The sequence below is a fragment of the Denitrobacterium detoxificans genome (assembly GCF_001643775.1).
In the GTDB taxonomy this organism is placed as follows: domain Bacteria; phylum Actinomycetota; class Coriobacteriia; order Coriobacteriales; family Eggerthellaceae; genus Denitrobacterium; species Denitrobacterium detoxificans.
In genome coordinates, this window is sequence record NZ_CP011402.1 from 228360 (window position 1) to 340762 (window position 112403).

Sequence of the window (112403 nt, forward strand, 5' to 3'; positions counted from 1 at the left end):
CACCTGGTACAGGGTTCCTTTACGTCATCTGACGTGACCCTGCCCTCAAGGATGTCCGACAGGGGCACGTCGTACATGTTCGATATTTTCGCGATGGTCTCTATATCGGGCGCGTTGTTGCCGTTCGTCCAATTGGTCACGGCTGACTTCGTTACGCCGACCTTATCGGCGAAGGCCACCTTACTGCCCTCTAATTTGATGAACGCGTAAAGCGATTCGCGGATGTTGTCTCGTACCGACATAAGGCTCACCTCCACGCCTGTAATAGTAAAGCTTTTCAAAACTAAAGTAAATTATTTCTTGCGAGTTCAGGAAAGTTGTACTACCATGAGTTCAGACGGGCTGAACCGCCTGTACAGGATGGGAAAACTTTCGAAAGGAGGGTCAATGATCTCGAGACGAATCCAGGCATACATCAAGGAGAAGGGCTTCAACCAAACGGCCATCGGCCGCAAGGCGGGACTCACGAAGATGGCGATGTCCTCTGCTATGAACGGCAAGCGAAACCTTACCGCGGAGGAATACGTCGCCATCTGTAACGCGCTGGAAGTCGACCTCGACTTTTTTACGAAGCAAGAAGAAGAGGTCGTGCAATGAGCGCCCAGCTGTCAATAACGTGGCGAGCTGGCGAGCATGACGTCCGCATGGGCAACTGCACGGCCACCATCCACGTACCAGATAGCTGGACCACGGAGAGATTCGCGAAGGCGTTCAATCCGATTATCGAAGAAGGGAGGCTCAATGAGCCATCGAGAAAATAGGCAGCGCGCCCATTCCGCCAAGACCGAGCGCGCCACCGGGAGAATTGCAGGAGTCCTCCTGCAATCCGAAATGATAGCATGCGTCGCTGATTCCAGCGCGCGTGACTTCCTCGTCACGTTCCTCGTGGCGGCTGGCCTGTTCATCGGCACCCCGCTGGCGCTGTTCATGCTGTTTGGCTAGCAACGGGGAGATTCGCCCGCAGGGTGCGCGCCGTCCGATGGCCCCGCACCCCCATGCGTTCACTCCTTACGCGCGACCCAATATCGGGCCATCGGGGCGATGCATGCCCCGCTCGCCGCTGGCAGAAGCGGCGCGCACCTCGCGGGCGAATCGAAGAAGCGAGGAGATTCATCAATGAATGAAATCACGAATTACGGGCCGAATAGGCCCATGCTGGGGGCGTTCTACGCCGTCACCAGGGAGGTAGACGGGAAGGACATGCCCGTGGCCGTCTTCCCGGTCTACTCGGAGGCGGCGAAGGCGAAGAAGCTCTTCAACCTGGGCGGCCCCTACCTCGTGCCGGTGCTCGACATCAGCACGCGCAACGGCCTCGACCGCGCGAGGGGGCTGCTGCGATGACCGTCTTGGAAGCTGAAATCGGCAACGTGGACGGCGTGCGCATCTTCCTGGGCCGATACGACAGCGGCCGCTGGTACGCGAGGGCCTACCTTCCGCACGCAAGGGGCGAGGGCGCGAGCCGAAGGGTGCGCCACGCTCTGGGATTCGGCATGACTAGCCACGAGGCGGCGCGTCTGGCCCTGGAATGGGCCGAGACGCAGAGGGCTGCCTGGGGCGTCGCGGGAAGCTCGCGCACGGCCGACATGCTCGCCGCCTACATCGACCACCTGGGCGGCGTTGCGGGACGCGAGCCTGCGACCACATCGACGTACCGCAGCCTGCTGCGCTGCCACATCGCGCCCGCCATCGGTGCCATCGAGGTGGGCGACGTGAGGCCGCACATGGTGCAGCGCATGTACTCGAAGATGGCATCGAGCGGCGCGCTGGCCCCGTCGAGCATCAAGCTCGTCCACGAGCTTCTTTCGGGCGCGTGGAAGTGGTTCCGCGAGCTTGGCGCGGTCGACCTGGACATCATGAGCGACGTGGCCACGCCGCGCAGCCGAAAGGCCGTCACCGGGTACTTTCCCGCGCATGAGGTCAAGGCGATACGCGAGGCCATAGCGCCCATCCTGGCCGACGATTCTGCGGGGCGCAACGTCAACGCGCGCAGCTTCGCCATGGCGGTCCTCATCTCCCTGGGGACGGGGCTTCGCGAGGGCGAGATCTGCGGCCTGATGCGCCGCGACGTGCGAGACGGGCGGCTGTCCGTGCAGCGCAAGCTTACGGAGTCCGCGGGACGGCCCGAGTACGGAATCCCGAAGGACAGCAGCGTGCGCAACCTGACGCTGCCGCCAGAGCTGGACGAGGCGCTGCGGGCGCACTTCGCATGGCAGGACACGTGGATGCGCCGAACGGGGCCGTCGACGCCCGTCATGTGCTCGCGCTGCGGCCAGCCCATCCGACCGAGCGCCGTGAGCCGCTGGTTCACGCAGCTGGTCCGCTCGCTGGGCATCTCGCACGGCACGTTCCACACCCTGCGGCACACCCACGCCACTGGTCTAGTGGCTGGCAAGGGCAACCTCGCTGAGGTGGCGCGCAGGTTGGGCCACGCATCGGTCAACACGACCATCGGCAACTACGTTCACGCATCGCCGCGCGATGACGTGGAGCTGGCGCTGCTGAGCGGCGAGGTCGCGAAGGGGGGCGAGTAGCCATGGGCGAGCGCTGGAAGTGGGCGCCGGGATACGAGGGGCTGTACCTCGTATCCGACCAGGGCCACGTGATGAGCGCGCCGCACGAGTGCGGTGGCCGCGCGTATGCGGGGGTGGAGCTGTCGCCCAGCCGCTGCGCCAATGGCTACATGCGCGTCTTCCTCTCGCGCGACGGGGCCGTGAGCAACGTCTTGGTGCATCGGCTCGTGGCCGAGGCGTTCATCCCGTTCCATGCGGAGGGCGTCGAGGTCAACCACATCAACGGGAACAAGGCGGACAACCGCCTGGTGAACCTCGAATGGGTCACGCATCGCGAGAACGTGGCGCACGCCTGGCGGAACCTGCCCAGGAGGGCGCACGACCGCCACATCGGCCGCAAGCTCGACGCGGAGACCGCGAGGAGGATACGGGCGGCAACGGGGACGTACGCGCAAATCGGAAGCGAATTCGGAATCACCCCAACCATGGTCGGGTACATCAAGCAAGGAAAGAGATGGAGGATGGAAGATGTCGATTAACTCGGTAATCATCAGCGGAAACATCGGGCGCGAGCCCGAGCTGCGCATCAGCGCGAGCGGCAACGCCGTCATGAGGTTCAGCGTTGCGGTCAACGACCGCGTGAAGAATCCCCAGACGGGCGAGTGGGGAGATCGCGCCAACTGGGTTGGCGTGGTGATGTTCGGCCAGCGCGCCCAGTCCCTGCGCCCCTACCTGTCCAAAGGCTCCAAGGTGGCCATCTCCGGGCGGCTGCGCTACAGCGCCTGGGAGACGCAGGACGGCGGCAAGCAGTCCAGGCTAGAGGTCGTAGCCGATGCCCTAGAGCTTATGAGCCGTTCTAAGGCCGCGAACGCCCCGCAGGGCGGCACGGGTGCGGGAAGCGCCCAAACGGCACCCAGCGCGGCGGGAGAGCAGCCGCAAACGGGCTACGATGGCGATTTGTACGACGAGGACATCCCGTTCTAGGGAGCATCCGAAGGGAAAGGAGGTAATCGGATGCTGCCAAGCAAGACGTACGTCGTCCAGCACGCCTGGATGGTCAACGACCTAGGCCTCTCTGGCGCCCGCCTGTCGGTTTACTCGATCATCTACGGGTTCTCGCAGGACGGCTGCTCCTGGTTCGAGGGCTCTCAGAGGTACCTGGCCGAATGGTGCGGCGCGTCGACGCGAACGATTCGCAGGGCGCTGTCGGACCTCAAGGACATGGGGCTCATCGAGGAGCGCGAGCAGGTCATCTCCGGCATCGTCCTCAAGTCCTACAGGGTCACCGCCCAGAGCCTCGGCATGCGCTCCGTGGGGGGTGGACAAAATGTCCAGGGGTGCGGACAAAATGTCCAGGGGGTGCGGACAAAATGTCCGGGGGGTGCGGACAAAATGTCCACCAATATATATAGGGATAATATAGGGGATAATAATAAACCCCCTATAGTCCCCCTAGAGCGCACAGAGGCGGACGGCTACGACCCCATTCGAGACGTAATCGACCACCTGAACGCACGCTCTGGCAAGTCCTTCAAGGCCGATACCAAGGCCACGCGCGGCATGGTGCACGCGCGCATGGAGGAGGGATACGGCGTCGACGTCATCAAGCGCGTGATCGACCTCAAGGTGGGTCAGTGGTCCAAGTCGCCCAAGATGCGCGCGTTCATCCGCCCGTCCACCCTTTTCAGCAAGACGAACTTCGAGAACTACGTCAACGAGCTCGGCCCAATCTCCGACTACTCGAAATATGACGGCGTGGTCGACGAGGTAATCGGGGGTGGTATGTGATGGACATCGCGAACGCGATCACCCCGCCGCCCATCGAGTGCCCATACTGCGGCAGGCCCCTCAAGCGCACCTCCGTCATCGTCGACGGCGTGGAGTACCACCCGACCTGCTGGGCTTCGTGCGGCTGCGCCGAGTCCCGCAGGGTCTGGGAGAAGCCGCCCACCCGCGCCGACAAGGCCCTCGACCGGGCGCGCGTTCCCTCCCTGTTCCGCGGCATGGCGCACCCGGATGCCCCTCGATTGGCAGATGCCATGGAGGAGGGCGAGTGGGTCTACGTCCAGGGCAGCTACGGCACCCGCAAGACCGAGCTGGCATGCTGCATCGTCGAGGAGCTGGTGAGCAACCGCCACGCGCATGCCATGTTCTCCACGGCCGCGGAGCTGGTCAAGGCGCGCATCGATGCGCCCGAGCTTTGGAACCGCGCGCGCTGCGTCGACTTCCTGGCCATCGACGATCTGGGCAAGGAGGGCACCAGCGAGTACTCCGTGGCCGCCATGTGGGAGCTGGTCGACGCGCGCTACTCGGCGAGCAAGGCCACGGTCTTCACGGCCAACTACAGCCGCGGGGACCTGCTGGGGCTGTACGCCAGGCACGGCGAGGCCAAGACCGCGGAGGCCATAGCGAGCCGCCTGCAGCTGTGCCGCTGCATCACGACGACCGGCGAGGACGTGCGCCAGAGGGGAGGCGCGCGATGACCATGTCGACCCGCGCCGCCCACCACGCCCCGCACGCCAGGGCCGCACGGGAGAGCACCTGCGCCACGTGCCTGCACGCCTGCCGCGAGGGCTCCCGCCGCCGCGAGCGCTGCGAGCGGAACGGCAGCTGCGCGCAATGGGCGCGACGCCCCGCCGAGCGCTCGTGGAAGGACGAGATTCCCGCCTGGATGTTCTCGAACAAGGCGAGGAACCCCATCCTGGCAACGCACCCCGATGGTCAGTGGCGAGCATGGAGGAGCGTCACGGAGGCCGCATTGGCGCTCGGCGTGCCAGCGTGCCGCGTCACCTCCCTGGCCAGCAGGCACGGCGTGCTCGACGGCTGGCGAATCACGTATTTGAAGGAATCGGTAAACCGATAGATAGCAAAGGAGACTCAATGCAGATCAGGAACGTAAGGCTCGAATCAATCGTGGCCGACGAGAACAACCCCCGCCAGGACTTCGGCGACCTGGACGCGCTAGCCGCGTCGTTCGCCGGCAATGGCGGCCAGCCGTGGAACCCGCCCATCGTGGTGGCAGATGGCTCCATCTTCCGCATCGTGGACGGCGAGCGCCGCATCCGCGCCATGCGCTCCCTGGGCGAGGGCGCGCCCGAGGAGGTCGCATGCGTCGTGTGCGAGGGCATGGACGAGCGAGACGCCGCAGTGGCCATGGTGGCCACCGACGACAAGCGCCGCCTGACCGACGAGGAGAAGAGCCGCGGCACTCAGCAGATGCTGCTGCTCGGCGTCGACGATGACGTAATCGATGCGGCCGCCCACCTCGCGCCGGGAAGCGCCCGACGCGCGCGCCGCGGCCGCTCCGTCGCGGGCGATGCTGGCGACCAGATGACCTTCGACCGCCTGTTCGCAATCGGCGAGTTCGCCGAGGCGGGGGACGACGAGGCCGCAGCTGCCATCCTCGACGCGGAGGATGGGAAGTGGCGCTTCGTGGCGGATAGCCGCAAGCGCCTTTCCCGCAACCGCGCGACCGCCAGGGCGGCCATCGACGCGCTTGCCGGGGTGGGCATCGGGCTGGTGGGCGAGAGGCCCCTGGACATGACGCACGAGTACACGCTCAGCCCCTGGAAGAACATCCCGAAGGCCGTCGAATCGCATGATTGGCCCGAAGGCTGCGTCGCCTACGCCGAGGTGGACGATGGCATGGTGACCGTCTACGCCCCCTCATCCGATGCCGTGGATGCCGAGGCGGAGGAGCGCGCGATCGCCGCGCAGGCGAAGGCCGACGAGCTGGCGGCTGCGGTGGAGTCCGTGGAGGCGTTCGTCTACGAGTCCATCCTGTCAGGCGGGCCGCTGCCGAACGTGGGCCGCTGGGCGCTCGATCGCGTCTGGGCAACCGAGGGATATTCCGCGCCGCAGTTCGTCCGCCGCGCGAAGGAGGATGGCAAGGAGCTGCGCATGTCGAAGATGTTCGACTACGTGAGCGGCCTGCCCCTCGCCGTCGTCATCGGCAACCGAATGCCCACCCCGGCGAAGTTCGGCGTGAAGGCCCTCTTCCTTGGCGAACTTGGCGGCATGACCACCTACGAGCACGACAAGGCGGTGGACTGGGCTGCCGTGTATGCCGCCGCCCTCGCCGATGGATTCGAGCTCGACCCCGAGCTGCAGCCCGCCGTCGACGCGTATGTCGAGTGGGCCAATTCCGATGACTGGAAGGGCGAGGGCAAGGATGGTGACGAGTAGTGGCGACCTTGTTTGATTTCATCCACATCGCCGACGAGCGCGGCTTGCGGATGTCGGTCGAGTTTGCCGAGAGCCCAGTCCTCTTTTCCATTCGCTATGGCTGGGTGACGGGCCGCCTGAAAGGCGGCCCGGCTACCGTCCGATTGGAAGGCGAGGCGCGTAATATGGCCGACTTCCTCGAGTGCCTGGAAGCGTTCGCGCAAGAGTGTCGCGATGCTATGGCGAAGGGGGGGTTCGGACGATGAGCACGAATAAGCTCGACCTGGTCATGACGCCCGATGGCATCAAGCAGCGGGTCATCACGCCCGACGACGAGATGCCTGATTCGATTCTGTACCAGGGGGTCGAATACGTCCGCCCCATGGAGGCTGTTCCCAGGAAGTACACCAACGACTCTTTGCTGGGGTCGCAGCATCGTTGGTGCTGCGGGTTATGCGGGAAATTTCTATCCAGTGTCAGGCCCAGCGAGGGCACTTCATGTCCAAGATGCAAAGCGAAGGTGGTGTACGCGAGATGATAGTCAACATTGGCGAGGTGGCTACGTTTCCGAATCCTCGCGCTGATTACGACCAGGCGGTCAAGATTCTCGAGGAGGCCGCCGAAGCATTTGCCGCTTGGCAGCAGTTCGACGCCAAGGGCAGGGCGATGTACCGGCAGCCGTTCCTGCACAAGCTGTTCAACGAGCTGGCGGACCTCATCATGGCGAGCTCCAACATGTTGCGCGGCCTCGACCGAGACCCCGCAACCACGTGCGAATGCGAGCCCATGGTGTTGGAAAAGGGCGGGCTGCTCCTCCTGCTGGTCGATTCGGCGCGGGTCTACGGGGCCTTCGAAGAACTCGAGAGCGCCCATATCTTGGAATATGGCGAGAAGGCTTCGGAGACACGTCTTGTCCAGGGGCTGCGCGAACTTCAGGAAGATGTTTGCATGGTTATCGCGTCCCTGGGCGTCGATGATTTCACGACGTACATGCAAGCCTGCGAGCGCAGGAACCGATGGAGGGGGCGCTATGAACGAGCTTAGATGCGCCTACTGCGGCAAGGAGATCAAGGAAGGCGAAGACGTGTTCGTATGCCTGGACAATTGGCTGCAATGGCACCATTACTGCGACCTGCCCAAGCATAAGCACTATTACTGCTCGAAGGCCTGCTTTGCCGATGATTGGTCGGTGGAGCCAGTTGACCTGGATGATATTGGATAGGGGACGCTATGAGCAAGCTAACATCTATTTCTAATCCAACAGCGTGGCTTAAAGAATTCCAAGCAGCACTTGATGAAGATGCAAAGATTGCTTCTGAAAGGTTTATACAAAAGCAACCTGTCTTCTATGTCATCAGAGATTATCGCCTTGAAATAGTGCCTGACGGCTACGGTGACATCATTCGATACACTGATAGCGATGATCACAGTTGTGACTACTCACCTCGCGAAGCCATCGAGTCTATTGTCGAAGATGAGATTGCCACCATTCACGACATCGAGACGTCTGAAGAAGGCGAAGACTTCGGCATCAAATTCACCGAAGATGGCGAGCTCGACCCATCTGTGTCTGAGGACAACTGCTGCTGGTTTCTTGATACATCAGAATTTGCTGAGCATCTAACGCACCACACTCTTGTTAAGAAAGCATTCATCGTGCCAGACACACTGTTTCTCACTTATGCCGAAGCACGCGAGCACCTTCGTCTCAATCACTATCATTACACGAAAGACGCTCACACCTACGCAATGACCGCTTGGCGCTCGCCACAAGTGAGTAATTTGCTTGGGCTTCTGCACAGCATCGACTTTGACGAATCAATTATCAAATTAAAGCTCGACGCGCAATCAACAGAGGGGAAGGTGGTTCGCCCATGACCGGCGCAGAGCCGTTGACCGTGGGACAGGGCGTGGGGCTGGTCGTAGGTTACGCCCTCACGCTCCTGCTAGCCGCCATCCTGCTGCCCATCACGCTGGCATGCCTGCTCGTCGAGGCCCTTGCCGGGCGCGGTCGCTAGCCTAACACAGCGATACACATTCCATGGGAAGGGGGCGCGCAAGCGCCCCTTTTCTCTATGCCATGGCCCGACTTGGTGGCCGTGCAAAAACCGTGCAAAAACGGCTTTCGGCGCGTTTCGGGCGGATTCGCGGCAACCCCAGGCCGCAGCTACATTCCCAGCTCTCCGCATCACCTAAAAAGCAATTAACTAGTAATTAATTGTCATTTCCTAATAAGAGGGGCATTTGCGGGGAAGCGTTTGACCTGTTCGTTACATTGATTATGATGGTGAAAACGCTGCCAGCGTGCGTGCGGGCATCGAAAGGGGACGAAACGATGCCTGGGACGAATCGGTTTTACCTGTGCAATGGATCTGCGTGCGATTGGGGAGAAGAGGGAAAGTGTAGGCAAGAGTGCTACGTCAACGGCGGTAGCTGCCGCCACACCACGGACTGGAATTACGCCCGCAATGCGGGACGGCGCAAGGCATGGCGCGAGGCCCAGATAGACGGGCGCCGCTGCCTGATTGAGGTCGACGTGCCGCCTGCTCTCGTCGCGCTCGCGGCTGATGCCGAATGCTAGCCGAGCTGCGCGATGATTACGCGCGCTACCCGAACGCGGAGAGATTGTTCCGTTGCTGCCGCCGTGGGTCTTCGGAAGTCAAGGCGGCCCGTGCTCAGCTCGATGCATCCCGCGACATGATCCGAGCCGTCCGCTATGACGCCATGGGGGCCGCACCGGGCGGGCATTCCGACCCGGTTGCGCAGAGCGCGGAGCGGCTCATGGCCGTGGAGAAGAGATGCGCCGCAGCAATATCGCGCGTGGGCGAGCTGCACCAAATGGCCCTCGATGCCATCGACGAGATGGAGCGCGCGGGTGATGCCGCCGATGGCGATGCCGCCGTGCTGCGCATGTACTACCTCGCAGGCAAGAGCAACGGGGAGACGGCTAGCGCGCTTGGGTATTCGCCCGGGTACATCGCGAACAAGAAGGCCGTGGCCATGATGCACGTCGCGCCATTCGTGCCGCTCGACTGGGAGCACAGAATCTAGGATAACCGAGGGGTCGCCATGTGGCGGCCCCTTCTCTTTGCCCAAGGACCCCACGCAGCACTACACGCTCTCGTATGTACGGAGCAAGTACGGAGCAAATACGGAGTAGGTTCCAGTAGGTTCCAGTAGGCTCCAGTAGCAAGAAGCCCACGCCGGGCCTCTTCTCTTGCCCAAAGACCTTATGCAATGTGACCTAATGTGACTTAATCTTATGCATCCTCATGCGGGTCACCTCGTATCCTGTATCTCAGGTTCCCATGCCACATGGGACGCACGCACAGGCAAGGAGGGCCGTAGATGAGAATGTCCCGACGCTCATTCATCGAGTACACCGCACTCAGAGTCTCCTCGATGACAGACGAAGAATTCTCCTCCTTTGCGACCATTACCCTCACCGCGCTGGGCATTTGCAACCTCGACGGAACTCCCGCCGATGGAAGCGGATTCTCCGACACGGCCCTCCTCGTCCCCAAGGTAAACAAGGAGATCATCGACATGATTCCCGACCCCGAGGTGCGCGAGCTGATGCATGCCATCTGCGGCACCAACCAGGAAGACGATGGGCAGGCCTAGCCCGACGCCCGACCTGACGCGCGACTACGACCTGGCGCTTGCCGACAGGCTTGCGAGGGAGCGGCGCGAGCGCGGCGACGACCGACTGTTTTACATGCGCGCGCCATGGCGGCGCCTGCGCGAGGAGATCCTGCGCGAGAGCCATGGGGAATGCCATGACTGCCGCAAGCGCGGCGAGTTGTCCACCGTGCTCGACGAAGACGTGACGATGGTCGTGCACCACGTCCTTCCGGTCGAGGACTATCCAGGCTTCGCACTGTCACGATTCTGGTACGACACAGACGGCAAGCGACACGCGCAGCTCATCGCATTGTGCAACGAGTGCCATGAGAAGAGGCACGGTCGTGCCGCGGGGTGCACCAGGGACGGGCGCGAGCCCGTGACCGAGGAAAGATGGTGAAAAGGCCAGCTCATGCATAAATCGAGTCTCCATCCTCCGATTTATGCATAAATTGGCCGTTTTCGGCCCTCACGGCGCTCGATTTTCGCTGGGAAAATTCGAGCGCTGAAATTTTCAAGCGTTTGACCTGGGGATACACCCCCAGGGGGTAAACCCCGAAAAATCCGAAACGCCCACAAACCGACGCCCCTTGTGCGGAAGGGAGGAAGCCTCCCTTTTTCGGCCAGGGGCCATTTTCGTTTAGTCGCGAGGAGGCGATGCCAATGCCGGCGCTGCCGAATTCGGGGCGCAAGCCCATCCCCGTCGACGTCATCGTCGCGCGCGGCCAGACCCACCTTACGAAGGCGGAAATCGAGAAGCGGAGGGCCGCCGAGGTCCACCCGAAGAACGTCAAGATAGACCCGCCCGACTACATGGTCGACAGGGAGCTGCGCAAGCGCTTCCGCCGCATCGCCCGCGAGCTCGCCGCCATCGGCGTGTGGGCCGCAATCGACGCGGACGAGCTGGCGCGCTTCGTCGATGCCCAATGGGCGTACGAGCAGTTCACCACGCGAATGAAGGACGCGCTGGAATGCGGCGATGTCGGCAAGGCGATGGAGCTGCAGCGCGCCCAGGACCGCGCGTTCAAGCAGGCGCACGCCATTGCCACGGCGTTCGGCATGAACTGCACCGCGCGGTGCAAGATCGTGGTTCCGAAGCCGCCCGAGGCGAAGCCGAAGGCGGTGCTGTGATGTGGAATGGACCGCCATTTCGGGCGTCCCCGAGATCGACGAATGGGCGCGCCTGGTAGAGACCGGGGAGGTTCCCGCGTGCCAGGAGCACGCCCTCCTGATGGGCTATTTGCGGCGCGTCTTCGAGACCGAGAACGTGACCGTGGATGCGGAAAAGCTGGCCCGTTTCATGGGCTATAAGGACTTCTTTCCGTTCCCATTCGGCCCCGAGGAGGACTTCCTGACGGCCCTGTGGCTCTGTTGCTATGGCGAGAACGGCCTGCCCCGCTGGCCAGACCTGCTGTGCTACGTCGGGCGAGGGTTCGGCAAGACCGCGCTGATGACGTTCTGGGCGTTCTGCCTGCTGTCTCCCGCCAACGGCATCAGGCAGTACGACGTGGACGTTTGCGCGACCACCGAGGAGCAGGCGAAGTTGTCATTCGACGACATGTGGAACATGCTCGAGTCCGAGCCAGACTACTGGGAATCGGCGTTCACCTGGAACAAGCTCGAGATTTACAACCGCGAGACCCGCGCGAGGTTCAAGTATTGGTCGGGCAACAGCGGAAGCAAGGACGGCATGCGCTCGGGCTGCGTCATGTTCGACGAGATCCACGCCTACCGCGACAGCGCCTCCATGGAGGTGTTCACCGGCGGCCTGGGCAAGAAGGACGACCCGCGCCGCCTGTTCTGCACCACCGACGGCGACATCCGCGACGGCGTGCTTGACGAGAAGAAGGAGCTGGCGCAGGCCATCCTGTGTGATGGCGAGCCCGACAACGGCCTGCTGCCCTTTATCTGCAAGCTCGACAGCCGCGCCGAGATAGAGGACGAGGCCGTATGGCCGAAGGCGAACCCACGCCTGCTCATGCGCCCGCAGCTCTTCGATGAGTACAGGCGCGAGGTCGCCGAATGGCGGCGACACCCCGAGAAGCATACGGCTACCCCGACGAAGCGGTTCAACCTGCCCGAGGCGAGGACGGAGCTGCCCGTGGCGTCGTGGGAAGACCTCACGGCATGCCTCGCGGAGGTGCCCGACCTCCGCGGGGTGCCGTGCGTGGTCGGCATCGACTTCGCGAAGACCACGGACATGGTCTCCGTCTGCGCGCTGTGGCGCGTGGGCGACCAGTTCTACGCGAGGCACCACAGCTGGATTTGCGCGCAGTCGCGCGACATCCCGCTCATCAAGGCGCCCATCGCGCAGTGGGCCACGGTCGACGTCGTGGACGCCGCCGAGGTCGACGCGCGCGTCGTGGCCGACTGGATTGCCGACCTCAACATCGACAGCCTCGTCGAGGCGGTCGCTCTCGACGACTACCGGTACGCGCTCGTGAAGCGAGAGCTGGAGCTGATCGGATTCAGCGCCGACCCGCCCGAGCGCACGGTGCGCCTGGTGCGCCCGTCCGACATCATGCGCGCGCAGCCCGTCATCGACGCGGCCCTCGCGACGCACCGCATCGCCTGGGGCGATGACCCGTGCCTCCGTTGGATGGCTAACAACACGATGCTCGTCCCCGCGCCGAACGGGAACTACAAGTACGGCAAGATCGACCGCCGCTCGCGCAAGAACGACGGCTTCATGGCAATGGTCGCGGCGTTCACCATCGCCGACCGCGTGCCCGAATACGCGGAGGCCGTATACGCCGAACCGCTCATCATCTCCTAAGGAGGAAGCATGGCTGGAATCACCCAGCGCCTGTACGACTGGCTGGGCAACAGGCTCGACGCCACGAGCGCGTCCGAGGTAGTTGCCAAGGACTTCGCCAAGGCCGCCATGACCGAGGCGGCGTTCCGAATCGCCACCGGCTACATCAGCTCGATGGTGGCCAAGTGCCCCATCCGATTCTACGAGCGCGGAAGGCTCGTGGAGGATTCCCGCGACGCCTACTCATGGAACCTCTCGCCGAACGCGAACGAGAGCGGACCCGAGCTCATGGGGCGCATGGTCGACCGCATGCTCCACGAGAAGGAGGGCGCGCTGGTCGTCCCCTATCGCGGGAGCCTCTACCTTGCCGACAGCGCCGCGCCGTCGAAGCGGAACCACCTCGGCGAGGACGTGTACGAGCACGTCACCGTCGGTGGCGAGCAGATCAGGCGCTCGTATCGCGCCTCCGACGTGTTCCGCTTCCGCATGCCGAGCGACCTTCACGGCATCGTCGATGGAATGAACGGCTGGTACGACCGCGCGCTCGAGGCCGCCATGGGCGACTTCGCGAAGCGCTGCGGCCGAAAGTACAAGCTTAAGTCGCCGGCCATCCGCCCAGGCGACACGAAGGCGCAGCAGGAGTTCTCGAAGTACGTGAACGAATCGCTCAAGTCGTTCCTAGAGGCCGACTCCGCCGTGCTGCCAGAGTACGCGGGCACCGAGCTGTCCGAGGTTGGCACGTCGGCGACGGTAACCACCTCGTCTAACCTCGTCAACCTGCGCAAGGATTGCTTCGAGGCGGTCGCAGCCGCGGCGAAGATGCCGACCTCGATGCTCTACGGCAACGTTAACAACTTCGCGGAGGTCTTCCGCAGCTTCATGAGCTTCGCGGTCGACCCCGTCATCGACGTCACTCAGGCCGAACTGCAGCGCAAGACGTTCGACTATGACGGGTGGAGCGCTGGCGACCGCGTCGTCATCGACTCGACCCACCTCAAGTACACGGACCTATTCGATGCGGCCGATTCGGCCAGCAAGATCGTGTCCTCTGGCCTCCTCACGCCCGACGGCGTTGCCGAGCTGCTGGGTCTAGACCCAGCTGGCGAGGAATGGAGCGGGGCCTATTGGATGACCCGTAACTACGCCCCCGCGGGGGAAGTGTACGCGGGGGGAGGTGAATAGACGAATGAATCGCTACTACCAGATGGCGGTCGACGGAGACGTCGCGCACATCGACATCTACGGCGACATCACCTCCTGGGAATGGCTGGAATCCGACGTGTCGAGCTACACGCTCGCCAAGTCCCTGGCCACCCTGCCCGAAACGGTGAGCCTCATCGACGTGCACATCAACAGCTACGGCGGCGAGGTCTCCGAGGGCCTTGCAATCTACAACGCCCTCAAGGCGCATCCCGCGAAGGTGCGCACGGTCGTGGATGGCTTCGCGTGCTCCATCGCATCGGTGGTCTTCATGGCCGGCGACGAGCGCGTGATGAACGAGGCGTCCCTGCTGCTCATCCACAACGCGTGGACCAGCGCCACGGGCGACTCCGAGGCGCTCAAGAAGGCGGCCGCGGACCTCGAGACCATCACGGAGATGTCCAAGCGCATCTACCGCGCCACCGGCGACGTCGAGGAGGAGCGCCTGGATGAGCTCATGAACGCCGAGACCTGGCTTACCGCCGAGGAATGCGCCGAGATGGGATTCTGCACCGAGGTCGAGCCGATTGGCGAGACGGCGGCACCCGCGCAGAGCGCGCGAATGGCGCTCATGCGCTCCGTCATGGCGTGCCCGGGGCAGCCTGGCCAGGCCGACGCGCCGCTGAGCGTCACGGTCGACAGGGCCGTCGAGGCGATGAACGCCCTCGCCCTCGCCATCGGCACCAGCCAGCGCACGGAGCCAGCTCCCGTGGAGCCGTCCCAGCAGTCGGACCCGTCTCCCGTGGACCCCGAGCCCGCCGCCGACCCCGATGCGGCCGCCCAGGACGGCGACCCCGACGACGCGCAGCCCGAGCAGCGCGCCATGCCCATCGCGGCGTTCTTCGAGCTCATCGCCCGATAGCCGCACCAATCACAACCGAAAGGAAACGAAATGATCAAGCTCAACCAGGCCAAGAACGCCGCAGCCGCCATCGTGCAGGCCGTGCGCGATGGCGATGAGAAGGCCCAGGAGGCCGCCTTCGCCGGCTTCATGGAGGCAGTCGCCGCCGACGTCGCCGCGCAGTTCGAGGCAGCGCAGGCCAGCAACGACACCCGCGCGCTCGCCGACCGCGGATTCCGCCAGCTGACTGGCGAGGAGACGGCCTACTACCAGAAGGTCATCGAGGCCCTGAAGTCCTCCAACCCGAAGCAGGCCTTCGACAGCATCCCCGACGACGCCATGCCGACGACCATCTTCGAGGACGTCATGCGCGACCTCGAGCAGGAGCGCCCGCTGCTGGCGGCCGTCAAGCCCGTCTATACCAAGTACCTGACCGAATGGGTGCTCAACGACCACACCGCCCAGCGCTTCGCTTGGGGCGAGATCACGGACGCCATCACCAAGGAGATCACCTCCGCATTCAAGGTCGTGAGCGTCAAGCAATCCAAGCTCTCCGCCTTCGCGGTGGTCAGCCGCGGCATGCTCGACCTCGGCCCCGTGTTCCTCGACGGCTACGTGCGCACCTGCCTCTTCGAGGCATGGGGCGACGGCATGGAATACGGCATCGTCGCCGGCACGGGCATCAACAACGAGCCCATCGGCCTGCGCAAGGACATCCACGAGGGCGTGTCCATCGACACCTCCACTGGTTATCCGGACAAGACGGCCGTCCCCGTCACCGACTTCCTGCCCGCGAGCTATGGCCCGCTGGTCGCCTCCATCGCCGTCAACGAGCAGGGCAAGCGCAAGCGCGGCTCCGGCAACCTCTGCTTGCTCACGAACGCGAACACCTACCTCACCAAGGTCATGCCCGCCATCCGCATGCTGACCTCCTCGGGTGAGTACAGCGACGCGTTTCCCGTCGCCACCAAGCCCATCGAGACCGAGGCCCTGGCCGACAACGAGGGCATCCTTGCCCGTCTGGACGAGTACGGCCTGTTCGTGGGCGGCGACCGCGGCATCGATTCCAGCGACGAGGTCAAGTTCATCGAGGACCAGCGCGCGTTCAAGCTGGTCACCTATGCGAACGGCCGCGCCGTCGACAACACGTCGGCCATTCTGCTCGACCTCACGAACCTCGCCCCGCTGGCATTCCCCGTGCAGGGCAGCGTGACCACCACGGCCGCCGAAGCCGCCGCCGAAACCCCCGCCGAAACCCCCGCCGAGGGCTAGGTGACGCGCCATGGCCCACGACTACACCGATGAGCTGAAGCGTAAGCTGAACATCACGTGGGACGATGCGGCCACCGACGCGCGAATCGCAGACATCCTCGCCCAGGCGCCCGACATCATCGCCACGCGCCTGGGCCTGCCCATCCCCGAGGGCTCGACGGCATCCGATGCGATAGCCGCCGACCCCGAGGCGCATGCGCTGCTCATCAGCTACTGCTACTACGCGTGGAACCACGCCGAGGATGCGTTCTGGCAGAGCTACCTGATGGACGTGTACACGATCCAGAACAGGATTGCCGTCGACGCGTTCCTTGAAGGGGGCGGTTTCGATGCTCCCTAAGCCGCAGTTCGGCAGGTACAACGACGGCGTGGCCGAGGTGTATGCATCGACCGATGCGCGCCTCGTGCCCGGAGTCGACTTCTCGGGAACCGAGGGGCTATCCGAGGTGGCCGCGCTCGCGTTCGGCTCCGTGATGCTGCGAGAGTCCGACGTGGAGCTGGCCAGCGCCCAGGGCTTCGAGCTCACGCGCAAGGTGCGCACCAGGCAGTGCCCTGGCTTCGACGCGGGTTGCTGCGTGCTGGTCGGCGGGACCCTCTACGAGGTCCCATGGCTCGAGCGCACGGCAGACGGCCGAGAGGCCTATGCGCTGCTCTCCGAGCTGGCAACCGACGGCACCGTCGACCTGCAGGACAGGGCGGCGGGGCACGACGCCAACGGCAACCCATCGGCCACGTGGGTGACGGCAGTCACCGCCCACTGCCGCAAGTGCTCGCCATCGCAGCAGCGCTCCACGGGGGCGGGGGCCGACGTTCGCAAGCCCTCCATCACCGTGCGCTTGCGCGCCTGCGACTACGGCGCCGGGCATGCGCGAATCGTGCGCGATGGCATCCCCTACACGGTCGCGTCCGCCAAGGGCGCGGGCGAGTGGGTGGACGTCGTGGCCACGCGCGAGGGGGGAGACCGATGACGACGCCAGACGGCTTCTCCGAAGAGCTGGTCAACCTGGCGCGGTCGTTCGTTAACGAGGAGCAGGAGAAGGTCGTCGCCGCCGTGCGCAAGGGCGCGGACGTGACGAAGCAGCAGCTCGTTCAGACCTCGCCGTCCGATTCGGGTGATTACGCGGCTGGGTGGCGCCGTTCGAGCAAGGTGACCTTCGATCACATCGAGGCCAGCGTGTACCAGGCGAAGAAGCCTGGCCTGCCTCATCTGCTCGAAAAGGGCCACGGCGGACCGCATCCCGCGCCCGCCCATCCCCACATCGAATCAGCCTACGAGGTAGGCGTCGCGACAATAGAGAGCGAGCTGGGCACATGACGAACGAGGATGTCATCTCGATCCTGGAATCGACGGGCTATCCCGTCAGCTACGGCGTGCCCTCCGACGAGGAGTCGCTGCCCCGCATCGTCGTCTACGAGTCGGCGAGCAGCGACCTGCGCGCCGACCAGACCATCTACCAGCGCATCCGCTCCTTCACCGCTGAGCTGTGGACGGCTGGCAAGCAGCCGGCGCAGCAGCGCGCGCTCGAGGACGCCCTGCTGGCGGCTGGCCTCGTGCCCACGTGCATGGAGATGCCGCTTGCTGACGAGAAGCTAATTCGAACCGATTACGAGTTCAGCACCCTGCTGGACTAGACAAGAGAGGAGCCATAAGCATGGCCAACAAAGTTGAATTCGGCGTGAGCAACATGCACCACGCCAAGGTCACCGAGTCCGGTGGTGCCTACACCTTCGGCAACTACGTCGCCGACCCCGGCACGACCAACATCGAATGGGAGCCATCGGGCGGCCAGGAGGTGTTCCATGCCGACAACGGCTCGTACTACGTGACCTACACGAACAACGGCGGCACCATCACCATCGAGCAGGCGCTGCTCTCCGAGCAGTTCCTCATCGACACGGGATTCTACGAGCGCGACGTGAACGGCGCCATCGTGGAGGTGGCCGACAAGCAGCCGAACCCGCTTGCCATCGCGTTCGACGTCGACGGCGATGCCAAGGCGCGCCACAACGTCTTCTACTACTGCGTGCCGAGCATCCCCGGCGGCAGCGCGGCCACGACCGAGGACACCACCACGCCCTCGACATCGCAGATCGAGCTGACCTACACGCCCATCGTCATGGACGGCCGCAAGGTCTCCAAGCTGAGCCTGCAGCTCGACCCCGAGCACCCCACCGCATACAACGACTTCTTCAACGCGGTCTACACGCCCGTGTGGACGGAGACCGCCCAGGGCTAAGGAGGCACCATGAAGGTCAAGTTCACGCGCGCGTTCCGTGGCCTCAAGGAGGGCCGCCTTTTCGAGAACGAGACGGCCGAGATGACCGAGGCGCGCTTCAAGGAGGTGGTCGCCGCGTGCAAGGCGGCTGGCTACCCCGATGCGGACCTGCCCAAGCGCGTGCCAGCGCGCCGCGCGAAGAGGGCCTAGATGGTCCGCGAGATAGAGATCTACGGGAAGAGGGTCGCCGTCGCAGGCGGCCCTCTCGCCGTATGGGCGTACTGGCGCGAGTTCGAGAGCGACCTATGGGCCGACCTGCGCGCAGCGAACACCGACGACGGCCCCATCCTGGCCGTCTGGCTGCAGGTCGTCTGGGCAATGGCCAAGGCGGCCGACGAGGCCACGCCCGAATTCGGGAAGTGGCTCGGGGCGTTCGAGGAATTCGACCTGGGGGACGTCACTGCCGTGGCGGTGATGGACCAGGCATTCTACGCCGCCTTTTTTCGTCAGCGACAGGCCAGCGGAGCCGAGCGAGCCAGACGAGCCATCGGACGATGGCTGGAATCCATTGCGCAACGTCTATCTGGCGCTGCGGATGGGGATGTCGCTCGCTGACCTGCGCCAGCTGGACATGGCCGACTTCATAGCCATGACCGACATCATGGGCGAATCGCAGCGCGAGGAGCCAGAGAAGCGAAAGGCAACCCAGGCTGACATCGATGCCTTCCTGGGCTAATCGAATAGGAGAGGCGATGGCCAGCGAGTACAAGGGCCTGTTCGTAAAGTTCGAGGGCGACACCACGGGGCTCACGGCCGCGCTGTCGGCCATCGACAAGGAGTCCCGCGCGACGCAGCGCAACCTCACGTCCCTGAATCGCGCCCTCAAGTTCAGCCCGAAGAGCACCACGCTGCTCGCGCAGGCCATGCGCACCTATTCGACGCAGATCGACAACGCGCGCACCCGCCTGGCCGTGCTGCGCCAGGCCCAGGACGACCTGGGCAGCAGGGACGTGAACCCCGCGGCCTGGGACCGCCTGGAAATGGAAATCGCCCAGTGCGAGAGCCGCATCGAGCAGTACCGGGCGAAGCTGGTGGAGGTCACGGCCGCCCATTCGGCCCTGGGCCAGTTCGGCGCGAAGTGGACGGAGCTTGGCGAGAAGATTTCTGGCGTAGGCTCCAAGGTGTCCTCATTCGGGGACACCTGGACGCGCACCGTGTCCCTCGGCCTGGTGGCTGCGGGTGCCGCCGCCGTCAAGACGGCCGTGGACATGGACACCGCGCTCACGGGCGTCAAGAAGACGGTCGACGGCACCGAGGAACAGTACGAGCAGCTCAAGCAGGCCGCCATTGAGTTCTCGCAGACGAATCCCGTATCAGCCGCGACCATCATGGACCTTGAGGCCCTGGGCGCGCAGCTCGGATACGGCATAGACGAGCTAGGCGAGTTCTCGCGCGTCGCAAGTTCGCTCCAAATTTCGACCGACATGGACGCAGAGACGGCGGCCACCGAGATGGCCCAGTTCGCGAATATCACCAAAATGGCCCACGAGGAGTCGAGCAACTACGCGAGCGCCATCGTCGAGCTGGGCAACAACATGGCCACGACCGAATCGAAGATCTCCGCCATGGCGCAGCGCACGGCCGCGGCTGGCACGCAGGCGGGAATGACACAGGCCGAAATCCTCGGCTGGTCGGCGGCGATGTCATCTTTGGGCGTCGAAGCCGAGGCTGGCGGCACCGCATTTTCGCAGACCATCTCAGAGATCGACAAGGTGGTGGCGACGGGCGGCGAATCGCTCGACGCCTACGCGAAGATGGCGGGGATGAGCGCGGAGGAATTCCAGCAGGCATGGGGCGAGAACGCCACGGCGGCGTTCGAGAGCATGCTCGAGGGCATCGCCAACGGCGAGAACATGGCCAAGGCGCTCGAGGAGATCGACGTCAACGGCGTGCGCGCCTCCGACGTGCTCAAGCGCATGGCCGGCAACACCGACCTGGTGAAGAGCGCGATCGACCACGCGAACAAGGGCTGGAGCGAGAACACCGCCCTATCCAAGGAGGTCGCGAACAGGAACGAGTCGCTTGCCGCCAAGTTCGAAATCCTGAAGAACAAGGTCGCGGCCGTCGCCGAGAAGTTCGGCGGCCCACTCGCCGATGCGCTGCTAGACGCCGTGGATGCGGCCGAGCCGCTGTTCCAGGCCATCGCCGATGGGGCGCAGGCGTTCAGCGAGATGGACGAGGAGCAGCAGCAGGCAATCATCCGCACCGTGGCCCTCGTGGCCGCATTCGGCCCGCTGCTGTCCGCGCTGGGCCGCGTGACGACAGGCATCGGAAACGCGGTCTCCTCCATAGGCAATGCGGCGACGTGGTTGTCGAAGCTGAACGCGGCAAGCGCCGAGGGCACGAGCGGCATCGCCAAGCTAGCGGGCAAGGTCGGCCTATCGGCTGGCCAGTTCGGACTCGCCGCTGGCGGTGCCACCATTCTGGCTGGCGCAATCGCGGCGTTCGCCGTGCCCATCGCCCAGGCGGCCGCCTCGAGCGACCGATTCGACAAGGCGCTGGGGAACATGAACTCGACCCTGGCGAACGGCATCTCGAGCGCCAATGGCGCAGCCGATGCCATTGGGCAGGTGGGCGATGCCGCCGATACAAGCTCGTCATCCTTCGAGGGGACCATCGGCTTCCTCGACAGCCTCTCCGCTGGCATGGAGCGCCTGACCTCGGCGGCGAACGAGCGCTACACGAGCGCCCAGGGCGAGGTGGCGCTGCTCGACTCGTACGGCAAGACCATCGACGAGCTGGGCGGCAGGAGCGACCTCACCGAGACCGAGGTGGCGGAGCTGAACAACGCCATCGACCACGTGAACCAGACATGCGGCACGAGCTACGAGCTCGACGAGCACTACAACGTCGTGGAGCACGTCGGCGACGCGTACGAGGACGCCGCGGGCAAGGTCGACCTCTACATCCAGAAGCAGCAGGCGCTCATCAGGGCGCAGGCGTACGAGGGAACGCTATCCGACCTGTACAACCAGCAGATTGCCCAGCAGGATGCCGTCAAGCAGAAGACTGACGAGCTGACCGCTGCTCGTGCGAAGCTCACCGAGGTCACGAACACCACCTACGACTCCGACGAAGCCTGGGCCGCCGCCGTCAGGACCCAGCAGGACGTGGTCGACGGCGCGCAGCGGAATCTGGACAGCGCCAACGCCGCGCTCGACGAGACGAACAGGCAGATCGAGCGCACCACGGGCCTGATTGCCGATAACCAGGCGGCAGCCCAGGAGGGCGCGAGCGCGTGGGCCGTCTTCAAGGCGAACCTTCCAGACCTGGAAAGCGTCATGAACGAGGAGCAGTTCAACAAGCTCTCCGAGGCCATGTCCACGTTCGGGGTCTCCATGGACTCCCTGGGCGACCTCGACGCGAATCAGCTCAAGACGGTGTTCGACACGCTGTCCGAGGGGCCTGACGCGACCATCGGGGCACTGCGCGAGATGGGCGTGGAGGTCGACCTGTCGAAGCAGCAGATCGAGGGCCTGAACGCCGTGCAGATCGGCGACAAGACCTACTGGGTCTCGGACAATGGCTCCGTCTACGACCAGCAGGGCCAGCTCGCAGAGCTGGGCGCCGTGGAAATCGAGGGCAAGCACTACTACGTCACCTCCGACGGCACCATCTACGACGAGCGCGGCCAAATCGCAGGACTCAACAACAACGTGAGAGTCAACGACAAGATCTACCGCGTGAGCAACAACGGCACCGTGTCCGCGGAATCGTCTTCGGTGAGCAACCTGTCGGGCAAGATCGACTCCATCCCCGACGGCAGCTACCGCATCACCGGCTCTGCCGACACCAGCCCCATCACGAACGTCCGCAACGCCCTGCAGGGCCTGACCGGCAAGGTCTGGAACTACACGGTCAAGGCCATCACGGGCAATGCCGCTGGCGGCATGATGCGCGGCGTGGCCTACCATGCCGCGGGCGGCTACATCGCGCACCGACCGACCGTGGTTGGGCGCACTGGCCCCATCACGCACATCGCGGGAGAGGCTGGCGACGAATGGGTCGAGCCGCACGCTGGCGGCATCGTGCCGCTGTCGAACACGCGCTACGTGCGCCCATTTGCCAGGGCAGTGGCGAGCGAGATGCAGATGCCGTCCGGCGGCGACACCAACGTGACCATGAACGTGACCGTCAGCGGCAACGTCGACCCAGAGACCTACGTGCGCAGCGCCATGCGCGCGGCTAACCGAATCAAGCGAAGCGAGGGAAGGTAGCATGGGCTACTACGAGCACGTCCTGACCCGCATCCTCGGGCCGAACTTCAAGTGCAGCTGGAAGGCGTCCTATTCCGGCAATCCCAAGACCGTTTGGCAGTACCACACGAACGGCCACAACATCCGAGACGGGCGCGACACGGTCATCATCTGGAGTCCGAAGAAGGCCCAGAAGGCGCCAGCGTCGACGTCTGGCAGCGTAGGCTCGGACGCCCTGCCAAACACGGTCATCGACGGGAGCAAGTTCTGGCCGCACACCAATTGGGTCTGCCCGTCGGTCAACATGCAGCTCGGCCTGGACGCCGTGGGACACTCGGTGGCCTGGTGGCGCGCGGAGACGCCTGCGGCTCCCGTCATCACGCTCACCCCGAGCGATTCGAACAGAACGCAGACGTGGGAGATCGACTCCGACCCCAAGACGGTGAGGCAGAAGGACAACAACTACTGGACCCATTGCCGGTACTGGGCGCAGGTCGCCCAGCACGGCGAGCGCTGGGCGGACGTTCCCGACTGGGCCACGACGGGCTGGACGCAGCAGTTCGAGCCCAGCGATTCGGAATCCAGCAGGACCTGGGCGCACACCGCCGCGGACCCCGCGCCCGAGACGCCGTACGCCGTGCGCGTCGTGGCGCGCAACGAGGGGCCTGCTGGCGAGAGCGCCATCGCATACGGAGCCGAGCACGTCTTCGCGCGGCCGAACCAGCCGACGCTTGCCGCCACCGTGAGGGACGGCAACAAGGTCACCCTCGCGGTGACCCCGAATTCGGACTGGTGGCATCCCGTCGACCACGTGACCGTGGAGCGGCAGGTCGCGCCCGTGCTCAACCCCGCGGGCAGCTGGTCGGAGGTCTACGACGAGGACGTCTCCACCGACAGCCTGCGCGCGTGCATCGACGCCGATGCGGACAGGCTGCAGGGCCTGGCAGAGGACGAGGCAGCATGGTACCGCGTTCGCGTGTGGCACGACTTCGAGGCCAACAGCGCCCAGGCGTACGCGGCGCGCGCCGTGCTCGTTGGCAAGCCGTCGGCCCCATCGGTTACTGCGGAGTACCAGGACGCCACGAACACCATCACGGCCGAGGTCGAGGTAAACAGCGAGATGTCGGTCGAGACGTGGCTGCGCGTCATGGCCGGCACCGACGTGGTGGTCGACTGGATGAAATGGTCGCCCACGTCGGAGACGGCGGAGACCATCTGCGCGCCCGACGGCACGCCCATCGAATTCGACCCGACGCTGACATACCGCGTCCACGTGCAGAACCGCACGGTGGGCAAGACGCTCGCCAGCGGCGAGGTCGTAGACTATGGCGATGAGCTGCGAAGCGACGAGGCCACCAGCGGCCGCGTGTCCAGCGAATCCCAGGCGCAGGTCATCGGCGCGAGCCTGAGCGCCGTGACCATCGACTCCGTGACCCTCAACGCAGACGGCACGGGCGTAACCATCGCATACCACTGGGGCACCGACGACCTGGGCAACGTGGAGGTGACCGACATCGGCACCTCAATCGAGTGGACGGATGCATCGGGCGGGTGGATCTCCACCACGGAGCCCTCGCAGCACAAGGCGGCGGACGGTTCCGGCAAGTCGGGCATCGTCTCCGTCGACGGCTTGACCGAGGGCACCCTGTACCACATCAGGCTCCGTCGTTACGTGACGGTCGACTCGCAGGATGGCTATGGCCCAGAGGCGGAGGTGACCGTCGTGCCGCAGTCCACGCCCAGCCAGCCCGTGCTCACCGCGCCTGGCTCGGTCAAGGCTGGCGCTGGCATCGCCTACGCTTGGACCTTCGTCGACTCTGGCGATTCCGCCCAGACGGCCGCCGAGCTCATGGTGGGCGACGATGTCTATCCGATTTCCGGTGCGCAGGGCGCATACGTCCTGCAGACCAGCGAGTCGCAGGCTGGCGCCACCGTCTCCGCGCGTGTTCGCGTGAGCACCGGCGGAGGCTGGTCCGAATGGTCGGACGCGCGCTCCACGTCAATCGCCGCCCCGCCGACGTGCACGGCGGCCCTGACGGGCGCAATCGTGACCACTGCCACGACGACGCAAGAATTCGAGGGGGACGGCGAGGCCGCGTCCTTCGAGCTCGCCTGCCCGGTCATCTCCGTGACCTCCGTCACGGTCGACGGCGCGGCTGCCACCTGGACGCTGTCCGACCAGGTGGTCACGCTCGCCACGGCTCCCGCCGATGGGGCCGTCGTGGCAATCGAATACGAGCATGCGCCCAGCGCCCATGGCGGCGCCATCCTCTCCGCAATGCCCCTGTCGCTCGACCTGGGCGGCACGGGCGACCTCTGGCGCGTGAGCGTCACCTGCGCGCATCAGGCGCGGCAGGTCGAGCCAGGAGGCTCCACGACGCACGCGCAGGGGGATGCCATCGCCCACATCGAGATGGGCGGCTCTGGCGTCGTGCCGTGCCAGCCCATCATGGGCGGCGGCTACGACGTGGAGGTCGTCTGCGTGGACACCGCGACGGGGCTCGAGAGCGAGCCCGTGACGCTGGGGTTCGCGGCCATGTGGGCCAGCCCCGCGGTCGCCCCGACCGCCACCGTCGAGATAGTCGACGGCCAGGCCGTCATCACGCCCGCGAGCTCATCGCATGCGGAGGGCGAGACGTGCAGGATCTGGCGCCACACGGCAGACGGCGCGGCGCTGTGCCGCGAGGATGCCGAATGGGGCCTTCCCTACGTTGACAGGGTGCCGCCCTACGGCGATGCCTGCGCCTACGTCGTCGAGGCCGTCACGGCGGACGGTGACCATGCGTGGTCCGACGTGGCCTACGAGCTGCCTGGTGCGCAGGTGACCATCGACTGGGCCACGGGCTCCGTCGAGCTGCCATACAACGTGGAGCTGCGCAGCAATTGGGAGAAGGGCTTCGAGCGACGCGAGCACATGGACGGCTCGCGCACGGGATTCTGGCTGCGCGGGTATGACCGAGATTACACGGTCTCGGTCGACGTGGTGCGCAGCGACGCGGCCACGCTCGCCGCGCTCTCCGAGCTGGCGCGCCACGACGGAATCTGCTTCGTGCGCGCCCGTGGCTGCGTGGCGTTCCCCGCGCAGGTGGACGTATCCATGTCCACCTCTTTTGACAAGATGGCGGTGCCGGTCGACCTCTCCATCTCGGAGGTGGACGACGACGGCACCTGGACGCTTACCGCCGAAAGCGAGGAGGTGGTCTGATGGACTGGGCCGCAGGCTATGCCTCCGCATTCCGCCTGATGTCCGTCGACCACGTCACGTGGGCCGATGCTGGGCAGGTGGCGGGGCTGTCGGGCCTATCCGCTGCCGCATCCGTCGACGGCGATGCCCCCGCCATCGACTCCGCCGATGCCACGCTCGACCGCTCGCTCGGCGGCGATGGCTACGTGCGCGCCTGGATGGATGCGGAGCAGGACGGCGAGGTCGTGCGCGTGGGCATCGGCACGTACCTGGCGCAGGCCAACATGGCCGACGGCGAGCCGACCGAGACGGCCCGCGTGGAGCTGTACTCGGTATTGCAGCCGGCGGCCGAGCGGCTGCTTGCGGCTGGCTGGTACGCGCCAGCTGGCTCGCATGGCCCCACGGTCGCGGGCGAGCTGCTGGCCGCCGCGCTCGACGCCCCCGTGAGCGTGTCGAGCGGTGAGGGCGGCGAGCTGGCCGAGAACATGGTGAGCGCCGGCGAGAGCTACCTGTCCATGGCCTGGGCGCTCTGCGGGGATGCTTGGGAGATCGTGACGGATGGGCTGGGCAACGCGACCGTGAGGCCGCGCCCCACGTCCGCGACGCCCATCCCAGAGCGCTCCATCATCGGCGGTGGCATCTCGACCAGCTGGGACCTCGCGGGCGTGCCGAACGTGGTCATCGCGACCGACGGCACGACGACCGCCGAGGCCGTCAACGACGACCCGGCGAGCCCCACGTCCACGGTCTCGCGCGGCCGTCGCATCGAGGCAAGCGCCTCGGGCACGCGCCTGGCCGACGAGACGCTGCAGGCGTTCGCCGAGCGCAGCTTGAAGGAGATGTCGACGGCCGCCGAGACGGCCGAATACGAGCGGGAATGGGTCGATGGCGTGCGCGTGGGCAGCCGCGTGACGCTGCCGGGCCACGAGGGCTCATGGCGCGTCGTGGCGCAGCAGGTGAGCACGGGATGCGGCGCGACGGTCCAGGAGACGGCGACGAGGGAGATGACCACATATGCTTAGCGTGACGGAGCTTCGCGGCATGCTCGGCTCTGGCGGCCAGGCCGCCACGGGCGCCGGCACGTTCTCAGCCGTCGTCACCCGCGTGGACGCGGATGGCACCACGTGGTGCCAGGTCGATGGCTCGTCAACGCCCACGCCGTGCGCCACCGACATGGCGTGCTCCGTGGGCGACGTGGTGACCGTTCGCATCGCGGACCATCGTGCAACGGTGACCGGCAACGCGACCAGCCCCGCAACCGACGACAGCGCCGCCAATGCCGCGCAAGCCAGCGCCGAGGTGGCCCAGGGCACGGCCAAGGCCGCGGGAAGCGACGCGAGCGTCGCGCGCCGTGCCGCGAGCGCTGCGGCAAGGCAGGCAAGCGCCGCGAATGCGGCAGCCTCCGAGGCCAGCGCCCTGGCAAGCGCCACGAACCAGCACTTCTGGCAGGATTCGGACGGCGCGAGCGTGACCGAGCAGCCGCAGGATGAGTACGCGCAGCAGCCCACGGGCTGGCGCAAGCTGCTCAAGTCCACGGGCGAGCTGCTGACGCATGCGGTAAACGGAGCCGAGCGCATCTTTCGAAGCGACACGGCAAGCGGCACATTGTTCTACGATGGGGAATGCACGCCCGACGCGAGCGATCTGGAAGACCACGTGCTGGCGGCGTTTACGAGCGGCGAGGTACAGGTCGGCGCCAGCGTTTATCCGCATATGAAGCTCACCCCATCGGGTTTTCAACTGTATGACCGAGGAGACGTGCCATACGTTTCACTAAACGGCACAGAGACGGATGCATCGCTAAAGGAGACTCACGCTCATTTCTTCGTCGAGGATGCTTCAAAGACGGAGTACGGGCTGCCGTCGTACTGTGCATCGGTAATCGCCGTTAGGAAGCAGATTACCAGCACGACGTTCGAGGACCTCGAATACACCTTATCAGGCAATCGCATTATCGTGCTCGCTGAGCCGCTTGCGTACGGAACTGTATTCCACGTTGACTACTACACCTCAGAGCTGGTTCGGGAATATTCCATCGGAGTTCGATCATCCTCGGGCGTCGTCGGGCAAGGCAGCGTAGTCATCGCAGATGGTGGCACGGCGAGCGGGTACCGCTCCGTGGCTCTTGCAGGCGCCACGGCGGGTGGCTGGTGCTCAGTGGGCGAGTCAAGAGGGGTGGCAGAGGGCGAATATTCCCACGCGGAAGGATTGCAAACGAACGCCATCGGCGCATATTCCCATGCCGAGGGAATGGGCGATGGAGATTGGCTTCCGGCGAATGAGGCCAAGGGCACAGCCTCGCATGTTGAGGGTTTTGGCAATACCGCTACGGGCTTCGCTTCTCATGCGGAAGGGCAAGGGAATTGCGCAAGAGGCGACGGAAGCCACGCAGAAGGCGGCGCCTATCTACCCAATTGGTCTGGGATCCAAGTGGGGCCAGCAGGAACGGAAGCTAATGGCGACGGCTCGCATGCCGAGGGCGTAGGGACCATCGCATCTTCGTTCGCACAGCACGTCGAGGGCTCATACAACATCGAGGACGCGAACAACGTCTATGCGCATATCGTCGGCAATGGGTGGGTCGTTGGCGATTCGAGCACCAAACGCTCGAACTGCTACGCCCTCAAATGGGATGGCACGCAAGAGGTGAACGGCAGCACCGACCTCCCCATCTTCAAGTACGCGACGCTGCCAGCGGAATCCTCGCTCCCGCTCAAGCCATGCATCGTCGTGCTGACCACGGGCGAAGTCTACCTGGCCACGTAAAGCAAACGCTTTACCCGCACCCGCAAAGCAAAAAACCGCAAACAGAGAGGGACATATGCAAACGAGAACGTACGCGAGCGAGCCGCCGAAGGCGCAGCGCGCTGGCATGACGGTCTACCTGCTCGATGCCATCGAGCAGACGGACGACGGATGGACGGCCAACGTCTACGAGCTAAACATGCAGACCGTGCTCACCATGGACGAGATTCTGGCCGACTTCGATGCGCTGCTCGCCAAGGCGAAGCGCGCGGAGATGACGGTCGAGGAGCGCATGGCCGCCGACCTGGCCGCCATCCAGTCGCAAGTTGAGTACACGGCCATCATGACGGACACGGCGCTAGGAGGTGACTAGCCATGGACGTTTTGGCAACGGCGCGCAAGTGGTACCAGGCTGGACGGTGGTCGAAGGCCGACCTCGAGCGCCTGGTTAAAGCTGGCAAGCTCACCCAGGAAGAATTCGAGTCCATCGTCGCGGAGGTAGACGGTGAGCCGGGGAACTAAGACCGCAGTCGCCGCGCTCGCCGTGTTCGGCGCGACCATGATCCTGCTCGTATCCATTGGTGGCAACCCGATGGAGGGCGAGTACCTGCAGAAGATAGCCATTGCCATCGCTCCGACGGCGGTGACGCTCTGCGGTGGGTGGATCGCCCAAATCACCAAGAAGATGGAGGAAGAGGAGCGCAGGCGAGACGAGAGGGCGGCCGAAGAGGCGGAGAAGCGCGAGGCCGAGCGCATGGCGCTGCGCGCCCTCCTGCGCAACGAGCTCGTGCGGATGCACCGCGAGTGGGTGGAGACCAAGGGCTACATCACGCTAGAGGCGCTTGAATACGCCCGACAGACATACGAGGCCTACCACGCCATCGGTGGCAACGGCACGGGCACCAAGCTCTTCGAAGACATGGAAGCACTGCAAATCAAGGAAGAAAGGAACTAGCCATGGAATTCAACAAGGAGACAGCAAAGGCCGTCATCTCGGCGCTGGTGCTCGTCCTGGTGGACGTGCTCGCGGCAGTCGGAATCGCGGCAGACCCCAGCACGGTGGCGTCCGCCGTGTACCTGGTGTTGCTCGTTGCGGCAACGCTCTACGGCTGCTGGAAGAACCACAACTTCACGCAGGCCGCGCAGGAGGCCCAGAAGAAGCTCGACGAGCTCAAGGACAAATAGCGAGGCGGTTGCCATGGACGAAGAGGAAAAGACCGAAGACCAGAGGGGCGAGCAGCCTACCGAGGAAGAGCTGACCCAGTTCGAGGCCCAGGAGCCTCATGAGAACTGGTCCGATTACGAATCGACCCACTGAGAGGAGGCGCGATGGCAACACGCTGGGACATGATAGCCGCGGGCCGCGAGGCCGTTGCCCGTGGCGTCAAGTACATTTATGGCGCGAAGCCGAAAAACGGCGAGTTCGTCACGTACAGCGCCGCCCAGATTGACGCGCTGCGCGACCAGTACGGCAGCGACTGCGTCTGGTGGAGCGACGATTCTAAGGCGGGCCAGCTCTGCTGCGACTGCTCTGGACTCATCACCAAGGGCTGCGGCGTGCTGCGCGGCAGCTCGGGGTTCCGCGTTAGCGCAACGGAGGACCTTCCCGTGTCCAAGGTTTGGGACAATTGGGAATACTACATCGGCTGGGCCTTTTGGATGCCGGGCCATATCGGCATCGTGAGCGAGGTCGAGGGCTACTACTACGCCCTGGACGGCTCCGCCCGAAATTCCGTGCACTATGCCATGCCGCGCCAGGGATGGACGCGGTTGCTCAAATTGTTCGACGTCGATTACGACGATGATTCACACGAGGAAAGTGAGGACGAAGTGAGCCCTGAGGAAATCACGCAGGCGGTATTCGCCGGCATCAACATGCAGGACTTCGTGTCGCGCTGCATGAACGCGGCGCCCATCGCCGCCGTGAGCAACGATGGCGGAGATGTCTACCGCATGTACGAGCCGAAGAGCGGCGACCACCTGTTCTGCCAGGCAGAGGAGCGAGACGCGCTGCTGTCTGCTGGCTGGACGAACGAGGGCGTGGCCTGGGTCGCGCCGAAGGGCGGCACGCTGCCCATCTACCGCGTGTACTGCGGGCGCAACGGAGACCACCTGCTCACCGCCTCCCTGGACGAGGCGAACACGCTCTACAAGAGCGGCTGGACGTACGAGGGCGTGCCCTTCTTCGCCAGCGGCGAGGGCGAAGAGATCCACCGCCTTTACAATCCCAACGGCGGAGACCATATGCTCACGGCCAGCGCCGAGGAGAAGGATTCCCTCATCTCCGCAGGCTGGCAGTACGAGGGCGTTGCTTTCCGCGCGTAGGAGGAACCATGCCATACCCTAGATTCCTCGCGGGGGGGGGGTGCGCTGAATGAGCTACACCCTGCTCAGCCAGCCCTCCGTCGTGGCATCGCAAGCGCTCGCGCCGGGCGTGTACTTCTCCCGGTACGGGAAATTGTGCATCGTGTCGATCTGGTACCAGGCCACGCTGGCGAAGTGGAGCAATACCCAAATAGCCACCTTGCCAGCGAATGCCATCCCTGCCATGACGTGCATGGGCTGCATCGAATCCGTCCCAGCTCACGACCTGTGGATACAGGCTACGACCGAGGGGACCGTGCTCATCGGGTCGAATTCCGTCGCCATCACCGACCAGTACGTTTGGGGGCAGTTCGTCTACGTTGCGAGCTAGGCGCGGGGGGGGGTGCGCTGAATGAGCTATACCCTCCTGTCTCCGACGAAAGAGCACCACGACTTCGGAAATGGCGTACATGCTTATCGTTACTGTGGCATGGTCACCATCGTCGGTTCCATCACGATCTCGTCAAGCAACCTGCATCCAACCATCGGCACGCTTCCGGCGGGATGGCGGCCTGGGTACTATGTGGCGGCGGATTGTCTGATTCCCGTCACTCAATCGGCGGATGTTCCGCCGTACGTGGACGTGCTGACGGATGGGCGCGTGACGGTCGAGTCGCGTGGCTATGTGGGGACTGCGTTCGTGAACGTCACGGCGGCCACAGCTTAGCCTCTTGCACCATGCATGCGGGGGGGGGTGCTAGCTCATGGCAATGACGCGGCTGAACCCCATCCAGCAGAATCTCTCATACGACAACGAGTGGGCCATGATGGTCAGCGTGCCAGCGTGGGGCAGCTTCATCCTTTGCGCGAGCCAGGAGCCTCCGTCGACCGTGAACATGACGCAGGCGCAGTACTATCATCCCTCGCGTGGGTGGGTTCCGCTCACGTACACGGGCTCCTACGCTTTCCGCGCAGGCATTCTCCTGCTGGGCGTGAACGGAGACTACATCGCCGAACGAGGCGGCCTCATCACGCTGGCGAATGTCTCGGTGTCGATGACATTCGACTAGCGTCAACCGACGCCCTGGAGGTGGTGGCATGAGCTACACCCTCCTCAATCCATGTCCGGCAACCCTGGGTTCGTTGCTCACGGCAACTTCGAGCGGTCAGTCGACCGCCGCTGGCATTGACACGGAGACGCTCGGAGCTCACCTGACACTCGCCGCGGGCACGTGGCTGCTGTGGGGCAGCGCGACGCTTGGGAGCGTGGGCGCGTCCGACTCGAACAACCAGATCTCGTTCGGCACGGCGTCTGGCGGCTGGTCTGGGTCGCATCAGCGCATCTGGCATGCCAAGTCGTGGTGGACTCAGCTGACGTCGAGCTACATCGTGACCCTCGACGCGTCGACCGAGGTTTACGTGCGTTACTCGAGCTCCGTCGCGCGCTCGGGCTGCAGCTCGCAGCTCCGCGCGCTTCGTCTCGCCTAGGTGAAAAACAAGGAAGAGCCTCCCCACCATGGGGAGGCTCTTTTTGCGTTTGGTGGCGCAATGGGAATCGGGAAATACTTTCGACAATCACGATAAGCTATCACCCACCCACTAGCGTTCTCGTCGTGATTGCGATTATCGCTATCACGCTGTTCAAGCCGAAGATTCAGGAGCTGTGGGATGCGATTGCGAGCGGCATCAACGGCCTGTAGGCGCCTACGCGAAACGCGTGGGCAGTCAACGGTTGAATTCGCGGTGGTTATGGCGGCATTGCTGTGCATTGCGATTGGCTTGGGTGCTTTGTGGCATGTGATGAGAGATGGCCTGTTCGTGAGCCATGCCATTACGTCTGCCTCTCATAATCTTTCCGGTGCGCCAGGGTCGTGGCTCGATGTGTTCGCGTACTGAGCGTGGGCAATCCACGGTGGAAGCGGCCTTTCTTCTGCCTGTCCTGTTCGTGCTCATGCTCATGCTGCTGCAGCCGGGAATCATCCTGTACGACCGTTTGGTTATGCGCTCGGCCGCAGCGGAGGGGTGCAGGTTGGCGGCCACGATGTGCCAGGAAAGCGCTTTTGACGAGAGCGTGTGCTGTGATGTGGTTAAGCGTCGGCTTGGGGCCGTTCCTCCCAACGATTTGTTTCATATGCACGAAGGAACGTGCGCGTGGGATGTGCACATCGAAGGTGATGCGTCGAGCAACCGCGTGACGGTGACGATACGAAATCGCGTTCGGCTTGTCCCCCTTCTTGATGCTGCGGGCGTTTTGCTGGGCATTGCCCCTGATGGCTGCTTGGACATAGAGGTTTCGGAGACGTGCGTTGCGCGCCCCGATTGGTTTGGCGGCTATGCGGATCCCTGGGAATACGAAAGGAAGTGACATGATGCGTGACATGGCGAGCGGTGCCCGCAAGCGAGCGTTCTTTTGCGATGACGGCGGTTTTTCGACGCTCGGCATGGCCCTTGCGCTTCTCATAACCATTTCGTTGGTGCTTACGTCCGCTCAGGTCTATCGTCTGTATTCCCTATCGGCGGAAACGCAGAACGTGGCTGACGCATGTGCGCTTGCCGCGGAAAACCAGGTCGCCACGTTCTATACCGCCGCCCAGATATGCGATGCCGTTGTTCTTTCGCTCACGCTTACGAGCGTCGCTGCCTCGGGAGCGGGGTTGGTTGCCTTGTGCGTTCCCGGCGCGCAGGAAGTGGGGAGCAAACTCATCGAGGTGGGCGAGAAGGTCATTCGCGCACGTGATTCGTTCGCCGACCAGGCCGCTCAGGGTTTGAGTGCCATCCAGGAGATTCTTCCCTTCTTGGCGGCGGCTCAGGCAATGGGCGTCGCTCGCGCCAATAGCCATGGTGAGCATGCGAATTACCTTGCAGTTGCGGTGCTTTTGCCCCAGCAGGGGTACGAGGTTACGCCGGGTGCCGACTTCGCAGATGAGGTAATGGAATACATTGGCGGGCAGGAGGAGGGGATCAAGGAAAACGCTCGGAAGGCGGAAGAGGCAGCGCGTAAGGCCAACGAAAGCAAGGAACGCGCCTTCCAGGCCGATTGTGGCGCTGCCCCGGGCTATTGCATGCAGGAGCGCGCCGATTCTCTAGCTGGTCTTTCTCCAGGCGATAACCCTCTCTATCACAGCGTGGATACGTGGTCGTTTGGCGTGGCGTTGCGGCGTGCGCAAGCGTACTATCCCGCACGTCTTGCCCAGGAGCATCCCGGGAGCCCGTCGGTAGATGACCAGGCGAATTCAGCGCTTCGTGCACGCTTTTATGCGTATGCCTGTTCCGAAATTTCTCATGGGTATGTCAACGAGGATGCGTCGGGTGCGTTTGATGCGTACTTTCCTCATTTGCCAGCCAATACCGACGAGATGCGAGAAACACGGCTCTATACCGAGCAGGTCTATCCCGTTTCCCAAGATGGGCAGGGGCGTTTGCATATGCATGCGTGGTCTGGGTGCCCCTGCTTGGCCAGGGAGGAGTCCGTTGGCGCGAGTTCAATTCAGGTGATGGAGGCATGCGCGTACGAAACGTGCCCTGTCTGCCGATTCCATGCCTCGAGCATGGGAAATGTCGCGGCGGCTTCCACGTCCACTTCGAATGGGTTCGAGCATTATTACCGCATCGTAGAGGAGGAGTCTCGGACGTATCGGGAGGCGCGGCAGGAGTACGCCCAGAATGCCGATGAGGTACGCGAGCCCGTTCAAACGGCATTGAATGGGCTGGGCGAGATGATCATGGACATGGAAAACAAGCGCATATCGGCTTCGCCGCCGGGAAAGTACGGCGTGGTGGCCTTCGTTGTCGATGGCTCTTCCGTGTCCGCCGATGCGCTCATGCCCAATGGTTTCGTGGGCGGTGGAGGCTCTTTGGGTCCACGCGCTGCTCTTTCGGCGGCGACGCTGGCGAGAGAGGAAGACAGTGGCGACCAGAGCGTTATTTCCTCTCTATTCGATGGCTGGGTCGAGCGCATGGAAGGCCCCCTGGCGGGTGTTCTCCCGCAGATGGCGAGCGCGTGGTCTCATTGCCTGCATGCGTACGCAAGGGGATATGACGAGCTGGGGCAGGGTGTGGAAGCCCTGTTGGGTGCGTTGCCTTTGGTGAGCGCAAGCGGTTTGGGGCAATGGGCATCCGGAGCGCTGGATGATGTCCTCACTGAAGTGGGGCTTCATCCCGCTGATATGGCGGCGCTGAAGCCCGTGCTCGTGAATTCCTGGCAGGTTGCGAACGAGGATGGCAGTGCATTTGCTTCGCGCTTGCTGGGCGCGAAGGAGATCGTGGCGCAGATGCCTGCGAGCGCGGCAAATCCACTTGATGCGGCCGTTCAGCTTTCGGCCTCGTATGCCGAAGAGCGAATCGATGGGCTTGATGACACGGTTCAAATTGCATCGTTCGATATTGGCGATGACTCCATTCCCGTAAGCATTACGCTTCCGCCGGCGTGGCGTGATGGTGCATTGGAAAGTGTGGGAGAAGCGCGTGATGCGCTGCGTTCTTTACCGGGCGTAAGCGGAGGGAGCCCGCCATGGGAGTAGCAGGTCATACGTGTGGCGAGCGGGGGCAAATGACGGTCGAGATGGCGGTCGCCATGCCCGTGCTGATAGCCGTGGCGTTGCTAGCGGTGAACGCGCTTCTGTATGTGGGCGATTGCGCGGCCTTCGATCGGCTTTCGCGCCAGGCGGTGTGCGTGTATGCAGCATCTCCTCCGTACGGGAAGACCACGCTAGCCAGCGCCGGTGATGTGGAAGCCGAGCTGCGGCGGTCTTTTTCCGCGGACAACCAGGAGGTCAATGTGAATGCTGAACAGTGTGCGGGTGGGTATGTGCGATTTAGCGCGACGTTGAAGTTCGCGCCAACCCTCTTCGGGCGTTCATTTTCAGGGCGCGTTTTTGGCGTTGAACTTCCTTCGGTGTCGCATACGGCTACGATCACGGTCGACCCCTATCGCCCTGGGGTGATCGTATGAGCGCACAGGTAAAGCGTTTGTGTCTGGCTGCATTGGCTATCGCAATCGGGGTTGCCGTTTCGTGCGTTGCTCCCTTGCTGGAAGCTTCAGACTCTGGTGAGGGCAGCCCATCGGCATGTGCCGAGGAAAGCGCTCTTGCTGCCGACAATGCTGCGGTGACTGCGTTTGTCCAGGCGGGTGGGGATGCTCGCTGCAATCGCAATCTGCCCGAAACCGTTATGCGTGAAACGTTCAATCCAGGCGTGCTGGGGGCTTCGAAGGTTCTTTTTCGCGATGGGGTCGTGGGCCTCATGGGTGCTTGGAGTGCGAATGAAGCGTACGAGCGGGTACGCAGCTTGCTCGTTGCCAATGGCTGGGTCGACGTGAGCGGGCGCGGGGAGGGACATGCGCACGTGAGCGGCGTTACGTTCGCGAAGGCCGATGGCGCCTACCAATGGGCGTATGTCTTCTGCCAGGATTCCGGATCGAGCAGAATGGTGGTGATGGTTCTTGCGTAAGTTGCAGGATGGTTCTACTTCGCTTCGCATTGCAGCGCATTGGCGGGATCGCGTGCGTGGCTTATTGGGCACGCACGCGTCTGGGCGGGTACTCATGCTCGTTCCCTGCCATAGCGTGCATACATTTGGCATGAGCTATGCGCTCGACATCGCGTTTGTCGGGGCGGATGGTTACGTTTTGCAGGCATGTAGGTCGGTGCCGCCAAGGCGCATCGTCTCATGTCGTCGGGCCGTTGCAGTGTTGGAGCGGGCCCATAGCCCTAGGCATGGGTGGTATCGCAGGGGCGATGTCGTAGAGCTGGGAAGAAAGGTTGGGTTGCAATGAAGACGTGTCCGGTGTGCCAGGCAACGTGTTTTGACGATATGGATGTGTGCTATGGGTGCATGCACCGTTTCCCCACTGCTTCTTTGGGTAAGGAAAACCCGTCGTCTAAGAAGGCGGCCGGCTCTGGATCCTCTGGCGCGCAGGGCGCGCCTGCCGTGCGGCCTGGGGCTTTTGCGGTGGGCGAGGACGGCATTGCGTCGTTGCGCATCCCTTTGGGTTCTTCGGAATACGAGCTGTCGGTTCAGGTGCGTCCCGTGTCTGCGCCTGCAGCGCATACGGCTGCATCGGAAAGCGCTCGGGTGGGTGCGCACGCATGAAAAACGCCCCGTACGGGGCGTTTCCTACGAGATGACTTCCTTGTAAAGGCGTTCGCTTTCTGTTTGCAAGCGTTTGCTTAGGTTGTCGTAGGCGTCGAGTAGCGTAATGCACTCGTCGGTAAGGGTGCTTCCGTGTGCGCCATCGCGTACGAGCATTTGCATACCCAGGGATTCCTCGGTTTCCTTGATGATGCGCCATGCCTTACTGTACGCCATGCCCATGCTCTTGGCGGCAGCGTTCAGCGAGCCCGTGCTGCGAACGCCGCGGCACAACGCGGCAATGCCGGGGCCGAAGAGCGCGTTCTCTTCGGAAAGCGGGTTCATGATGGATAGCTTTATAGTTGGTTTCAAGTCAAGCGGAGTCATTGGTTCCCCTCGTAAGTACTAGCTGCTTGCGCACAATTATAAGGCTTTTCCCTTCGATTCTCGCGTGGATATAATTCGGGGGACCGCCTCTGCGATCCCCCGAACAAGTTCTATTCGCTTAGGAATGCGCGGGTTGCATCTTGGATGTTGGGCTTGCCCGCGTCGATGACTTGCTTAAATCGAAGCGGCTTCGTATCGAGCTCGGCGAGGCCAGCGGGGATGTGGCTCTTGCCGGTTTGCTGCGCGATGAGGTTGTTAAGCTCGCAGCCGGTAAGCTCGGCAACGTCGGCCGGAAGGCCGGCATCGGGGGCTAGGTCGTGCAATGCGCGGTAGACGCTCACGCCGAACTTCGCCCAATGCGCGGTGCTTGCCACCAGTACGGGGTTTTCGCCGCGCAGGCGCTCGGCAACCTTGTAGGCAACGGCCGTATGCGGGTCGAGCAGATAATCGTGCTCGTCGAGCACTTCCTTGATGGTCTTCAGGCAGTCATCGCTGCTTACCGAATCGCTGGCGAAATCTCTGCGCAGCGCGGCGAAGGTTTCGGGGTCGACGCGGAACTTCTTCTGGGTGTTCAGGTCGTTCATCCAGCCTGCAATGGCCTCTGCGTTGCGGCCCGTAAGCTCGAACAGCTGGCGTTCCAGGTTCGAAGAGACCAGGATGTCCATGGAGGGGCTGGGCGTGAGCACGAACTCGCGGTCGGAGATGTCGTACGTGCCCGTGTTGATGAAGTCGGTGAGCACGCGGTTCTCGTTGCTGGCGCACAGCAGGCGCTCGATGGGGGCGCCCATCTGCTTGGCATACCATGCGGCCAGGATGTTGCCGAAATTGCCGGTGGGAACGCACACGTCGATGGGCGCGCCCGCTTCCACCTTGCCCTGGGCTACCAGCTGTGCATAGCTGGAAACGTAGTAGACCACCTGGGGCAGCAAGCGTCCCCAGTTGATGGAGTTGGCGCTGGAGAGGGCTACCTTGTGTTCGCTCATGAGCTCCTGCGCGAACTCGCTATCGGCAAACGTGAGCTTCACGCCCGTCTGGCAGTCATCGAAGTTGCCGCGTACCGCCCAGACCTTCACGTTTTCGCCTGCCTGCGTGGCCATCTGCTTATGCTGAATGTCGCTGACGCCGCCGTGCGGGTACAGCACGCCGATCTTCACGCCGTCTTTGTCCTTGAAGCCCTCGAGGGCGGCCTTGCCCGTATCGCCCGAGGTGGCAACCAAGATCAGGAAGGTGTGGTCGATAACGCCTTCGTCGCGGAGCTTCTGAGCGCTGGCGCTGAAGAACAGCGGCAGGCACTGCAGAGCCATATCTTTGAATGCGCTGGTGGGACCATGCCACAGTTCCAGGATGTGGGTATTCTCGTCGAGCGAGGTGATGGGGCAGATGTCGGCAGAATCGAAGTTGCTGCCATACGCGGCATCCATAAGCTCGTCTACCTGGCTTTCGGGCAGGTCGATGCCGAAGGCCTTGTAGATGTGCGCCGCGCGTTGCGCGTAGGGCATAGTGGAGAGATTCAGGATCTCATCCAGCGAGAACTGGGGGATGCTCTGGGGAACGTAGAGTCCGCCGCCGTCGGCCAGGCCCTGCACTACGGCCTGGGTAAACGGAATGGGTTCTTCCGCGCGCCCGCGCGTATCTATATAAAGGTTAGCCATCGTAGCCTCCACTCGATGTTTGGCTCTTTTGCGCAAGTATACTATCCCACGCTAAAGTGCTCTGCGCATTGCCGGGTCCTTCACGAAATAACGCAAGAGAAATAATCCTAGTAAAAAGTTCAAATTATTTTTCAAAAAGGGGTTGACTATTAGTTAGGTTCGCCTAATATATGACTCACGGAACGCAGTTAGACGAACCTAACGCAAACCGTTTGACAATGTTTAACCGAAAGGCCCCATGCACCACCTCCTTCTCGTCTGCTTAAAACGCATGAGGGTCAGGGCGAATTCGACCGCTTCTCCCGGATTCGCCCTCTTTGCTAGTTAGGGGCCGCGTCGTGCGGCCCCTTTTTTTCGTGCGCGGGCTCACAGGTGGCTTCCGCATAGTTAGCCGGCAAGCCCGAACGGACAGCCAGCGGGGAAGAGGACGCATTTTTTCGCTCCGTCTGGCCGTGGTAAGCCATGCCTAAAACCCGTTTGGACGAAAAAGTTAGGTGAATCTACTATAAAAATAATCCGTAAGGGTTGACTTACTTTTCTGGTTCCGCAATAGTGAATTTTGTTAGCAGTGCCTTACTGTGTGGCCTCGGAATGCCACCCAGCCAGTACGTGCCGGAAAGGAAGCTCAGCATGGTCCTCACCACAGTTCAATCGGGCAAGGATTACATCATTCACGCCGTTACGGGCGAAGGCGACACGCGTCTTCATCTGGGCAGCATGGGCTTTGTCCCCGGTACGAAGCTGTCGGTCGTTTCCCGCCTGGGCGGCAATCTCATTGTGAGCGTCAAGGGATCGCGCGTAGCCCTCGACGAAAAGCTCGCCAAGTGCGTTATGGTCTAACGCTACCAATTCTATTGGCGCACTGCTCCTAACATGGGCCCCGACGGGGGCGTATGTCAGGGGTAATGCATTGTTGTCTTTTTGGAAGGAAGGTATATGGCAACCCTCGATTCTGCTAAGCCCGGCGATACCGTTACCGTGGCGAAGCTCCTTGGCCAGGGCGCCACGAAGCGTCGCATCATGGACATGGGCCTCACCAAGGGCACCTCGGTTTTCGTGCGTAAGGTCGCTCCTCTGGGCGATCCTGTCGAAGTAACCGTTCGCGGCTACGAGCTCTCCCTGCGCAAGGAAGAAGCCAGCCATGTGGAAATCGCCTAAGGCGCTTTTTTCACGAAGTCGAGTTAACCCTAGTTAACAAGTAACACGGAGGTATCAATGGAATTCAATGTGGCGTTGGTGGGTAACCCCAACTGCGGCAAGACCACCTTGTTCAACGCCCTCACCGGTGCCAACCAGTATGTAGGCAACTGGCCCGGCGTTACGGTGGAGAAGAAGACGGGCAAGCTGAAGGGTCACGACGGCGTAACGGTCGTCGACCTTCCGGGCATTTACTCGCTCTCCCCCTACACGCTGGAAGAGGTCGTGGCTCGTGACTACCTGATCAACGAGCATCCCCAGGCCGTGCTGAACATCGTGGACGGATCGAACCTGGAACGTAACCTGTATCTCACCACGCAGGCCCTTGAACTGGGCATTCCCACGGTTATGGCCGTGAACATGATGGACGTCGTGGAAAAGAGCGGCGACCAGATCGATCTGGATGCCCTTTCCAAGAGCATGGGCTGCCCCGTGGTGGCCATTTCCGCCCTGAAGAACACGGGCATCGACGACGTCGTTGCCAAGCTCATGGAAGTGGCGCAGAGCTCTGCCGAGCCCCAGCGCATGCATCGCTTCGCTGCCGATGTGGAAGAATCCCTGGAGCAAATCGAAGCTGCCCTTCCCGCAGACGTGCCTGCTCACGCGAAGCGCTTCTTCGCGGTGAAGCTGTTCGAGCGCGACTCGAAGATTGCTTCGCATATGGGTGCTACGCCCAACGTTGAAGCCATCATCAAGGCTTCCGAGGAAGCTCACGACGACGATTCCGAAAGTATTATCGTCAACGAGCGCTACTCCTATATCACGAGCATCATCGATGGCTGCGTGAAGCATGCTCAGAACAAGAAGGAGCCCATCTCCGACCGCATCGACCGCGTGGTCACCAACCGTTGGCTGGCATTGCCGATCTTCGTGGTCATCATGTTCCTGGTCTACTTCATCTCCATCACCGCCGTGGGTGGCCCCGCTACCGACTGGGCTAACGATGGCCTGTTCGGCGACGGCTGGTTCATCGGCGCTGGCCAGGAAGAATACAGCGAAGTTGCCGACGAGTACGAGTCGGCTCAGAGCTCCATCGAGGCGTACACCGCTGCCGCCGCCGAGGCGGGCATCGAAGCTCCCGAGGCTCCCGCAGACGACGCAACCGAAGAAGAGCTTGCTGCGTACGATTCCGACATGAAGATGTTCGTGAGCGCGGCCGACGAGGCTGGCGTTGTCGCTACGTACGATGCATACGACGACGAGACCGGCGAGAACGAGGTTGTCGAAGTTGACGCTGCCGCCTTCGAAGAGGCGCTTACCGTCGAAGAACCCGACCCCACGCAGTATGGCATCTGGGTTCCCGGCATTCCCACGCTCGTGAGCGACGCTCTCGATGCGGGCAATGTCGACCCGCAGGTTAAGAGCCTGGTGCTCGATGGCATCGTTGCCGGCGTTGGCGCTGTTCTGGGCTTCGTTCCCCAGCTGCTCGTTCTCTTCCTCTGCCTGGCCTTCCTGGAGGGCTGCGGCTACATGAGCCGTATCGCGTTCATCCTTGACCGCGTGTTCCGTCGCTTCGGCCTGTCGGGCAAGAGCTTCATCCCCATGCTCATTGGCACGGGCTGCGGCGTTCCGGGTGTCATGGCCTCTCGTACCATTGAAAACGAGAACGATCGTCGCATGACGGTTATGACCACCACGTTCATGCCCTGCTCGGCCAAGCTCCCGATCATCGCGCTGCTTGCTGGTGCCGTGTTCGGTGGCGCCTGGTGGGTTGCCGCAAGCGCCTATTTCCTGGGCATTGCCGCCATCCTCATCTCGGGCATCATCCTGAAGAAGACCAAGGCGTTTTCTGGCAAGGCTGCTCCGTTCGTCATGGAGCTGCCGGCCTACCACCTGCCCACCGTTGGTTCTATCCTGCGTAGCATGTGGGAACGCGCCTGGTCGTTCATCAAGAAGGCCTTCACCATCATCCTGCTGGCCACCATCCTGGTTTGGTTCCTTTCCAACTACGGTGTGGTCGACGGCTCCTTTGGTCTCGTCGAGGACCAGGCCGATAGCCTCCTGGCTGCTCTGGGCAACGCCATCGCCTGGATCTTCATTCCCCTGGGTTGGGGCGATTGGCAGGCTGCCGCCGCAGCGGTCACGGGCCTCATCGCCAAGGAGAACGTCGTTGGCACCATGGGCGTGCTCTATGCGGGCGACGGCGGCTGGTACGCGAACTTCCAGGCCGCATGGCTGCCTGCCGCGGGTTACAGCTTCCTGGCGTTCAACCTGCTGTGCGCTCCCTGCTTCGCTGCCATGGGTGCTATCCGCAAGGAAATGAACAGCGCCAAGTGGTTCTGGGCTGCCATTGGCTATGAGTGCGGCCTGGCGTATGTCGTTGCGCTCGTCATCTTCCAGCTGGCTGGGCTGGCAACGGGTGAGGCTACGTTCGGCGTGGGCACCGTCATCGCCATTGCGTTGGTTGCTGCGGGTGTCTATCTGCTGGTTCGCCCGAACAAGAACGTGAACGACACGATTCGCCTGTCGGTAAACGAGCGGGCTGCTTAATAGGTTTGTTGGCCCCGTCGCTGTCGTGGCGGCGGGGCGTGTTTGGGGGAGCGCATTCGAACGAGCGCGCTCCCCATTGCGAAAGGAGGTGCGTTCGATGAGCGTGGGAACCATCATCACCCTGGTCATTGTGGCCCTCATTGCCATTCCCGGCATTCGCGCCATCGTGAAGATGTTTAGCGGCAAGGGCAGCGCCTGCAGTGATTGCAAGGGATGCTCGAGCGGAAGTTGCCCGTCATGCGACACTGCCGAGCGCATGCTCGAAGATGTCGAGAAGGCCGAAAGGCACTCTTGCTGCCATTAGCGTGTAAAGGGTTTTTCTAGGGGTGGATATCCAGTGGTTTCACGGGTAACTTCGATTGCGAAGAAGCCGGCAACGCCGGAAATACGGCATTCGGTTATAGGCCCAGGTGGCTCGGGCATTGGCGCATTGCGCGGATACGAGCTCTTTTCGGGCGTGCAGGTTGCCACGGTCGATGTCCACTCCTCTGCCTGCGATTTTCGCTCCTCGCGCAATCACGATGAAGGCGAGTTCATCATCTGCTACTGCCAGCGTGGTTCGCTGGAATACAAATGCGACGATGGACTTACGCGCAATATCGCCTCGGGCGAAACGTTCATCATTCGCATCGGCGCCATCGGTCAGGCACATTGCCGTGTGCCCCACGGCACGTTCCATGGCATCGGCGTGCTCGTTTCGCCGGCGCTTCTTAGCTCGCCCGCTCGCAAGATCGCCGATCTGTCATTCGAGCTCGACCTCGAATTGTTCTTCGAAATGCTTTCGGGCATGGGCGATTTCTTCGGCGTGCCGTGCGATCCCGCGCTTTCCCACATCTTCGCGGAGCTCTACGAAATGCTTCCGCCGAAGGACATGGGCCATATGCGCTTGAAGACCATCGAGCTGGCCCTGCTGGTGGTACGCATCCTGCAGGGCGATCGCCGCGTGCGCCTGAGTGGGGAAGAGTCCACCAATCGTCGCGCGTCCGTGGCGTATCAGGCGCAGGAAATCATGATGCGCGACATCACGCGCCAGGCCACCATCACCGAGCTTGCGCGCGAATGTCACACGTCGCCCACCGTGTTGAAGGAATCGTTCAAGCAGGTATTTGGCGTGCCCGTGTACACGTGGTACCGCACGTTCCGCATTCATCGCGCATGCGAGCTGCTGAAGGATCGCCGCGACGATTCCATTGCCGCCATCGCCGCCGAGGTGGGCTATGCAAACCCCTCGAAGTTCGCCAAGGCCTTTTCTGACTGCATGGGCACGACGCCCTACATTTGGCGCGAGAATTTGAATCGCACGAACGAAAAGTAACTGCGTTGCCGTATAGGAACGAAAAGGGCCAGAAGGCGTATGCCTCCTGGCCCTTCTTGTAGGTGCGTCGCAGCCTTTATGCCTGCGGATGATTCTTGTCCATGTAACTCTTCAGGCAATTGAACGTTTCGTCGCTGATGTAGTGCTCGACGCGGCAGGCATCGTCGACGGCGGTTTCCTCGCTGACGCCGATGGCGCGGAAGAAGCCCGAGAGCACAACGTGGCGCTCGTAGATCTTCACGGCCACTTCGCGGCCAGCATCGGTAAGCGTGATGCCGCCTGCTTCGTTCAGCGTTACGTATCCGGCGTCGCGCAGCTTGCCCATCCATTCGCTGATGGTGGGCTTCGAATAGCCCATGCGCTGGGCGATGTCGACGGCGCGTACGCGGTCGAGCTCTTCTTCCAGGTTCAGGATGGTTTCAAGGTACATCTCGGCGGATTCGTGCAGAACCAGGGGCATGGTTACCTCTTTCCAGTGAATAGAGAAGCACGGCCTTGGGGCTGGGCCCCTATGCCCGTGCGCATGATTTTAGAGTAGCTTACCACGTTTTTCGTAGGGGCTACCTCTTGGATGATTGCGGGTTGCAAACAATCATTGCGCCGCATGCTTTGGGGTGCAGCGCCAGTTCAATTCCGCGGCGAACATCATGTTCCTGCTGCGCATTTCCGATGTCATGGAAGAACATGTGAATGCCCGCACGCGTATTGCCTTGCAGGAGAGCCTGCTCACCAGGGCGGAAACGGTGTGGGGCGTGCGCGAGGCTTCTAGTCGGGGCTGCGTGGTGAAGGGTGGCAAGTTCCTGGAATCTATGGCCGTGGCCGATATTACGGTTACGAACTGCCAGTTGGTCGGGTCCCACGTTTGTTGTAAGGTAGCGTACGTGCAAGATGCCGCGAGGAAGCGAAGGAGGGCGGGGCGTGGCTACAGAGAGCGGTTCGAAGCGCGTTTCCGCATCGCGCGAAGATTATCTAGAGGCCATCGTTGAACTGGGCGGAACGCCAAAGCGGCCCATTCGTCCCGTGGACGTGGCGTCCAAGCTGGGCGTTTCCAAGGCTTCTGTAACCAAGGCAGTAGCCAGCCTGAAGGAAGCGGGCATGCTCGACCAGCCCTATTACGGCGACATTACGCTTACGAGCGATGGATACGAATATGGTAGCAAGGTTCTGGAACGCCATACCATGCTCTATGAGTTCCTCCACGACGTGCTGGGCGTTCCGGCCGAACGAGCCGATGACGAAGCCTGCCTCATCGAGCATGACATTAGCGATAGCACCGCCGAGGCCTGGATCGCCTATATGAGGAACGCGAAGCGCGCAAAGTAAGGTGCGCCAGCGTGCGAATGCATGGGGCATTCGCTTCTTTTGCCATTCATGCGGTCTTCCGTGTGGTAGAATGCGAACAAACGTTTGGTATCTACGACACGAAGGAGGCTTGGTGGAGCGGCGCGTCATTCTCGGAATCGATCCTGGTCTTGCTCACACGGGCTGGGGCGTCATCGCCCAGCGTGGCGGCAAGCTTGAATGCCTCTCGTATGGCTGCGTTGCCACGCCCTCGTCGCAGGCGCTTTCCGAACGTTTGCTCAAGATATACCAGCAGATAGGCGCAGTGGCCGAACGTTTCGCACCCACCTGCGTGGGTATCGAGACGGTCTGGTTCGGCGAAAACGTCACCGCCGCCTTTGCCACGGGGCAGGCGCGCGGGGCTGCGCTGGTTGCCTGCGCGGAACATGGCCTGCACGTGGGGGAATACACGCCTCGCCAGATCAAGCTTGCGGTTGCCGGAACTGGCTCGGCCGACAAGCGCCAGGTCCAGTACATGGTCGGGCAAATTCTGGCATTGGCTGAAGATCCGCACCCCGATCATGCGGCCGATGCCCTTGCTGCCGCCATCTGCTATACCACGCATGAAAATGCGCTTTCCGGAAAGGGGCTTCCCGTATGATTTCCTTCGCGAAGGGCGTTCTCGCCGCGAAGCTATCCGACGCCGCCATCATCGAGGTGGGTGGACTGGGCTATCACGTGGGCATGAGCGCGAATTCGGTTGCCGCGTTGCCCGAAGTGGGTCAGCCCGTGCAAGTGCATACGCATCTACAGGTGCGCGAAGATGCCCTTACCCTCTTTGGCTTCGTTTCCATAGAGGAAAAGGAACTGTTCGAACGCTTGCTTGGCGTGTCGGGGGTTGGGCCGAAGGTGGCTCTTGCGGCATTGTCTTCGTTTTCGCCCGAACAGCTTTCGAATGCCATCGTTGCGGGTGACGTAACGGCTGTTTCGCGCATCCCCGGCGTGGGCAAGAAGACGGCCCAGCGTATCATTCTGGAATTGCAGGGCGTGCTGGCTCAGCCCGCCGAAGCGCCCAAGGCTGCCGCGGCAAGCGGTGCTTACCAGTCGGCGGTGGAAGACCTGCTGGCCATGGGCTTCACGTCCGCAGAATCGGAGCTCGCCCTCAAGGGCGCTCCGCAAGATTTGTCCGAGACGAAGCTGCTTCAGTACGCGTTGAAGCGTTTGGGGGCGTAAATGAACGACGGAGTTCGCATCGAGGGCATGGTATACGACGCAAGTTCCGCCTTCGCGCCATCGGCTGCCATGGGCGGGGAAAGCCCGCGAAACCGCATGGCTTCGGCAGAGCTTCAGGAAGACGACCTGTCCCTCGATCGCAGCCTGCGTCCCCAAAAGCTAGCCGACTACCTGGGGCAAACCAAGATCAAGGAAAGCCTGGAAATTCTCATTCAGGCTGCTCAGCAGCGTGGCGATGTTGTCGACCATATCTTGTTCTCGGGTCCTCCGGGTCTGGGTAAGACCACCCTGGCCACGGTGGTGGCCAACGAAATGGGCGCTAACATCAAAACGACGAGCGGCCCCGCCATCGAGCGTACGGGCGATCTGGCGGCCATCCTCACGAACTTGGAAGACGGCGACGTGCTGTTTATCGACGAAATTCATCGCATGAACCGCATGGTTGAAGAGGTGCTCTACCCTGCGTTGGAAGACTATGCGCTCGATATCGTAGTGGGGAAGGGGCCTGCGGCCCGTTCCATCAGGCTCGATCTGCCTCGCTTCACGCTCATTGGCGCCACCACGCGCACGGGCTTGCTTACCGGCCCCCTGCGCGATCGCTTTGGCATGGCGTTTCGCTTGAACTACTACACGCCCGAAGAGCTGGCCGATATCGTTATTCGCTCCGCCGCCATTCTCGACGTGGAAGCCGAACGTGAAGGCGCGCTCGAAATCGCACGCCGTAGCCGTGGCACGCCGCGTTTGGCGAATCGTTTGCTCAAGCGCGTGCGCGACTGGGCGCAGGTGAAGGGCAGCGGCGTCATCGACGAGGATACCGCAGCTCAGGCGCTCGAATTCTTCGAGGTCGACTCCTTGGGTCTCGACTCGGTCGACAATCGCATACTCGAATTGCTGTGCCAGCAATTCGGCGGCCGTCCCGTGGGCCTTTCCACGCTCGCTTCGGCGCTTTCGGAAGACCCCGATTCCTTGGAAGACGTCTACGAGCCTTATCTCATGCAGCAGGGGCTGCTCGTACGCACGCCAAAGGGGCGCCAGGCCACGCAGCGCGCATACGATCATTTGGGCATCTTGCCTCCAGCGGGGCAGTAGGCGCGCTAGAATAGGCGCCATACGCACACGGCGAAGGGGTTGCAGTGTTTCAGCAAGACTATCTCATGAAGTTGATCATGCAGTTTATTCAGGGCATTCAGCGCAGCATGGAACGCGCGAGCAGTGAAAACGACGAAGGCGACCCTGAATCCGCCGCCGATTTGTTGGAAGCCACCATCGGCGTAGCTACGGAAATCGACGGGGGCGTGCTTTTGTCCCTTTCGCCCGATTCCATTGCGAGCGTCCTGCAAGTTTCGGGCACCGACCCGGGGGTTGCGGAGTATATTGGCCGCACTATGTTCCTGGAATCCGATTACCTTGCACGCGCTGGTCGCGCGGAAGATGCCCAGCTTCGCTTGGATCAGGCCCGTGCCCTTGCCGACGCATATGGCTTCGAACTTTCGGAAAGTCTGGGCGGCGAAGGCTCTATGCGTCAGTTTTTGCAGCAGGAACAGGCGGAATAGCCCATACGGACGGGCTGCAGCTCCGTATTCGGAAAAATATTTGCCGCCAGCGGCAAATATTCGTCCCAATATTGTTTCTTTAGTGTACAGTTTGCATTTGTAGCGACTGCTACGCTCAACGCGCAGGCCAGCGCGCTGTGGGAAGTAAATCTCCACAAGGGGATGGATGAAAAGAGGAAACATGGCCGAAGGTACCGTGAAGTGGTTTGGCGGCAAGACTCCCGAGGGGAAGACTCGCGGATACGGGTTCATCACGCAGGATGGTGGCGATGACCTGTTCGTCTACTACAAGGAAATCGAAAAGGACAAGCCTGGCTTCAAGACGCTGGAAGAGGGACAGCGTGTAAGCTTCGACGTGGAGCCCGGCCAGAACGGCAAGATGCAGGCCGTTAACGTCTGCAAGCTGTAAATGCCGGCGCCGAGCGCAATGAAGCCAAATGCGCTCACGTTAACGCATGTGAAACGGTGGGGGTATATAATGCCCCTACCGTTTTTTGTTTAGAGGAGTACTCAATGGAATTTGTCGGAACGTTTTGGTCGCTCGTACCGCCGATCGTTGCCATCGTCCTGGCGCTCATTACCAAGGAAACGTTTAGCTCGCTGTTCGTGGGCATCCTGGTTGGCGCCATGCTGCTGGCATCGTTCGACCCCATCAACACGGTCAACTACGTCATCGCGGGAACCGTAGGCGAAGGCGATAGCGCCATGAGCGTCGGCTTCCTGAACGCCATCAGCGATTCCTGGAACGCGGGCATCTTCGTGTTCCTGGTCATGCTGGGCATCATGGTTGCCCTGGTGAATACCGCAGGCGGTTCGTCTGCATTCGGCTCGTGGGCTGCTCGCCACATCAAGACGCGCGTGGGCGCTATGCTCGCCACGTTCCTGCTGGGCGTGCTTATCTTCATTGACGACTACTTCAATTGCCTTACGGTGGGCGCCGTCATGCGCCCCGTTACCGACGAGCAGAAGATTTCGCGTGCGAAGCTGGCCTACATCATCGATTCCACGGCGGCGCCCATCTGCATGATCGCGCCCATTTCCTCGTGGGCGGCAGCGGTTTCCGCCACGGCGGCCGACCTGGATACCGGCGTTACGGGCATTCAGCTGTTCGTGCAGGCCATCCCCTATAACTTCTACTCGCTGCTCACGATTGTGTTCGTGGTGGCCATCTGCATCATGGGCTTCGACTACGGCCCCATGGCAAAGGCCGAATTCGAGGCGTATCGCAGCGGTCAGCTGGGTGCGCTTACCAAGGAAGAGCGCCAGGAGAACGAGCGCGCTTCGTTGCTCGACATGCTCATTCCCGTGCTGCTGCTCATCGTATTCTGCGTAATTGGCATGCTCTACGTGGGTGGTTTCTGGGATGCCGAATCGGAAGCGTACATGGATCTGTCTGCGGCATTTGGCGGCACCGACGCTTCGGTGGGCTTGCCTTGGGGTTCGCTCATCGCACTCATTCTGAGCTTCGTTTACCTGTTGTGCCGTCGCGTTATCGACTTCAAGGGCGCAACCGATTGCTTCATCTCGGGTTTCCGCGCCATGGTGCCCGCACTTATGGTGCTCACGTTCGCCCTTACCCTGAAGCTCGCCACTTCGGCCCTGGGTGCCGACGCCTACGTCGCCGGCCTTATGGAAGGTGCGGCCGAGGGCCTGTACGCCCTGCTGCCTGCCATCATCTTCCTGGTTGGCCTGGGTCTGGCATTTGCCACGGGTACTAGCTGGGGCACGTTCGGCATCCTCATTCCCATCGTGCTGCCCATCTTCGCCACTGCCCCCGATCTGCTTACCATTGGCATCTCCGCGTGCCTGGCTGGCGCGGTGTGCGGCGACCATTGCTCGCCCATTTCCGATACTACGGTTATGGCGAGCGCGGGCGCGAACGTGAATCACATTCAGCATGTGTCCACGCAGCTGCCGTACGCGCTTTCGGTGGCGGGCGTTTCGTTCGTCTGCTTCCTGCTTGCAGGCTTCGTGCGCAACTGGGCAATCTGCTTGGCCATTGGCGTGGTGCTTGTTATCGTCATGCTGCTCGTGCTGAAACGTACGATTGGCCGCACCGTTACTGCGGAACCGGCTGCCGAATAGCGCAAGCCGCAGTTAGCTCGCAAAACGAATCGAGCCCCGGGCGCATGCGCTCGGGGCTCGTTGCATATGGGGGCGTAGCGTGCGCTACTGAATGAACATCGCGTCGCCGAAGCTGAGCATGCGGTATTCGCTATCGATGGCGTGCTTGTACGCGTTCATGATGTAGTCGCGGCTGCTGAATGCGCTTACGAGCATCATGAGAGTGCTGCGCGGCACATGGAAGTTCGTGACCATGGCGTCGACTACGTGGAACGTGCTTCCCGGCAGCAGGAACAGGCTCGTGTGGGCGGCGTCGCGCGCCTTCAGCTCGCCTGCCTCGGCATCCCAGGCGCTTTCCAGGCTGCGCACGCTCGTGGTGCCTACGGCGATGACGCGGTGCCCGTTTGCATGGGCTTCGTTGCACGCGTCCACGACATGCTGCGGCACCGTATAGGTTTCGGTGTGCATGGCATGCGTGGTGGGGTCTTCCTCTTCCACGATGCGGAAGGTGTCAATGCCCACCTGCAGTTCCACGGTTTCCCAGCGCACGCCCTTCTGCTTCAGGCGCTCGATGAGCTCGGGCGTGAAGTGCAGGCCTGCAGTGGGTGCGGCAGCCGAAGATTCGCGGCGAGAATAAACGGTCTGGTACATTTCCTCGTCGCCTTCGTAGCCCTTGATGTAGGGCGGAAGCGGCGTGTGACCTACGGCGTGTACCGCCTCGTCAAGCGTGGGGAAGGCCTCGGTGGTCAGGTTCACGATACGCTCGCCCTTGCCGTCTTCCTTGAAGTCGATGACCTCAGCGGACAGGATGACCTTGCCTTCGGCATCGGTGAAGTCAACGATTGCGCCAGGCTTCAGGCGCTTGCCCGGACGCACGAGCGCTTCCCAGGCAGACGATACGTTGGTGGCGATCTTGCCTGCATGCGGACGCAGCAGGAAGACCTCGGCCGCGCCGCCGGTGCCTCGCTTGGCGCCCAGCAGGCGAGCGGGCATCACGCGCGTTTCGTTGGCCACGAACACGTCTCCTGGCTGGGCGTATTCGTAAATATCGCGGAAGATGCGGTCCTGCAGCTCTCCCGTTTTGCGGTCCATGACCAGCATGCGGCATTCGTCGCGTACGGGCCAGGGCGCCTGCGCGATGCACTCTTCGGGAAGTTCGTAATCGAAATCGCTGGTTTTCACTATGCCTCTTCGCTTTCTTCGGATGGTATGTGTTGCATGGTTGCATGCTCGGGTTGTGCTTGAGCTGCGGCTTCGGCCTTGGCAGCTGCGCGGGCGGCATTGCGGGCCGCCTTCTTTGCGCGCTGCTTCGCATCGTATGCCGCGCGTTTGGCGTTGCGCTCGGCGCGCTCGTGGGCTTCGGCTGCCTCGCGCTCTGCGTTCTGGCGCGCTCGTTGGGCCTTGCGGGCCGCGCGTTCGGCATCGGCCTCTGCCTTGGAATAGGCGCAACCGCAGTAGTTCTGGCGGTACATGCCCGCCTCGCGGCTGCGACGAGTTGCCTCGGGGTAGTATGGGCGGAAGTCTTGCCAGATGGGGGTAAGGTTCCAGCGGTCGCAGACGTCCACGAGTTCTTCGTGGCAGATGTCGAACAGCTGGTAGGGGCTTACCGCCAGGGTGGTGGACAGAGCTTCGAAGCCATGCGTCGCCGCGTAGGCTGCGGCCTCTTCCAGGCGCATGTGATAGCAACGGCGGCAGCGTTCTGTGCGGGGGCCGCCCGTAAGCTGGATGACGCCGGCGAATTCGTGCCATGCCGCAGGGTCGTAGGGGAAGTCCACGACGGGAATACCCTCTTCGTTAGCCCAGGTGAGCAGCGTCTGCAGGCGATGGTCGTATTCCTCGCTCGGCTGTATGTTCGAGTTCGCGAACGCGATGGTGATGTCGTGCCCCTCTTCCAGGAGCAGGCGCACGGGTTCGAGCGAACATGGTCCGCAGCAAGCGTGTAGCAGTAGTTTCATGCGAGCCCCTTCCCGTGTGTCGCGCGCGTTCTTTCCGTTCGCCATACTAGCACGCGCCCTTTGCGCGAACCCGTCCTGCCACAGTATGAGCATTCTGCAGCGTGCTCGCGTAAGGTGCGTTGCGTCCGCGTCCCTGTCTTGGCTTCCTTTTTCAGAAAAGGAAGGGTTTTCGGCTGAAATGCGGCTTGATTTCCAGCCTTTAGATCTCCAACCTGGGGAAACGATACCTCCGCATGTTGCCGGGCTTGCCTTTTCTGAAAAAGGCACTGCACTATGGGGTGCCTACCCGTTTCCGCAGTTTTCGCGTGGTCGCTTTGTTCGTGGCCGTACGTGTGCGAGTATCGAATACGAGAAACAGGAAAGGGGTGTGCGCATGACTGCATCGGCGCCATATGACGCGATATTCTTTGACATGGACGGCACGTTGCTGCCCATGCCCGTGCGTCAGTTTCTCGATCGCTATTACGAAATCTTAGAGCGCAAGCTGCGTAACGCTGGTAAGGATGCCAAGCTCTACATCCACTGCCTCGATCGCGGTATGCATGCCATGAGCAGCCATTCCCCCGAGGAAACGAACGCCGATGCGTTCTGGCGCATGTTCGCGCAGGCGCACGAAGACGAGGAATGCCCGCTGAACGCCCGCGAGCTGGCGGAAGCGCGTGACTTCTTCTTCGATTTCTACCAGAACGATTTCGACGAATGCGGGCGCGGCATCGTCCCAAATCCGCATGCGGCCGAAGCGGTGCGCATCCTTGCGGAAAAGGGATACCCGCTGTACCTGACCACCATGCCGCTGTTCCCCTTGGAGGGCGTGCTTGCGCGTCTGCGCTGGGCAAACGTCGATCCGTCCTATTTCGCGCGCATCACGCGCTTCGACAACAGCACGGCGGTAAAGCCCCAGACGGCCTACTACTACGAGAACCTGGCCATCGCGGGTGCCGAACCTGGCCGCGTGCTTATGGTGGGGAACAACACCATCGACGACCTGGCGTGCCTGGAAACGGGCATGGATGCCTACCTGGTCACCGACGACCTCATCAACGATAACGGCTTCGATATTGCCACGGTGAAGCATGGAACCATGGAAGAGTTCGCTGCTTGGGTGCGTGACCTGCCCGTTTGCGAGAGTAAGCGCGCTTTGGAGGGCTATCCCGATCGCTCTCCGCTCGACGGCGGCATCAGCATCGCGCATGGCCGCGACGCCATGCCTCAGCCCCTGTGGGATGAGAATGAACGCATGAGGATAACAACCACGGCTTCCTAGCCGTTGCAACTAACGGAAGATAGAAAGAAGACTATGGCCCTATTTGACGTAACCATTGAGGCGCGCAGTGGCAACGCCCGCGCGCTCACGTTCGAAACGGCGCACGGAACGGTGCGCACGCCCATGTTCATGCCCGTTGGCACGCATGCCACGGTGAAGGGCATTACCGTCGACGTGCTGCACGAGCTGAAAAGCCAGGTCGTGCTTGCGAATACCTATCATCTGTACATGCGTCCCGGCGTCGAGATCATCGAAGAGGCCGGTGGCGTGCAGAAGTTCATGAACTACGACGGCCCCATGCTCACCGACTCGGGCGGATTCCAGCTGTTTAGCCTGAATCACATGATGAAGACCGACAACGACGGCGTGAACTTCAAGGCGCTCGATTACGACGGCAGCAAGCATCGTTGGACGCCCGATATCAACATGGACATCCAGCAGCGCATTGGCGCCGACATCGCCATGCAGCTCGACCAGTGCATTGGCTATCCGGCCGAAAAGCACGACGTCGCCGCGTCCACGAAGCTTTCCTGGGAATGGGCCGAGCGTTGCCTGATGGCGCATACACGTCCCGATCAGGGCCTGTTCGGCATCGAGCAGGGTGGCATGCATATGGATCTGCGTCTGGAGAGCGCGAAGCGCCTGATGGAAGCGGAAGAGCGCGCCAAGGCGGCGGGCATGCGCGGGTTTGCCGGCTTCGGCATTGGCGGCTATTCCGTGGGCGAAGACCACGAGGTCATGTTCGAAACGCTGGGCGAGGCCACGCGTGCGCTTCCGGAAGATCGTCCCCGCTACCTCATGGGCGTGGGCAATCCCACCACGCTCGTGCGCGCCGTGCGCGAGGGTGTGGACATGTTCGACTGCGTGCTTCCCACGCGTACGGGCCGCATGGGCACGGCGTTTTCCAGCCAGGGTCGCATGAACCTGCGCAACGCAAAGTACGCGCACGACTTCACGGCGCTCGATCACGAGTGCGATTGCCCTGTGTGCCGCAACTACAGTCGCGCGTACCTGCGTCACCTGGTGAAGCAGAACGAGATGCTGGGCGGCATGCTGCTTTCCGAGCACAACCTATACTTCCTCATCCACCTTATGGAAAAGGCGCGCGAAGCCGTTCTGGCCGATGCGTACGAGGAATTCTACGAGGCGTGGATGGCCAGCGCGGGCGCGAACGACTACTAGGATCGCTCCGCACCGCGTGGGCCAACGTAATTGCTACTTCGATGGGCTCCAATGGGGCCCATCGCGCGTTATGCGGTTGGAGCGTTCTCCTTGTTGTGACATAATGCAATGTTAACCGCGGTTTTGTATGCGGTTAAACGGGGCAAGGGGCCCCGAATACGGGAAACAAAGGGAATCTAATGGCAGAATCTAATACCAAGAAGCGCAAGCATGTAAGCGGCAACAACCGCCGCAACGTCTGGCTGCTCATCTTGCTCACCCTCCTCGTGGTGGGCTCGGTGTTCATGTTCATGCCGCCGCAGGAAAAGATCAACCAGGGCCTGGATATCCAGGGCGGTCTTTCCGTGGTGCTTACCGCAAACAGCACCGATGGCGACAGCGTGAGCCAGGAAGACATGGAAATCAGTCGCGACATCATCGAGTCGCGCGTTAACGCCTTGGGTGCTTCGGAAGCCACCGTTCAGATTCAGGGCAATAACCAGATTCTGGTTCAGATTCCTGGCATCTCCGACACCCAGGAAGCGCTCGATACCATCGGGCGTACCGGTAACCTGGAATTTGCGCGCCTCGACTCGTTCACCGATGCAGACGTGCAGCAGAAGATTGATTCTGGCAATCTGACCACGTCAACCACCGTTACCGACGACTACGGCAATACGCTTCCCTCGGAAGGCGGCTCCCAGCTTACCGTTGAAGAGGGCACGTACACGCCCATCGTAACGGGCGCAAACATCCAGAGCGTCACCATCGACAAGCAGAGCGAGGGTAGCCCGTACTACGCGGTCAACATTTCGCTCGACGCCGAAGGCACACAGGCATTTGCCGAGGCCAGTGCCGACCTGGTCGATGACCACGGCAAGATCGTCATTATCCTCGACGGCGTGGTGAACTCCGCTCCCGCCGTGCAGTCCGAAATCACCACGGGCCAGGTGTCCATCACCGGCAACTACTCGCAAGACGAGGCCAAGGCGCTGAAGACGGTGCTCGAAAGCGGTTCGCTGCCCGTGAGCTTCACCTACGCGCAGAGCCAGACGGTAGGCCCCACGCTCGGTCAGGACGCCCTGGCATCTGGCGTGCTCGTGGCTCTGGCTGGCATCCTGCTGGTTATGCTCTACCTGCTGTTCTTCTATCGTGGCCTGGGCATGATCACCGCCGCCGCTATCGCGGTGTTCTCGGTGCTGTATCTGGGCTTGCTCGCCACGCTTTCTCATTTCGGCCTGTTTAGCCTGTCCCTTTCCGGCGTTGCCGGCATCGTTCTTACCATTGGTATGGCGGCCGACTCGTCCATTCTTACCTTGGAGCGCTTCAGGGAAGAGATTCGCTTCGGTCGCAGCGTACGCGCGGCATCCATCACGGGCGTTCGTCACGGCATCCTGACCTCCATCGACGCCGACTTGGTGTCTTTGGTTACGGCTCTGTCGCTGTTCTTCCTGGCTTCCAGTGGCGTCAAGGGCTTCGGCCTCACGCTGGCGCTGGGCATTATGTGCGACATCGTGATGATGCTCGTCTTCAAGGCTCCGCTCATCCGCCTGCTTGCCCCGCGTGCCATCGCGAAGCATCCGGGCTTCTGGGGCGTGAGCGATTGCCAGGCTGCCGCTGGCGTGTACAAGGAGCTTTCGGAAGCCGAAGGCGAAACGGTTGAGACTGCCGTTTCCCTCGAGGCCATCAACTCTGCCGACAACGAGACCTACGCGACCCGCAAGGGCGGCGAGCGCGGCACGGCTGCTGCGCAGGCCGCTTCCAAGGTGAAGGGTCGCTTCATCAAGCACGACATCAACTTCCTGGGCTACCGCAAGGTGTTCCTCACCGTTGCCGCCGTCGTCATGGTGCTCAGCGCCGTGATCATTGGCGTACGCGGCCTGAACCTGGGCATTGAGTTCATTGGCGGTACCAGCATCACGTTTACCGATACGGGCAGCGTGACCACCGACCAGATGCGCAGTGCGTTTGCCGAAGCGGGCGAACCCGATGCCGTCATCCAGACCACCGCGAACAATGGCGAGGCTGGCTTCATCGTGCGCACCACGAATGCCGATGCTGCGGAGTCGGCTGGCGAGGCCATGACGGTTGCCAACAGCCTGGGTCTTTCTTCCAATAACTTCCAGGTGAGCACTATCGGTCCCGACTGGGGCACGAGCGTCATCCAGGCCATGTTCATTGCCCTCATCGTGTCGTTCATCCTGATCATCGTCTACATTGCGCTGCGCTTCCGCCAGTACAAGATGGGCGTTACCGCCATTGTGGCCCTGGTGCACGACATCTTGCTTGTTGTGGGCATCTACGCCCTGGTTGGACGCGAGATTAACCCCAACGTGGTTGCTGCACTGCTTACCATTCTGGGTTACTCGCTCTACGACACGGTGGTCGTGTTCCACCGCATTAGCGACAACATGGAGCATTCTGAAGTGCCTTGCACGTTCATGACCATGGCAAATCACTCTATGAACCAGGTGTTCATCCGCTCCATCAACACCACGCTCACGTCGATCATCCCGGTATTCGCCATGCTGCTGTTCGGTAGCGAAACGCTGCAGGACTTCGCGTTCGCCATGGTAATCGGCCTGCTCGCCGGTGCGTATTCGTCCATCGCCATCGCCTGCCCGCTGTTCGCCATTTGGAAGTCTCGCGAGGAAAAGAACGTGAACCTCACGAAGAAGTACGGCAACGAGGTCGGTCGCTTTGCCACGTCGCGTGGCTCGCTTACCTATGCTGCTCCCGAAAAGGAAGCGGAAGCGGCGAAGCCCGCTGTGGCCGTAGCCGAAAAGGAAGCTTCCGCTCAGCCGAAGCAGCAGGAGCAGGCCGAGCAGAAATCCGCAGCGCAGATTGCCAAGGAAAAGCGTGCGGCTGCGCGTAAACAGGCGAAGAAAAAGAAGACGCATGAGGCTGCTCAGCCTGAGATTCGCATCGTCGATCGCGAGAAATTCGAAGAGGCGTCCGAGGAGGCTGCGAAGCATACGTCGGAGGGCGCTGAAGAGTAGTCGCTCTTTACGTGGGTCTCTTGAACCGGGCTGGGGTGTACCTGGCCCGGTTTTTTCGTGCCCGCATTACGAGGCCGCAACGGAATTCTTCCTTTGCTGTGGTGCCGCCGCGTGCGCGAGCCGTAGGGGCTGGCAAGGCGCTACTATGGTAGTTGCAATTACGAATACGACCGCGCTATGGCGCGTGAAAGGATAGGGTTATGAGGACTGGAAGCGCACCGAATTTTGCCCCGCCCGAGCAGGAGGGTACGGTCTTTACGTTCGAGGACGAGAAGGGCGAGCAGGTTAACCTGGAGTTCCTGGGCCTCATTCTCATGAACGAGGCTCGTTATGGCTTCTTCTTCCCCGTTACGGAAGACGAGCCCGCATTGTCTTCGGGCGAGATTCTGGTTATGGAAGTCACCGAACTTGACGAAGAGGGCCAGCCCCTGGCATTCGAGCTCGTCACCGAGGAGGATACGGCCATCGCCGCCTATAACGAGTTCAAGATTGCCGCGAAGGACCTGTACGACTTCGAATAGGGCATGAAGTTGGAAGGCCTGGATGGGCCCCGCCTGGCATGTGCCAGTTTGGGGTCATCCAGGCCTTTTCTATTTCATTGGGTTGTGGGGCTATAGCCCTGCCACGCGCATCGCGATAACTGCAACGACGAGGCACGCTACGGCGATTGCCCCGCGCGCGTCGACGCTCGTGAATGCGAGTGGCTTCAGCTTCGTGCGGCCTTCTGCGCCGTGGTAGCAGCGCGCGTCCATGGCCGCGGAAAGCGTTTCAGCATGACGAAACGCGCTGGTAAACAGCGGGATCATGAGGCTTGTCAGGCTCGAGATGCCACCCCTCAGTGGGCTGGTGGCAAGCTTCGCTCCGCGCGAGAGCTGGGCGGCGCGAATGGTGTGTAGCTCGGTAACGAACTGCGGCACGAAGCGCAATGCAATGCCCATGATCATGCTGAACTCATGGGCGGGGAAGCCTATGCGGCGCAGCGGCGCCAGAACCGCTTCGATGCCGTCGGTAAGGTCGAGTGTGGTGGTGGTAAGCGTGAGCAGGCTGGCGTCAATGAGCAGCAGCGTAAGGCGAATGCCCAGGAATACGGCGTTGTGTATGCCTGCTTGGCTGATCTGCAGTGGGCCTGCGGTAACGTAGACCGTGCCGCCTTGCACGAAGAAGACGTTGAGCAGGGCCGTGATGATCACGATGAAGAACAGCGGCCCGATGGAGCGCACGGCCTGGGGCAGGGGAATGCGCGCGATAAGGATGCATGCAAGCAGAAATGCCGCGCAAAGGCCCAATGCGGCGTATGAGCTGGCGCAGAAGATGGCCACCATCACGAGCACCACGAACGTAAGCTTGGCGCGCGAATCCATGCGATGCAGGGGGCTTTCGCCCGACCAGTATTTGCCGAACAGCGCCCTATTCATGGGCTGCCTCGTAGAGCGATGCGATGGCGTCTGCAAGCTCGGCGGCCGTGTAGAGCCCATTATGTGCGGGCAATGCCACGCCTTCGCTGGCTAGGGTGTTTGCCAAGTGCTGCGCTGCGGGCACTCCCAGGCCGATTCCCTTGCAGGCTTCCGCATCAGCGAATACCTCATCGGGCGTGCCGAGCGCGAATTCTTCGCCGCGATTTAGAATGAGGATGCGGTCGCAGAAACGGGCCAGGTCGTCCATGTCGTGCGACACCATGACCACGGTAAGGCCCTCGTTGTGGTGCAGGCGCTGGATGAATGCAAGGAATTCCTCGCGTGCGTGAGGGTCCAGGCCCGCTACGGGCTCGTCTAGGATGAGCGTCTTCGGTTGCATGGCAAGTACGCCCGCAAAGGCAACGCGACGCTGCTGACCTCCCGAAAGCTCGAAGGGACTTATGTCGCGTAGTTGCTCGGGGTCGAGTTCGACGAGTTTCATGGCCTCGGCGTAGCGACGTTCGACTTCCTCGCCGGAAAGGCCCATGTTACGCGGACCGAAGGCTACGTCCTCGAATACCGTTGCGGCGAACAGCTGATGCTCGGGATACTGGAAGACCACGCCTACGTGCGAGCGCGCTTTTGTGGCGGCGTTCTTTTCCGAAATGTCCACGCCATCGACCAGCACGTAGCCACGCGAGGGCTGCAGCAGCCCGTTCATATGCTGAATGAGCGTGCTCTTGCCGCTGCCAGTGTGCCCGGCGATGCCGAAGAACTCGCCGTCGTTCAGGGTGAAGCTCACGTTGTGAAGCGCCCAATAGGCCGAGGGCGCATTGCCCCAGTCGGCGGGTACCTCGGCGGGCTCGTTGCGCTTCTTGCGCGCGCGTTTCCCTTCGGCGGTACGGTACGTATAGCTGACGTTCTGGAATTCGATCATGCCTGGCCGCCTTCCCCCGCGAGCAGCGCGCGTACCTCGCGTGCGAGCTCTTCTTCGGACATGCACACGGGTACGGGTACGCCGCGTTTCTGGAGCAGAAGGCTCATATGCGCTGCGAAGGGCGTGTCCAGATGCAGATGCGCTAGCTTGTCTATCTGGGAAAACACTTGGCTTGGCGTGCCGGAAAGAGCAACGGTGCCTGCCTCCATCACGAATACGCGATCGGCTTGCGCGGCTTCTTCCATGAAGTGGGTGATCATGATGACCGTCATGCCCTCGTCGTTCAGCTCGTGCGCCACGCGCAGCAGGCCCGCACGACCGCGCGGGTCGAGCATGGCGCTTGCTTCGTCGAGGATGAGGATGCGTGGTTGCATGGCGAGCACGCCGGCAATGGCCACGCGTTGTTTCTGCCCGCCCGAAAGGGCCGTGGTCTCGCGGAGCTCGAAGCCCTGCAGGCCCACGCGTTCAAGCGCTTGGGTTACGCGTTCACGTAGTTCGGGATTGGGAATGCCCAGATTTTCCGGGCCAAAGGCAACGTCGTCCTCGATGAGGCTGGCTACCAACTGATCGTCGGGATTCTGGAATACCATGCCCGCCTTGCTGCGGATGAAGTACGTTTCCTGGGCGTCGGACGTGGCGCGACCCAGGACGTGCACCGAGCCCGAATCGGGTGCGAGCAGGGCGTTGACGTGCTTGGCGAGCGTGCTCTTGCCGCTGCCATTGCCACCCAGGATGGCAATGAACTCACCCTCTTGGATTGCGAGGTCGATGCCATTTAGGACCAGGCGTTCGCCGTCGTACGTGAACGTGGCCTCCTGAAAGTCGACTATGGGGCAGGACTGGCTAGTGGCCATAGCTATCGGCCTTTCACCTGGCTCTTCTTAGGCGTGATGAGGTTGCTGATGGACTTGTAGACCACCAAGGTGAGCACCGAGTTGATAACGCTCTTCGCAATGTTGAACGGCAGGAGCGCGGGCAGGATCAGGCCGGCAACCGCTTCCAGGGGCATGCCCAGGTAGAACGGATCGATGATCAGGTTCGACACGATGGCGGCAGCAGTCATGCAGACGATGCCCACGAGCAGGCCGATAACGGCGCCGGCAAACGTATGCTTGCGGGCGTAGATGGCGGCGCTGGGGCCAACCATGGCGATGATGACGATGACGTTCATGAGGCCGCCTACCCAGTCGCCCATGATCATGGCGTGGATAAGCGCGCTTACGATGCCCACGACGATACCGGCTACGGGGCCGTATGCGAAGCCGCTCACCATGGCGGGCATGGCGGAGGCGTCGAATTTCAGCCAGGTGATGCCGGGGATGATAGGGAATTCGATGAAGCTCAGGATCACGCTGATGGCGCACATGAGGGCCATGATTACGAGTTCCTTCGTCTCCCAGCGGTTGGTGTTCTGCATCGTAGGCATGCGGTCTTCTTTCCCTGTGAATGCTTATGATTCGCAAGCGCTCATTATAGCGTAGCCATATGCAGGCATTGGATAGGGAGCGCCTGCCTCCGCATACGACACGGAATGTGCGCTTTATCATGATGGGGTGCGCGAATGGCCGTAAACACGTATACTTTTGACCTGTTATGGATATTATCGCGATACTCAACCAAATTGATGCATTCGTATGGGGGCCGGTCATGATCTGCCTGCTCCTCGGGTCGCATCTTTTCCTGTCGTTCCGTACGGGGTTCATTCAGCGCAAGCTTCCCACGGCCATTAGGCTTTCGGTTGCCCAAGATGAAGACGCTGAAGGCGACGTGAGCCAGTTCGGCGCTCTTGCCACGGCACTTGCCGCAACGGTGGGCACGGGTTCCATCGTGGGCGTTGCCACGGCCATTCTGGCGGGCGGCCCGGGTGCCGTGTTCTGGATGTGGATCACGGGCGTCTTCGGCATGGCAACCAAGTACACGGAAGTCTACGCGGCCGTGAAGTACCGCGTGAAGGATTCCCGTGGGGAAATGCTTGGCGGTGCCATGTATGCCTGGGAGCGCGCGTTCAAGCGCCCCGACGGCACCACGCCTCGCTGGGCGCATGCGGGCGCCGTTTTGTTCTGCCTGTTCGCCATTGTCGCTACGCTGGGCACGGGTAGTGCCGTGCAGTCTGCGGCTATGACGGGCATCATCGAGTCGAGCTTCCCTGGCGTGCCCGCAGCGGCAATCGCCATCATCATCGCGCTGTGCGTGGCACTCGTCATCTTCGGTGGCGTGAAGTCCATCGCGCGCGTGTGCGAAAAGCTCGTTCCCATCATGGCGGTGGTGTACGTGCTGGGCTGCGCCATCATCATGATCCTGAATGCTCCGTATGTCGGTCCTGCCATTTCCACCATCTTCGAATGCGCGTTTACGCCCAAGGCTGCCTTTGGTGGTGCCGTGGGTAGCGGCATCATGGTGGCTCTGCAGTATGGCTGCGCGCGCGGCCTGTTCAGCAACGAGGCCGGCCTGGGCACCGCTCCCATCGTGGCGGCTGCTGCCGCTACGCGCAATCCCGCGCGCCAGGCTCTGGTTGCCATGACGGGCGCGTTTTGGTCTACGGTTGTCATCTGCGCTATCACGGGCATCGTGCTTACGTCCACGCTGCTCGCGAACCCTGGAATCATCGATGGCGGCACCATTACGGAAGGTGCGGCCCTGGCAAGTGCCGCGTTCAGCAGCATTCCGTACGTGGGAACGCCCATTCTGGTGCTGGGCATGGTGAGCTTTGCGTATTCCACCATCTTGGGTTGGAGCTACTACGGCAATCGCTGCGTGGTGTACCTGTTTGGCCAGAAGGGCACGCGTCCCTACCAGGTTATCTACGTATTGGTTGGCATTGCTGGCGCCCTGGGCGTGGGCGATGTGGTTTGGACGATCAGCGACATCGGCAACGCGCTCATGGTCATTCCCAACATCATCATCGTGCTGGCCCTGTCGGGCGTCATCGCACGTGATACGAAGCATTATGTCTACGACGGCCACCTCGACGAGGCCGAAGACGTGGAAATCCGAGGCTTCGGTAGTTTGTGTGACAAGGGGCTAGCCTAGGCAGCAACGCTCTTCGCTCCCTTCACGCCCTTCTTCCTCGCCTTCACCGGGCGACCCGGGAGCTGGGGCTGGCAGTCGCCGCACCTGAGCATGAGCAGGGCCACGAGGTTGTCGGTGTTGCGGAAGCCGTAGCCCATCCTCACCGTCACCTTGATCTTGTTGTTGATGGCCTCTACGCGCCCGTTGCTGATGCCGAGCTCGACTGCGGCGATGATGTCGTCGCGCCGGCGGCGCACCTTCTTCTCCACGGCGACGACCTTGGCGATCTTGCAGTAGGCGGCCCTGTGCATCCAGTCGTCGAGCAGCTCGGCGGCCTCGGAGCCGTCGGCTGCCCGGAAGACGGCCCGCAGGTCCTCCTTGAGCTCCCAGGCCCTGACCAGCCGCGAGCCGGCCCTCTTCTTGAGCGCCTCGAGCCTCGCCCTCTGGCCGTCGGTGAGGTCCTCGGGGTTCTTCACGAGCGCGTAGCGGCTGCCCTTGATGGAGGCCGCCTCCTCCTCGAGCGCCCTGACCTCCTCGGGCGGCAGCTCGCCTTTGGCAGGCCTGCCGCGCTTGCCCTCGGGCCTGGGCCTGGCGGCCCTGGCGGCGGCCCTGGCGGCGTTCCACTCCTCGCAGCGCACGGCGTCGAGCGCGTCGTTCATCCACTGGACCACGTGGAAGGGGTCCATGACCCACCTCGCGTTGGGGCAGCGGCGCTTGACCAGCTGCCTTATCCACCTCGCGCCGTCGGCGGTCACCACCTCTATGGCGCGCCTCTGCTCGCGCGTGAGCTCGTCGAGGAACAGGTTGAGCACGTCCTTGCCGGTGCCCTCGTGCGCCCAGATGAGGCAGCCGCGGTCGTGGTCGACGACCACCGTGACGTACTTGTGGCCCTTCTTGTACGACGTCTCGTCGATGCCGATGCGGCGCACGCCGTCGAACCTCGAGGCGCCGCGCGCGGCCTCCAGCTCGGCGTAGACGCGCCTGCACACGCCGCCCACGCTGTGCCACTCGACGCGGGCGAGCTCGGAGACCGCCGAGGCGGTGCAGCGGACCGCCAGCCACGCCACCCAGTCCTCGAAGTCACGCGTGAAGCGCGCCCCGTGCCGCGCCCAGGGGACGGCCTCGGTGCGCACGCCGTGCTCCGGGCAGCGCACCCTGCAGGGCGCGTACTCCAGGTAGCAGGCCGAGCGCGCCAGGTCCATCGCCCTCCACAGCCTGGGGGCCCCGCGGTTCGCCATGTCGTAGAAGTCGCAGGCCCTGCCGCATACGGGGCAGCGGCGCTGCTCGCGCTTGTAGGGCCGGACGCTCACGACGATGCGCTCGGCCTCGATGCGCGCGCCCAGGACGACCGTGCGGGCCAGACCGAGGGCGAGAAGTAGTAGACTCTTCATGCGTCACACCTCTTCGGTTGTCTGAATTTGGCTTAGCAATCATAGGCGGATGACGCGGAAACGGCCCCTCCCGGGGCCGTTTCAGTTCCAGATCGTTGTTTTCGCCCGCTGAGCTGGGCCTATGCCGGAATCTCTCCCACAGAAACCACCGAAGAGCCGGAAATCCCCGTGGTGAGTGCGCGCTAGGGCGTACGGATGCCCGCGGGGCTCAAGTAAACGATACGAGGCGGCTCATGCGGGCCGCCTCGTTGCTTTTCTGGGAACTTACCTGGTCTTGTACGAATGCGCCAGGTCGATGAGCTCCTGCTTCTTATGGATGCCCAGCTTCGTGTACAGGCGCTTCATGTGCGTACGCACGGTGTTTTCCGAAATGTAGAGCTGCTCGGAGATGCTGGGCACCGTGTTGCCTTGGCATACGAGCTTGACCACCTCGGCCTCGCGATTCGACAGGCCGAAATCGCGTTGCAGCAGTTTGGCCTGCTTGTCGATTCGGTCGCGCCAGCCGTTGCTCGTGGTGCTCGGCTGCGAGAAATCGGAAAGGTCGCCCGCGGGCTCCACTTTCGCCTGCTCCATGGGAGGGGTGGCCTCTATTTCCTGCGCGGCATCCTGGTTGGCGGTCTGCGGTGCTGACAGGCGGGGTGCGCGTGGCGTGATGAGCTCGATATGGTCGTCGCTGAACATATCGGCCTGTTCCTTCTTGAAGTCGATGGTGCTCACGAAGAACATGAGCGCCAGCAGGTAGATGGTGACCACGGTGGTGAAGATGATGGGGTCCGTTCCGGAAAGGGCCATCTGGTCGCCCGCGCTGCCGATGAGGAAGCCCATATCGTGCATGGCGTACACGATGCCTCCAATGGACCCGAAGGCGTATACGGGGTGAATGCCCTGGTCGCGTGCAAACTGAGCCGTTTGCAGCATAACGAGTAGGGTGGCGATGGCGTAGAGCGCGTACGGGCCGGCCGCCAACCATCGCATGTAGCCCTCGGGGCAGAGCGGCACGATAACGAGTGCAGTGATGACCAGGGGGAACACCACGCGATAAAGACGCGTGATGCTGAGGTTCAGGCCACGCGCACGCCAGAAATACAGCAAGACGGACGCTGCGGCCAGCATGCCCAACATGGATAGGATGTTCACGAGCGAGCCGATGCTGGGGTTGTCGATGGCAAGCGCGCGCATGATGCCCGCGCAAAATGCCAGGGCGCCAATGGCCAGCGTGGCGCGCATGGTGCCGCGGATGAGGCGAGCGTACACGCGCCTGTTTTCGCGCGGGCTGTCCATGAACATAGGCTGCGCGAAGTCAATTTCCCTGTTCTTGAGCGTGAGGGCTAGGCCGAATAGCGGAAGGAACACTACGGGGATGAGGAATGCGGTAACGGCGCGCGGAATGAGGTAGAGGGCTGCGTAGATAATGGCAGCGTATACGGCGCCGGCAATCATCGCGCGCGTGCCCTGGTCGGGTTCGGTGCTGGCGAAGTAGCGCTGCCAGAGCAAGTAGAATTCCGCTGCGCCACCGCCCAGCAGCACGCCTGCGGCAATAAGCAGCGGCAGGGCGAAGTCGTATGCGTAGATGGATGCGATGAGGCAGATCCACCCGAGGCCGTACGACGTGGAGGCCCCCGACGTGGTAAGCATGAAGATGCGTTGCACGTGCGAAACGTATACCAGGCGCGCACAGATGAGGAACATCACGAAGAACGAAACGGATTGCGCAAAGTAGAACCAGAAGAGCAATTCATGCGTTTGGTTTTCCAGGGGCAGGAACGGGAACACGCCGCCCCATACGCTTGCCGCATTGATGGCTAGGAAGAGCGCGAAGCCGAGGATGGCAACCGATGGCCGCAGAGCCTGTTCGATGCTTTTTCGCATACCCCTCCTTTCCCCCGTAGATATTGTAACCGATGGTGTGTTGCGCACGCAGTATAGCGCGACCGCTTGGGCTATGGGTACATGGGTGACGCAATCTACCTGGGCAAACGGGAAATTACCACCTTTCATGTGACACGGCGTTCCGGCGAACGGCGTAGGGTGGATTCACCGTCGCGTGTGGGAAGGGTATCTGACGCGACGCAGCAGACAAGACGAAAGAGGAGGAGAAGCATGACGGAGCAATCCATGTCCAGGCGCTCGTTCGTGAAGACGTCGGGCGCTCTCGCGGGCCTGGCTGCAGCAGGCGGAACCGCCGTTGCCTCGCAGGAGCTTTTCAGCGCCGGCGAAGCACATGCGGCCGATGCTGACACCATTGCCTGGAGCCAGTGCAACGTGAACTGCGGTGGCAACTGCATTTTCCAGTGGCACGTGCGCGATGGCAAGGTCGCTTACATGGAGACGGACAACACGGGCGACGCCGACTTCCAGGCACGCGCCTGCCTGCGTGGCCGTTCCATGCGTCGTTGGCTGAACAACGCCGACCGCCTGATGTACCCCATGAAGCGCGTGGGCAAGCGTGGCGAGGGCAAGTTCGAGCGCATTAGCTGGGACGAGGCCATTCAGACCATTGCCGATCAGCTTGAGTACACCTACAAGACGTATGGCCCCAATTCCATTTACATTATGAATGGTACGGGCACGTACTTCAGCATGTCGAAGGTTGGCCATCGCCTGCTTTCTCTTGCTGGTGGCTACGTGAGCAAGCTGTACGACTACTCTACCCATCAGCTTTCCGCGGCGATGCCCTATATGTTTGGCTTCGACGAAGAACTGGGTAGCGTATTCAGCCCCTACGACAACGTGAATGCCAGCTCCTTCACGGAGGCCGAGCAGCATTCCGACCTGATCGTGATGTTCGGCAACAGCCCCGCCGACACCCGCATGGGTGGCGCTAACGCAACGTGGGATTTCGCTCGCGCTCGCGAAGGCGTGAAGAGCCGCGGCGGCAAGGTCGTGAACATCGACTACCGCATGAACGAGAGCGCTTCGGGCCATGCCGACGAATGGCTGCCCATCCGCACCGGCACCGACGCCGCCCTGTGCGCTGCCCTCATTCACGAGTTCATCAAGGACGGCAAGGCCGACCTGAACTTCCTGCATACCTACTGCGTGGGCTTCGATGAGGAGACCATGCCCGAAAGCGCCAAGGGCAAGAACAAGTCGTTCTACGCCTACATCATGGGCGAGGGCTACGACATGGTCGAGAAGACCCCCGAGTGGGCTGCTCCCATCACCCAGATTCCCGCTAGCCGCATCCGCGAGCTCGCCAAGGACCTGGAAAGCGCCAAGGCTCCCTTCGTGTGCCAGGGCTGGGGTCCGCAGCGTCATAGCAACGGCGAGGATACGTCGCGCATGATTTCCATGGTTCCCGTGGTTCTTGGCCAGATTGGCCTGCCCGGCACCAACACGGGTCAGCGCGAAGCCGAGCCTCCCGTATATCTGGTGGGCAACATTCCCTTCAAGAACCCCAACAAGACGCAGCTTCCCGTGTACCAGTACCTGAACGCGGTCGACCACGGCAAGAAGATGACTGCGCTGAACTCCGGTATCCTGGGTGCCGACGAACTGGGCACCGACCTCAAGTTCCTGTGGAACTTCGCCGGCAACTGCCTGACCAACCAGCATGGTGACGTGAACAAGACGCACGAAATCCTTGCTGACGAGAGCAAGTGCGAGTTCATTCTGGTGTGGGATACGGTTATGACCGACTCCGCCAAGTATGCTGACATCCTGCTGCCCGACATGATGCGCTCCGAAGTGCTGAACATGCAGACGCAGGGTTATTCCGAGTACTACACGGGCGTTACCGTGGGCGGTCCTGCTCAGGAAGCTCCGGGCGAGTGCCGCAACAGCTACGACGTGTGTGCCGATATCGCCGAGAAGCTTGGCTTCCGCGACGAGTACACCGAGGGCCGCAGCTACGAGGAATGGGTCGAGTACCTGTACAACAAGGGCCGCGACGCTGCTGCCGATCCCGTCGAGGGCTATGGCATCAACATGCCCACCTGGGATCAGATCCGCAAGGACGGCGTGTTCAAGATGGAATGCGAACCGGCCATTGGCCTGGAAGACTTCCGCAACGACCCCGTTGCCAACCCGCTGGGCACTCCTTCCGGAAAGATCGAGATTTACTCCGAGACGCTGGCTACGATCGCCGAGACCTGGGAGCTGGAAGAGGATGAAGAGATTCATGCCATCCCGATGTTCTGGGCGGGCCCCGAAGGCTACGGCAGCGTGACGAGCGAGTACCCGCTGTATTGCTCGGGCTTCCACTACAAGTCCCGCACGCATTCCAGCTTTGGCTTCATCGAAGAGCTGAAGCAGGCTTGCCGTCAGCAGATGTGGATCAACCCCATCGATGCGGAATCCCGTGGCATTGCCAATGGCGATATGTGCCTGGTGAGCAGCCCCGCTGGCAAGATGCAGATCGAGGCGAAGGTTACCGAGCGCATCATCCCTGGCACCATCGGCATCCCGCAGGGCGCCTGGCATGACGCCGACATGGACGGCGACAAGATCGACAAGGGCGGCTGCGTGAACACGCTGACCACCTACCGTCCCACGCCGCTTGCCAAGGGCAACGGTCCCGCTCATTCCATCATCGCCCAAGTGGCCAAGGCCTAAGGGAGGAGGACAAGATGACTCAATACGCGTTCTATCTGGACACGACGCGCTGCACTGGTTGCAAGACCTGCGAAATGGCGTGCAAGGATTACCGCGACCTGTCCAGCGAAGTCGCCTATCGTAAGGTGTACGACTACGAGGGTGGTAACTGGGAAGACGCTGGCGATGGCACCTACACCACCACCGCGTTCATGTACCACATCTCCATGAGCTGCAACCACTGCGACAACCCTGCTTGCACGCAGGTGTGCCCCACGGGCGCTATGCACAAGGATCCCGAAACGGGTCTTGTCTCCGTGGATGAGACCAAGTGCATCGGCTGCGGCTACTGCCATATGGCCTGCCCCTACAACGCTCCCAAGGTGGATCGTTCCGTTGGCCATAGCGTAAAGTGCGACGGCTGCAAGGATCGCGTGGCCGAGGGCAAGAACCCCATCTGCGTGGATGCCTGCCCCCTGCGCGCCTTGGAGTTTGGCACGGTCGAGGAAATGGCCAAGCTGGGCGAACGTGGCAACATTGCGCCGCTGCCCGCTTCCAGCTACACCAACCCCAACCTGTACATCAAGCCCACCGACGATGCCCGTCCTGCCGAAAGCGGCGAAGGCATGGTTATGAATCCCCTGGAGGTGATCTAGCATGGAGGCCGCTATGTCCGAACTGCCTTTGGCGCTGTTCACGGTATTTGCGTCAATTGGCGCTGGCGCGTTCTGCGCCCTGGCGCTGGCCGGTTTCTCCGTGCAGCTCGACGAGGGCCAGCAGGCTCGCGTCGACCGTGCGAGCTGGATTCCCCTGGCGTTTGTGATCATTGGCTTCATCTGCGCCTTCTTCCACCTGTCCAATGCGCTCAATGCCGTGAACGTGGTGGCTGGCCTGGGTCGCAGCCCGCTGACGAACGAGATTTGCGCGGGTAGCCTGTTTACCATCGTGGCCATCATCTACGTGGCGCTGGCGAACGCGGGCAAGCTCTCCGCGGGTGCCCGCAAGGGCCTGCTGGGCGTAACTGGCGTACTTGGCCTGGTGTTCGGCCTGTTCATGGGCCTTGCCTACATGATTGGTACCGTCCAGTCGTGGAATAGCTGGGCAACCATTGCCGAAATGGTGGGCCTCACGCTCGTAGGCGGCGCTGCCATGGGCTCGTTCGTCCTGGCTTCTGCCGAGGGTGCATCCAAGGCCAGCGGCGCGCTTACCGCCATGGGTTACGTGGGCGCCATCGCCGCCATTGCTGGTGGCGCATGCATGGCCGCCATGGTGTCGGGCGAGGGCACCGCACTGTACGCGGGTTCCAACCTGGTCGCTGCTGCTATGCCCGCCCTGGTCATCGGCTGCGTGTGCGTGATTGCTGCTGCCGTAGCCGCTGGCGCTGCCTGGAAGCGTGGCGCTTCCGTGGGTGCCGTGGCAATCGTGCTCGTCGTAATCGGCGCGCTGGCTCTTCGCCTGGCGTTCTATGCGATGTAGCTTTCCGTGGGCCTGTCCATTATGTAATGCCCGGGAGCCCCGACTCCTATCGGGGCTCCGTTTCCTAGGTCGGCCGTCATCCCCTAGACGGCCGACATCATCTTGACGTGGAAGGTCGCCGGTTTCGAGCCGTCGGCCTTCCCTGATATACTGTCCATGCTCGTAATGCAGGAGGTGAACATGGGTAGCGGAATGGAAATCGCGCTGGCGAATGCGCTGGGCGAGATTACCCTAGCGTTGTTTACCAGCTTGGCCCCGGCTTCTGCCATAGCGTACGTTCTCATGGAGCTTCCCCTGTTCAGCCGCAGTCTCCCCGAGGATTCTCGCGCTTCGCTCAACAAGGCGCTCAGCCTGCCCCTCGTCTTGTGCATGGTTGGCCTTATCGCTAGCGCTACGCACTTGGGCAATCCTGCGAATGCGCTGTACGTCATTATGGGCATCGGGCGTTCGCCCCTTTCGAACGAGGTTTCCGCGGCGGTTGCGTTTCTGGCGTGCGCCGCGCTCATCTGGCTCATCGGGTTTGCCGAAGGGCGGCATCGCACGCTGCAGCGCGTGCTCATGATCTTGGTCATTCCCGCTGCACTCGTGTTCATTGGATTCGTCTCGTTTGCCTACAACGTATCCACCATCATTACGTGGGCCACGCCCTTTGTTCCCGCTTCCATTGCCCTGGGTGCGTTTGCCCTGGGCCCTGTCATTGCCTCGCTGGGCATGCATGTCGCTGGGTGTGATGCGAAGTCTTCTCGCATTGGGTGGGCGCTGATTGTGGTGTCCGTTACCGCTGCGGTGGCCCTGTTTGCCGTATACACGCTGCAGATGGGGGCGTTGTCGCAGGTGAGCAATTACCTGTATAGCGTTCGCGACATTGCGCCCGAGTACGGTTGGCTTCTGGTAGCGTATGCCGTTCTGGCCGTTGCGGCTTCGGTGGTGCATGTTCTCTCGTTCAGAAGCAACGTGGGTCATCCGTTTGCCCTTCGCCTTACTGCGTCGATGCTCATGCTGCTTGCCCTCTTTGCTATGCGCTTTGCGTTCTATTTGCTTCATCTTACGGTTGGCCTGGGCGTCTAATCTGGCCAATTTCGGGCTTTTCGGCGCCATGGCTCGGGTATGATGGTTCATCGAATACCGAATACGCGATGAACGGGCGATGGGCATATGACGCAGCACGAAAGCGAAACGACCGGGCGCGGCCTTCATGGCGGCGAGCTCACGAGCAATATCTTCGATACGGCGCTCATCTTCGAGGGTGGCGGTATGCGTGTAAGCTATACGGCTGCCGTGGTGAACACCCTTCTTGAGCAGGGCCTTTACTTCGACAATGTATACGGTTTGTCGGCTGGCGCCAGCAATACGGTCAATTACCTTTCCCGGGATAGCGATCGCGTGAAGCGCTCGTTCGTCGACCTGGTGGACATGGAAGATTTCGGCGGCATGGGAAGCCTTCTGCTGCATAAGGGCATGTTCAACGCGCGCAAGATCTACCAGGAGGCATGCAAGCCGGGCGGGTTTTTGCCGTACGATTTCCAGACGTTTGCCGCCAATCCTGCGAAGTGCACCATCTCGTCGTTCGAGCGCGATACGGGCCGCACCGTGTACTGGACGAAGCGCGAGCTATCCACGCTTGACGAGGTGATGGTTCGCGTGCGTGCGTCTTCCACGCTTCCGCTGCTCATGCCGCCGCCACTGGTGGATGGCAAGCGCTACTACGATGGTGGCCTGGGCGAAGGCGCAGGGTTCATGCTGCCCAAGGCGAAAGCGGATGGTTTTACGCGCTTCTTCATCGTGCGCACGCGTCCGAAGGCGTATCGCAAGCAGAATCCGCACGGGTTTATGGCGAAGCTCACAAACGCCATGCTTTGGCGCAGGCCCCGTTTGCGAGAAGCGCTTGCGCACAGGGCCGATGCGTATAACGCCCAATGCGATGAAATCGAGCGTCTGCAGGCCGAGGGGCGGGCGTACGTGTTCTACGCCGAGGGCATGAGCGTGGAAAGCGGCACGACTGATAAAGCTGCGCTTCAGGCTAGCTACGACATGGGTTGGGAGCAGGCGCATCGCGAGCTGCCTGCCATGCTCGCATTCTTAGAGGGGCATATCGAGCGATAAGCTGGGCTTATGCCCTAGCTGTGCGTTGCGGCGTGCCGCCCGTGCGCGGGCTGGCTTTCCGCGTCGTCTTGCGCGCCTGCGTTCCTTTTCCCGCATAAGCGACGGGGCCGCGGCCGAGATGACTGCGGCCCCGTCTGGGAGGGATGGGATATGGTGAGATGGCTTAGTGGATGTCGCCAGCCAGGAAGCGGGCGGCGTAACGGCCGAACGTCACCTGACGGCCCAGGCAGTTGCCAACCAGGTACACGGGGTAGTTGCCCGCATAGTAGCTGCCCGAGCAGGTGCCCACGGCATGCAGGCCCTCGATGGCGTTGCCGTCGGAGTCGATGACCTGCGTATCCTTGTTGATGCGCACGCCGTCGATGGTGGTCAGCAGGCTGCCGCCGTACCAAGCGCCGTAGAACGGAGCCTGGCGGATGGCGGAGAGGCGATAGGCTTCCTTGCCAAATTGCGTGTCTTCGCCCGCATCGTACATGGCGTTGTACTCTTCGATGGTCTTCAGGAAGTTGGTCTTGTCTTCGCCTTCGAAGCCCAGCTTGTCGGCGAGTTCATCGAGCGTGTCGGCCTTCATGAGCAGGCCCTTGCTGATGTACTTCTCGTCGTAGGCCTCGTCGACGGTGTGGCCATTCAGGGCGCTCTTCCAGGTCATGGCCGAGCAGCCCTGCGTCTGGAAGCGCTGCACGTCTTCGGGTGCGTTCACGTCGAAGACCTGGCACCATACGCCGCCGGGATGGCTTGCTGCGGCGAAGGGGCGGCTATCGTAGTTGCCGCTCTCGTTGCAGAGGCGCATGCCGTGGCGGTCGACGGTCAGGAAGGGCTGGCTGCCCAAATTGAACTGACCATTCGTGGCCCAGGTGCCGGCCTTTTCGTCTACGTAGCCAGCATCTACGCCCGGCTCTACGATGCCGCGGTCGAACACCATCGTGGCGCCCACGGGGTCGAGTTCCGCGCCTACCCAGGCAGCGGCCTTGATGCCCTGGCCAGTGTTGTTCTGGTTGTAGTTCAGGCTGGTAACGCACTTCACCGTCTCGGGAGAGCGTGCCTTCAGCATCTCGGGGTTGGCGGGGTAGCCGCCGCACGCCAGGATGACGCCCTTGGTGGTGTTGTACTGCACGTAACCGTTGCTGTTTTTGCAGATGGCACCCGTAACGGGGCCGTTCTCCTCGCGAATGAGCTTCACGAGTTCGGTGCTGTACGTAACCTCCGCGCCCTTGGACTGGATGAACTTCGTGAGCTCTTCCACGTGATCGATGCGCGCATCCTTGCTGTTGGGGTCGTAGTTGGCCTTTACCACGTGATGGCACTCGGGCGGAATGAAGTAGTTCGTGCCGCCTGCGCGACCGTCGCTGCCGTTTTCCACGTCAACGATGGCGGTTGCGGGTTCGCCCAGGAACTCGGTGTACGTGTCGACGAGCCATTCGACCGTTGCGCCCGAATTCTCGATCCAGGTGCGGGCAACGGACTGGTCGTTCTTGAACGAGGCATAGCGTGCCCACTCGTTGATCCAGCGGCCCTCGGAAAAGTCGATGCCCTGTTCCTTCTGCCAGCGCGAATGGATGGCGCCGATGTCGAAGTGGCTGGCTGCGGGCTCGCCGCCCTTGTCGATGATGGCGAAGTTCGCACCCAGGTCAGCAAGCGTTGCGCCGGCGACGATGCCGCTCATGCCTGCGCCCACGACCAGAATGTCAACGTCCTTGGTTTCCTTGATGTCGCTTGCGGCGATTTCGGGTGCTTCGCCCAGCCAATCGGTCGTCTCGGTGGCGCCTGCGGCAGCCTTGTCCGCTTCCTTCTGGCTCGCTCCCTTCGGCGTGCTGCAGCCCGCAAGGCCGAGTGCAGCCAATGCGCTTGCTCCTGCGGCCCCGGTAAGGAAGCCGCGACGACTGATGCCATGGGTCGTTGCTTTACTCATGTTCAACTCCTCGATTTTGATTCCTCCCATGCCGCGGACGGTTGCCCGCGGTCCGTGGCCCCACCATACGGCGCCTTGCGTGGGGTGGTCACCGCCCCATTGGGGGCATTTTGTGGGCGAAATGTGAATCGAGCTTTCACACCCCACTGGGGTGAACCTTTCGCATAATCCCAGGTGGTGGTAGGGTGGTTGCGCATTGAGCATTGCCCGCGTGAGGGAATCGCACATACAATGGCCCGGGGAGGAATCATGATAGGGAGAAAACAAGTCGCAGATGCCATAGGCGTTTTCAATCCGCGGGTGTTCGCACTTATCGGCGTGTTCGCATGCATGTCCCTTTCGGGCACCATCGTGAATGCCCACGTCTATTCGTTTATCGCCCCTACGTTCGGGGCGGCCCGCGAGCTGTCCACGTTCCTTGGCGGCCTTGCGTTTCTGCTTATTGCCCTATGCGCGCTCTATCGCCCTCACTTCCTCAACGCACGGGTGCTGTTTGTCGTAGGCATTGTTTCGTTCGTCGTTTCGGGTGCTCTCATGTCATGCGGTGCGACTTGGAGCAATGGGGCAACCATCACGCTCGGCATGTACCTGCGTCCTATTGCATCTGACACACTCGCCTTGTTTGCCGCGCTTTCTCTCCTGGAATTGGAGGATGTGAGGCAGGTCGCAGCCGTGGTGGCGTTTGCCCAGCTGGTCGATTATGCTGCGAGTCCGTTTGTCGTTGGGCTCTTGAATCCCTCTACGGGGCCGCTTGCCATCGCGGGGTGTGGCTTGGTGGGCCTTGGCTTGAGCTATCGGTTCGGCCGGGGTTCGTGCGAACGCATACGTAGGGGCGAGTCCGCCCTCGACTTGGCCTTGGCGGATCCCTCTTCGTTCATTGCCCCCAGTCATGCCCTATTCTTCTGCGTCTTTCTGTTCGGCTTGGGCAATGGCTATGCTCTCACGCTCAACGAGATTGACAATGCCCCGCAGCTTGCGGGCATGGAGGGCTTCGTAGTCGTGCTCGTTGTGCTCTATTTGCTGCTCGTTCGCGACAAGCGGCAGGAAGACATGCTGTTTTCGTTTTCGGCCCTGCTTATCATGGCTGGGTTGATGGTGGCGCCCCTTGTGTTTGGGTTCCATGCCGGCTCTACGGCCCCGAATACGCTTATTCATCTTGGCTACGAGACGTTCTCCGTGTTGTTGTGGATGGTGTTTTGGGGCATTGGCAGGCGAAGCTTCTTCAGCTTTCTGCCCGTTGTGTGCATCGCCCGCATGGCGAGTAGCGTCGGCACCGATGTCGGTGCCGTGCTCGGTCATACGTCCAATGGGTTTCTGCCGGGCGATCCGTTTACGGCGGCGACGTTTGCGCTGGTCGTGGCCTTTTTGTTCTTCGCGTTCCTATGGGTTGCATTTCGCTCGTTCAGTTTTACCGACACCATCAATGGCGTGATGGAGCTGCCGCGCAAAGCCGTGTCCGTGCATCCCGAGGCGCCTTTGAGCGATGGGGAGGGGGCCGGGGAGGGCGTCGACCCATGGCAAGAGCGCTGCGAAACGATCGCTCGCAAGGCGGGGCTTACTCCTCGCGAGACCGAGATCTTCATCATGATGGCGCGCGGACGCAATGGACGCTTCATCATGGATCACTTCACCATTTCGCGTAACACCGCGAAGAGCCACATCAAGCATGTCTACAGCAAGCTGGGCGTGCATTCGCATCAGGAGCTCATCGATCTGGCCGAGCGAAGCTAGCGGAGCACTATCGCACTTTACTGTGGTACATCGCCGCGTAAAGGACGCCTCTGGCAGAATTTTAACACCCCGGAAACCTGCGGAAAGCTATTTGCTCGCTACAATAGGCGAAATTTTTCCCGGAACAGCTAGGGGCTTCCATGGATTTCATTACGGCATTTAGCGACATCGTCAGCGAAATCGACTCGTTCGTGTGGGGCTGGGCGATGATCGCCTTGCTCCTGGGCACGCACATCTACAGCACGGTGCGAACCAAGTTCATCCAGCGTAAGATCGGAACGGCCATCAAGCTTTCGTTTTCCAGCGACGATGCCGATGCGGAAGGTGACGTAAGCCAGTTTGGCGCCCTTACGGCGGCCCTTGCGGCCACCATTGGCACGGGCAATATCGTGGGCGTGGCAACGGGCCTGCTCGCAGGTGGTCCGGGTGCCATCTTCTGGATGTGGATTACCGGCGTGTTCGGAATTGCCACGAAGTATGCCGAAACGTACATTTCCGTGAAGTATCGCGTGCGCGATGCAAATGGCGAAATGCTTGGCGGTGCCATGTACGCGCTCGAGCGTGGCCTGAAGCACAAGAAGCTCGGCCGCGTGCTGGCCGTGCTGTTCGCCGTGTTCGCATTTGTCGCCAGCTTTGGCATCGGCGCATCGGTGCAGTCGAACGCCCTGGCCGGCGTAGTGACCGCCTACATTCCCGACTTGCAATCGGGTGCCCAGGCCACGGGCGCTAATGCCATGATTGGCGTCTTTCTGGTCATTCTGGTGGGTGTGGTCATCCTGGGCGGCATCAAGAGCGTGACGCGCGTCACCGAGCGCCTGGTTCCTCTTATGGCTGTGCTGTATGCTGCGGGATGTCTCGTCATCATCTGCATGAACGGCCAGTACGTAGTTGAGGCCGTGAGCCTGATCCTCACGTGCGCATTCACGGGCCAGGCGGCGTTTGGCGGTGCCGTGGGCAGCGGTATTGCACTGGCCTTGCAGTATGGCTTCAAGCGCGGCCTGTTCAGCAACGAGTCTGGCTTGGGCTCTGCTCCGTTGGTTGCCGCAAATGCGACCACGAAGAATCCCGCACGTCAGGCGCTCGTTTCCATGAGCGGCACGTTCTGGGATACGGTAATCATCTGTGCCATTACGGGCATCATGCTCGTTTCCACCATGCTGGCCAACCCCAGCATCGAGGCGGGCATCCTGGCGGGCGATATCACCGCGGCCGCCGAGCTTACCACCACGGCTTTTAGCTCCATTCCCGTGCTGGGTCCGTTGGTTTTGGCCGTGGGCATGATCCTGTTCACCTATTCCACTATGCTTGGCTGGTCCACGTACGGCAATCGCGCCGTTATGCACCTGTTCGGCAAGAAGGGCATTCGTCCGTATCAGGTGGTGTTCCTGCTCTTCGTGTTCTGGGGCTGCATTGGCGGCGGCGAGCTGGTGTGGAACATCTCCGACATCACCAACGCGCTCATGGCCGTTCCAAACTGCATCGCGGTTCTTGCTTTGGGCGGCGTCGTGGCTGCTGGCACGAATCACTACGTGTACGAGAAGAATCTCGACGAAGTGGACGAGGCGGTTATTCCGCAACTGCAGAAGTAGCGTCCCTCTGGCGAGGCTCATCTGGGCCCATTCAACGTTCACGTAGGTTTTTCTCTTTTCCATTCTATTTTCGGGCTTTTCGCTGTCTCGGCGAAAAGCCCGTGTTCTCATTGTTTCCCGCGCGCTACTATGGAACAAGTGTGCAAGCAGCATGGTCCATCCAATCCAAAGGAGTTCGGCTATGAAACCGTTGGAAATCAAGGGCATGGCAATCGGGGCGGGAGTTCCCAAAACCATTACGTCGCTTATGGCGCCCAATGTGCATGGCGCGCTCGAGGCGGCTCAGGAAGCTATTGCTGCTGGAGTGGACTGCTTGGAGTGGCGTGGTGATTTCTGCGCGAATAAGCATGATTTCGATTCTATGGTGCACGATGCGCGCCAGCTTGCCGCCTCGCTTCCCCATAATCCGCTTCTGTTTACCTTCCGCTCGGAAAGCCAGGGCGGTCAATGCACGCTTCCCGTAGAGGAGTACGTTGCTCTGAATCGCGTGCTCATCGAAGACGAGTTCATCGATATGGTCGACATCGAGACCTGGATTGGCGACAAGGCCGTACTCGACTTGGTGGAATGCGCGCATGCTCACGGCGTTGCCGCCGTGGTTTCCTATTACAATTTCCGGGGCACGCCCTCCGTCGAATGGATGGTTTCCCTGCTCACACATATGGTCGACCTGGGTGCCGACATTCCGAAGATCGCCACTATGGCCACGTGTCCACGCGATGCGCTGAACGTGCTTGCCGCTACCGACGAGGTGGCGCGCCTGCATACGGAGCGCCCTCTGCTCACCATGGCCATGGGTCCCACGGGCAGCCTTACGCGTGTGGCGGGGGAGATGTTCGGCAGCGCGCTTACGTTCGTGGCCGTGCAGAAGGCTTCCGCGCCCGGTCAGGTAGACGTGGCGCAGGCAAAGCGCATGATGGGCGACATCCATTCCACGTTGGCATAGGTATTTCGCCCTGCTTTGGCGGGGCACGTATATAGCATTGGTTTCTAACACGAAGAGGAGAGAACATGGGAGAATCGGCACGTATCAGCGGACACACTCACCTGATTACGCTCATTGGCAACCCCACGACGCATTCGCTGTCGCCCGCCACGCATAATCTTTCGTTCGAGCACGAGGGCATCGACACCGTGTACCTGTGCTTCGACGTGAAGGACAACGCTCAGCTTCCCAAGGTCATCGAGGCCATGAAGGTTATGGAAGGCTGGGATGGCAGCAACGTCACCATGCCGTGCAAGCAGGCCGTCATTCCGCTGCTCGACGAGCTTGACGATGCTGCCGCTCTCATGGGTGCCGTGAACGTTATTCGCTATCGCGACGGCAAGACGAAGGGTTTCAACACCGACGGCGTTGGCTTTTGGGATAACGTGCGCAAGCATGGAGTCGACATCAAGGGCAAGAAGCTCACGCTCATCGGCTGCGGTGGCGCGGGTTCTGCCGTGCTGGTGCAGGCCGCACTCGATGGTATGACCGAAATCGACGTTTTCGAGATGGCCGAGGGCAACGGCATGAAGAACGCCAAGGAGCTTGCTCCCAAGCTGCTGGAGAAGACCGGCTGCAAGGTGAACCTGTTCGTCACGGGCGATATGGAGGCGCTTGCCGCTTCCATCCAGTCGTCCGACGTGCTGGTGAATTCCTCTCCCGTGGGCATGGGCGAGGGCTGCACCGACACTCCCGTGCCTGCCGAGCTCATCAAGCCCGGTTCCGTGGTGGCCGATACCGTGTACTTCCCGCGTGAGACCCAGCTCATCAACGACGCTCGCGCCAAGGGTTGCACCGTTGTTGGCGGCCTTGGCATGATGATCGAGCAGGCGGCCGTGGGCGAGGAGATCTGGTACGGGATCAAGATGGACACCGACATGATCGAGCGCGAGCTCTACTCGTAAGCGTTTCCGCTCGGGCGCTGGTGCGGGGCCTCCCCTCGGGGGCACCGTGAGTCTTCGCCGGGCCGGTCCGCGGGTCCCCTGCGAGGCACCCGCTCCGCTGCTCGCGTGGTTTAGGCCCCGCACGGGCCTAAACCTACGCTCGTGCGCTCGCTGGTTCATGCTTTTACTTTTGCGCTGCCCGGGGCCGTCCGCGGATTTGCGTGAGGCTTCGCCTCCCGCTCTCCGCGGACGGCCCCGGGTTCAGCGCTTCTTTTTTGCTTTCACAGTGCCTCTTCGGGGACCCGCGGACCGGCCTGGGTCGGTTGGGCGTTTGCCCTCCGAGGGGGTCCGTGCCAGCGCTGGCGTTGCGGGTCGCCTGCGTGGGGCTCGCCGGGGTCGTGGGTGCCCATCGTGCCCCGGTACTTGCAAGCCGGTTGGTTCGGGTCGATGGTGGGCTGCCGTCCCGCTGTTTCGCCCTCCGGGCGAAAGGCGCTGTTTTCGGTGAGGCGCGGATTTGCGTGAGGCTTCGCCTCCCGCTCTCCGCGCATAGGGCGCATGGGGCGCTCCGCGCGGTGTTGTTGCGGGGCTCTTCGAGTACAATGGTGCGGTATGTCTGAGGCTGCCGGGAGGGGAAGTGTCGTACACGTCTTTTATTACGCCTAGGAAGCTGGGTTGGGGCTTCTTGCTTGCGTGGGTGTTCTGCGCGTTCTATGCAGGGCCTGCGGTTTCGGCCGTGCCCAATCGCGAGGGCATGGGGCTTGATATGCTTTCCCGCTTGCTCGTCGATTGCGCTCCCGTCACTATCGCCATTCTGGTGCTCGTTGCGCTTGTCGTTCTCGAGGGCAGGATCGGCTCGGTGGCCCATAAGAGATGGGCTCGTTGGGGCGCTCCTGTGCTTACCGCGCTTGGTACGCTACTGCTTTCGTTTTGCTCGGTGTTTGATTGCTCCTCAACGACGTTGTATCTGGCGGGTTCTGTGCTGAACGGCCTGGGTAGTGGCGTCATGTGGGTGCTTTGGGGCGAATTGTACGCCCGTCTCCCTCAGGACGAGGTCGAGGCTGCCGCGCTCCTTTCTGCCATCATTGCCGCCATGCTCGTGTTGGCGGCATCGGCCATGAGCGGCTGGGTTGCCTGCGCGTTCGTGCTTTCCTTCCCGCTCATTTCGGGTGCGTTGTTCGTGCTTGCGTGGAGCCGTGACGGTGATTCGGCGGTTTCGTCTGACTACCTCCATCGTGCCGAGGAGGACGCCTTGGTGCAGGCGCACGATTCCGTGCGCGGCAAGCCCATGAGCGCCATGCGGGCCATGGGCCGCAGCGGTTGGGGCGTCTTTTGCGCCTGCCTGTTCACCTGCATCGTGGGGTCGCTTTCGGGCGTCATGGTATCGGGTGCGTCGTTCCAGATAATCGTGCTTCTCAGTTTGGCGTTCATGGCCGTTATCGGATTCGTTTCGCTTGCGGGCCCGCGTCGCCTTTCCATTGCGTTTCTCTATCGCTGGATGTGCCCTGTCCTTACGTTCGCGTTCGCCATGCTCATCGTGCTCGACGCCACGCTTGGCGGCTGCATCGCGTTTGGCGTGGGGCTGGGAGCGCGATTTGCGTTTTGCCTCATCACTCAAATGTACTTCGCACGCTTTGCTGCCCGTGGGCAGGCTACCCCCACGCAGTCATATGGCCTGGGGTGGATCTTCGTTCATTTGGGTGATCTTGCGGGCGTGCTCGTTATGTCCTCGTTGGCAGCGTTTGCCCCTGGGGCGAGTACGGCGTCGATTGCCGCGATTTGCATGGTGCTGCTTGTGGTGACGACCATGTACGTGCTGGGCGACAAGGATAGCTTTGCGCTTGCTTGGACTCCCGTTGCCGATAAGGCGCAGCCGTCGTCCGTCGAGGGTGAATCTTCCTCGGAGTCGGGGTCGCGAATTGAGGAGCTTGCCCGCGAATTGAACCTCACGCCCCGCGAAACTGAAGTGTTTGCCCTGCTCATGAAGGGCCGTTCCGTTCCCTATATTCGCGACGAACTCGTGGTGTCGCGCGAGACGGTTGCCACGCATGTGAAGCATATCTACGCAAAGGCCAACGTGCATAGCCGTCAGGAACTGCTGGACCTGGCCAACTAGTCTTTGCCCTCCCGGCGGTTGTTGCTGCTGTCCATGTGGCTTCTGTCCGTCGCTTTGCTTCCGTTTACCCTGCGAAACAAAAGGCGCACCCGTCTGCAGAACGGGCGCGCCCAGAAAGCGGGGGCGGGAGGGGAGCCCCCGAAGCGGGAGAGTCGTCTATTCGATGCCGCAGGCATGTTTCGCCGCGATGCGCGCGAAGGCGCCGCTACGGCCGCAGTTGATGCCCGTGAACTCGCTGGGGTAGTTGTGGGGGTAGAAGCCGCCCTGGTCGTTACCACAAACGTACAGGCCGGGGATGGGATCGCCATTGTCATCGAGCGCGCGGCTGTCGGTGTCGGTCACGATGCCGTGAAGGGTCACCAGGAAGTTGCCCGACGTGCGGATGGCGTAGAACGGGGCCGTGTCCACGGTGCTGCAGCGGAAGGCCTCTTTGCCGAAGTCGGTATCACCCTCGGTCATCATCTTGTTGTAGCGCTCCACGGTTGCCAGGAAGGTCTTCTGGTCATCGGCGTCGGGGAACATGGTCTTGGCCAGCTCTTCCAGCGTGTCGCACTTCTTCAGATTGCCCTCTTCCAGACGAGGGGCCATCCAGAAGCTCTCCAGATGCTCGCGCGTGAGGGGCTGGAGATCGTAGACGTCGGCGTTGAACGCGCCGCCATTGGGGGCGGGCGTCAGGCGGCTGCAGCCGCAGGTGTCGAAGCGCTGAATGTCTTCCCAGTACGTGCCGTCGAATACTTGCCAGGTGAAGCCCTTGGGCTGACGCGTGCCCATGGCGTAGATCTCGGGGTACGTGCTGTCCTCGTTCATGATGCGCTCGCCACGCACGTTTACGCGCAGGAAGGGCTGGCTGGCGGGCAGGTACAGCGGGTTGCCCAGTTCGGGGCCGACTTCCTCGTTGTCGGTTACCACGCCGCGGTTCCAGACCATGGCGCCGCCGCCTTCTTCCAGGTGAGCGCCCGCCCACAGGGCCATGCGAATGCCGTCGCCCTCTTCGGTGGTGGCGGCGGTGCTGGTGCAGTAGTTGTACGCATCGGGGCACAGATCCTGCAGCATTTCCTTGTTGGCGCCATAGCCACCGGTGCATACGATGACGCCCTTGGCTGCGTTGTACTGCTTGTACTTGTTGTTATTGTCCTTGGCAATAACGCCGGTCACGGCGCCGCTGGAATCCTGGACCAGCTGCTGAGCGGGGGTGTTGAACTCGATTTTACCGCCCGCTTCCAGGAAGAGGTCGCGCATGACCTTCAGGTGGGTATAGGCGCCCAGCTGCGGGCCTTCGGGCATGTATTCGCCCATCACGGGGTTGGTGCACATGGGCGGGTAGTAGCAGTCCTCGCCTTCGGGGGCGTGGAATTCGAAGGGGAAGGACATGCCCTTGGGGGCTTCCAGGTCTTCGAGCCAATCCATGAACTCGCCCGACTTGTCCATCCACGTCTTGTACAGCGCCATGTTCACGTCGCCCGACTGCACCTTCTTGGCATGATTCATCAGCTTGGCATGGTCGATTTCATGGCCGACGGAATGGCGGGAGCCAATGGCGCCTACGGCTTCGCGCGCCATGGCCACGTCGCCGCCCTTTTCGAGCACGATGACGTTGAAGCCCTTTTCCTGGGCCGTCATGGCGCCCATGAGGCCGGCGTTGCCAGCGCCCACGACCACCAGGTCGCAATCGATGGTTTCGGAGATATCGGTGATGGGCTCCGGCTTGGTGCGCCAATCGGTTTCTGCCGCTGCTGCGGGCTTTTCGCTTGCGGACTTGGGGCTCGAACAGCCGGCGAGCGCGCCTGCACCCAGCGCTCCGGCAGCGGTGAGGCCGCCGAATTTGAATAGGTCGCGTCGACTAATAGAAGAACTCATGTTCCCTCCTCGTGTCACGCCCACTCCCATTATGTGGGCATCCAACGAGGCCACCATAGGGCGGCGCTGCGGGACGCACATCGCCGAAAGAACGGGAAATGCGCTCTCCCCGAAAACAGGGGAGAGCTTTTGAACTGGGGATATTCAATGCGCGTTCGTTTGTTTGCCAGGGCGCTTTTACGGGAGATATCCCTCTGCGGAAGATGCCGGCGTCGTGGCGGAATGTCGTTTGGCGGACCCTGCGGGCGCTGGCGAGAACCCCTCGCAAAGAGCCAATTGCGGAAATGATATGCGCGACTTTCTTTTTGCGCTGCATGTGATACTATATTCGGGCTGCAAGGCAGCATAACGGGATGTGGCTCAGCTTGGTAGAGCGCTGCGTTCGGGACGCAGAGGCCGCTGGTTCAAATCCAGTCATCCCGACCAAGAACGCGAAGGGGATGTTCCCGTATGGGGCATCCCCTTCTTCCGAACGAGGGGAAACTCATCGGAGCCAACATGTGGGAGGCAGTATGAAATTCGGTGGTCTCGGTCCAGTCGAACTTATCATCATCCTCGTCGTGGTCCTGCTGATTTTCGGACCCAAGAACCTGCCAAAGCTCGGTAGCGCCATTGGTCGCACCGTGAAGAATCTCCGCAAGGGCATGGGCGATTCGGAAAAGGGCGAAAACCTCGACGAAACGGAATCCAGCGAAGAATCCGAAGGCGATTCCGAAAAGAAATCCAAGTAACTGTAGGAATTGGGGCCGCGTTGCTAAGTCGCGGCCCTAGTAAATGGCAAGCAAAGGATAGAATCATGGCAGATCAGAGTCCCGTTCTCACCGAAGAAGGCAAGCGCAAGCTCGAAGAGGAGCTGCATTACCTGGAAAACGAGAAGCGCGCCGAGATTGGCGAGCGCATCAAGGTTGCCCGTGAATTCGGTGATATCTCCGAGAACTCCGAGTACGACGACGCCAAGAACGAGCAGGGCCTCATGGAGGCTCGCATCGCCGAGATCAACAGCATCCTGTCCGATGCCACGATCGTTGCCGGTGGCGCCCGCAAGGGTTATGTCAGCATCGGTTCCACCGTCACGGTGGAAATGAACGGTTCCGAGCGCGTGTTCAGCATCGTGGGTGCCGCCGAAGCCGACGTTCGCAAGAACAAGATCAGCAACGAATCTCCCGTGGGCTCTGCGCTGCTGGGCGGCAAGAAGGGCGACCACATCACGGTTACCGGCCCCACGGGCCGCGTGAGCGAAATGACGATCGTCAAGGTTGAAGCCTAATGGCCGATCAGAATGCTCCCATCATCGAGGACGATCCTCGGCAGGTGCGCCTGAACAAGCGTGAGGCGCTCATTGCCGCAGGCTCGAACCCGTATGGCTCCGAAGCCATCGAAATCACCCATCTTACGGGCGAACTGGCGAAGCAGTACGCCGAACTGGAAAACGGTGCATCCACCGAAGACCGCGTGCGCGTAGCTGGCCGCATCATGGCCCGCCGCGTGCAGGGCAAGATCGCCTTCCTGGTTCTGCGCGACCGCGAGGGCGACGTTCAGCTGTTCTGCCGCATCAACGAGCTTGGCGAGGAATCGTTCGAGGCCCTGAAGGACCTCGACGTAGGCGACTGGCTGGTTGCCGAGGGCTGCGTGCTGCGCACCAAGCGCGGCGAGCTTTCCGTTGCCATCGACACGTGGAAGCTGCAGAGCAAGTCCATCCGCCCTCTGCCGGAAAAGTTCCATGGCCTTACCGACAAGGAAACGCGCTATCGTCAGCGCTATGTCGACATGGTTATGAACCCCGCTTCCAAGTCGGTCTTCGTGAAGCGCTCGCGCATCATCAGCGCCATTCGCCGCTTCATGGAAGAGCAGGGCTATCTGGAAGTCGAAACGCCCATTCTGCAGGAAACGCTGGGCGGCGCCAACGCCAAGCCCTTCACCACGCACTTCAACGCGCTCGACCAGGAATGCTATCTGCGCATTGCCACCGAGCTGCATTTGAAGCGCCTGCTGGTTGGCGGCATGGACCGCGTGTTCGAGATTGGCCGCCAGTTCCGCAACGAGGGCATGGACCTCACGCATAACCCTGAATTCACCAGTATGGAAGCCTACTGCGCGTTCAACGATGTCGAGGGCATGAAGCGCCTTTCGGAAGGTGTCTTCCGCGCTGCCAACGCCGCCGTGAACAGCAGCGACACCATTACGTATCAGGGCCAGACGATTGAACTGGGCGGTACGTGGCGCTCCGTTGCCATGTCCGATCTGGTAAGCGAGCATGTGGGCGAGGAAGTCTCGCTTGACACGCCCGTCGAGCACCTGCGCGAAATCCTCGACGCCAACCATCTGGAATGGCAGAGCGACTGGGGCGCTGGCAAGCTCATCTTCACGCTGTACGACGAGCTGTGCGAATCGGAAATCGTGAACCCGACGTTCGTCTGCGATTACCCGGTTGAAGTAAGCCCGCTGGCCAAGCGCAAGCCTTCCGACCCGCGTCTTACCGACCGCTTCGAGCTGGTTATTGCTGGTCATGAATATGCCAACGCGTTTAGCGAGCTGAACGACCCCGTCGACCAGGAATCTCGCTTCGCCGCCCAGGTGGAAGCCAAGAAGCACGGCGACGACGAGGCCATGGAATACGATGCCGACTACATTCGCGCCCTGGAATACGGCATGCCGCCTGCTGGCGGCGTGGGCTACGGCATCGACCGCATGATCATGCTGCTGTGCGACCAGGCGTCCATCCGCGACGTGCTGCTGTTCCCGCACATGCGTCCCGAGTCCAAGCAGGAAAAGCAGGGCGAAGCCGGTGATCAGGAAGCTGCTCCGGCTCCCGCTGCCGAAGCTGCCGCCGAAGAGGCTCCTGCGGCTGCTGGGGTCGAGCTTTCCGGTGCTGCTGCGGAAGCTGCGAATACGCCTGCTCCTCAGCCGGGCGAAAAGCTGGAGGCTGGCATTTCTCGCGATGCCGCGCTCGAGCTGCTGAAGGCACACAACCAGGACGAATATCACATCCTGCACGGTCTGCAGCTGGAAGGCCTCATGCGTTACTACGCGCGTCAGTTCGATTCGGAAAATGAAGAGTTCTGGGGCATCGTGGGCATGCTGCACGACCTCGACTGGGAAGAGTTCCCCACCGAGGAAGATCACACTGTGCGTGCCGCCGAAATGCTTGCCGAAGCTGGCGTGGCGCCTGTGGTTGCCCGTGCTATCCAGACGCACAACTCCGATGTGAATGCGGCACTTCCCACGCCGGAACACCAGATGGAGCGCGTGTTGTGCGCCGTGGACGAGCTGTCTGGCCTCATCAATGCATGCGTGAAGCTGCGTCCGTCGCATTCGGTGACCGACATGAACCTGAAGTCGCTGAAGAAGAAGTACAAGACGGCAAGCTTCGCCGCCGGCTGCGACCGCGAAGTTATCGCCCGCGGTGCGGAATACATGGGCATGGAGCTTTCCGACCTGTTTACGAGCATTTTGGACGCCGAAAAGGCGCTTGTCGAAGAGGGTAACCCCGCATTTGAATAAGTGCTCGTAACTTTACTTGCCTGTGACCCCCGTTCGTTTGAGCGGGGGTCGCTTTGTTTTTGCGAGGTGTGCTACGTATTGCCTATTTGCGTATCAATGTGGTCGACATCGCTTCCCCTTGTGCGTTACCATAGCGGGCCAAGGAGGTCCTCTCCCTAAGGGGAGAGAAGAAGAGACGGGGAAGTAGTGGATGGCGCTAGCCGCCTGCGCTGTTGCGTGTGGCGTGCGGGGCGGTGTCCGCGTATGGAATCATGCAGCAGACGCTTGAGGGTATAAGGCGGCGTATAGAGTCCGTGGATCGGCTGCGGGCGCAGTCGGGTGGCGTATTGCGCCTTCGCGAGATTGCCGCGCTGCTCTGCCTGCGCCAGCACGGAGGCATGACGCCTGGTGATGCGGCGCGTGCGTTGGGGCTTTCCGCTGCGTCGGCGACCAGGTGCATTTCTCGGCTCGAGCAGTTTGGGCTCGTGCAGGGCAGAACGCATGCCAGCGATTTGCGCAAGGTGGTCTATCGACTCACCAATCGTGGCGAGAACGTGGCGTTCGAGTGCGTTCGTGCATGCGGGCCCGTGTTCGAAAATCTAGTCGTGCGTCAGTATGCTGCGTTCAATTACGCCGTTCGTGAGGCGGGAAAGACTGCCGGCGGGACGCTGGGGCCTACGGCTGGATGGGTGCTTGTGGCGTTGTGCGCTTCCGATTGCCCGCAGCCGGTGAAAGCCATTCAGCGCGGTACGGCGCTTGCGCAGTCGCGCGTGTCCATGTCGCTTGCCACGCTCCGCAAGCGGGGGCTCGTGGAATTGCGCGGGGAATGCATCGACGCACGTCAGAACATGTATTCCCTTACCGACCTTGGTCGTGAAACTGCTGCCGTGATGCTTGCCGCTCTTGTTCGGACAAACTGAGTTGCATCAAGAATGAAAAAGGTTTCGCTGTTTGAAACCGCCTCGAAAACGTCCCGATTCGCATCTCCGTATACTTTTCCGCAGCGAACGGGAAACCGTTCAAAGACGAGAATCGGCCGCTCGGCCAAAGGGAGAGGGAGAGGCATATGGGAGAGAACTGTACCCGTCGAAGCTTCATAAAGCGTGCGGGTGCCACGGCAGTGGGCGCCGCCATGCTTGGGTCGCTGACCGCATGTGGCAACAGCGGGATGATGAATCTCACGGCGGATTCCAGCGTTGCTGAGAATTCGACCGCGGAGGGCAACGAGTTCTACTGCACGTGCGGTTGGAGCTGCTCGTTCTGCCAGTACCGCATCTTCACGCGTGAGGGCAATGTGGCGCATATGCTGCCGAAGCCCGATTTTGACTACGTGACCTGCCTGAAGGGTAGGAGCCGCATCCAGCGTACGTATAGCGACGCTCGCGTGCAGTACCCGATGAAGCGCGTTGAGGGCACGGCCCGTGGCGCAGGCGAATGGGAGCGCATCACTTGGGATGAGGCCATCAGCGAGATTTCCAAGAAGTGGCTGGAAGTCGAGGAGAAGTACGGCCCGCTCGCCAACAGCTACTATCAGGGTGGCGGCGGCTTCCAGGGCAGTCTGAATGGCAACGCCGGGATGATCATGCGTCTATTCAACGCAACGGGCTGCACGAAGTGGGACTACTCGTTCGACAACGCCACCAATACCGGCCTTACCCGCGGCGGCATTCAGTGGTTCGACCAGAATGAGCCCAAGGACTTCGTGAACTCCGATTACATCCTGTTCTTTGGCGGTAATCCCATCAATGCCCAAATCCAGATGAGCAAGCACCTGTTCGATGCTCAGGAAGCGGGCGCGAAGATCGTCGTTGTCGACCCGCATTTCAGCCCCACGGCAGCCAAGGCCGACAAGTGGATTCCCGTGAAGCCCGGCTGCGATGCTGCGCTTTACCTGGGTATCATCAAGAGGTTCATGGACGAGGGCACCTACAAGGCCGACTTCGTGCTGAACCATACGTGCGCACCGTACCTGATTAAGAAGTCGGATGGCATGTACCTGCGTGGTGGCGAGTACCAGAACGAGCCGCTGCATGTGGGCCCTCCGTTCTGGGTAACGGGTCTTCCCACCGAAATCGACCCCATCATGGTGTGGGACGAGAAGGAAGGCAAGCCTGCATGCTTCGATACGTGCCAGAACCCCGCATGGAGCTGCCCCGACGAGAACTACATTACCGCCTGGGATATGTTCAAGGACCATGTGCAGGAATGGACGCTCGACAAGGTCATGGAAGTCACGGGAATTTCCGAAGAGGATTTCGACTTCCTGTACAACGTGCTGCAGCCTGAAAACAAGGTGGCGCATTACATCAACTTCGGCACCGGTGCGTATGAGAATGGCCTGCAGGCGGCCTATGCCATGACGGCCATGATCGCCATGACGGGCAACTTCGGCGAGCCCGGCCGCTCGGTGGGTGGCTTTGACTGCATGTACGGCAACTTCTTCGGCCATGCCCTTACCGCTCCCTCCAACGGCAAGATGTGCAAGGCCGTTACCTGGCTGGCCGCATGCGACATCGTGAGCACGGGCAAGCTGCAGGGCGAGGATTATCCCGTTAAGACGCTGTGGGTATCGCATGGTGGCCTGATTGGCGGTTCGGTAAATTCGGGTCGCAACAAGCGCGAGATGCTCGACAAGATGGAAATGATCGTCGTTCAGGATCCGTTCCTCACCGACACCGCCCGCTATGCCGACTACGTGCTTCCCGTGTGCGATATGTACGAGTTCGAGGATGTCATTCCGCTGAACCACGAGCGCAACGTGCGCATTACCGAAAAGTGCATCGAGCCCATGTACGAGGCGAAGACCGACAGCGAAATCGCCCGCCTGTTTGGCGAGGCGTTGGGCTTGGCCGACGCGGTCTGCGACGTTACCGACGACGATTGGTGGAAGGGCACGTTCGACGATGTCCCCGCTGCTGTGGAGCATGGCATCACGCTTGACACGCTGCGCAAGAACAAGCTCATGCGCTACGTGGACGAAGAGCCCTACATTGGCAATCGCGACTACAAGAACTTCATCACCGAAACCGGCCGCCTGATGTTCTACGTCGATAACCCCACGCCACGCACGCCTTCGAACTTCGACGTGGCCGCCGTGACCGAGCGCGAGAAGATGCCCACGTACTTCGAGAACAAGATTTCCGGCGAGAACAGCGAATACGCCGAAGAGTTCCCGCTTGTGTGCATGAGCTGGCGTAATCCCAGCCGCGTTCACATGACGCACTTCATGAAGGACTGGGCTCGCGATGTCATGCCCACGCCCACGCTGTTCGTGAATCCCGAGGATGCCGAGAAGTATGGCGTTGAAGAGGGCCAGGACCTGCTGATTACTTCGACGGTGGGCCAGTGCGTCATGCAGTGTGCGCTCCATCCCGGCATTCGTCCCGGCAGCACCGTGTACTACAAGGGCTATTCCGAAACGGAAAGCAAGCTTGGCAGCCAGGGCGCCATCACGACCGACTATGCGGACGCCTACGCGGTGAACTGCTCGTTCTTCGATAACCGCATCAAGATCGAGCCGTGGAAGAACTAAGGGAGAGTGCAATCATGACGCAATACGCTATTGCCGTAGACAAGAAGCGCTGCATTGGCTGCTGGAGCTGCAGCGTTGCATGCAAGCTGGAAAACAACCTGCCCGATCAGGTGTGGTGGAACACCATCATCACTGATGGCGGCGGCGCGATGAACACTCCCGTTGGCACGTATGGCAACTGCTCGCTTACGTACACTCCGTTCCATTGCATGCATTGCTCGAGGCCCGCATGCATGGGCGCGTGTCCCACGGGTGCCACGGCCAAGGATTCGAAGACCGGCATCGTCACCATCGATACGGAAAAGTGCATCGGATGCCAGAGCTGCATCGAGGCGTGCCCGTACAATGGCGTGCGCACCTTTGTGGAGCAGGATCCCGTTCCTGCCCTTGATTGGCCGGTGGGCAGCGTGGATGCGCCCGAGCACAAGAAGACGACGGTCGAGAAGTGCTGGATGTGCTATCACCGCGTGAGCAAGGGCGACGTCCCCGCCTGCGTCGAGGGCTGCCCCGCCAGGGCGCGCATCTTCGGCGATGTGGACGACCCGAACTCCGAGATTTCCCAGCTCATTGCCAAGCGCGGCGACACCGTGCTGCTGGAAGAGGCTGGTACCGGGCCGAACGTGTATTATCTGTCGTAGGCAGAATCGCATTTTTCTCGAGCCCGGCGGATTCCCTCCTCCTGCTGGGCTCTTGCCAGAACAGGGGCGTGCTGCTTCCCGGCGCACGCCCTTCTTTCGCGAAAGGAAGAACATGGCTACTAACTTGGGAAACATGTTCAAATTATTTTCCGTGGCGTTTCAACCGCCTACGGTCGAGCTCGCCGAGTTGCTGCAGTCGGGCGCCTTGGCGGCCGATATGCGTCAGACTTGGTTGGCGTTGGAACTGCCCGAGGAGGCCGTCGACGCGTTTGCCCAGGGGCTCGCGGAATACGAAGGCGCGGATGCGCAGGAGACGCTGCATGCGATTCGTCAGGATTGGTCTCATCTATACCTGGGGAATCCTCCGCTCGTGTCGAATAGCGAGGGCGTTTGGCGCAAGAAGTCCGAGGGTCGCAGCGATGTGGCGCGCATGATCAATTCCTACTCGGTGCAGGTTGCCGATTTCATGCGCGAGTGCGGCGTGCGCCGCAAGGAAAAGTTCAACGACTGCATCGACTACATCGAAGAGGAGTGCGACTTTTGCTCCTTTCTGGCCGACGAGCCGCAATACCTTATCGACCTTGGCCGCGATCCGCTTGCATTGCTTCAGTCGTTTGTCGATGAGCATCTGGCGAAATGGGCGCCCGGCTTTTGCGCCGATGTGCAGGTTAACGCTCGATCGTCGTATTACCGGGCACTTGCCACGCTCATGGCGCGCTTCGTGGAAGCGTTCTAGGCTCGGGGCGATTCATGGCGGGCGGCGATAGGTCGGTACGCATATCGGTTGCCGTTGACGAGGGGCATTGCGTTCACGCGCATAGCGTGTGGGCCATCTGCGCTCGTTGTGTCAACGCATGTCCGGGCGGAGCCATATCGCTACCCCAAGGCGCGAAGGCGCCCGTGGTGGACGAGCAACGCTGCGTAAGCTGCGGGCAGTGCCTATCGGCATGCTCGCTCGGTGCGTTTTCCTCGCCCGAGTTTTCGGAACGACGTTTGCTCGAGCGCATTGAGAAGGAGGGCTCCATTCGTTTGCGTTGCTTCTTGCCCTATGGCGAGCTGGAGTCTCTGGCGCAGGATGGGGGTTCCTACCATGTCTGCACGTGCCTTGCCGCATTGAGTCCGGGTGTTCTTTACCAGATGGCTACCGAGCGCTCGTGCGAGCTGGTTACCGACCGCTGTCGCGAATGCGTGTTGTTCGCTAAGGTCGAAGCGGGCATGCGGCGCAACTTCGAAGATGCGCGCGCCCTGCTTTCCGATTGCGGCCGTGCTCATCATCTATGGGAGTCGAGCCCCTTGTTCCTGCCCAAGCGCGTGAATGATTCTGATTCGAACGAGGTGGATGACGATGCTACGGTCTGCGCTCCTGCACCCAATGTGCGTGCCGTCTTCCATTCCATTTTCGTGTCCGTGCGCGACAATCCTCCCGTGAAGCGTAAGCCCCTTCCGCTGCGCGCCCTTCGGAAACATGTCCCAGAATGGCGCGCCAGCTTGGGCGAGGTGTGGAACATGACGAGTCATGTCAGTCACGATGGGGCGTATCTCTGGCCCGTTCACGTGGTGGATAGGAATAGGTGCCGGGCGTGCGGCATGTGCATGCAGCTTTGCCCAACGGGCACCATCGCCCATGGGTTTGGCGATGGGCGGTTCCGCTATTCCTTCACTCCGGGTAATTGTGCCGAATGCGGCCTATGCTTTATGTCCTGCCCCGTGGCGGCCATTAGTCGCGAGCGCGCAACGAACGCAGCGCCGTTTGACGAGGTGGAATGCTTCGAATGCGAGGCGGAGCCATGTCCGCGTTGCGGTCTGCCGAATTTTGCGTCGCGGGGTGAACCCGTATGCCGTCTTTGTCAGAAGCGGCTGGGTACGTAGCGCTGCGTCAATGCGATAATGCTAGCTGGCGATAACGCGGGAGGGGCGGGAAGCATGCAGGGCGATGAAATATTGTTCGATCCCAGATTTATGTACGTGGTTCAGCGCATGAGCGCAACCACCGATTTGGCATGCCTCCAGGTAACCGCTCTATCGCTGGGCGAATACGCCATGCTGATTCGCGTCGCGGAAGCGGGAGAGGGGCTGTTACTGCATGATTTGGAACGTGAGTTCGGGTTCGTGAAGACGCCGCAGTACCTCATCTCTATTCTTGAGGAAAAGGAGCTTGTGCGCAGGGTGCGCAGTCGTTCCGACAAGCGCGCTTTTGCGTGTGAGGTTACCTCGAAGGGCCGGGCGCGCATCGCGCTTGTCGACGAGGCTATCGCGGTTTCTCTCGTGGGGTCCAATCCCGATTTATGCGAAGAGGATCTGGGCGCCCTCATCGACCAGTTCCAGGCAATTGCGCGTTTCGATGCAAGTCGCCATCCAACCACCATGTTCCCTTCGGTGGCCCTTGTCGCGCTGTTCAAGTATCGCCAGCTTTTCGAGCGTGCGTGTTCGGTTGCTGGCATTCTGCCGCTTCAAATGGCATTGCTTTGCATCCTATCGTCGCGTGATATTGCGCACGACTTATCATCGTTGTCCACCAAGACGGCGCTGTTCGATTTTGCCATCGAATTTCAGCTTAAAGCGATGATGCGCAAGGGGCTGGTTTTGTACGAAGATGGCTACCTTGTCACGAGCCGTGGAATCGAGCGCATGAACGACCTGGTAGTACAGTTCTCGGAAGGTCTGGGGCGCGATTTTGCGCAGTGTGATCCCGACGTGCAAGACGCGTATCGAAACCTTGTCGGATACATGCTCTACCTGTTCGAGTAGGTTGTGCCGTGGCGTCTTCTTCCATGGATTTCCAGCGTGAGCACCCCTTCGCGCTTCGCGTGCGGTCAAAGGCCGTGCTGTGCAGCGTGCTTTCCGAGGTGTTTGGCTATCCCTCCGTGGAGTGCGCGGAGAATCTTGCCTCGTTTGATGCCGTGGACCAATGCCGCGAGCTTGCTCACGCGGCGCGTCTCGACCTTGAGGATACGCTTGGACTGGCGGGGCTTTCCGCCGAGTGGTTCGATTCCCATTGCGTGCCTGGCGAAGTCGACACGAAGCTTTCCCCTGGGCGTCAGCTACGCGCAGAGTGTACGCGCCTCTTTTGGAGCTATCCGCGACTCGTTCGCCTCGAGGGGCGTCACTGGGCGAAGTCCGACAGGCGTGGCGAGGTTGTTGCCGTGCGGGAATGCTATCGCGAGCTGGGCTTGCGTAATCAGGAGGGCGTGAATGCCCCCGTTGACGTGCTTGCGAGCGAGCTTGATTACGCGGGGTACGTCTTGCGTGCGGAAGCCGATGCGTGGGATGGGGAAGACTCCCTGAGTGCGCTCGAGTGGCATAAGTTGTACGTGAGCTTCGTGGATGCGCATCTGCGCCCCTGCGCCATGGGTGTCGCCACGGGAACGTTCGAGCATGCGCGCAATGCACATGTGCGGTTTTACGCGGCGTTGCTCATGTCCGTCGTTGCGGAAGCGTAGGCGGTAACGGAATGCACGCGCGTATGTCCCGCGTGATGAATTAAGATAGTGGGTTGGAATTACGCCCCCGGAGTGGGGCTTTGCAGGGACATGGGAATGGGAACGTATGTGGTTTGAGCTTCTGCTGGCAACGCTGCTGTGCGCGTGCGTGCTGTACGTGCCGGGCTTTTTCTTTGCGCGCGCATTGCGTATGCGCCGCTTCGACGCGGTGGCTGTGGCGCCGCTGTTTTCGGTGGCTCTGCTCGTGGCCGAGGGCATCGTTGCCCACAAGGCCGGCGTGGCCATGCCCGCGTACGTGCTTCCCCTGGTCGCATTGGGTATATGCCTGGCATGCTTCGTTGTTTCCCGCGTGGTTGTTCGGCCCACGGCGCCTCGTGGCGCGCATGTATGGCCTAGCCCGGAAGCCGAGTCCGTTTCCGCTCGTTGCTGCCAAGACGTGGGCAAGCAGGTCCTGCTCTACGTTGGCGTTGCCCTGTTTGTTACCGTAATCGTTTTCCTTACCGCCATCGACGGCCCCGATTCGTTCTCGCGCAGCGACGACACCGCTTTTCACATTGCGGTGATCCGCGGCTTCCTGGATTCGGGCAGCTATTCCATTTTGAACTGCTCGTCGTTTCTCGACCATGGCATTGCGGGCGGCTATTACCCGGGCGCCTGGTATGTTGTTGCGGCGGTTGTGGCCTCGGTGTTCGGCGATAGCGTATCGCTGGCGAACAACGCCACCATCATCGTTTCGATGGTCTTGGTATTTCCGCTGGTCATGTTGTTCTTCTTCCGCCAGTTCTTCCCGGGGAACACGCGTCTTGCGTACGCAGGCGCGCTCGTGACTCCGGCGTTCTGCGGATTCCCTTGGGGCTTTCTGGTCTTCGGGCAGTTGTTCGGCAATCTGCTCTCTTGGATATTCGTGATGGTTGCGCTGGTGTTCCTGGCGCGAGCTATCGACGCCAAGGGCGCGGGCGTCCGTGCCCGATGGATCGTCTGCCTGGTCATTGCCTTGCCGGTCATTGCGGCGGCGCAGCCCAATGGCGTATTCACGTTCGGCATCATTGCCGTGGCGTATACGGCGTGGCGCATCTTCTTCGAGCCCAATGCCGAGCATGCTACGTTTTCCCGCGCGCGCATCCTGGGCGTGGTAGGCCTGGTGGTTGCGGCGTGCGTAGTGTGGGTAGGGTTTTATTTCGCACCTCCTCTGCAAGCGGTGGTCGAATACGAAACGCCTGCCACGCTTTCGCTTGCCGAGGGCATTGCTTCGGGGCTCACGTTCATGTTCAGCACGCATGGCGGTATTCAGCCGTTTTTGAGCGTGGTTGTTCTCTTGGGCATCATCCGCACGTGCCGTAAGGGGCATCGCCGTTACCTGTGGATGACGGCGGCATTCGCATGCGCCATGCTCATCTATTTTGTTGACGTGGGCACCGATTGGCCCATCAAGCACCTGCTAGCGGGCTTCTGGTATTCCGACTACCGTCGCACGGGCGCCATGGCTGCTCTGTTTGCCATTCCGCTTGCTGCTATGGGCCTACAGTGGCTCATTGACGCCTGCCTTGCCCTGGCGCGTCGTTTGCACGGCGGGAACAAGCTCGGTACCGTGGGCGTGCGTGTGGTTGCGAGTGCGGTTGTCGTCGTTATGCTCGTGTGCCAATTCGCCCCGTTACACGTGTACTTCAGCGAGAAGCGCGACATTCGCATGGGTCTCATGACGGTACGTAATCAACTGACTACGAATTATTCGTGGCAGATTGGCTTTACGGCCGAGGAAGACGCCTTCGTGCAGCAGGTGAAGGACATCGTGCCCGAAGGCGCGCTCGTGGTGAACCTGCCCAACGATGGCAGTTGCTGGAGCTACGGCGTCGAGGGGCTCGACACGTATTGGCGTCGCTGCGTGAAGAACGGCGTGGGCTCGTCCGACCAGGACAAGCTGCTGCGCTTGCACATGAAGGAGCTTTCGACTTCGGAAGACGTGCAGCAGGCGGTGTCCGACTTGAACATTCAATACGTGCTCCTGCTCGATTACGCGGGGGCCGATAATCGCACGATGGTCGAAAAGCGCTACGAGGGGAAAGACTGGGTTGGCATCGAGGAAATCACCGATGACACGCCTGGGTTCACCGTCGTCCTGAGCGAGGGCGACATGCGTCTGTACGCCATCGACCGTTCGTATGTGGCAGAGTAGAAGGGGATAGCCGTGAGGATTGCGGTTGCTGGAACGGGCTATGTGGGCCTGTCGTTGGCGGTGCTGTTGTCTCAGCGCAACCACGTGGATGCGGTGGACGTTATTCCGCGCAAGGTGGAACTGCTGAGCCAGGGCGTGTCGCCCATTCGCGACGAGGAAATCGAGCGCTACCTTGTGGAGGCCGAGCTCGACCTGCATCCCACGCTCGACGGCGCCCAGGCGTATCGTACGGCCGACTTGGTGATTGTTGCCGCGCCCACTGACTACGATTCCCAGGCGAACACGTTTGACACAAGCCATGTGGAAGAGGTCATCGACCTGGTTCTTTCGGTGAATCCCGCCGTGCCCATCGTGATTAAGTCCACCATTCCCGTGGGGTACACGCAGCCGCTATTGGAGCAGCATCCTCAGGCGAACATCCTCTTTTCGCCTGAATTCCTGCGCGAGGGACATGCGCTCTACGACAACTTGCATCCCAGCCGCATTATTGTGGGCGTGCCCACGTGCGCGCACGAGGCGGCTCTGCGCCAGCATGCGGAAATGTTTGCCGCCTTGCTGCAGGAGGGCAGTCTCGACGAGGAAACGCCACAGCGCATCATGAGCGCCACCGAGGCCGAGGCCGTGAAGCTCTTCGCGAATACGTACTTAGCCTTGCGCGTGGCGTATTTCAACGAGCTCGACACCTATGCGGAGACGCGCGGGCTCGATAGCAAGCAGATCATCGATGCCGTGGGGCTTGATCCGCGCATTGGCACGCATTACAACAATCCGTCGTTCGGCTATGGCGGCTACTGCCTGCCGAAGGACTCCAAGCAGCTGCTGGCAAACTATGCTGATGTGCCGCAGGACATCATTGCGGCCATCGTTCAGGCCAATCGCACGCGCAAGGACTTTATTGCCGACCGCGTATTGCAGGCCGCGGGGTGGTCGGCTGAATCGGCGTCGCAGGTCACGGTGGGTATTTATCGCCTTACCATGAAAACGGGCTCCGACAATTTCCGCGCGTCGTCGATCCAGGGCGTCATGAAGCGCGTGAAGGCGAAGGGCGCGCGTGTCATCGTGTACGAACCCACGCTGGAGGCTGATGCGTTCTTCGGGAGCCCCGTCGTGCGTGACCTGGAAGAATTCAAGCGTGAGAGCGACGTCATTGCCGCGAATCGCATGACGGCGGAACTCGATGACGTGCGCGGCAAGGTTTACACGCGCGATCTGTACGGCCAGGGCTAGCGCATGGTGGAAAACGTGCTCATATCCATTCTCATTCCCGTCTACAACGCGGAACGCTATCTGGAACGATGTCTTGATAGCGTGCTTGCGCAAACGTACGGGTCGTTCGAGATCGTGGCCATCGACGATGGCTCTTCCGATGGCTCGCCGGCCATTCTGGACGCGTATGCCCAACGCGAACCCAAACGCGTGCGCGTGGAGCATCGGGCGAACGCTGGTGCGGCCGAGGCGCGCAATCGCGCCATCGAGCTCGCGCGGGGCGAATACGTGGCGTTCCTGGATAACGACGATTGGCTCGACCCCGATTTTCTGGAGCAGCTGGCATCTCATGTGGGCGAAGGCGCCGACATTGTGTTTGGCGGATACCGTCGCCCGCATGCCGACGGTTCGGTGGCCAGCGAAATCGTGCCGCATCCGGGTGAGGAATGGGCGCCCTTCGCGGTGCTTGCCGCATGGGCGAAGCTCTACCGTAGGGAATTCCTGCTGGCGAATGACCTGAGCTTCCTTTCTGCGAACATCTACGAGGACCTGTATTTCTCGATTCCGGCCATCTATGCCGCGCAGCGTACGGAAGTGGTTCCGTACTGCGGCTACAACTGGTTCATGAACCCGGAGAGCGTGTCCAATACCAGCCAGCGGACCTCCGAAGGGTTGGAATTCGACCGCGCCATGAGCGCCCTGGTCGATCGCGTGGGCGTGGATGCGTCGGGTAGGCAAGACGCCTTGTTCGTGCATGCTATGGTGCGCTTGGGCGTGTTCTCGCTGTTTCTCACGCGCGACGGCGATGGTCCGGAATTGGCTGCGGAGCGCACGGTTCTGTTGCGCGCGTGGCTCGATGCCCACGTGCCCACGTGGCGCTCTGACCTCTACGCCCGCATGGGCAGGCCGCGAGGCGATAGCCGTGGAGCACGTATTGCCACCTGGTTGTTTGTTTGTCATCCGCGCCTGTTTGCCGCGGCATTGCGCCTGAAATAGCCTACAGGTCGTTGGCGGCTTCCCCGCGCGCGTACACGCATGCGATGGCGTGTGCGATGGGTGCGGGCCAGAAGCGCTTTAACATGGCTAGGTCTTCTGCCGTGCGCGTGGAATCGCCGATGAGAGACGTAGTAGTAGAAGCTTCGTGAATGCGATGGAGCATGAGGGGCTGAGGGTCGTACAGGAATGCGCCCTCCATGCGTGAAAGGCGTTCCCAGGTATCCCAGTCGACGTTGCTCTTCATGCCCGCGTGAAACGGCGGGGTGGGGCAGTTTGTCGCATTGAACGTGACCGCGGGGCAGCAGATAGCATTTCCCCAGGCCAGCGCGTGACGACGCGCATGTGTGCTGCGCGCCTTGCTGGGCTTGGCGAGCGGTGCGAGCAGGCGGCGCTTCACGCGGGGCAGCGTGCCATCGCTCACCGTTTCACCGTTGCGGATTTCGGCGTAGTCGCTGAAGAAGATGAGCCCATCGCTGGCGCTATTGAGCATGGCGCGTGCGTGCGTGGCGTATTCAGGTAGGTAGACGTCGTCTTGGTGCGCAATGGTCACGTAGTCGGCGGTCGCCTGCTCATACGCATAGTTCCAATCGGCACCAATGCCTCGCCCCTCGGCGTTTACGTGCAGGGGCAGCCCGTGCCTGCACGCGATGTCTTCCAGCCATTCGCTGGGTGTGGACGTGGCGATGAATACCTCGTCGGCTACGGTTTCCTGAAGCTCGATCGAAGCAATGCATTCTTCCAGATAGGGGCTTTGTCCATAGGCGCAAATCGCAAATGCGTGTGTGGACATGTCATTTCCTCCCTCATATCTTCAGAACGCTGTCGTATAGTTACGCCAAAGGGAACTGGGACAGCGTATCAAGGATACGCGAAGGGTGGCGAGGAATGAACCCCGCTAAGAGTACTTCCAAGCATTATCTTGCACTGCTGCTTGCTGTGGCCGCAGTGGCGTTTGCCGCTGCGCTTGTAGCGCCCGCCTCGGCATATGCCGCGAGCGATCAGAAAATGTACCGCTTGTACAACCCCAATGGTGGCGAGCATTTCTATACGGCGAACGTGATGGAGATGACCAACTTGCATCGCCTTGGCTGGACCTACGAGGGCGTGGGTTGGATTGCCCCGGCGTCGGGGTCTCCCGTGTATCGCCTGTACAACCCCAACGGCGGCGATCATCACTACACCATGGCCGCTGAAGAGAAGGACTTTCTGGTTGCGCTGGGCTGGAACTACGAGGGCGTGGGCTGGAGGTCGGCAAGCGCTTCGGCGGGCCAGCCGCTCTATCGCCAGTACAACCCCAATGCCTCGTCGGGCTCGCATAACTACACGCTGAGCGCGCAGGAAAACGACCACCTCGTAAGCCTGGGCTGGAATGCCGAGGGCGTATGCTGGTATGGTTACGAACCATCTGAAAGCGACTTCATTACGTCGCTCGATTACTCTCAGGCGGTGAACCTGCCCGTTTCCGTTTCCGCATACAGCGTGGTGGTGGCGCGCGAAGACGGCGTGGTCATCGCCAGCAAATCGCCGAACAAGAAGTGCGAGACGGGTTCCACGGCGAAGCTCATGACGTGCTGGCTCGCCCAGGAGAGCCTGGGGGATGCCCAGGTCACGCTTTCCGATTACGACATTCAGATTGCCCAGCCGTTTGCCTACGATCGCGACCAGCCGTGGAAGGCCAATTCGGCATCCGTCGTGGCCAAGCAGTGCATGTACGTGTCGTCGAACCCCTATGCGCACACGCTCGCTCGCTACGTGGCGCGGGAAAAGTACGGGGCAACGGGCACCGACTGGGGCGATATGCGCAATGGCGTGCGCGCCATGCAGGAGCGCGCCGTGGAAATTGGCATGACGAACACCACGTTCGTTTCGCCCTCGGGCTTGTTCGGACCGAAGAACGGCAACTTTACGAAGGATTTCAGCAGCAATTCCAAGGGCATGACGAATAATCGATCCACGGGAAACGACATGATGCTGCTTACCCTGAATGCCGTGCCGGCGGGAACGCATATCGTGGGAAACACGTTTGGCAGCCCGCACAAGTTCACGAATATCAAAACGGGAACGAATGAGCGCGAATCCATGCTTTCGATGATACGAATAAAGGGCAAGACGTACTACATCGCCCTCATGGCTGCCGACCACACTTCCAGCCAGGGCGGAACCGACGTGAATGAGACCACTGCCATCGTCAATTGGCTCTGGGATTACGTGCAGTAGGGTGTTTCGTGAGTGGCTTCGTGCGAAAGAATGCGTTTCAATGGGCGGTGGCAGTCGGCGCCCTGGCGTTGTGCGCTGGCCTGTTCTTTGCGGCGTACGCGTTGGCCGAAGTTCCCATGCCTGCTATCGCAAGCGGTCTTACCTATAACGGCTCGGCGCAGGAAGGCGTTTCGGAGGCCGAGGGCTATACGCTGTCGGGTCAGGTGGATGCCACGAACGCCGGTGAGTATACGGTTACCGCCACGCTGCGCGAGGGCCGTCATTGGCCCGACGGTAGCATCGAGCCCAAGCGTGTGACCTGGGAAATCGACAAGGCGTCACTCGATGTCTCGGCCTTCACGGTCGATTCCACGTTCACGGGCGAAGAGCAGTCGCTCGTTTCTACGCAAGAAGTACCCGAAGGCGTTTCCGTGTCCTATGGCGTGAATGGCGTGGAATCCGAACGCCCCACGGCTACCAATGCCGGTAGCTACGAGGTAACGATGACGGTCGAGGGCGGCGGCAACTACAAGGATGCCACCATCGTATGCGAGGCGAAGATCGCGCCCGCTCCCATCGCCGCACCTGAGCCCGTATCGGGCCTGGTTGCAGATGGCAAGACCAGCCAAGTGGGCGTCCCCGAGGGCGATGGCTATACCGTGGAGGATGGGAGCGCTGTCGAGCCGGGGGAGTACGTTGCCGTGGTTACGCCCGATGCCAATCACGTATGGGAAGATGGCTCGTCCTCGCCACTGCAGATCGCTTGGAGCGTCGGCGCGCCCGAGGTTCCCTGGGGCAACTTGGTAACGCTCAACTACGATTCCGCCGTCGACCTGCCTGTTTCGCTGAGCGCCTACGGCGTGCTGGTGGCCACGGCCGATGGCACGGTGGTTGCGCAGAAGAACCCGTATACGCGTTGCGAGATCGCCTCCACCACCAAGCTGCTTACGTGTTGGCTGGCCAGCGAATACCTGGACGACGATAGCCAGGTGAGCCTCTCCTCGTACGATACGCAGATTGCCGAGCCGTTCGATTCGCCTGAAAATCAGCCGTGGCATACCGCCAGCGCCGCGAAGATCGAGGCGCAGTGCATGCTCACGTCGTCGAACCCGTATGCGCACGCCCTGGCGCGCTACGTTGCCCGTGCGCGGTATGGCGCTTCGGGAACTGATTGGGGCGACATGACGAACGCGCTGCGTGCCATGGACGAGCGTGCAACGGAAATTGGCATGAGTAACACCAGCTTCGTGTCACCCTCGGGACTTTTCGGCCCGGGCAATGGGGTGTTTACGAGTGGGTTCTCCTCGTTTTCGGGTGGCATGAAGAACAACCAGTCCACCGCCAACGACATGATGCTGCTTACGCTGAACGCCGCGGCTGCCGACGCGCCCATTTCGGGGCAGAAGCTTGGCAGCAACGATTTCACCTGCATAAAGACGGGTACGAATGAACGTGAATCCATGCTTGCCAAGGCTAATGTGAACGGCGAAACGTACTACATCGTCCTTCTGGCTGCCGATCATACTTCCGCCACCGGCGGAACCGACGTCCGCGAAATCGACCACATCATCGATTGGCTCGAAACGCGTTAGGTTGACGTTTCCCTCTCGAAGGCGAACAATAGCGGCAAGTTTTGCTGTTCGAAGTTGCTTGCCCGTTCGTACAATCGAGGCGCGTGACCCATGGCATTGTATGCTGCTCGACCTTCGGTGAAAGGCCTTTCCCACGATACATCGCGTTTGGCGATGCGATTGTTGGCTGTTGCCGGCGTGGTAATTCTTATCGCTGCCATTCTTTTCGTTTTGTTTGAGCCGCGTGGGCGCGTGGGCAGGCAAGAGGAATGGCTGGTAGGTGGATATTACGACATAATGAATGATGGGCATGGCTATCTTTTGGAATATGATTCCGCGACTCAGACGGCCGTTGTTGAGCTGTTGCCCGACTCGAATGCGTTGCTCTCCCTTCCGAATGACTTAGAGACGCCTCCAAACTATTTGTGTGGATTCCCACAACGTCATGGGCTGTGCCCCGATGTCGTCATTGCTTTGGATTGCGATTATGCCGTGGATATGCTGAGCAAGGCGACAGAGGATAGGCTTCAGCCTGGTGCGTTAGTGGAGGTGGCTTTTTTCCTCGGTGGCGATCGCGAGGGGCGTTATTCGTGCGACAGAATCAAGCCGGTTGATTCGTTTGAGGTCGATTGTTTATACGTGGAGGATTGCGCGAGGAGATGCCTCGCGTCTGGCGATGTTCCCGAGAGCGGGGACTACTGGTGGAGGCCCGCGAATCGCATTCCCAACAGGGATTTCGAGAAGAATATTTTGTAGGGCATGGCGCCCCTACATCACGTGGGCGATGGCGGTGAAGCCTGTGGCTAGGCCCAGGATGAGCGTTGTGGGTGGAAGCCAGCGTAGGGGGCTGCCCAGTTTGGCGGGCAGCAGGTTCTTGTTCGACATGCATGCCAGCATAATCAGCAGATAGAGCGGGATGAAGTAGCGTCCTTGCGTACCGCCCACCATGGAAGACCCCACGGGCGTGTATTGCAAGTACAGGCTGGCGTAGATGAGCGCGCAGATCAGAAGCGCAATGCCCGTGAGCGCCAAGCGCGTGCGCAGGGTGAATGGCCGCTTCAGGGGTTCGGTTCCGGAAATGGCAACAGTGGCAAGAAGCAGCAGATACAGAATCACGATGAGCGGGTTTACGCGTATGCCCATCCAAGCCAGGTAGTCGGCAGTGGAAGATTCCAGGTAGAACGGCAGGTTCACGGCGAAAGTGCGTGCCATGGACGCAACGAGCGCGAACGGGTTTGCCTTTACGAACGCCATTTGGGCATCGGGGTCTACGCCTGCGCCCAGCGCCTCGTGCGCCAATATGTCCGACGAGATGGAAAGCCAACCCAGGCAACCGGCAATCCCCAGCGCCCCAATGCACGCGACGGAACAGGTATAACGTCCCTTGCCGCCGAATCGTTCGATGGGAATGAGGAAGAGCACCAGGCAGATGGGCACGTACACGATCTTGAACTGGGAAAGCGCAAGCACTATTGCCGCGATGAGCGCCAGGTGGCGAAGGCCCATGGTGCGGTCTTGCTCGCGCCAATAGAGCGCGCAAGTCACGATGGCCAGACAGAGCGCAAACGATATGCCGTCGGTGGCCAGTGAGAACAGTTCCTGCTGCATCATGGGCAGCAGTGCAAGCGCGAATGCGATGGGTTTGCCCGTGGGCAGGAATCGCAGACAGAGGAAGATGATGGCCACCGCTGCCAGCCAGTTCATGAAGCGCCCTGCGTAGGCTAGGGTGGCAACATTGCCGGTGAGCAGGCGCGCGATGGCGATTCCCAGTGCCTGGGGCGTGTAGGATGCGGGGCTGTAGAGTGCGGTATTGCGGAACGAAACGAACGAGCAGTCACTGTTGTCGATGGTGCGTGTGGCGTAGTCGGCTACGTCGGCGTGGGTGTGCGTTCGGGCGAGTTCGTCGGGTACGGCAACGGCGGTGGGCAATATGCCTCCCATCAGGCCGTTCGTGGGATCATTGGGGTCGGCGTACGAGATCAGGCACCCTTCCGACACTTGGTAGGCGCGGCAGAAGTGTGACTCTTCGTCGGGAACGTTGAACAGCGGCGAGGCAAATATGCCCACGATCAGGAAGACCACGCTGATGATAGCGAAGGCGATGTCGAACCCAATATGCTTGCTCGTGCTCACAGTTCCCCCAGTTGGTTTCCGTTTCGCAAAACGATACCATGCTCTGTGCCTGCTGGGCTGGCGAAATGTGCCACGTGCGCGCATTTGCGCAGGTGCGATAGAATAAGCGCCGTGAAAACTACCTCGACATATCCCCAAGAACGCATTTATGCCACGATCGTTACGTTCAATCCCGACCTTGCGCGTCTGAAGGACAACCTGCGGGCGGTGTCCGGCCAGGTAGCGGGCGTGTTCGTAGTCGATAATGGATCGCAGGACGTGCAGGCCGTTCGCGATGTGGCTGCTGAAATAGCTGGTTGCACGGTGGTCGAAAACGGCCAGAACCTGGGCGTGGCCGCTGCGTTGAACCGCGGCGTGCGCGCGGCGCGCGATGCGGGCGCTGCGGCTGTGCTGCTGCTCGACGAGGACAGTACGTCGGCTCCGGGCATGGTGCAGACGCTCGCCCGCCATCTGGGCGAAGATGTCGGCCTGGTGTGTCCGCTCATTGGCAACTACCTGGAAGGCGACGCCCTGGAAACCTCCGATGCCGTTTGCCAGGTGCCCCGTGCCATCAATTCCGGCTCGCTCGTGAGCGTGGCCGCGTACGAAGCGGTGGGCGGATTCGACGAGATGCTGTTCGTGGATTGGGTCGACATGGATTTCTGCGCCAACTTGCGCTTGCATGGCTTTCGTATCCTGCAGACGCACGAAGTGGCGCTCGCACATGCCATTGGCGACAACCAATACGCACGCAAGGTGCCGTGGTTCAGCCGAGAGCGCGGGTTCCATTTGAAGCAGATGTATCGCACGAATCACAGCGACTTTCGCAGGGAAGACAAGGCTCGCTCGTGGGCCATTGTGCTGCGCAAGTATCGCGGCACCTCGGAATACGCCGCCGAGCGCAGTTGCATCGTGAAGGAATTCGTGAGCAACCTGCTGTTCGAGCGCCGTCGCTGTGCGCTGCTGCGTGCTTTCAGGCGCGGTTGGCACCGGGGCGTGGAAGCATGCGCCCGCAATGGGATAAAATAGGTCTGTTTGCAAGGGATTGGGAAGAAAGCGGCAGTTCATGATTGTTTTCGGTAAGGCGGGGGAATGAAGACGCTCCTGGTGATTCCCGCGTACAACGAAGAGGAGAACATCGAGCGCGTGGTCGATGCCCTTATTGCCGACTATCCCACGTATTCCTACCTTGTCGTAAATGACGGTTCGCGCGATGCCACGGCCGATATCTGCCGACGTCGCGGCTACCGTTTTCTCGATCTGCCCATCAATGTGGGGCTTTCCGGCGCGTTCCAGGCGGGCTTGAAGTACGCCTATCGCAATGGCTACGATTGCGTCATTCAGTTCGATGCCGACGGCCAGCACCTCCCGGAATATGAGGCTTCGGTAGTTTGTGTGACAAGGGGCTAGCCTAGGCAGCAACGCTCTTCGCTCCCTTCACGCCCTTCTTCCTCGCCTTCACCGGGCGACCCGGGAGCTGGGGCTGGCAGTCGCCGCACCTGAGCATGAGCAGGGCCACGAGGTTGTCGGTGTTGCGGAAGCCGTAGCCCATCCTCACCGTCACCTTGATCTTGTTGTTGATGGCCTCTACGCGCCCGTTGCTGATGCCGAGCTCGACTGCGGCGATGATGTCGTCGCGCCGGCGGCGCACCTTCTTCTCCACGGCGACGACCTTGGCGATCTTGCAGTAGGCGGCCCTGTGCATCCAGTCGTCGAGCAGCTCGGCGGCCTCGGAGCCGTCGGCTGCCCGGAAGACGGCCCGCAGGTCCTCCTTGAGCTCCCAGGCCCTGACCAGCCGCGAGCCGGCCCTCTTCTTGAGCGCCTCGAGCCTCGCCCTCTGGCCGTCGGTGAGGTCCTCGGGGTTCTTCACGAGCGCGTAGCGGCTGCCCTTGATGGAGGCCGCCTCCTCCTCGAGCGCCCTGACCTCCTCGGGCGGCAGCTCGCCTTTGGCAGGCCTGCCGCGCTTGCCCTCGGGCCTGGGCCTGGCGGCCCTGGCGGCGGCCCTGGCGGCGTTCCACTCCTCGCAGCGCACGGCGTCGAGCGCGTCGTTCATCCACTGGACCACGTGGAAGGGGTCCATGACCCACCTCGCGTTGGGGCAGCGGCGCTTGACCAGCTGCCTTATCCACCTCGCGCCGTCGGCGGTCACCACCTCTATGGCGCGCCTCTGCTCGCGCGTGAGCTCGTCGAGGAACAGGTTGAGCACGTCCTTGCCGGTGCCCTCGTGCGCCCAGATGAGGCAGCCGCGGTCGTGGTCGACGACCACCGTGACGTACTTGTGGCCCTTCTTGTACGACGTCTCGTCGATGCCGATGCGGCGCACGCCGTCGAACCTCGAGGCGCCGCGCGCGGCCTCCAGCTCGGCGTAGACGCGCCTGCACACGCCGCCCACGCTGTGCCACTCGACGCGGGCGAGCTCGGAGACCGCCGAGGCGGTGCAGCGGACCGCCAGCCACGCCACCCAGTCCTCGAAGTCACGCGTGAAGCGCGCCCCGTGCCGCGCCCAGGGGACGGCCTCGGTGCGCACGCCGTGCTCCGGGCAGCGCACCCTGCAGGGCGCGTACTCCAGGTAGCAGGCCGAGCGCGCCAGGTCCATCGCCCTCCACAGCCTGGGGGCCCCGCGGTTCGCCATGTCGTAGAAGTCGCAGGCCCTGCCGCATACGGGGCAGCGGCGCTGCTCGCGCTTGTAGGGCCGGACGCTCACGACGATGCGCTCGGCCTCGATGCGCGCGCCCAGGACGACCGTGCGGGCCAGACCGAGGGCGAGAAGTAGTAGACTCTTCATGCGTCACACCTCTTCGGTTGTCTGAATTTGGCTTAGCAATCATAGGCGGATGACGCGGAAACGGCCCCTCCCGGGGCCGTTTCAGTTCCAGATCGTTGTTTTCGCCCGCTGAGCTGGGCCTATGCCGGAATCTCTCCCACAGAAACCACCGAAGAGCCCGGAATATCTGGATAGCCTGGTGGCCGCGTTGGAGACCAACGATGTCGTTATTGGGTCGCGTTTCGTGAACGAGCGCAAGCCTTCGGGGTTGCGCGGGTTCGGCGGCTCGCTTATCAGCGGCATGATTCGTCTGACTACGGGAACGAAAATCACCGACCCCACGTCGGGCATGCGTGCGTACAACCGTCGCATGATCAAGGAGCTTGCCTTCGGCCCCAACCTGGGCCCCGAGCCCGACACGCTTTCGTATCTCATGCGCAAGAAGGGCGCTCGCATCGCGGAAGTGCCCGTTCAGATGGCCGAACGCACTGCCGGTACCAGCTATTTCAACCCGTGGTCGGCGAGCATGTACATGTTCCGCACGGCCCTTTCCGTCCTGCTCATTCAGTTCTTCAGGTAGGTCGCCATGTCCGTTGCCCTTAGAATCGTGCTTATCGTGGCCGCCGTGGCGTTGGTGGTCTTCTTGCTGCATAGCATCAAGCGCTCGAAGATGCGCATCGAGGATTCCCTATTTTGGGTGGCGTTTTCGCTGGTCATCTTGCTGCTGAGCATCTTTCCGGAAATCGCCGTGGCCGCTTCGGACGCCTTTGGGTTCATGGCGCCCGTCAACTTCATCTTCCTGTTCTTCATCTTCGTGCTCATCCTGAAGAACTTTGCGGGTAGCCGTCGCGTGTCGCAACTGGAATCCCGCGTGCAAGAATTGGCCGAACAGGTTGCCATCAATCAGCTCGACCATTACGAGCGCAGCGAGGCTGCGGCGCGGGCGCAGGGCGAAGAAGCGCCCGAACAGGTGAAATAGCATGTCGCGTATCTGCATACTGCTCGCCACGTACCAGGGCGAGCGCTTCGTGCGCCAGCAGCTCGATTCGCTTGTGGCGCAAACGCATGCCGATTGGGTATGCGTGGCTCAGGACGATTGCTCCGCCGATGCAACATTCGAAATCTTGCAAGAGTATGCGCAGGCCAACGACCGATTCGTGGTCATGCGCGCACCCGAGCGCCTGGGAGGCGCGAAGGAGAACTTTTTCTCGCTTATCGCGTATTGCCAAAAGCATATGGCGGATGCGGAGTATTTCGCGTTCTGCGACCAGGACGACATGTGGCTTCCCAACAAGCTGGCAGATTCGCTTGAAGCGCTGCGTCAGCTCGAGGCTGCGCTTGATGGTGCGCCTGCGGCCATCTGCACCGATGCCCAGGTTGTGGCGGAGGATGGCGCAGAAATTGCGCCTTCCTACCTGGCGTATACTGCGCGCGATACGCGCATGGTGGAGTTCAATAACCTGCTCGTAGAGAACATGGCGCCTGGTTGCACGATGCTCGTGAATCGCGCTTGTTTCATGAACGTGCGTCCGCCGCGCGAGGGCCTTGCCGCGGTGGAAATGCACGATTGGTGGACGATGCTCGTGGCGGCATCCCTGGGCGCCGTTGCCGTACTGCCCCAGGTCACCATGAAATATCGTCAGCATGGCGCCAATTCGCTGGGTGCGCAGCGCTATTCGCTTTCCGACCGCGCCGCCCATATGCGCGAAACCGTGGATGGCATTCGCGCGGCTCATAGCCAGGCACGTGCCTTTGCCGAAACGTATGCCGATGAGCTGGGCGAATGTGAACTTGCTCTCGCGCACGCTTTTGGCCACATGTTGGAGTGGAATCCTGCCAAGCGCTTGCGTGCGCTTGGCCGCGATGGCTTCTGGCGCGCTACGCCTGCAAAACGTGTGGTGCAGGTCATTCTGTCGCTGGGGATGCGCCGATGAAGGCCGAGACCCTGAAGGCGCGCACGATTTCCTCCATGTTCTGGAAGCTCATGGAGCGCGGCGGCACGTCGCTCGTGGCACTTATCGTGCAGATCGTGCTTGCTCGCTTGCTTGCTCCCGACGATTTCGGCGCACTGGCCATCATGCTCGTGTTCGTGAACCTGGGTAACGTCATCGTGCAATCGGGGTTGAACACTTCGCTCGTGCAGGCATCCAATGTGGACCGTCGCGACTTCAGCACGGTGTTTTGGATGTGCTTCGCCACGGCTACGGTGCTGTACGTGGTTGTATTTCTGGCCGCACCCGCGGTTGCTGCCTTCTACCAGTATGACGCCCTCGTAGCGCCCCTGCGTGTGCTTACCATCATCCTGTTCATCAATGCGTTCAATTCCGTGCAAGTGGCGAGTGTGCAGCGTGAACTGCAGTTCCGCAAGATCTTCTGGGCGGGCGTCGTCTCGGTGGTTGCGTCGGGCGCCTTGGGCATTGCGTCTGCCGCGCTGGGGGCAGGGCTCTGGGCGCTCGTCGTTCAACAGCTTGCCTACCAGGTTATATACAGCTTCGTCCTGTTCGTGCAGAATCGCTGGCTTCCTCAGTTCACGTTCAGCGCCGAACGTGCGCGTGTTCATTTTTCCTTCGGCTGGAAGCTGCTGGCGTCGGGTCTTCTGCAGACGGGCTACGAAAGCCTTTCCGACCTGATCATCGGCAAGCAGTTCTCACAAGCCCAGCTTGGTTTGGTTTCGCAGGGCAAGAAATACCCGGCTGCGTTGGGCACCACGCTCGATGGGGCCATCCAGCCCGTCATGATGTCGGCGGTGGCGCGCGCCAAGGACGACCTGGCGAACGTGAAGGGCCTGGTGCGTCGCGCCATCAAGACGAGCACGTTCCTCATTCTGCCCGCCATGGGTCTGTTTGCCGTAACCGCGCAGCCTATCGTGCTGCTTCTGCTGGGCGAGCAGTGGCTGCCCTGCGTGCCGTTCATGCAGATGTACTGCGTCGTGTACGCAATGCTGCCCATCCACACCACGAACCTGCAGACGCTCAACGGCATGGGTCGCAGCGACCTGTTCCTGAAACTCGAAATCATCAAGAAGTGCTATGGGATTGCGTTCATCTTGTTCTTTGGCCTGGTGCTGAAGGATATTTATCTCATGGTGGGGGCGTACATCCTGTCGGGCGTTATCTCTACGTTCGTGAACGCGCATCCCAACAAGCGCGTCATTGGCTATTCATACGGGGAGCAGCTGCGCGACATTGCGCCCGGCATTGCGCTTACGATCGTGTCGATGGCCCTTGCGGCCCCGCTTGCGTTGCTGGGGCTTCCCGCCCTGGGGCAGATTGCCGTCCAAGTTGTCGTGTTCGTGGGGCATACGCGCTGCTTGCGAGGCTGTTCCACGTGGAGGAATTCGAATATCTGGTCGGAATGGCGCGCGAGGCCATTTCCGCACGGCGTGGCCGCTAAGTCGTATACTGGCAGATACGTTTTGCACGGAAGGAATCTCATGGCCGCAGACCCCATTTTGGTAACTCGCTCTTCGCTGCCTCCGTTTCAGGAGTTTGTGAACGAGATTGCGCCGCTGTGGGAGTCCCATTGGCTCACCAACATGGGCGAAAAGCATGCGGAGCTCGAAGCTCAGCTGAAGGATCGCCTGGGCGTGCAGAACATCGCCCTGTTCACGAATGGGCACAATGCGCTCGAATGCATCTTGGAGGCGCTTCAGCTGGAAGGCGAGGTCATCACCACGCCGTTCTCGTTCGCGTCCACTACGCACGCCATCGTGCGCAAGGGCCTTACGCCCGTGTTCGCCGACATCCGTCGTAGCGATTGCACGCTGGACCCGGCGTCCATCGAGCGCGCCATCACGCCGCGTACCTGCGCCATCCTGCCCGTGCACGTGTATGGCAACCTCTGCGATACGCAGGCCATTCAGGACATCGCCGATAAACATGGGCTGAAGGTCATCTACGATGCGGCGCATGCGTTCGGCGTGGAACGCGATGGCGTTTCGGCGGCTGCATTTGGCGATGCCTCCATGTTCAGCTTCCACGCTACCAAGGTGTTCAACACTATCGAGGGTGGTGCGGTGTGCTTCCGGGATTCTTCGCTCTACGACGTGTTGAACCAGTGGAAGAACTTCGGCATCATCGGGCCGGAAGACGTGGAATACGTGGGTGGCAACGCGAAGATGAACGAGTTCTGCGCCGCTATGGGCATTTGCAATCTGCGCCACTTGGATAGCGAAATCGCCCTGCGTAAGTCCGTGCACGAGCGCTATATGGAGCGCCTGGCCGGTACGCCTGGCTTGAAGCTCTTCGACGTTCCGGCGAACGTGACGCACAATTACGCGTACTTCCCCGTGATCTTCCAAGACGAATTTGGCGCGAGCCGCGACACCGTGAAGGATGCCCTGGCGGCGGAGGGTATTGGCGCGCGCAAGTACTTCTTCCCGCTCATCAGCGATTATGCGTGCTATCGCGATACGTATTCCAGCGCGGAAACGCCCGTGGCGCGCGATGTGGCGCAGCGGGTGCTCACCCTTCCCATGTACGCGTCGCTTCCCCTGAACCAGGTCGACCGCATCTGCGATATCGTGCTTGGGTGTCAGGCGCGCTAAGCGCTAGTTTTCTGCGGGCAGGTTCAGCAGGGCGCCTAGCTTGGCGTCGTATTCGCGCGGCGTCCACTGCACGAATCCGCCAGCAGGCGTGAAGGTGAGCTCGCTAAAGCGTAGGCCCTGCGTGCAGCTATACCAATCTACGCGTAC

Annotated in this window: 120 protein-coding genes and 1 tRNA gene (2 of these 121 cut by a window edge); 103 read left to right on the forward strand and 18 right to left on the reverse strand. The window is 61.6% G+C overall.

Annotated features, from left to right (window positions below; translation table 11 throughout):
* A protein-coding gene (locus AAY81_RS00770; protein ID WP_066660173.1) for a LexA family protein crosses the window boundary here: on the reverse strand, window positions 1–242 show its start. The gene continues 409 nt to the left of window position 1, outside the view; 242 of the gene's 651 nt are visible here — the first part of the coding sequence; the start codon lies at window positions 240–242; the stop codon falls past the left edge of the window.
* A 145-nt stretch (window positions 243–387) separates the two neighbouring features.
* Between AAY81_RS00770 and AAY81_RS10500 the strand changes: the two genes are divergently transcribed.
* From AAY81_RS10500 to AAY81_RS01010, 52 genes are all read left to right on the forward strand, one after another.
* Window positions 388–597, forward strand: coding sequence for a helix-turn-helix domain-containing protein (locus AAY81_RS10500; protein WP_066660180.1), 210 nt, complete (start codon window positions 388–390; stop codon window positions 595–597).
* A 519-nt stretch (window positions 598–1116) separates the two neighbouring features.
* The gene (locus AAY81_RS00785; RefSeq protein ID WP_066660185.1) at window positions 1117–1341 is read left to right on the forward strand and encodes a hypothetical protein; all 225 of its coding nucleotides are present in this window, start codon (window positions 1117–1119) and stop codon (window positions 1339–1341) included.
* Window positions 1338–2531, forward strand: coding sequence for a site-specific integrase (locus AAY81_RS00790; RefSeq protein WP_066660187.1), 1194 nt, complete (start codon window positions 1338–1340; stop codon window positions 2529–2531). Before AAY81_RS00785 ends, AAY81_RS00790 begins: the two co-directional genes overlap by 4 nt.
* A 2-nt stretch (window positions 2532–2533) precedes the next feature.
* A complete protein-coding gene (locus AAY81_RS00795; RefSeq protein WP_066660189.1) occupies window positions 2534–3049 on the forward strand; it encodes an NUMOD4 motif-containing HNH endonuclease in 516 nt (171 codons plus the stop codon).
* Window positions 3039–3494, forward strand: coding sequence for a single-stranded DNA-binding protein (locus AAY81_RS00800; RefSeq protein ID WP_066660190.1), 456 nt, complete (start codon window positions 3039–3041; stop codon window positions 3492–3494). Before AAY81_RS00795 ends, AAY81_RS00800 begins: the two co-directional genes overlap by 11 nt.
* A 30-nt stretch (window positions 3495–3524) precedes the next feature.
* Window positions 3525–4298, forward strand: coding sequence for a conserved phage C-terminal domain-containing protein (locus AAY81_RS00805; protein WP_066660201.1), 774 nt, complete (start codon window positions 3525–3527; stop codon window positions 4296–4298).
* A 215-nt stretch (window positions 4299–4513) separates the two neighbouring features.
* Window positions 4514–4993: an ATP-binding protein gene (locus tag AAY81_RS00810; RefSeq protein WP_169815770.1), complete on the forward strand. Its 480-nt coding sequence runs from the start codon at window positions 4514–4516 to the stop codon at window positions 4991–4993.
* The gene (locus AAY81_RS10505; protein ID WP_066660207.1) at window positions 4990–5373 is read left to right on the forward strand and encodes a hypothetical protein; all 384 of its coding nucleotides are present in this window, start codon (window positions 4990–4992) and stop codon (window positions 5371–5373) included. The genes AAY81_RS00810 and AAY81_RS10505 overlap by 4 nt, the downstream gene beginning before the upstream one ends.
* Window positions 5374–5390: 17 nt before the next feature.
* Window positions 5391–6695, forward strand: coding sequence for a ParB/RepB/Spo0J family partition protein (locus tag AAY81_RS00820; protein WP_066660210.1), 1305 nt, complete (start codon window positions 5391–5393; stop codon window positions 6693–6695).
* Entirely contained in the window at window positions 6695–6940 is a 246-nt protein-coding gene (locus tag AAY81_RS00825; RefSeq protein ID WP_066660213.1) for a hypothetical protein, read from the forward strand. The genes AAY81_RS00820 and AAY81_RS00825 overlap by 1 nt, the downstream gene beginning before the upstream one ends.
* A complete protein-coding gene (locus AAY81_RS00830) occupies window positions 6937–7212 on the forward strand; it encodes a hypothetical protein (protein WP_066660214.1) in 276 nt (91 codons plus the stop codon). The genes AAY81_RS00825 and AAY81_RS00830 overlap by 4 nt, the downstream gene beginning before the upstream one ends.
* Window positions 7209–7718, forward strand: coding sequence for a hypothetical protein (locus AAY81_RS00835; RefSeq protein WP_066660217.1), 510 nt, complete (start codon window positions 7209–7211; stop codon window positions 7716–7718). The genes AAY81_RS00830 and AAY81_RS00835 overlap by 4 nt, the downstream gene beginning before the upstream one ends.
* Window positions 7705–7896, forward strand: a complete 192-nt coding sequence (locus AAY81_RS00840; protein ID WP_066660220.1) for a hypothetical protein — start codon at window positions 7705–7707, stop codon at window positions 7894–7896. Before AAY81_RS00835 ends, AAY81_RS00840 begins: the two co-directional genes overlap by 14 nt.
* A gap of 8 nt (window positions 7897–7904) precedes the next feature.
* Window positions 7905–8552, forward strand: coding sequence for a hypothetical protein (locus AAY81_RS00845; protein WP_066660222.1), 648 nt, complete (start codon window positions 7905–7907; stop codon window positions 8550–8552).
* Window positions 8549–8692, forward strand: coding sequence for a hypothetical protein (locus tag AAY81_RS10335; RefSeq protein WP_156501472.1), 144 nt, complete (start codon window positions 8549–8551; stop codon window positions 8690–8692). Before AAY81_RS00845 ends, AAY81_RS10335 begins: the two co-directional genes overlap by 4 nt.
* 317 nt (window positions 8693–9009) lie before the next feature.
* Complete coding sequence (locus AAY81_RS00850; RefSeq protein WP_066660223.1) at window positions 9010–9255, forward strand: hypothetical protein; 246 nt, start codon at window positions 9010–9012, stop codon at window positions 9253–9255.
* A complete protein-coding gene (locus AAY81_RS00855; RefSeq protein WP_156501473.1) occupies window positions 9249–9725 on the forward strand; it encodes a hypothetical protein in 477 nt (158 codons plus the stop codon). The genes AAY81_RS00850 and AAY81_RS00855 overlap by 7 nt, the downstream gene beginning before the upstream one ends.
* Window positions 9726–10076: 351 nt before the next feature.
* Window positions 10077–10298: a hypothetical protein gene (locus AAY81_RS00860; RefSeq protein ID WP_066660225.1), complete on the forward strand. Its 222-nt coding sequence runs from the start codon at window positions 10077–10079 to the stop codon at window positions 10296–10298.
* A complete protein-coding gene (locus AAY81_RS00865) occupies window positions 10285–10698 on the forward strand; it encodes an HNH endonuclease (RefSeq protein WP_066660233.1) in 414 nt (137 codons plus the stop codon). Before AAY81_RS00860 ends, AAY81_RS00865 begins: the two co-directional genes overlap by 14 nt.
* 263 nt (window positions 10699–10961) lie before the next feature.
* Entirely contained in the window at window positions 10962–11429 is a 468-nt protein-coding gene (locus AAY81_RS00870; protein WP_066660237.1) for a P27 family phage terminase small subunit, read from the forward strand.
* A gap of 1 nt (window position 11430) precedes the next feature.
* Complete coding sequence (locus tag AAY81_RS00875) at window positions 11431–13074, forward strand: terminase TerL endonuclease subunit (protein ID WP_082867774.1); 1644 nt, start codon at window positions 11431–11433, stop codon at window positions 13072–13074.
* Between the two features lie 9 nt (window positions 13075–13083).
* Window positions 13084–14235, forward strand: a complete 1152-nt coding sequence (locus tag AAY81_RS00880) for a phage portal protein (RefSeq protein ID WP_066660240.1) — start codon at window positions 13084–13086, stop codon at window positions 14233–14235.
* 4 nt (window positions 14236–14239) lie between these two features.
* Window positions 14240–15115, forward strand: coding sequence for a head maturation protease, ClpP-related (locus AAY81_RS00885; protein ID WP_066660243.1), 876 nt, complete (start codon window positions 14240–14242; stop codon window positions 15113–15115).
* Between the two features lie 30 nt (window positions 15116–15145).
* Window positions 15146–16366 carry a phage major capsid protein gene (locus AAY81_RS00890; RefSeq protein WP_066660246.1) on the forward strand — a complete coding sequence of 407 codons (1221 nt, stop codon included), beginning with the start codon at window positions 15146–15148 and terminating at the stop codon, window positions 16364–16366.
* 10 nt (window positions 16367–16376) lie between these two features.
* Window positions 16377–16706, forward strand: coding sequence for a hypothetical protein (locus AAY81_RS00895; protein WP_066660249.1), 330 nt, complete (start codon window positions 16377–16379; stop codon window positions 16704–16706).
* Window positions 16696–17334 (forward strand): head-tail adaptor protein, encoded by a 639-nt coding sequence (locus AAY81_RS00900; RefSeq protein WP_066660252.1) that lies wholly within the window; start codon window positions 16696–16698, stop codon window positions 17332–17334. Before AAY81_RS00895 ends, AAY81_RS00900 begins: the two co-directional genes overlap by 11 nt.
* Window positions 17331–17681, forward strand: coding sequence for an HK97 gp10 family phage protein (locus AAY81_RS00905; protein WP_066660255.1), 351 nt, complete (start codon window positions 17331–17333; stop codon window positions 17679–17681). Before AAY81_RS00900 ends, AAY81_RS00905 begins: the two co-directional genes overlap by 4 nt.
* Complete coding sequence (locus AAY81_RS00910; RefSeq protein ID WP_066660258.1) at window positions 17678–17998, forward strand: hypothetical protein; 321 nt, start codon at window positions 17678–17680, stop codon at window positions 17996–17998. Before AAY81_RS00905 ends, AAY81_RS00910 begins: the two co-directional genes overlap by 4 nt.
* A gap of 20 nt (window positions 17999–18018) precedes the next feature.
* Window positions 18019–18603, forward strand: coding sequence for a major tail protein (locus AAY81_RS00915; protein WP_066660261.1), 585 nt, complete (start codon window positions 18019–18021; stop codon window positions 18601–18603).
* Window positions 18604–18612: 9 nt separating this feature from the next.
* The gene (locus AAY81_RS00920; RefSeq protein ID WP_066660263.1) at window positions 18613–18792 is read left to right on the forward strand and encodes a hypothetical protein; all 180 of its coding nucleotides are present in this window, start codon (window positions 18613–18615) and stop codon (window positions 18790–18792) included.
* Window positions 18793–19197 (forward strand): hypothetical protein, encoded by a 405-nt coding sequence (locus tag AAY81_RS00925; protein ID WP_066660266.1) that lies wholly within the window; start codon window positions 18793–18795, stop codon window positions 19195–19197.
* Window positions 19184–19318: a hypothetical protein gene (locus AAY81_RS10760; RefSeq protein WP_276203455.1), complete on the forward strand. Its 135-nt coding sequence runs from the start codon at window positions 19184–19186 to the stop codon at window positions 19316–19318. Before AAY81_RS00925 ends, AAY81_RS10760 begins: the two co-directional genes overlap by 14 nt.
* Before the next feature lie 16 nt (window positions 19319–19334).
* A complete protein-coding gene (locus AAY81_RS00930) occupies window positions 19335–22859 on the forward strand; it encodes a phage tail tape measure protein (protein ID WP_066660269.1) in 3525 nt (1174 codons plus the stop codon).
* A 1-nt stretch (window position 22860) separates the two neighbouring features.
* Window positions 22861–26043, forward strand: coding sequence for a hypothetical protein (locus tag AAY81_RS00935; RefSeq protein ID WP_066660272.1), 3183 nt, complete (start codon window positions 22861–22863; stop codon window positions 26041–26043).
* A complete protein-coding gene (locus tag AAY81_RS00940; RefSeq protein WP_066660275.1) occupies window positions 26043–27044 on the forward strand; it encodes a hypothetical protein in 1002 nt (333 codons plus the stop codon). The genes AAY81_RS00935 and AAY81_RS00940 overlap by 1 nt, the downstream gene beginning before the upstream one ends.
* A complete protein-coding gene (locus tag AAY81_RS00945; protein ID WP_066660278.1) occupies window positions 27037–28788 on the forward strand; it encodes a hypothetical protein in 1752 nt (583 codons plus the stop codon). The genes AAY81_RS00940 and AAY81_RS00945 overlap by 8 nt, the downstream gene beginning before the upstream one ends.
* 55 nt (window positions 28789–28843) lie before the next feature.
* Window positions 28844–29140, forward strand: coding sequence for a hypothetical protein (locus AAY81_RS00950; RefSeq protein ID WP_066660281.1), 297 nt, complete (start codon window positions 28844–28846; stop codon window positions 29138–29140).
* Window positions 29141–29142: 2 nt separating this feature from the next.
* Window positions 29143–29289, forward strand: a complete 147-nt coding sequence (locus tag AAY81_RS10045) for an XkdX family protein (protein WP_082867776.1) — start codon at window positions 29143–29145, stop codon at window positions 29287–29289.
* The gene (locus AAY81_RS00955) at window positions 29273–29722 is read left to right on the forward strand and encodes a hypothetical protein (RefSeq protein ID WP_066660284.1); all 450 of its coding nucleotides are present in this window, start codon (window positions 29273–29275) and stop codon (window positions 29720–29722) included. The genes AAY81_RS10045 and AAY81_RS00955 overlap by 17 nt, the downstream gene beginning before the upstream one ends.
* Before the next feature lie 2 nt (window positions 29723–29724).
* Entirely contained in the window at window positions 29725–29952 is a 228-nt protein-coding gene (locus tag AAY81_RS00960; protein WP_066660287.1) for a phage holin, read from the forward strand.
* Between the two features lie 144 nt (window positions 29953–30096).
* The gene (locus AAY81_RS00965; RefSeq protein ID WP_066660302.1) at window positions 30097–31092 is read left to right on the forward strand and encodes a hypothetical protein; all 996 of its coding nucleotides are present in this window, start codon (window positions 30097–30099) and stop codon (window positions 31090–31092) included.
* A gap of 49 nt (window positions 31093–31141) precedes the next feature.
* The gene (locus AAY81_RS00970) at window positions 31142–31462 is read left to right on the forward strand and encodes a hypothetical protein (RefSeq protein WP_066660305.1); all 321 of its coding nucleotides are present in this window, start codon (window positions 31142–31144) and stop codon (window positions 31460–31462) included.
* 21 nt (window positions 31463–31483) lie between these two features.
* Window positions 31484–31798, forward strand: coding sequence for a hypothetical protein (locus tag AAY81_RS00975; protein ID WP_066660308.1), 315 nt, complete (start codon window positions 31484–31486; stop codon window positions 31796–31798).
* A gap of 43 nt (window positions 31799–31841) precedes the next feature.
* Window positions 31842–32141: a hypothetical protein gene (locus AAY81_RS00980; protein ID WP_169815771.1), complete on the forward strand. Its 300-nt coding sequence runs from the start codon at window positions 31842–31844 to the stop codon at window positions 32139–32141.
* Between the two features lie 28 nt (window positions 32142–32169).
* Entirely contained in the window at window positions 32170–32559 is a 390-nt protein-coding gene (locus tag AAY81_RS10510; protein ID WP_169815760.1) for a hypothetical protein, read from the forward strand.
* Between the two features lie 261 nt (window positions 32560–32820).
* Window positions 32821–32967 carry a hypothetical protein gene (locus AAY81_RS10670; protein ID WP_240480601.1) on the forward strand — a complete coding sequence of 49 codons (147 nt, stop codon included), beginning with the start codon at window positions 32821–32823 and terminating at the stop codon, window positions 32965–32967.
* The gene (locus AAY81_RS00990; protein WP_066660311.1) at window positions 32951–33436 is read left to right on the forward strand and encodes a TadE/TadG family type IV pilus assembly protein; all 486 of its coding nucleotides are present in this window, start codon (window positions 32951–32953) and stop codon (window positions 33434–33436) included. The genes AAY81_RS10670 and AAY81_RS00990 overlap by 17 nt, the downstream gene beginning before the upstream one ends.
* Before the next feature lies 1 nt (window position 33437).
* The gene (locus AAY81_RS00995) at window positions 33438–35591 is read left to right on the forward strand and encodes a hypothetical protein (RefSeq protein WP_082867777.1); all 2154 of its coding nucleotides are present in this window, start codon (window positions 33438–33440) and stop codon (window positions 35589–35591) included.
* A 29-nt stretch (window positions 35592–35620) separates the two neighbouring features.
* Window positions 35621–36022: a hypothetical protein gene (locus AAY81_RS01000; RefSeq protein ID WP_066664709.1), complete on the forward strand. Its 402-nt coding sequence runs from the start codon at window positions 35621–35623 to the stop codon at window positions 36020–36022.
* A complete protein-coding gene (locus AAY81_RS01005; RefSeq protein ID WP_066660313.1) occupies window positions 36019–36519 on the forward strand; it encodes a hypothetical protein in 501 nt (166 codons plus the stop codon). The genes AAY81_RS01000 and AAY81_RS01005 overlap by 4 nt, the downstream gene beginning before the upstream one ends.
* 1 nt (window position 36520) lies before the next feature.
* Window positions 36521–36844 (forward strand): DUF192 domain-containing protein, encoded by a 324-nt coding sequence (locus tag AAY81_RS10825; RefSeq protein ID WP_074777336.1) that lies wholly within the window; start codon window positions 36521–36523, stop codon window positions 36842–36844.
* Window positions 36841–37161, forward strand: a complete 321-nt coding sequence (locus AAY81_RS01010; protein WP_066660315.1) for a hypothetical protein — start codon at window positions 36841–36843, stop codon at window positions 37159–37161. Before AAY81_RS10825 ends, AAY81_RS01010 begins: the two co-directional genes overlap by 4 nt.
* Window positions 37162–37185: 24 nt before the next feature.
* On the opposite strand, the gene AAY81_RS01015 is transcribed toward AAY81_RS01010, so the two are convergent.
* Window positions 37186–37527, reverse strand: coding sequence for a winged helix-turn-helix domain-containing protein (locus AAY81_RS01015; protein ID WP_066660317.1), 342 nt, complete (start codon window positions 37525–37527; stop codon window positions 37186–37188).
* Between the two features lie 110 nt (window positions 37528–37637).
* Complete coding sequence (thrC, locus tag AAY81_RS01020; protein WP_066660320.1) at window positions 37638–39179, reverse strand: threonine synthase; 1542 nt, start codon at window positions 39177–39179, stop codon at window positions 37638–37640.
* Window positions 39180–39809: 630 nt separating this feature from the next.
* Here thrC and AAY81_RS01025 point away from each other — a divergent pair.
* The 5 genes from AAY81_RS01025 to AAY81_RS01045 all read left to right on the forward strand — a co-directional run bounded on the left by AAY81_RS01025 (window position 39810) and on the right by AAY81_RS01045 (window position 44181).
* Complete coding sequence (locus tag AAY81_RS01025) at window positions 39810–40019, forward strand: FeoA family protein (RefSeq protein ID WP_066660322.1); 210 nt, start codon at window positions 39810–39812, stop codon at window positions 40017–40019.
* 96 nt (window positions 40020–40115) lie between these two features.
* The gene (locus AAY81_RS01030) at window positions 40116–40337 is read left to right on the forward strand and encodes a FeoA family protein (RefSeq protein WP_066660325.1); all 222 of its coding nucleotides are present in this window, start codon (window positions 40116–40118) and stop codon (window positions 40335–40337) included.
* Window positions 40338–40394: 57 nt separating this feature from the next.
* A complete protein-coding gene (gene feoB / locus AAY81_RS01035) occupies window positions 40395–42866 on the forward strand; it encodes a ferrous iron transport protein B (protein ID WP_066660328.1) in 2472 nt (823 codons plus the stop codon).
* Between the two features lie 97 nt (window positions 42867–42963).
* A complete protein-coding gene (locus AAY81_RS01040; protein WP_066660335.1) occupies window positions 42964–43170 on the forward strand; it encodes a FeoB-associated Cys-rich membrane protein in 207 nt (68 codons plus the stop codon).
* 33 nt (window positions 43171–43203) lie between these two features.
* Entirely contained in the window at window positions 43204–44181 is a 978-nt protein-coding gene (locus AAY81_RS01045; protein WP_143117395.1) for a helix-turn-helix domain-containing protein, read from the forward strand.
* Between the two features lie 76 nt (window positions 44182–44257).
* Here AAY81_RS01045 and AAY81_RS01050 read toward each other — a convergent pair whose 3' ends face one another.
* The gene (locus AAY81_RS01050) at window positions 44258–44641 is read right to left on the reverse strand and encodes a metal-dependent transcriptional regulator (RefSeq protein ID WP_205630836.1); all 384 of its coding nucleotides are present in this window, start codon (window positions 44639–44641) and stop codon (window positions 44258–44260) included.
* 154 nt (window positions 44642–44795) lie between these two features.
* Here AAY81_RS01050 and AAY81_RS10345 point away from each other — a divergent pair, with 154 nt between their 5' ends.
* From AAY81_RS10345 to AAY81_RS01085, 8 genes are all read left to right on the forward strand, one after another.
* Window positions 44796–45167 carry a hypothetical protein gene (locus AAY81_RS10345; protein WP_143117396.1) on the forward strand — a complete coding sequence of 124 codons (372 nt, stop codon included), beginning with the start codon at window positions 44796–44798 and terminating at the stop codon, window positions 45165–45167.
* Complete coding sequence (locus AAY81_RS01055) at window positions 45100–45504, forward strand: metal-dependent transcriptional regulator (RefSeq protein ID WP_240480602.1); 405 nt, start codon at window positions 45100–45102, stop codon at window positions 45502–45504. The genes AAY81_RS10345 and AAY81_RS01055 overlap by 68 nt, the downstream gene beginning before the upstream one ends.
* Before the next feature lie 112 nt (window positions 45505–45616).
* Window positions 45617–46123: a crossover junction endodeoxyribonuclease RuvC gene (gene ruvC, locus AAY81_RS01060; protein ID WP_082867780.1), complete on the forward strand. Its 507-nt coding sequence runs from the start codon at window positions 45617–45619 to the stop codon at window positions 46121–46123.
* Window positions 46120–46695, forward strand: coding sequence for a Holliday junction branch migration protein RuvA (ruvA, locus tag AAY81_RS01065; protein ID WP_066660343.1), 576 nt, complete (start codon window positions 46120–46122; stop codon window positions 46693–46695). Before ruvC ends, ruvA begins: the two co-directional genes overlap by 4 nt.
* Window positions 46696–47784, forward strand: coding sequence for a Holliday junction branch migration DNA helicase RuvB (gene ruvB / locus AAY81_RS01070; RefSeq protein ID WP_082867781.1), 1089 nt, complete (start codon window positions 46696–46698; stop codon window positions 47782–47784). It abuts the gene before it with no gap.
* Between the two features lie 44 nt (window positions 47785–47828).
* Window positions 47829–48248: a hypothetical protein gene (locus tag AAY81_RS01075; RefSeq protein ID WP_066660346.1), complete on the forward strand. Its 420-nt coding sequence runs from the start codon at window positions 47829–47831 to the stop codon at window positions 48246–48248.
* 181 nt (window positions 48249–48429) lie between these two features.
* Window positions 48430–48657, forward strand: a complete 228-nt coding sequence (locus AAY81_RS01080; RefSeq protein WP_066660349.1) for a cold-shock protein — start codon at window positions 48430–48432, stop codon at window positions 48655–48657.
* Window positions 48658–48761: 104 nt separating this feature from the next.
* On the forward strand, window positions 48762–50333 hold the full coding sequence (locus AAY81_RS01085) for a Na+/H+ antiporter NhaC family protein (protein WP_066660354.1): 1572 nt from the start codon (window positions 48762–48764) through the stop codon (window positions 50331–50333).
* Between the two features lie 84 nt (window positions 50334–50417).
* Here the strand turns inward: AAY81_RS01085 and queA are convergent, their stop codons facing one another.
* Together queA and AAY81_RS01095 are read right to left on the reverse strand one after the other, a co-directional pair.
* Complete coding sequence (gene queA / locus AAY81_RS01090) at window positions 50418–51494, reverse strand: tRNA preQ1(34) S-adenosylmethionine ribosyltransferase-isomerase QueA (protein WP_066660357.1); 1077 nt, start codon at window positions 51492–51494, stop codon at window positions 50418–50420.
* Complete coding sequence (locus AAY81_RS01095) at window positions 51494–52267, reverse strand: epoxyqueuosine reductase QueH (protein WP_066660360.1); 774 nt, start codon at window positions 52265–52267, stop codon at window positions 51494–51496. The genes queA and AAY81_RS01095 overlap by 1 nt, the downstream gene beginning before the upstream one ends.
* Window positions 52268–52640: 373 nt before the next feature.
* On the opposite strand from AAY81_RS01095, the gene AAY81_RS01100 reads away from it, so the two are divergent.
* The 4 genes from AAY81_RS01100 (at window position 52641) to AAY81_RS01115 (ending at window position 58212) form a co-directional block, all read left to right on the forward strand.
* Window positions 52641–53531 (forward strand): HAD family hydrolase, encoded by an 891-nt coding sequence (locus tag AAY81_RS01100; protein ID WP_066660363.1) that lies wholly within the window; start codon window positions 52641–52643, stop codon window positions 53529–53531.
* Between the two features lie 33 nt (window positions 53532–53564).
* On the forward strand, window positions 53565–54713 hold the full coding sequence (gene tgt, locus AAY81_RS01105) for a tRNA guanosine(34) transglycosylase Tgt (RefSeq protein WP_066660366.1): 1149 nt from the start codon (window positions 53565–53567) through the stop codon (window positions 54711–54713).
* A gap of 179 nt (window positions 54714–54892) precedes the next feature.
* Window positions 54893–57691: a protein translocase subunit SecDF gene (locus tag AAY81_RS10060; protein ID WP_074777339.1), complete on the forward strand. Its 2799-nt coding sequence runs from the start codon at window positions 54893–54895 to the stop codon at window positions 57689–57691.
* A gap of 200 nt (window positions 57692–57891) precedes the next feature.
* A complete protein-coding gene (locus AAY81_RS01115) occupies window positions 57892–58212 on the forward strand; it encodes a DUF1292 domain-containing protein (protein ID WP_066660367.1) in 321 nt (106 codons plus the stop codon).
* Window positions 58213–58302: 90 nt separating this feature from the next.
* Here the strand turns inward: AAY81_RS01115 and AAY81_RS01120 are convergent, their stop codons facing one another.
* From AAY81_RS01120 to AAY81_RS01135, 4 genes are read right to left on the reverse strand one after another with little or no spacing between them, the layout of a single operon-like run.
* A complete protein-coding gene (locus tag AAY81_RS01120; protein ID WP_066660369.1) occupies window positions 58303–59106 on the reverse strand; it encodes an energy-coupling factor transporter transmembrane component T family protein in 804 nt (267 codons plus the stop codon).
* On the reverse strand, window positions 59099–60022 hold the full coding sequence (locus tag AAY81_RS01125; protein WP_066660372.1) for an energy-coupling factor transporter ATPase: 924 nt from the start codon (window positions 60020–60022) through the stop codon (window positions 59099–59101). The genes AAY81_RS01120 and AAY81_RS01125 overlap by 8 nt, the downstream gene beginning before the upstream one ends.
* Window positions 60019–60876: an energy-coupling factor transporter ATPase gene (locus AAY81_RS01130; RefSeq protein ID WP_240480603.1), complete on the reverse strand. Its 858-nt coding sequence runs from the start codon at window positions 60874–60876 to the stop codon at window positions 60019–60021. Before AAY81_RS01130 ends, AAY81_RS01125 begins: the two co-directional genes overlap by 4 nt.
* 2 nt (window positions 60877–60878) lie before the next feature.
* Entirely contained in the window at window positions 60879–61448 is a 570-nt protein-coding gene (locus AAY81_RS01135; RefSeq protein ID WP_066660375.1) for an ECF transporter S component, read from the reverse strand.
* Window positions 61449–61615: 167 nt separating this feature from the next.
* Here AAY81_RS01135 and AAY81_RS01140 point away from each other — a divergent pair, with 167 nt between their 5' ends.
* A complete protein-coding gene (locus AAY81_RS01140; protein WP_066660377.1) occupies window positions 61616–63052 on the forward strand; it encodes an alanine/glycine:cation symporter family protein in 1437 nt (478 codons plus the stop codon).
* On the opposite strand, the gene AAY81_RS01145 is transcribed toward AAY81_RS01140, so the two are convergent.
* Both AAY81_RS01145 and AAY81_RS01150 read right to left on the reverse strand, forming a co-directional pair.
* A complete protein-coding gene (locus AAY81_RS01145) occupies window positions 63049–64422 on the reverse strand; it encodes an ISL3 family transposase (protein WP_066660379.1) in 1374 nt (457 codons plus the stop codon). The two genes, AAY81_RS01140 and AAY81_RS01145, sit on opposite strands and share 4 nt — an antisense overlap.
* Window positions 64423–64686: 264 nt before the next feature.
* Window positions 64687–66291, reverse strand: coding sequence for a helix-turn-helix domain-containing protein (locus tag AAY81_RS01150; RefSeq protein ID WP_169815772.1), 1605 nt, complete (start codon window positions 66289–66291; stop codon window positions 64687–64689).
* 231 nt (window positions 66292–66522) lie between these two features.
* On the opposite strand from AAY81_RS01150, the gene AAY81_RS01155 reads away from it, so the two are divergent.
* From AAY81_RS01155 to AAY81_RS01175, 5 genes are all read left to right on the forward strand, one after another.
* On the forward strand, window positions 66523–68976 hold the full coding sequence (locus AAY81_RS01155) for a DMSO/selenate family reductase complex A subunit (protein WP_066660381.1): 2454 nt from the start codon (window positions 66523–66525) through the stop codon (window positions 68974–68976).
* Window positions 68977–68990: 14 nt separating this feature from the next.
* Window positions 68991–69611, forward strand: a complete 621-nt coding sequence (locus tag AAY81_RS01160) for a DMSO/selenate family reductase complex B subunit (RefSeq protein ID WP_066660384.1) — start codon at window positions 68991–68993, stop codon at window positions 69609–69611.
* Between the two features lie 13 nt (window positions 69612–69624).
* Entirely contained in the window at window positions 69625–70431 is an 807-nt protein-coding gene (locus tag AAY81_RS01165) for a dimethyl sulfoxide reductase anchor subunit family protein (RefSeq protein WP_169815773.1), read from the forward strand.
* 180 nt (window positions 70432–70611) lie between these two features.
* Window positions 70612–71499: a dimethyl sulfoxide reductase anchor subunit family protein gene (locus tag AAY81_RS01170; protein WP_066664739.1), complete on the forward strand. Its 888-nt coding sequence runs from the start codon at window positions 70612–70614 to the stop codon at window positions 71497–71499.
* A gap of 87 nt (window positions 71500–71586) precedes the next feature.
* Window positions 71587–72534, forward strand: a complete 948-nt coding sequence (locus AAY81_RS01175; RefSeq protein ID WP_066660389.1) for a patatin-like phospholipase family protein — start codon at window positions 71587–71589, stop codon at window positions 72532–72534.
* 163 nt (window positions 72535–72697) lie between these two features.
* Here AAY81_RS01175 and AAY81_RS01180 read toward each other — a convergent pair whose 3' ends face one another.
* Window positions 72698–74443 carry an FAD-dependent oxidoreductase gene (locus AAY81_RS01180; protein WP_066660392.1) on the reverse strand — a complete coding sequence of 582 codons (1746 nt, stop codon included), beginning with the start codon at window positions 74441–74443 and terminating at the stop codon, window positions 72698–72700.
* A 249-nt stretch (window positions 74444–74692) separates the two neighbouring features.
* Here AAY81_RS01180 and AAY81_RS01185 point away from each other — a divergent pair, with 249 nt between their 5' ends.
* The 5 genes from AAY81_RS01185 (at window position 74693) to AAY81_RS01205 (ending at window position 81745) form a co-directional block, all read left to right on the forward strand.
* The gene (locus AAY81_RS01185) at window positions 74693–76174 is read left to right on the forward strand and encodes a helix-turn-helix transcriptional regulator (RefSeq protein WP_169815774.1); all 1482 of its coding nucleotides are present in this window, start codon (window positions 74693–74695) and stop codon (window positions 76172–76174) included.
* A gap of 140 nt (window positions 76175–76314) precedes the next feature.
* A complete protein-coding gene (locus AAY81_RS01190; RefSeq protein WP_066660402.1) occupies window positions 76315–77763 on the forward strand; it encodes an alanine/glycine:cation symporter family protein in 1449 nt (482 codons plus the stop codon).
* 181 nt (window positions 77764–77944) lie between these two features.
* The gene (aroD, locus tag AAY81_RS01195; RefSeq protein WP_066660405.1) at window positions 77945–78709 is read left to right on the forward strand and encodes a type I 3-dehydroquinate dehydratase; all 765 of its coding nucleotides are present in this window, start codon (window positions 77945–77947) and stop codon (window positions 78707–78709) included.
* 65 nt (window positions 78710–78774) lie between these two features.
* Window positions 78775–79653: a shikimate dehydrogenase family protein gene (locus AAY81_RS01200; protein WP_066660412.1), complete on the forward strand. Its 879-nt coding sequence runs from the start codon at window positions 78775–78777 to the stop codon at window positions 79651–79653.
* Window positions 79654–80266: 613 nt separating this feature from the next.
* Window positions 80267–81745: a helix-turn-helix transcriptional regulator gene (locus tag AAY81_RS01205; RefSeq protein WP_066660415.1), complete on the forward strand. Its 1479-nt coding sequence runs from the start codon at window positions 80267–80269 to the stop codon at window positions 81743–81745.
* Window positions 81746–81901: 156 nt separating this feature from the next.
* On the opposite strand, the gene AAY81_RS01210 is transcribed toward AAY81_RS01205, so the two are convergent.
* Complete coding sequence (locus AAY81_RS01210; RefSeq protein WP_066660417.1) at window positions 81902–83602, reverse strand: FAD-dependent oxidoreductase; 1701 nt, start codon at window positions 83600–83602, stop codon at window positions 81902–81904.
* A 349-nt stretch (window positions 83603–83951) separates the two neighbouring features.
* On the opposite strand from AAY81_RS01210, the gene AAY81_RS01220 reads away from it, so the two are divergent.
* From AAY81_RS01220 to AAY81_RS01285, 14 genes are all read left to right on the forward strand, one after another.
* A tRNA-Pro gene (locus AAY81_RS01220) sits at window positions 83952–84028 on the forward strand.
* An 86-nt stretch (window positions 84029–84114) separates the two neighbouring features.
* Window positions 84115–84333 carry a twin-arginine translocase TatA/TatE family subunit gene (tatA, locus tag AAY81_RS01225; RefSeq protein WP_066660423.1) on the forward strand — a complete coding sequence of 73 codons (219 nt, stop codon included), beginning with the start codon at window positions 84115–84117 and terminating at the stop codon, window positions 84331–84333.
* A gap of 65 nt (window positions 84334–84398) precedes the next feature.
* Window positions 84399–84869: a transcription elongation factor GreA gene (greA, locus tag AAY81_RS01230; RefSeq protein WP_066660425.1), complete on the forward strand. Its 471-nt coding sequence runs from the start codon at window positions 84399–84401 to the stop codon at window positions 84867–84869.
* Window positions 84869–87103 (forward strand): lysine--tRNA ligase, encoded by a 2235-nt coding sequence (lysS, locus tag AAY81_RS01235; protein WP_066660429.1) that lies wholly within the window; start codon window positions 84869–84871, stop codon window positions 87101–87103. The genes greA and lysS overlap by 1 nt, the downstream gene beginning before the upstream one ends.
* A 293-nt stretch (window positions 87104–87396) precedes the next feature.
* Window positions 87397–88002: a MarR family transcriptional regulator gene (locus AAY81_RS01240; RefSeq protein ID WP_066660432.1), complete on the forward strand. Its 606-nt coding sequence runs from the start codon at window positions 87397–87399 to the stop codon at window positions 88000–88002.
* A gap of 146 nt (window positions 88003–88148) precedes the next feature.
* Entirely contained in the window at window positions 88149–90614 is a 2466-nt protein-coding gene (locus AAY81_RS01245; RefSeq protein ID WP_066660435.1) for a molybdopterin-containing oxidoreductase family protein, read from the forward strand.
* Window positions 90615–90628: 14 nt separating this feature from the next.
* Entirely contained in the window at window positions 90629–91252 is a 624-nt protein-coding gene (locus AAY81_RS01250; protein ID WP_066660437.1) for a 4Fe-4S dicluster domain-containing protein, read from the forward strand.
* A gap of 112 nt (window positions 91253–91364) precedes the next feature.
* Window positions 91365–91988 (forward strand): TorD/DmsD family molecular chaperone, encoded by a 624-nt coding sequence (locus tag AAY81_RS01255; protein ID WP_066660441.1) that lies wholly within the window; start codon window positions 91365–91367, stop codon window positions 91986–91988.
* Window positions 91989–92002: 14 nt separating this feature from the next.
* Complete coding sequence (locus tag AAY81_RS01260) at window positions 92003–93121, forward strand: 4Fe-4S dicluster domain-containing protein (protein WP_074777328.1); 1119 nt, start codon at window positions 92003–92005, stop codon at window positions 93119–93121.
* 90 nt (window positions 93122–93211) lie between these two features.
* The gene (locus AAY81_RS01265) at window positions 93212–94000 is read left to right on the forward strand and encodes a MarR family winged helix-turn-helix transcriptional regulator (protein ID WP_169815775.1); all 789 of its coding nucleotides are present in this window, start codon (window positions 93212–93214) and stop codon (window positions 93998–94000) included.
* A gap of 8 nt (window positions 94001–94008) precedes the next feature.
* Entirely contained in the window at window positions 94009–94692 is a 684-nt protein-coding gene (locus AAY81_RS01270; RefSeq protein ID WP_074777324.1) for a molecular chaperone TorD family protein, read from the forward strand.
* A 106-nt stretch (window positions 94693–94798) separates the two neighbouring features.
* Window positions 94799–96865 (forward strand): DUF6541 family protein, encoded by a 2067-nt coding sequence (locus AAY81_RS01275; RefSeq protein ID WP_066660450.1) that lies wholly within the window; start codon window positions 94799–94801, stop codon window positions 96863–96865.
* Window positions 96866–96877: 12 nt separating this feature from the next.
* On the forward strand, window positions 96878–98092 hold the full coding sequence (locus AAY81_RS01280) for a nucleotide sugar dehydrogenase (RefSeq protein ID WP_066660453.1): 1215 nt from the start codon (window positions 96878–96880) through the stop codon (window positions 98090–98092).
* A 3-nt stretch (window positions 98093–98095) separates the two neighbouring features.
* The gene (locus AAY81_RS01285; RefSeq protein ID WP_066660456.1) at window positions 98096–99067 is read left to right on the forward strand and encodes a glycosyltransferase family 2 protein; all 972 of its coding nucleotides are present in this window, start codon (window positions 98096–98098) and stop codon (window positions 99065–99067) included.
* A gap of 1 nt (window position 99068) precedes the next feature.
* On the opposite strand, the gene AAY81_RS01290 is transcribed toward AAY81_RS01285, so the two are convergent.
* The gene (locus AAY81_RS01290) at window positions 99069–99857 is read right to left on the reverse strand and encodes a glycosyltransferase (RefSeq protein WP_066660459.1); all 789 of its coding nucleotides are present in this window, start codon (window positions 99855–99857) and stop codon (window positions 99069–99071) included.
* A 95-nt stretch (window positions 99858–99952) separates the two neighbouring features.
* Between AAY81_RS01290 and AAY81_RS01295 the strand changes: the two genes are divergently transcribed.
* The 3 genes from AAY81_RS01295 to AAY81_RS01305 all read left to right on the forward strand — a co-directional run bounded on the left by AAY81_RS01295 (window position 99953) and on the right by AAY81_RS01305 (window position 103590).
* Window positions 99953–101284: a hypothetical protein gene (locus AAY81_RS01295; protein WP_066660462.1), complete on the forward strand. Its 1332-nt coding sequence runs from the start codon at window positions 99953–99955 to the stop codon at window positions 101282–101284.
* Window positions 101285–101331: 47 nt separating this feature from the next.
* Window positions 101332–102855 (forward strand): D-alanyl-D-alanine carboxypeptidase family protein, encoded by a 1524-nt coding sequence (locus AAY81_RS01300; protein ID WP_066660466.1) that lies wholly within the window; start codon window positions 101332–101334, stop codon window positions 102853–102855.
* A gap of 90 nt (window positions 102856–102945) precedes the next feature.
* A complete protein-coding gene (locus AAY81_RS01305) occupies window positions 102946–103590 on the forward strand; it encodes a hypothetical protein (RefSeq protein WP_143117390.1) in 645 nt (214 codons plus the stop codon).
* 12 nt (window positions 103591–103602) lie between these two features.
* Here the strand turns inward: AAY81_RS01305 and AAY81_RS10065 are convergent, their stop codons facing one another.
* Complete coding sequence (locus tag AAY81_RS10065) at window positions 103603–104967, reverse strand: DUF2142 domain-containing protein (protein ID WP_066660471.1); 1365 nt, start codon at window positions 104965–104967, stop codon at window positions 103603–103605.
* Between the two features lie 111 nt (window positions 104968–105078).
* Between AAY81_RS10065 and AAY81_RS10350 the strand changes: the two genes are divergently transcribed.
* Entirely contained in the window at window positions 105079–105975 is an 897-nt protein-coding gene (locus AAY81_RS10350) for a glycosyltransferase (protein ID WP_066660474.1), read from the forward strand.
* A gap of 63 nt (window positions 105976–106038) precedes the next feature.
* A complete protein-coding gene (locus tag AAY81_RS01320) occupies window positions 106039–106356 on the forward strand; it encodes a glycosyltransferase family 2 protein (protein ID WP_082867789.1) in 318 nt (105 codons plus the stop codon).
* A 1-nt stretch (window position 106357) separates the two neighbouring features.
* On the opposite strand, the gene AAY81_RS01325 is transcribed toward AAY81_RS01320, so the two are convergent.
* Window positions 106358–107731 carry an ISL3 family transposase gene (locus AAY81_RS01325; RefSeq protein WP_066660379.1) on the reverse strand — a complete coding sequence of 458 codons (1374 nt, stop codon included), beginning with the start codon at window positions 107729–107731 and terminating at the stop codon, window positions 106358–106360.
* Window positions 107732–107852: 121 nt separating this feature from the next.
* Here AAY81_RS01325 and AAY81_RS01330 point away from each other — a divergent pair, with 121 nt between their 5' ends.
* From AAY81_RS01330 to AAY81_RS10070, 4 genes are read left to right on the forward strand one after another with little or no spacing between them, the layout of a single operon-like run.
* A complete protein-coding gene (locus AAY81_RS01330) occupies window positions 107853–108290 on the forward strand; it encodes a glycosyltransferase family protein (RefSeq protein ID WP_143117384.1) in 438 nt (145 codons plus the stop codon).
* A 6-nt stretch (window positions 108291–108296) separates the two neighbouring features.
* Window positions 108297–108689 (forward strand): DUF2304 domain-containing protein, encoded by a 393-nt coding sequence (locus AAY81_RS01335; protein WP_066660478.1) that lies wholly within the window; start codon window positions 108297–108299, stop codon window positions 108687–108689.
* A 1-nt stretch (window position 108690) separates the two neighbouring features.
* The gene (locus AAY81_RS01340) at window positions 108691–109644 is read left to right on the forward strand and encodes a glycosyltransferase family 2 protein (protein WP_066660480.1); all 954 of its coding nucleotides are present in this window, start codon (window positions 108691–108693) and stop codon (window positions 109642–109644) included.
* Window positions 109641–112256: a DegT/DnrJ/EryC1/StrS family aminotransferase gene (locus AAY81_RS10070; protein WP_082867790.1), complete on the forward strand. Its 2616-nt coding sequence runs from the start codon at window positions 109641–109643 to the stop codon at window positions 112254–112256. Before AAY81_RS01340 ends, AAY81_RS10070 begins: the two co-directional genes overlap by 4 nt.
* A 3-nt stretch (window positions 112257–112259) precedes the next feature.
* On the opposite strand, the gene AAY81_RS01350 is transcribed toward AAY81_RS10070, so the two are convergent.
* A protein-coding gene (locus AAY81_RS01350) for an ATP-grasp fold amidoligase family protein (RefSeq protein WP_066660482.1) crosses the window boundary here: on the reverse strand, window positions 112260–112403 show its 3' portion. The gene runs 747 nt beyond the window's last position; only the last 144 of its 891 coding nucleotides appear in the window; its start codon lies beyond the right edge, outside the window; it ends in the stop codon at window positions 112260–112262.

Excerpts from the sequence above, each read along its gene's own strand:
- AAY81_RS10500 (WP_066660180.1), top strand. The coding sequence starts at position 388 with ATGATCTCGAGACGAATCCAGGCATACATCAAGGAGAAGGGCTTCAAC.
- AAY81_RS00785 (WP_066660185.1), top strand. The coding sequence starts at position 1,117 with ATGAATGAAATCACGAATTACGGGCCGAATAGGCCCATGCTGGGGGCG.
- AAY81_RS00790 (WP_066660187.1), top strand. The coding sequence starts at position 1,338 with ATGACCGTCTTGGAAGCTGAAATCGGCAACGTGGACGGCGTGCGCATC.
- AAY81_RS00795 (WP_066660189.1), top strand. The coding sequence starts at position 2,534 with ATGGGCGAGCGCTGGAAGTGGGCGCCGGGATACGAGGGGCTGTACCTC.
- AAY81_RS00800 (WP_066660190.1), top strand. The coding sequence starts at position 3,039 with ATGTCGATTAACTCGGTAATCATCAGCGGAAACATCGGGCGCGAGCCC.
- AAY81_RS00805 (WP_066660201.1), top strand. The coding sequence starts at position 3,525 with ATGCTGCCAAGCAAGACGTACGTCGTCCAGCACGCCTGGATGGTCAAC.
- AAY81_RS00810 (WP_169815770.1), top strand. The coding sequence starts at position 4,514 with ATGGCGCACCCGGATGCCCCTCGATTGGCAGATGCCATGGAGGAGGGC.
- AAY81_RS10505 (WP_066660207.1), top strand. The coding sequence starts at position 4,990 with ATGACCATGTCGACCCGCGCCGCCCACCACGCCCCGCACGCCAGGGCC.
- AAY81_RS00820 (WP_066660210.1), top strand. The coding sequence starts at position 5,391 with ATGCAGATCAGGAACGTAAGGCTCGAATCAATCGTGGCCGACGAGAAC.
- AAY81_RS00830 (WP_066660214.1), top strand. The coding sequence starts at position 6,937 with ATGAGCACGAATAAGCTCGACCTGGTCATGACGCCCGATGGCATCAAG.
- AAY81_RS00835 (WP_066660217.1), top strand. The coding sequence starts at position 7,209 with ATGATAGTCAACATTGGCGAGGTGGCTACGTTTCCGAATCCTCGCGCT.
- AAY81_RS00840 (WP_066660220.1), top strand. The coding sequence starts at position 7,705 with ATGAACGAGCTTAGATGCGCCTACTGCGGCAAGGAGATCAAGGAAGGC.
- AAY81_RS00845 (WP_066660222.1), top strand. The coding sequence starts at position 7,905 with ATGAGCAAGCTAACATCTATTTCTAATCCAACAGCGTGGCTTAAAGAA.
- AAY81_RS10335 (WP_156501472.1), top strand. The coding sequence starts at position 8,549 with ATGACCGGCGCAGAGCCGTTGACCGTGGGACAGGGCGTGGGGCTGGTC.
- AAY81_RS00850 (WP_066660223.1), top strand. The coding sequence starts at position 9,010 with ATGCCTGGGACGAATCGGTTTTACCTGTGCAATGGATCTGCGTGCGAT.
- AAY81_RS00855 (WP_156501473.1), top strand. The coding sequence starts at position 9,249 with ATGCTAGCCGAGCTGCGCGATGATTACGCGCGCTACCCGAACGCGGAG.
- AAY81_RS00860 (WP_066660225.1), top strand. The coding sequence starts at position 10,077 with ATGACAGACGAAGAATTCTCCTCCTTTGCGACCATTACCCTCACCGCG.
- AAY81_RS00865 (WP_066660233.1), top strand. The coding sequence starts at position 10,285 with ATGGGCAGGCCTAGCCCGACGCCCGACCTGACGCGCGACTACGACCTG.
- AAY81_RS00870 (WP_066660237.1), top strand. The coding sequence starts at position 10,962 with ATGCCGGCGCTGCCGAATTCGGGGCGCAAGCCCATCCCCGTCGACGTC.
- AAY81_RS00880 (WP_066660240.1), top strand. The coding sequence starts at position 13,084 with ATGGCTGGAATCACCCAGCGCCTGTACGACTGGCTGGGCAACAGGCTC.
- AAY81_RS00885 (WP_066660243.1), top strand. The coding sequence starts at position 14,240 with ATGAATCGCTACTACCAGATGGCGGTCGACGGAGACGTCGCGCACATC.
- AAY81_RS00890 (WP_066660246.1), top strand. The coding sequence starts at position 15,146 with ATGATCAAGCTCAACCAGGCCAAGAACGCCGCAGCCGCCATCGTGCAG.
- AAY81_RS00895 (WP_066660249.1), top strand. The coding sequence starts at position 16,377 with ATGGCCCACGACTACACCGATGAGCTGAAGCGTAAGCTGAACATCACG.
- AAY81_RS00900 (WP_066660252.1), top strand. The coding sequence starts at position 16,696 with ATGCTCCCTAAGCCGCAGTTCGGCAGGTACAACGACGGCGTGGCCGAG.
- AAY81_RS00905 (WP_066660255.1), top strand. The coding sequence starts at position 17,331 with ATGACGACGCCAGACGGCTTCTCCGAAGAGCTGGTCAACCTGGCGCGG.
- AAY81_RS00910 (WP_066660258.1), top strand. The coding sequence starts at position 17,678 with ATGACGAACGAGGATGTCATCTCGATCCTGGAATCGACGGGCTATCCC.
- AAY81_RS00915 (WP_066660261.1), top strand. The coding sequence starts at position 18,019 with ATGGCCAACAAAGTTGAATTCGGCGTGAGCAACATGCACCACGCCAAG.
- AAY81_RS00920 (WP_066660263.1), top strand. The coding sequence starts at position 18,613 with ATGAAGGTCAAGTTCACGCGCGCGTTCCGTGGCCTCAAGGAGGGCCGC.
- AAY81_RS00925 (WP_066660266.1), top strand. The coding sequence starts at position 18,793 with ATGGTCCGCGAGATAGAGATCTACGGGAAGAGGGTCGCCGTCGCAGGC.
- AAY81_RS10760 (WP_276203455.1), top strand. The coding sequence starts at position 19,184 with ATGTCGCTCGCTGACCTGCGCCAGCTGGACATGGCCGACTTCATAGCC.
- AAY81_RS00930 (WP_066660269.1), top strand. The coding sequence starts at position 19,335 with ATGGCCAGCGAGTACAAGGGCCTGTTCGTAAAGTTCGAGGGCGACACC.
- AAY81_RS00935 (WP_066660272.1), top strand. The coding sequence starts at position 22,861 with ATGGGCTACTACGAGCACGTCCTGACCCGCATCCTCGGGCCGAACTTC.
- AAY81_RS00940 (WP_066660275.1), top strand. The coding sequence starts at position 26,043 with ATGGACTGGGCCGCAGGCTATGCCTCCGCATTCCGCCTGATGTCCGTC.
- AAY81_RS00945 (WP_066660278.1), top strand. The coding sequence starts at position 27,037 with ATGCTTAGCGTGACGGAGCTTCGCGGCATGCTCGGCTCTGGCGGCCAG.
- AAY81_RS00950 (WP_066660281.1), top strand. The coding sequence starts at position 28,844 with ATGCAAACGAGAACGTACGCGAGCGAGCCGCCGAAGGCGCAGCGCGCT.
- AAY81_RS10045 (WP_082867776.1), top strand. The coding sequence starts at position 29,143 with ATGGACGTTTTGGCAACGGCGCGCAAGTGGTACCAGGCTGGACGGTGG.
- AAY81_RS00960 (WP_066660287.1), top strand. The coding sequence starts at position 29,725 with ATGGAATTCAACAAGGAGACAGCAAAGGCCGTCATCTCGGCGCTGGTG.
- AAY81_RS00965 (WP_066660302.1), top strand. The coding sequence starts at position 30,097 with ATGGCAACACGCTGGGACATGATAGCCGCGGGCCGCGAGGCCGTTGCC.
- AAY81_RS00970 (WP_066660305.1), top strand. The coding sequence starts at position 31,142 with ATGAGCTACACCCTGCTCAGCCAGCCCTCCGTCGTGGCATCGCAAGCG.
- AAY81_RS00975 (WP_066660308.1), top strand. The coding sequence starts at position 31,484 with ATGAGCTATACCCTCCTGTCTCCGACGAAAGAGCACCACGACTTCGGA.
- AAY81_RS00980 (WP_169815771.1), top strand. The coding sequence starts at position 31,842 with ATGACGCGGCTGAACCCCATCCAGCAGAATCTCTCATACGACAACGAG.
- AAY81_RS10510 (WP_169815760.1), top strand. The coding sequence starts at position 32,170 with ATGAGCTACACCCTCCTCAATCCATGTCCGGCAACCCTGGGTTCGTTG.
- AAY81_RS10670 (WP_240480601.1), top strand. The coding sequence starts at position 32,821 with ATGGCGGCATTGCTGTGCATTGCGATTGGCTTGGGTGCTTTGTGGCAT.
- AAY81_RS00990 (WP_066660311.1), top strand. The coding sequence starts at position 32,951 with ATGTGTTCGCGTACTGAGCGTGGGCAATCCACGGTGGAAGCGGCCTTT.
- AAY81_RS00995 (WP_082867777.1), top strand. The coding sequence starts at position 33,438 with ATGATGCGTGACATGGCGAGCGGTGCCCGCAAGCGAGCGTTCTTTTGC.
- AAY81_RS01000 (WP_066664709.1), top strand. The coding sequence starts at position 35,621 with ATGACGGTCGAGATGGCGGTCGCCATGCCCGTGCTGATAGCCGTGGCG.
- AAY81_RS01005 (WP_066660313.1), top strand. The coding sequence starts at position 36,019 with ATGAGCGCACAGGTAAAGCGTTTGTGTCTGGCTGCATTGGCTATCGCA.
- AAY81_RS01010 (WP_066660315.1), top strand. The coding sequence starts at position 36,841 with ATGAAGACGTGTCCGGTGTGCCAGGCAACGTGTTTTGACGATATGGAT.
- AAY81_RS01015 (WP_066660317.1), bottom strand. The coding sequence starts at position 37,527 with ATGACTCCGCTTGACTTGAAACCAACTATAAAGCTATCCATCATGAAC.
- thrC (WP_066660320.1), bottom strand. The coding sequence starts at position 39,179 with ATGGCTAACCTTTATATAGATACGCGCGGGCGCGCGGAAGAACCCATT.
- AAY81_RS01025 (WP_066660322.1), top strand. The coding sequence starts at position 39,810 with ATGGTCCTCACCACAGTTCAATCGGGCAAGGATTACATCATTCACGCC.
- AAY81_RS01030 (WP_066660325.1), top strand. The coding sequence starts at position 40,116 with ATGGCAACCCTCGATTCTGCTAAGCCCGGCGATACCGTTACCGTGGCG.
- feoB (WP_066660328.1), top strand. The coding sequence starts at position 40,395 with ATGGAATTCAATGTGGCGTTGGTGGGTAACCCCAACTGCGGCAAGACC.
- AAY81_RS01040 (WP_066660335.1), top strand. The coding sequence starts at position 42,964 with ATGAGCGTGGGAACCATCATCACCCTGGTCATTGTGGCCCTCATTGCC.
- AAY81_RS01050 (WP_205630836.1), bottom strand. The coding sequence starts at position 44,641 with ATGCCCCTGGTTCTGCACGAATCCGCCGAGATGTACCTTGAAACCATC.
- ruvA (WP_066660343.1), top strand. The coding sequence starts at position 46,120 with ATGATTTCCTTCGCGAAGGGCGTTCTCGCCGCGAAGCTATCCGACGCC.
- ruvB (WP_082867781.1), top strand. The coding sequence starts at position 46,696 with ATGAACGACGGAGTTCGCATCGAGGGCATGGTATACGACGCAAGTTCC.
- AAY81_RS01080 (WP_066660349.1), top strand. The coding sequence starts at position 48,430 with ATGGCCGAAGGTACCGTGAAGTGGTTTGGCGGCAAGACTCCCGAGGGG.
- AAY81_RS01085 (WP_066660354.1), top strand. The coding sequence starts at position 48,762 with ATGGAATTTGTCGGAACGTTTTGGTCGCTCGTACCGCCGATCGTTGCC.
- AAY81_RS01095 (WP_066660360.1), bottom strand. The coding sequence starts at position 52,267 with ATGAAACTACTGCTACACGCTTGCTGCGGACCATGTTCGCTCGAACCC.
- AAY81_RS01100 (WP_066660363.1), top strand. The coding sequence starts at position 52,641 with ATGACTGCATCGGCGCCATATGACGCGATATTCTTTGACATGGACGGC.
- tgt (WP_066660366.1), top strand. The coding sequence starts at position 53,565 with ATGGCCCTATTTGACGTAACCATTGAGGCGCGCAGTGGCAACGCCCGC.
- AAY81_RS10060 (WP_074777339.1), top strand. The coding sequence starts at position 54,893 with ATGGCAGAATCTAATACCAAGAAGCGCAAGCATGTAAGCGGCAACAAC.
- AAY81_RS01115 (WP_066660367.1), top strand. The coding sequence starts at position 57,892 with ATGAGGACTGGAAGCGCACCGAATTTTGCCCCGCCCGAGCAGGAGGGT.
- AAY81_RS01120 (WP_066660369.1), bottom strand. The coding sequence starts at position 59,106 with ATGAATAGGGCGCTGTTCGGCAAATACTGGTCGGGCGAAAGCCCCCTG.
- AAY81_RS01125 (WP_066660372.1), bottom strand. The coding sequence starts at position 60,022 with ATGATCGAATTCCAGAACGTCAGCTATACGTACCGTACCGCCGAAGGG.
- AAY81_RS01130 (WP_240480603.1), bottom strand. The coding sequence starts at position 60,876 with ATGGCCACTAGCCAGTCCTGCCCCATAGTCGACTTTCAGGAGGCCACG.
- AAY81_RS01135 (WP_066660375.1), bottom strand. The coding sequence starts at position 61,448 with ATGCCTACGATGCAGAACACCAACCGCTGGGAGACGAAGGAACTCGTA.
- AAY81_RS01140 (WP_066660377.1), top strand. The coding sequence starts at position 61,616 with ATGGATATTATCGCGATACTCAACCAAATTGATGCATTCGTATGGGGG.
- AAY81_RS01145 (WP_066660379.1), bottom strand. The coding sequence starts at position 64,422 with ATGAAGAGTCTACTACTTCTCGCCCTCGGTCTGGCCCGCACGGTCGTC.
- AAY81_RS01150 (WP_169815772.1), bottom strand. The coding sequence starts at position 66,291 with ATGCGAAAAAGCATCGAACAGGCTCTGCGGCCATCGGTTGCCATCCTC.
- AAY81_RS01155 (WP_066660381.1), top strand. The coding sequence starts at position 66,523 with ATGACGGAGCAATCCATGTCCAGGCGCTCGTTCGTGAAGACGTCGGGC.
- AAY81_RS01160 (WP_066660384.1), top strand. The coding sequence starts at position 68,991 with ATGACTCAATACGCGTTCTATCTGGACACGACGCGCTGCACTGGTTGC.
- AAY81_RS01165 (WP_169815773.1), top strand. The coding sequence starts at position 69,625 with ATGTCCGAACTGCCTTTGGCGCTGTTCACGGTATTTGCGTCAATTGGC.
- AAY81_RS01170 (WP_066664739.1), top strand. The coding sequence starts at position 70,612 with ATGGGTAGCGGAATGGAAATCGCGCTGGCGAATGCGCTGGGCGAGATT.
- AAY81_RS01175 (WP_066660389.1), top strand. The coding sequence starts at position 71,587 with ATGACGCAGCACGAAAGCGAAACGACCGGGCGCGGCCTTCATGGCGGC.
- AAY81_RS01180 (WP_066660392.1), bottom strand. The coding sequence starts at position 74,443 with ATGAGTAAAGCAACGACCCATGGCATCAGTCGTCGCGGCTTCCTTACC.
- AAY81_RS01185 (WP_169815774.1), top strand. The coding sequence starts at position 74,693 with ATGATAGGGAGAAAACAAGTCGCAGATGCCATAGGCGTTTTCAATCCG.
- AAY81_RS01190 (WP_066660402.1), top strand. The coding sequence starts at position 76,315 with ATGGATTTCATTACGGCATTTAGCGACATCGTCAGCGAAATCGACTCG.
- aroD (WP_066660405.1), top strand. The coding sequence starts at position 77,945 with ATGAAACCGTTGGAAATCAAGGGCATGGCAATCGGGGCGGGAGTTCCC.
- AAY81_RS01200 (WP_066660412.1), top strand. The coding sequence starts at position 78,775 with ATGGGAGAATCGGCACGTATCAGCGGACACACTCACCTGATTACGCTC.
- AAY81_RS01210 (WP_066660417.1), bottom strand. The coding sequence starts at position 83,602 with ATGAGTTCTTCTATTAGTCGACGCGACCTATTCAAATTCGGCGGCCTC.
- tatA (WP_066660423.1), top strand. The coding sequence starts at position 84,115 with ATGAAATTCGGTGGTCTCGGTCCAGTCGAACTTATCATCATCCTCGTC.
- greA (WP_066660425.1), top strand. The coding sequence starts at position 84,399 with ATGGCAGATCAGAGTCCCGTTCTCACCGAAGAAGGCAAGCGCAAGCTC.
- lysS (WP_066660429.1), top strand. The coding sequence starts at position 84,869 with ATGGCCGATCAGAATGCTCCCATCATCGAGGACGATCCTCGGCAGGTG.
- AAY81_RS01245 (WP_066660435.1), top strand. The coding sequence starts at position 88,149 with ATGGGAGAGAACTGTACCCGTCGAAGCTTCATAAAGCGTGCGGGTGCC.
- AAY81_RS01250 (WP_066660437.1), top strand. The coding sequence starts at position 90,629 with ATGACGCAATACGCTATTGCCGTAGACAAGAAGCGCTGCATTGGCTGC.
- AAY81_RS01255 (WP_066660441.1), top strand. The coding sequence starts at position 91,365 with ATGGCTACTAACTTGGGAAACATGTTCAAATTATTTTCCGTGGCGTTT.
- AAY81_RS01260 (WP_074777328.1), top strand. The coding sequence starts at position 92,003 with ATGGCGGGCGGCGATAGGTCGGTACGCATATCGGTTGCCGTTGACGAG.
- AAY81_RS01265 (WP_169815775.1), top strand. The coding sequence starts at position 93,212 with ATGTACGTGGTTCAGCGCATGAGCGCAACCACCGATTTGGCATGCCTC.
- AAY81_RS01275 (WP_066660450.1), top strand. The coding sequence starts at position 94,799 with ATGTGGTTTGAGCTTCTGCTGGCAACGCTGCTGTGCGCGTGCGTGCTG.
- AAY81_RS01285 (WP_066660456.1), top strand. The coding sequence starts at position 98,096 with ATGGTGGAAAACGTGCTCATATCCATTCTCATTCCCGTCTACAACGCG.
- AAY81_RS01290 (WP_066660459.1), bottom strand. The coding sequence starts at position 99,857 with ATGTCCACACACGCATTTGCGATTTGCGCCTATGGACAAAGCCCCTAT.
- AAY81_RS01295 (WP_066660462.1), top strand. The coding sequence starts at position 99,953 with ATGAACCCCGCTAAGAGTACTTCCAAGCATTATCTTGCACTGCTGCTT.
- AAY81_RS01305 (WP_143117390.1), top strand. The coding sequence starts at position 102,946 with ATGGCATTGTATGCTGCTCGACCTTCGGTGAAAGGCCTTTCCCACGAT.
- AAY81_RS01320 (WP_082867789.1), top strand. The coding sequence starts at position 106,039 with ATGAAGACGCTCCTGGTGATTCCCGCGTACAACGAAGAGGAGAACATC.
- AAY81_RS01325 (WP_066660379.1), bottom strand. The coding sequence starts at position 107,731 with ATGAAGAGTCTACTACTTCTCGCCCTCGGTCTGGCCCGCACGGTCGTC.
- AAY81_RS01330 (WP_143117384.1), top strand. The coding sequence starts at position 107,853 with ATGCCGGAATCTCTCCCACAGAAACCACCGAAGAGCCCGGAATATCTG.
- AAY81_RS01335 (WP_066660478.1), top strand. The coding sequence starts at position 108,297 with ATGTCCGTTGCCCTTAGAATCGTGCTTATCGTGGCCGCCGTGGCGTTG.
- AAY81_RS01340 (WP_066660480.1), top strand. The coding sequence starts at position 108,691 with ATGTCGCGTATCTGCATACTGCTCGCCACGTACCAGGGCGAGCGCTTC.
- AAY81_RS10070 (WP_082867790.1), top strand. The coding sequence starts at position 109,641 with ATGAAGGCCGAGACCCTGAAGGCGCGCACGATTTCCTCCATGTTCTGG.